The sequence below is a fragment of the Paractinoplanes durhamensis genome (assembly GCF_016862175.1).
Lineage (GTDB): Bacteria > Actinomycetota > Actinomycetes > Mycobacteriales > Micromonosporaceae > Actinoplanes > Actinoplanes durhamensis.
In genome coordinates this window covers 56,137-171,479 of the sequence record NZ_BOML01000036.1, presented here as the reverse complement: position 1 = coordinate 171,479, position 115,343 = coordinate 56,137, and the positions used below count along the sequence as shown (strand labels likewise).

The 115,343-nt window shown below is 71.1% G+C and carries 96 protein-coding genes and 1 pseudogene (2 of these 97 only partly in view); 62 read left to right on the top strand and 35 right to left on the bottom strand.

Annotation, left to right across the window (positions count from 1 at the left end):
* The 6 genes and pseudogenes from Adu01nite_RS22835 to Adu01nite_RS22810 all read left to right on the top strand — a co-directional run.
* On the top strand, positions 1-426 hold the end of the coding sequence (locus tag Adu01nite_RS22835; protein WP_203728988.1) for a ferrochelatase. Its footprint begins 594 nt before the window's first position; the window shows 426 of its 1,020 coding nt (coding positions 595-1,020); its start codon lies off the left edge, out of view; it ends in the stop codon at positions 424-426.
* Positions 378-1,220 carry an HAD-IIA family hydrolase gene (locus tag Adu01nite_RS22830; RefSeq protein ID WP_203729098.1) on the top strand — a complete coding sequence of 281 codons (843 nt, stop codon included), beginning with the start codon at positions 378-380 and terminating at the stop codon, positions 1,218-1,220. Before Adu01nite_RS22835 ends, Adu01nite_RS22830 begins: the two co-directional genes overlap by 49 nt.
* 13 nt (positions 1,221-1,233) lie before the next feature.
* Positions 1,234-1,824 (top strand): annotated as a pseudogene (locus Adu01nite_RS49155) (NACHT N-terminal helical domain 7-containing protein); the annotation flags it as partial.
* A 61-nt stretch (positions 1,825-1,885) separates the two neighbouring features.
* Positions 1,886-4,765, top strand: a complete 2,880-nt coding sequence (locus Adu01nite_RS22820; protein WP_203728984.1) for an NACHT domain-containing protein — start codon at positions 1,886-1,888, stop codon at positions 4,763-4,765.
* Positions 4,766-4,833: 68 nt separating this feature from the next.
* Positions 4,834-5,712 carry a L,D-transpeptidase gene (locus Adu01nite_RS22815; RefSeq protein WP_239132628.1) on the top strand — a complete coding sequence of 293 codons (879 nt, stop codon included), beginning with the start codon at positions 4,834-4,836 and terminating at the stop codon, positions 5,710-5,712.
* A gap of 17 nt (positions 5,713-5,729) precedes the next feature.
* Positions 5,730-6,134 carry an NUDIX hydrolase gene (locus tag Adu01nite_RS22810; RefSeq protein ID WP_239132627.1) on the top strand — a complete coding sequence of 135 codons (405 nt, stop codon included), beginning with the start codon at positions 5,730-5,732 and terminating at the stop codon, positions 6,132-6,134.
* Here the strand turns inward: Adu01nite_RS22810 and Adu01nite_RS22805 are convergent.
* The 3 genes from Adu01nite_RS22805 to Adu01nite_RS22795 all read right to left on the bottom strand — a co-directional run bounded on the left by Adu01nite_RS22805 (position 6,131) and on the right by Adu01nite_RS22795 (position 9,233).
* A complete protein-coding gene (locus Adu01nite_RS22805) occupies positions 6,131-7,288 on the bottom strand; it encodes an ATP-binding protein (RefSeq protein WP_203728982.1) in 1,158 nt (385 codons plus the stop codon). The two genes, Adu01nite_RS22810 and Adu01nite_RS22805, sit on opposite strands and share 4 nt — an antisense overlap.
* A gap of 18 nt (positions 7,289-7,306) precedes the next feature.
* A complete protein-coding gene (locus Adu01nite_RS22800; RefSeq protein WP_203728980.1) occupies positions 7,307-8,035 on the bottom strand; it encodes a GAF and ANTAR domain-containing protein in 729 nt (242 codons plus the stop codon).
* A 112-nt stretch (positions 8,036-8,147) separates the two neighbouring features.
* Complete coding sequence (locus tag Adu01nite_RS22795; protein WP_203728978.1) at positions 8,148-9,233, bottom strand: ATP-binding protein; 1,086 nt, start codon at positions 9,231-9,233, stop codon at positions 8,148-8,150.
* A gap of 77 nt (positions 9,234-9,310) precedes the next feature.
* Between Adu01nite_RS22795 and Adu01nite_RS22790 the strand changes: the two genes are divergently transcribed.
* Positions 9,311-9,613: a DUF1905 domain-containing protein gene (locus Adu01nite_RS22790; protein ID WP_203728976.1), complete on the top strand. Its 303-nt coding sequence runs from the start codon at positions 9,311-9,313 to the stop codon at positions 9,611-9,613.
* Here the strand turns inward: Adu01nite_RS22790 and Adu01nite_RS22785 are convergent.
* Positions 9,603-10,091: an NUDIX domain-containing protein gene (locus Adu01nite_RS22785; protein ID WP_203728974.1), complete on the bottom strand. Its 489-nt coding sequence runs from the start codon at positions 10,089-10,091 to the stop codon at positions 9,603-9,605. The genes Adu01nite_RS22790 and Adu01nite_RS22785 overlap by 11 nt on opposite strands.
* On the bottom strand, positions 10,084-10,866 hold the full coding sequence (locus Adu01nite_RS22780; protein ID WP_203728972.1) for an Rv1486c family protein: 783 nt from the start codon (positions 10,864-10,866) through the stop codon (positions 10,084-10,086). Before Adu01nite_RS22780 ends, Adu01nite_RS22785 begins: the two co-directional genes overlap by 8 nt.
* A gap of 89 nt (positions 10,867-10,955) precedes the next feature.
* Between Adu01nite_RS22780 and Adu01nite_RS22775 the strand changes: the two genes are divergently transcribed.
* Positions 10,956-11,759 (top strand): DUF3097 domain-containing protein, encoded by an 804-nt coding sequence (locus tag Adu01nite_RS22775; RefSeq protein ID WP_203728970.1) that lies wholly within the window; start codon positions 10,956-10,958, stop codon positions 11,757-11,759.
* Here the strand turns inward: Adu01nite_RS22775 and pdxR are convergent.
* Positions 11,740-13,068, bottom strand: coding sequence for a MocR-like pyridoxine biosynthesis transcription factor PdxR (gene pdxR, locus Adu01nite_RS22770; protein ID WP_239132633.1), 1,329 nt, complete (start codon positions 13,066-13,068; stop codon positions 11,740-11,742). The two genes, Adu01nite_RS22775 and pdxR, sit on opposite strands and share 20 nt — an antisense overlap.
* Before the next feature lie 133 nt (positions 13,069-13,201).
* On the opposite strand from pdxR, the gene Adu01nite_RS22765 reads away from it, so the two are divergent.
* A complete protein-coding gene (locus Adu01nite_RS22765; protein WP_203728968.1) occupies positions 13,202-14,125 on the top strand; it encodes a DMT family transporter in 924 nt (307 codons plus the stop codon).
* Here Adu01nite_RS22765 and Adu01nite_RS22760 read toward each other — a convergent pair.
* Entirely contained in the window at positions 14,036-15,340 is a 1,305-nt protein-coding gene (locus tag Adu01nite_RS22760) for a serine hydrolase domain-containing protein (protein ID WP_203728966.1), read from the bottom strand. The two genes, Adu01nite_RS22765 and Adu01nite_RS22760, sit on opposite strands and share 90 nt — an antisense overlap.
* A 107-nt stretch (positions 15,341-15,447) precedes the next feature.
* Here Adu01nite_RS22760 and Adu01nite_RS22755 point away from each other — a divergent pair, with 107 nt between their 5' ends.
* Positions 15,448-15,897 carry an NfeD family protein gene (locus Adu01nite_RS22755; protein WP_203728964.1) on the top strand — a complete coding sequence of 150 codons (450 nt, stop codon included), beginning with the start codon at positions 15,448-15,450 and terminating at the stop codon, positions 15,895-15,897.
* 9 nt (positions 15,898-15,906) lie between these two features.
* Positions 15,907-17,025, top strand: a complete 1,119-nt coding sequence (locus tag Adu01nite_RS22750) for an SPFH domain-containing protein (RefSeq protein WP_203728962.1) — start codon at positions 15,907-15,909, stop codon at positions 17,023-17,025.
* 74 nt (positions 17,026-17,099) lie between these two features.
* Here Adu01nite_RS22750 and Adu01nite_RS22745 read toward each other — a convergent pair whose 3' ends face one another.
* Both Adu01nite_RS22745 and Adu01nite_RS22740 read right to left on the bottom strand, forming a co-directional pair.
* Positions 17,100-17,957, bottom strand: a complete 858-nt coding sequence (locus Adu01nite_RS22745; protein WP_203728960.1) for a hypothetical protein — start codon at positions 17,955-17,957, stop codon at positions 17,100-17,102.
* 157 nt (positions 17,958-18,114) lie between these two features.
* A complete protein-coding gene (locus tag Adu01nite_RS22740) occupies positions 18,115-19,806 on the bottom strand; it encodes a calcium-binding protein (protein WP_203728959.1) in 1,692 nt (563 codons plus the stop codon).
* Positions 19,807-19,990: 184 nt separating this feature from the next.
* Between Adu01nite_RS22740 and Adu01nite_RS22735 the strand changes: the two genes are divergently transcribed.
* Positions 19,991-20,656, top strand: a complete 666-nt coding sequence (locus Adu01nite_RS22735) for a hypothetical protein (RefSeq protein WP_203728957.1) — start codon at positions 19,991-19,993, stop codon at positions 20,654-20,656.
* A gap of 72 nt (positions 20,657-20,728) precedes the next feature.
* A complete protein-coding gene (locus Adu01nite_RS22730) occupies positions 20,729-21,316 on the top strand; it encodes a dihydrofolate reductase family protein (protein WP_203728955.1) in 588 nt (195 codons plus the stop codon).
* A gap of 90 nt (positions 21,317-21,406) precedes the next feature.
* Here Adu01nite_RS22730 and Adu01nite_RS22725 read toward each other — a convergent pair whose 3' ends face one another.
* Positions 21,407-22,438: a LacI family DNA-binding transcriptional regulator gene (locus Adu01nite_RS22725; protein WP_203728953.1), complete on the bottom strand. Its 1,032-nt coding sequence runs from the start codon at positions 22,436-22,438 to the stop codon at positions 21,407-21,409.
* A 131-nt stretch (positions 22,439-22,569) separates the two neighbouring features.
* Between Adu01nite_RS22725 and Adu01nite_RS22720 the strand changes: the two genes are divergently transcribed.
* The 5 genes from Adu01nite_RS22720 to Adu01nite_RS22700 are packed head-to-tail and all read left to right on the top strand — an operon-like array spanning position 22,570 to position 29,753.
* Positions 22,570-24,546 (top strand): beta-galactosidase, encoded by a 1,977-nt coding sequence (locus Adu01nite_RS22720; protein WP_203728951.1) that lies wholly within the window; start codon positions 22,570-22,572, stop codon positions 24,544-24,546.
* Positions 24,543-25,409, top strand: a complete 867-nt coding sequence (locus tag Adu01nite_RS22715; protein WP_203728949.1) for a carbohydrate ABC transporter permease — start codon at positions 24,543-24,545, stop codon at positions 25,407-25,409. Before Adu01nite_RS22720 ends, Adu01nite_RS22715 begins: the two co-directional genes overlap by 4 nt.
* Positions 25,409-26,248: a carbohydrate ABC transporter permease gene (locus Adu01nite_RS22710; protein WP_239132626.1), complete on the top strand. Its 840-nt coding sequence runs from the start codon at positions 25,409-25,411 to the stop codon at positions 26,246-26,248. The genes Adu01nite_RS22715 and Adu01nite_RS22710 overlap by 1 nt, the downstream gene beginning before the upstream one ends.
* Positions 26,249-26,288: 40 nt before the next feature.
* The gene (locus Adu01nite_RS22705) at positions 26,289-27,626 is read left to right on the top strand and encodes a sugar ABC transporter substrate-binding protein (protein WP_203728948.1); all 1,338 of its coding nucleotides are present in this window, start codon (positions 26,289-26,291) and stop codon (positions 27,624-27,626) included.
* Positions 27,627-27,686: 60 nt separating this feature from the next.
* A complete protein-coding gene (locus Adu01nite_RS22700; RefSeq protein ID WP_203728947.1) occupies positions 27,687-29,753 on the top strand; it encodes an alpha-galactosidase in 2,067 nt (688 codons plus the stop codon).
* Here Adu01nite_RS22700 and Adu01nite_RS22695 read toward each other — a convergent pair.
* The 4 genes from Adu01nite_RS22695 to Adu01nite_RS22680 all read right to left on the bottom strand — a co-directional run bounded on the left by Adu01nite_RS22695 (position 29,687) and on the right by Adu01nite_RS22680 (position 32,043).
* Complete coding sequence (locus Adu01nite_RS22695; protein WP_203728946.1) at positions 29,687-30,271, bottom strand: cellulose binding domain-containing protein; 585 nt, start codon at positions 30,269-30,271, stop codon at positions 29,687-29,689. The two genes, Adu01nite_RS22700 and Adu01nite_RS22695, sit on opposite strands and share 67 nt — an antisense overlap.
* Positions 30,272-30,405: 134 nt before the next feature.
* A complete protein-coding gene (locus Adu01nite_RS22690) occupies positions 30,406-31,200 on the bottom strand; it encodes a TrmH family RNA methyltransferase (protein WP_203728945.1) in 795 nt (264 codons plus the stop codon).
* Between the two features lie 12 nt (positions 31,201-31,212).
* Positions 31,213-31,404: a hypothetical protein gene (locus Adu01nite_RS22685; RefSeq protein WP_203728944.1), complete on the bottom strand. Its 192-nt coding sequence runs from the start codon at positions 31,402-31,404 to the stop codon at positions 31,213-31,215.
* A gap of 63 nt (positions 31,405-31,467) precedes the next feature.
* Positions 31,468-32,043 (bottom strand): hypothetical protein, encoded by a 576-nt coding sequence (locus Adu01nite_RS22680; RefSeq protein ID WP_203728943.1) that lies wholly within the window; start codon positions 32,041-32,043, stop codon positions 31,468-31,470.
* A 30-nt stretch (positions 32,044-32,073) separates the two neighbouring features.
* On the opposite strand from Adu01nite_RS22680, the gene Adu01nite_RS22675 reads away from it, so the two are divergent.
* Positions 32,074-32,976, top strand: a complete 903-nt coding sequence (locus Adu01nite_RS22675) for an LLM class flavin-dependent oxidoreductase (RefSeq protein WP_203728942.1) — start codon at positions 32,074-32,076, stop codon at positions 32,974-32,976.
* A gap of 106 nt (positions 32,977-33,082) precedes the next feature.
* The gene (locus Adu01nite_RS47930) at positions 33,083-34,879 is read left to right on the top strand and encodes an FAD-binding oxidoreductase (protein WP_239132625.1); all 1,797 of its coding nucleotides are present in this window, start codon (positions 33,083-33,085) and stop codon (positions 34,877-34,879) included.
* 4 nt (positions 34,880-34,883) lie between these two features.
* On the opposite strand, the gene Adu01nite_RS22665 is transcribed toward Adu01nite_RS47930, so the two are convergent.
* Positions 34,884-35,249 carry a cupin domain-containing protein gene (locus Adu01nite_RS22665; RefSeq protein WP_203728941.1) on the bottom strand — a complete coding sequence of 122 codons (366 nt, stop codon included), beginning with the start codon at positions 35,247-35,249 and terminating at the stop codon, positions 34,884-34,886.
* Positions 35,249-36,535 carry a MurL-like N-terminal domain-containing gene (locus Adu01nite_RS22660; RefSeq protein WP_203729087.1) on the bottom strand — a complete coding sequence of 429 codons (1,287 nt, stop codon included), beginning with the start codon at positions 36,533-36,535 and terminating at the stop codon, positions 35,249-35,251. Before Adu01nite_RS22660 ends, Adu01nite_RS22665 begins: the two co-directional genes overlap by 1 nt.
* A gap of 78 nt (positions 36,536-36,613) precedes the next feature.
* Between Adu01nite_RS22660 and murD the strand changes: the two genes are divergently transcribed.
* The 19 genes from murD to Adu01nite_RS22565 all read left to right on the top strand — a co-directional run bounded on the left by murD (position 36,614) and on the right by Adu01nite_RS22565 (position 56,349).
* Positions 36,614-37,960, top strand: a complete 1,347-nt coding sequence (gene murD, locus Adu01nite_RS22655) for a UDP-N-acetylmuramoyl-L-alanine--D-glutamate ligase (protein ID WP_203728940.1) — start codon at positions 36,614-36,616, stop codon at positions 37,958-37,960.
* A 483-nt stretch (positions 37,961-38,443) separates the two neighbouring features.
* A complete protein-coding gene (locus tag Adu01nite_RS22650; RefSeq protein ID WP_203728939.1) occupies positions 38,444-39,394 on the top strand; it encodes a MurR/RpiR family transcriptional regulator in 951 nt (316 codons plus the stop codon).
* A 45-nt stretch (positions 39,395-39,439) separates the two neighbouring features.
* Positions 39,440-40,753, top strand: a complete 1,314-nt coding sequence (locus Adu01nite_RS22645; protein WP_203728938.1) for an extracellular solute-binding protein — start codon at positions 39,440-39,442, stop codon at positions 40,751-40,753.
* 60 nt (positions 40,754-40,813) lie between these two features.
* Positions 40,814-41,797: a carbohydrate ABC transporter permease gene (locus tag Adu01nite_RS22640; protein ID WP_203728937.1), complete on the top strand. Its 984-nt coding sequence runs from the start codon at positions 40,814-40,816 to the stop codon at positions 41,795-41,797.
* Positions 41,797-42,696 carry a carbohydrate ABC transporter permease gene (locus Adu01nite_RS22635; protein ID WP_203728936.1) on the top strand — a complete coding sequence of 300 codons (900 nt, stop codon included), beginning with the start codon at positions 41,797-41,799 and terminating at the stop codon, positions 42,694-42,696. Before Adu01nite_RS22640 ends, Adu01nite_RS22635 begins: the two co-directional genes overlap by 1 nt.
* A 40-nt stretch (positions 42,697-42,736) precedes the next feature.
* On the top strand, positions 42,737-44,173 hold the full coding sequence (gene ngcE / locus Adu01nite_RS22630; protein ID WP_203728935.1) for an N-acetylglucosamine/diacetylchitobiose ABC transporter substrate-binding protein: 1,437 nt from the start codon (positions 42,737-42,739) through the stop codon (positions 44,171-44,173).
* A gap of 31 nt (positions 44,174-44,204) precedes the next feature.
* Positions 44,205-45,110: a carbohydrate ABC transporter permease gene (locus Adu01nite_RS22625; RefSeq protein ID WP_203728934.1), complete on the top strand. Its 906-nt coding sequence runs from the start codon at positions 44,205-44,207 to the stop codon at positions 45,108-45,110.
* A gap of 10 nt (positions 45,111-45,120) precedes the next feature.
* Entirely contained in the window at positions 45,121-46,026 is a 906-nt protein-coding gene (locus Adu01nite_RS22620; RefSeq protein WP_203728933.1) for a carbohydrate ABC transporter permease, read from the top strand.
* 82 nt (positions 46,027-46,108) lie between these two features.
* Complete coding sequence (locus Adu01nite_RS22615) at positions 46,109-47,005, top strand: ABC transporter ATP-binding protein (RefSeq protein ID WP_203728932.1); 897 nt, start codon at positions 46,109-46,111, stop codon at positions 47,003-47,005.
* Positions 47,002-47,751 carry an ABC transporter permease gene (locus Adu01nite_RS22610; protein WP_203728931.1) on the top strand — a complete coding sequence of 250 codons (750 nt, stop codon included), beginning with the start codon at positions 47,002-47,004 and terminating at the stop codon, positions 47,749-47,751. The genes Adu01nite_RS22615 and Adu01nite_RS22610 overlap by 4 nt, the downstream gene beginning before the upstream one ends.
* A gap of 25 nt (positions 47,752-47,776) precedes the next feature.
* Positions 47,777-48,934 (top strand): sensor histidine kinase, encoded by a 1,158-nt coding sequence (locus Adu01nite_RS22605; RefSeq protein ID WP_203728930.1) that lies wholly within the window; start codon positions 47,777-47,779, stop codon positions 48,932-48,934.
* The gene (locus Adu01nite_RS22600) at positions 48,931-49,593 is read left to right on the top strand and encodes a response regulator (protein WP_203728929.1); all 663 of its coding nucleotides are present in this window, start codon (positions 48,931-48,933) and stop codon (positions 49,591-49,593) included. Before Adu01nite_RS22605 ends, Adu01nite_RS22600 begins: the two co-directional genes overlap by 4 nt.
* A gap of 96 nt (positions 49,594-49,689) precedes the next feature.
* Positions 49,690-51,243: a GAF domain-containing protein gene (locus Adu01nite_RS22595; protein WP_203728928.1), complete on the top strand. Its 1,554-nt coding sequence runs from the start codon at positions 49,690-49,692 to the stop codon at positions 51,241-51,243.
* Positions 51,244-51,258: 15 nt separating this feature from the next.
* Positions 51,259-51,876 carry a carbonic anhydrase gene (locus tag Adu01nite_RS22590; protein ID WP_203728927.1) on the top strand — a complete coding sequence of 206 codons (618 nt, stop codon included), beginning with the start codon at positions 51,259-51,261 and terminating at the stop codon, positions 51,874-51,876.
* A gap of 134 nt (positions 51,877-52,010) precedes the next feature.
* On the top strand, positions 52,011-52,856 hold the full coding sequence (locus Adu01nite_RS22585; RefSeq protein ID WP_203728926.1) for an aldo/keto reductase: 846 nt from the start codon (positions 52,011-52,013) through the stop codon (positions 52,854-52,856).
* A gap of 45 nt (positions 52,857-52,901) precedes the next feature.
* On the top strand, positions 52,902-53,891 hold the full coding sequence (mgrA, locus tag Adu01nite_RS22580; protein ID WP_239132632.1) for an L-glyceraldehyde 3-phosphate reductase: 990 nt from the start codon (positions 52,902-52,904) through the stop codon (positions 53,889-53,891).
* Between the two features lie 76 nt (positions 53,892-53,967).
* Positions 53,968-54,189, top strand: a complete 222-nt coding sequence (locus Adu01nite_RS22575) for a tautomerase family protein (RefSeq protein ID WP_203728924.1) — start codon at positions 53,968-53,970, stop codon at positions 54,187-54,189.
* Positions 54,190-54,246: 57 nt separating this feature from the next.
* Positions 54,247-55,959, top strand: coding sequence for an AfsR/SARP family transcriptional regulator (locus Adu01nite_RS22570; RefSeq protein ID WP_203728923.1), 1,713 nt, complete (start codon positions 54,247-54,249; stop codon positions 55,957-55,959).
* A gap of 9 nt (positions 55,960-55,968) precedes the next feature.
* Entirely contained in the window at positions 55,969-56,349 is a 381-nt protein-coding gene (locus tag Adu01nite_RS22565; protein ID WP_203728922.1) for a Rid family detoxifying hydrolase, read from the top strand.
* 42 nt (positions 56,350-56,391) lie between these two features.
* On the opposite strand, the gene Adu01nite_RS22560 is transcribed toward Adu01nite_RS22565, so the two are convergent.
* The 3 genes from Adu01nite_RS22560 to Adu01nite_RS22550 form a co-directional block, all read right to left on the bottom strand.
* Positions 56,392-56,592 carry a hypothetical protein gene (locus Adu01nite_RS22560; protein ID WP_203728921.1) on the bottom strand — a complete coding sequence of 67 codons (201 nt, stop codon included), beginning with the start codon at positions 56,590-56,592 and terminating at the stop codon, positions 56,392-56,394.
* 88 nt (positions 56,593-56,680) lie between these two features.
* Complete coding sequence (gene metH / locus Adu01nite_RS22555; RefSeq protein WP_203728920.1) at positions 56,681-60,319, bottom strand: methionine synthase; 3,639 nt, start codon at positions 60,317-60,319, stop codon at positions 56,681-56,683.
* A 119-nt stretch (positions 60,320-60,438) separates the two neighbouring features.
* Complete coding sequence (locus tag Adu01nite_RS22550; protein WP_203728919.1) at positions 60,439-62,109, bottom strand: bifunctional 3'-5' exonuclease/DNA polymerase; 1,671 nt, start codon at positions 62,107-62,109, stop codon at positions 60,439-60,441.
* Between the two features lie 288 nt (positions 62,110-62,397).
* Between Adu01nite_RS22550 and Adu01nite_RS22545 the strand changes: the two genes are divergently transcribed.
* The 4 genes from Adu01nite_RS22545 to fxsT all read left to right on the top strand — a co-directional run bounded on the left by Adu01nite_RS22545 (position 62,398) and on the right by fxsT (position 70,533).
* Positions 62,398-62,544: a hypothetical protein gene (locus Adu01nite_RS22545; protein WP_203728918.1), complete on the top strand. Its 147-nt coding sequence runs from the start codon at positions 62,398-62,400 to the stop codon at positions 62,542-62,544.
* A gap of 26 nt (positions 62,545-62,570) precedes the next feature.
* Entirely contained in the window at positions 62,571-64,313 is a 1,743-nt protein-coding gene (locus Adu01nite_RS22540) for an HEXXH motif domain-containing protein (RefSeq protein ID WP_203728917.1), read from the top strand.
* Positions 64,314-64,696: 383 nt separating this feature from the next.
* Positions 64,697-66,754 carry a VMAP-C domain-containing protein gene (locus Adu01nite_RS22535; protein WP_203728916.1) on the top strand — a complete coding sequence of 686 codons (2,058 nt, stop codon included), beginning with the start codon at positions 64,697-64,699 and terminating at the stop codon, positions 66,752-66,754.
* A complete protein-coding gene (gene fxsT / locus Adu01nite_RS22530; protein ID WP_203728915.1) occupies positions 66,751-70,533 on the top strand; it encodes an FxSxx-COOH system tetratricopeptide repeat protein in 3,783 nt (1,260 codons plus the stop codon). The genes Adu01nite_RS22535 and fxsT overlap by 4 nt, the downstream gene beginning before the upstream one ends.
* Before the next feature lie 3 nt (positions 70,534-70,536).
* Here fxsT and Adu01nite_RS22525 read toward each other — a convergent pair whose 3' ends face one another.
* A complete protein-coding gene (locus tag Adu01nite_RS22525) occupies positions 70,537-70,902 on the bottom strand; it encodes a DoxX family protein (RefSeq protein ID WP_203728914.1) in 366 nt (121 codons plus the stop codon).
* A gap of 76 nt (positions 70,903-70,978) precedes the next feature.
* Between Adu01nite_RS22525 and Adu01nite_RS22520 the strand changes: the two genes are divergently transcribed.
* On the top strand, positions 70,979-71,371 hold the full coding sequence (locus Adu01nite_RS22520) for a winged helix-turn-helix transcriptional regulator (protein ID WP_307836645.1): 393 nt from the start codon (positions 70,979-70,981) through the stop codon (positions 71,369-71,371).
* Here Adu01nite_RS22520 and Adu01nite_RS22515 read toward each other — a convergent pair.
* On the bottom strand, positions 71,368-72,195 hold the full coding sequence (locus tag Adu01nite_RS22515; protein ID WP_203728913.1) for a metal-dependent hydrolase: 828 nt from the start codon (positions 72,193-72,195) through the stop codon (positions 71,368-71,370). The genes Adu01nite_RS22520 and Adu01nite_RS22515 overlap by 4 nt on opposite strands.
* Positions 72,196-72,286: 91 nt before the next feature.
* Entirely contained in the window at positions 72,287-72,745 is a 459-nt protein-coding gene (locus Adu01nite_RS22510) for a DUF1707 SHOCT-like domain-containing protein (RefSeq protein ID WP_239132624.1), read from the bottom strand.
* A gap of 220 nt (positions 72,746-72,965) precedes the next feature.
* Here Adu01nite_RS22510 and Adu01nite_RS22505 point away from each other — a divergent pair, with 220 nt between their 5' ends.
* The 5 genes from Adu01nite_RS22505 (at position 72,966) to Adu01nite_RS22485 (ending at position 80,679) form a co-directional block, all read left to right on the top strand.
* Complete coding sequence (locus tag Adu01nite_RS22505) at positions 72,966-74,195, top strand: sensor histidine kinase (RefSeq protein WP_203728912.1); 1,230 nt, start codon at positions 72,966-72,968, stop codon at positions 74,193-74,195.
* Positions 74,192-74,866, top strand: coding sequence for a response regulator transcription factor (locus Adu01nite_RS22500; RefSeq protein ID WP_203728911.1), 675 nt, complete (start codon positions 74,192-74,194; stop codon positions 74,864-74,866). Before Adu01nite_RS22505 ends, Adu01nite_RS22500 begins: the two co-directional genes overlap by 4 nt.
* A gap of 378 nt (positions 74,867-75,244) precedes the next feature.
* Positions 75,245-75,601, top strand: coding sequence for a YciI family protein (locus Adu01nite_RS22495; RefSeq protein WP_203728910.1), 357 nt, complete (start codon positions 75,245-75,247; stop codon positions 75,599-75,601).
* Positions 75,598-76,953: an RNA polymerase sigma factor gene (locus tag Adu01nite_RS22490; RefSeq protein ID WP_307836647.1), complete on the top strand. Its 1,356-nt coding sequence runs from the start codon at positions 75,598-75,600 to the stop codon at positions 76,951-76,953. Before Adu01nite_RS22495 ends, Adu01nite_RS22490 begins: the two co-directional genes overlap by 4 nt.
* A gap of 429 nt (positions 76,954-77,382) precedes the next feature.
* Positions 77,383-80,679, top strand: coding sequence for a hsp70 family protein (locus tag Adu01nite_RS22485; protein ID WP_203728909.1), 3,297 nt, complete (start codon positions 77,383-77,385; stop codon positions 80,677-80,679).
* Here the strand turns inward: Adu01nite_RS22485 and Adu01nite_RS22480 are convergent.
* On the bottom strand, positions 80,676-82,589 hold the full coding sequence (locus Adu01nite_RS22480) for an amylo-alpha-1,6-glucosidase (protein WP_203728908.1): 1,914 nt from the start codon (positions 82,587-82,589) through the stop codon (positions 80,676-80,678). The genes Adu01nite_RS22485 and Adu01nite_RS22480 overlap by 4 nt on opposite strands.
* A gap of 73 nt (positions 82,590-82,662) precedes the next feature.
* Between Adu01nite_RS22480 and Adu01nite_RS22475 the strand changes: the two genes are divergently transcribed.
* Together Adu01nite_RS22475 and Adu01nite_RS22470 are read left to right on the top strand one after the other, a co-directional pair.
* Positions 82,663-85,293, top strand: coding sequence for an MGH1-like glycoside hydrolase domain-containing protein (locus Adu01nite_RS22475; protein ID WP_203728907.1), 2,631 nt, complete (start codon positions 82,663-82,665; stop codon positions 85,291-85,293).
* Positions 85,294-85,364: 71 nt separating this feature from the next.
* Entirely contained in the window at positions 85,365-87,731 is a 2,367-nt protein-coding gene (locus Adu01nite_RS22470) for a carboxypeptidase-like regulatory domain-containing protein (RefSeq protein ID WP_203728906.1), read from the top strand.
* 63 nt (positions 87,732-87,794) lie between these two features.
* Here the strand turns inward: Adu01nite_RS22470 and Adu01nite_RS22465 are convergent, their stop codons facing one another.
* Positions 87,795-93,803 carry a LamG-like jellyroll fold domain-containing protein gene (locus tag Adu01nite_RS22465; protein WP_203728905.1) on the bottom strand — a complete coding sequence of 2,003 codons (6,009 nt, stop codon included), beginning with the start codon at positions 93,801-93,803 and terminating at the stop codon, positions 87,795-87,797.
* Between the two features lie 217 nt (positions 93,804-94,020).
* On the opposite strand from Adu01nite_RS22465, the gene Adu01nite_RS22460 reads away from it, so the two are divergent.
* Positions 94,021-94,335 (top strand): TM2 domain-containing protein, encoded by a 315-nt coding sequence (locus Adu01nite_RS22460; RefSeq protein ID WP_239132622.1) that lies wholly within the window; start codon positions 94,021-94,023, stop codon positions 94,333-94,335.
* Positions 94,336-94,360: 25 nt separating this feature from the next.
* Positions 94,361-95,173 carry a hypothetical protein gene (locus tag Adu01nite_RS22455; RefSeq protein ID WP_203728904.1) on the top strand — a complete coding sequence of 271 codons (813 nt, stop codon included), beginning with the start codon at positions 94,361-94,363 and terminating at the stop codon, positions 95,171-95,173.
* On the opposite strand, the gene Adu01nite_RS22450 is transcribed toward Adu01nite_RS22455, so the two are convergent.
* Positions 95,170-95,664 carry a hypothetical protein gene (locus Adu01nite_RS22450; protein WP_203728903.1) on the bottom strand — a complete coding sequence of 165 codons (495 nt, stop codon included), beginning with the start codon at positions 95,662-95,664 and terminating at the stop codon, positions 95,170-95,172. The two genes, Adu01nite_RS22455 and Adu01nite_RS22450, sit on opposite strands and share 4 nt — an antisense overlap.
* Before the next feature lie 126 nt (positions 95,665-95,790).
* Here Adu01nite_RS22450 and Adu01nite_RS22445 point away from each other — a divergent pair, with 126 nt between their 5' ends.
* Together Adu01nite_RS22445 and Adu01nite_RS22440 are read left to right on the top strand one after the other, a co-directional pair.
* Positions 95,791-96,546 (top strand): DUF899 domain-containing protein, encoded by a 756-nt coding sequence (locus Adu01nite_RS22445; RefSeq protein WP_203728902.1) that lies wholly within the window; start codon positions 95,791-95,793, stop codon positions 96,544-96,546.
* A 21-nt stretch (positions 96,547-96,567) separates the two neighbouring features.
* Positions 96,568-97,506 (top strand): class I SAM-dependent methyltransferase, encoded by a 939-nt coding sequence (locus tag Adu01nite_RS22440; protein ID WP_203728901.1) that lies wholly within the window; start codon positions 96,568-96,570, stop codon positions 97,504-97,506.
* A gap of 3 nt (positions 97,507-97,509) precedes the next feature.
* Here the strand turns inward: Adu01nite_RS22440 and Adu01nite_RS22435 are convergent, their stop codons facing one another.
* The 8 genes from Adu01nite_RS22435 to Adu01nite_RS22405 all read right to left on the bottom strand — a co-directional run bounded on the left by Adu01nite_RS22435 (position 97,510) and on the right by Adu01nite_RS22405 (position 107,499).
* Positions 97,510-97,890: a nuclear transport factor 2 family protein gene (locus Adu01nite_RS22435; protein WP_203728900.1), complete on the bottom strand. Its 381-nt coding sequence runs from the start codon at positions 97,888-97,890 to the stop codon at positions 97,510-97,512.
* Positions 97,887-99,251 carry an MFS transporter gene (locus tag Adu01nite_RS22430; RefSeq protein ID WP_203728899.1) on the bottom strand — a complete coding sequence of 455 codons (1,365 nt, stop codon included), beginning with the start codon at positions 99,249-99,251 and terminating at the stop codon, positions 97,887-97,889. Before Adu01nite_RS22430 ends, Adu01nite_RS22435 begins: the two co-directional genes overlap by 4 nt.
* Positions 99,248-100,504 (bottom strand): aminotransferase class I/II-fold pyridoxal phosphate-dependent enzyme, encoded by a 1,257-nt coding sequence (locus Adu01nite_RS22425; RefSeq protein WP_203728898.1) that lies wholly within the window; start codon positions 100,502-100,504, stop codon positions 99,248-99,250. Before Adu01nite_RS22425 ends, Adu01nite_RS22430 begins: the two co-directional genes overlap by 4 nt.
* Positions 100,505-100,527: 23 nt before the next feature.
* Complete coding sequence (locus tag Adu01nite_RS22420) at positions 100,528-103,584, bottom strand: putative bifunctional diguanylate cyclase/phosphodiesterase (RefSeq protein ID WP_203728897.1); 3,057 nt, start codon at positions 103,582-103,584, stop codon at positions 100,528-100,530.
* Between the two features lie 128 nt (positions 103,585-103,712).
* On the bottom strand, positions 103,713-105,911 hold the full coding sequence (locus Adu01nite_RS22415) for an SCO7613 C-terminal domain-containing membrane protein (RefSeq protein ID WP_203728896.1): 2,199 nt from the start codon (positions 105,909-105,911) through the stop codon (positions 103,713-103,715).
* A gap of 49 nt (positions 105,912-105,960) precedes the next feature.
* A complete protein-coding gene (locus tag Adu01nite_RS47925) occupies positions 105,961-106,362 on the bottom strand; it encodes a TIGR03668 family PPOX class F420-dependent oxidoreductase (RefSeq protein ID WP_239132621.1) in 402 nt (133 codons plus the stop codon).
* Complete coding sequence (locus tag Adu01nite_RS47920) at positions 106,359-107,189, bottom strand: LLM class F420-dependent oxidoreductase (RefSeq protein WP_239132620.1); 831 nt, start codon at positions 107,187-107,189, stop codon at positions 106,359-106,361. The genes Adu01nite_RS47925 and Adu01nite_RS47920 overlap by 4 nt, the downstream gene beginning before the upstream one ends.
* Before the next feature lie 10 nt (positions 107,190-107,199).
* A complete protein-coding gene (locus Adu01nite_RS22405; protein ID WP_203728894.1) occupies positions 107,200-107,499 on the bottom strand; it encodes a hypothetical protein in 300 nt (99 codons plus the stop codon).
* Between the two features lie 203 nt (positions 107,500-107,702).
* Here Adu01nite_RS22405 and Adu01nite_RS22400 point away from each other — a divergent pair, with 203 nt between their 5' ends.
* Positions 107,703-109,373, top strand: coding sequence for a hypothetical protein (locus Adu01nite_RS22400; protein WP_203728893.1), 1,671 nt, complete (start codon positions 107,703-107,705; stop codon positions 109,371-109,373).
* Positions 109,374-109,382: 9 nt separating this feature from the next.
* Here the strand turns inward: Adu01nite_RS22400 and Adu01nite_RS22395 are convergent, their stop codons facing one another.
* The gene (locus Adu01nite_RS22395; RefSeq protein ID WP_203728892.1) at positions 109,383-110,759 is read right to left on the bottom strand and encodes a serine/threonine-protein kinase; all 1,377 of its coding nucleotides are present in this window, start codon (positions 110,757-110,759) and stop codon (positions 109,383-109,385) included.
* Positions 110,760-110,918: 159 nt separating this feature from the next.
* Here Adu01nite_RS22395 and Adu01nite_RS22390 point away from each other — a divergent pair, with 159 nt between their 5' ends.
* From Adu01nite_RS22390 to Adu01nite_RS22375, 4 genes are read left to right on the top strand one after another with little or no spacing between them, the layout of a single operon-like run.
* Positions 110,919-111,362, top strand: coding sequence for a DUF1203 domain-containing protein (locus tag Adu01nite_RS22390; protein WP_203728891.1), 444 nt, complete (start codon positions 110,919-110,921; stop codon positions 111,360-111,362).
* Between the two features lie 35 nt (positions 111,363-111,397).
* Positions 111,398-112,111, top strand: coding sequence for a hypothetical protein (locus tag Adu01nite_RS22385; RefSeq protein WP_203728890.1), 714 nt, complete (start codon positions 111,398-111,400; stop codon positions 112,109-112,111).
* A gap of 45 nt (positions 112,112-112,156) precedes the next feature.
* Positions 112,157-112,957 carry a siderophore-interacting protein gene (locus Adu01nite_RS22380; protein WP_203728889.1) on the top strand — a complete coding sequence of 267 codons (801 nt, stop codon included), beginning with the start codon at positions 112,157-112,159 and terminating at the stop codon, positions 112,955-112,957.
* A gap of 24 nt (positions 112,958-112,981) precedes the next feature.
* Positions 112,982-113,596: a TetR/AcrR family transcriptional regulator C-terminal domain-containing protein gene (locus Adu01nite_RS22375; RefSeq protein ID WP_203728888.1), complete on the top strand. Its 615-nt coding sequence runs from the start codon at positions 112,982-112,984 to the stop codon at positions 113,594-113,596.
* Here Adu01nite_RS22375 and Adu01nite_RS22370 read toward each other — a convergent pair.
* Positions 113,556-113,960, bottom strand: a complete 405-nt coding sequence (locus Adu01nite_RS22370; protein ID WP_203728887.1) for a nuclear transport factor 2 family protein — start codon at positions 113,958-113,960, stop codon at positions 113,556-113,558. The two genes, Adu01nite_RS22375 and Adu01nite_RS22370, sit on opposite strands and share 41 nt — an antisense overlap.
* A gap of 107 nt (positions 113,961-114,067) precedes the next feature.
* Here Adu01nite_RS22370 and Adu01nite_RS22365 point away from each other — a divergent pair, with 107 nt between their 5' ends.
* Both Adu01nite_RS22365 and Adu01nite_RS22360 read left to right on the top strand, forming a co-directional pair.
* On the top strand, positions 114,068-115,027 hold the full coding sequence (locus tag Adu01nite_RS22365; protein WP_203728886.1) for a maleylpyruvate isomerase mycothiol-dependent enzyme family protein: 960 nt from the start codon (positions 114,068-114,070) through the stop codon (positions 115,025-115,027).
* A protein-coding gene (locus Adu01nite_RS22360) for an RNA polymerase sigma factor (RefSeq protein WP_203728885.1) crosses the window boundary here: on the top strand, positions 115,020-115,343 show its 5' portion. Its footprint extends 243 nt past the window's final position; the window shows 324 of its 567 coding nt (coding positions 1-324); its start codon is at positions 115,020-115,022; its stop codon lies beyond the right edge, outside the window. Before Adu01nite_RS22365 ends, Adu01nite_RS22360 begins: the two co-directional genes overlap by 8 nt.

Sequence of the window (115,343 nt, the reverse complement as noted above, 5' to 3'; positions counted from 1 at the left end):
ACCGCGCAGCTGGCGGAGACCGCCCGGCTGGTCGCCGCCGCGGCCGCCCCCGATCTGCCCTACGACCTGGTCTGGCAGAGCCGCTCCGGCCCGCCGCAGGTGCCGTGGCTCGAACCGGACGTCAACGACCACCTGGCCGCGCTGGCCGAGCAGGGCGTCACCGACGTGGTGGTCAGCCCGATCGGGTTCGTCTCCGATCACCTCGAGGTGCTCTGGGACCTCGACAACGAGGCGCTGGAGACCGCGCAGAAGCTGGGGCTCGGCTACGCCCGCGCGGCCACCCCCAACATCGACCCCCGCTTCGTCACGATGGTCCGGCACCTCGTCGAGGAACGGACCCAGGGGCGTGCCCGGGAACGACTCGGTACGCTCCCGATCTGGGACGACTGCCCCGGTGGCTGCTGTCCCGCGCCGCAGCGGCGCTGAGAGAAGGAAATGCGATGAAAGAGCGCAAGGCCATCGAGAGCTGGCTCACCGACATGGACGGGGTCCTCGTCCACGAGGGTGTGCCGGTTCCGGGCGCGCCCGAGTTCGTCAACCGGATGAAGACGTCCGGCAAGCCGTTCCTCATCCTCACCAACAACTCGATCTACACGCCGCGCGACCTGCAGGCCCGGCTCGGCCGGATGGGCTTCGACGTCCCCGAGCAGTCGATCTGGACGGCGGCGCTGGCCACCGCCCAGTTCCTGGCCGACCAGCGCCCCGGCGGCACGGCGTACGTGATCGGCGAGGCCGGCCTGACCACGGCGATGCACGCGGCCGGCTACGTGCTGACCGAGTTCGACCCCGACTACGTGGTGCTCGGCGAGACCCGCACCTACAGCTTCGAGGCGATCACCAAGGCCATCCGCCTGATCGACGGCGGCGCCCGCTTCATCTGCACCAACCCGGATGCGACCGGCCCGTCCAACGAGGGCGCCCTGCCCGCGGCCGGCTCGGTGGCGGCGATGATCTCCAAGGCGACGGGCGTGGACCCCTACTTCGTAGGCAAGCCCAACCCGATGATGATGCGGTCCGCGCTGAACACCATCGAGGCCCATTCGGAGAGTACGGCGATGATCGGCGACCGGATGGACACCGACATCCTGTGCGGCCTGGAGGCAGGCCTGGAGACGATCCTGGTCCTGACCGGCATCAGCGCCCGAGCCGACATCGACCGCTACCCGTTCCGCCCATCCCGCATCGTCAATTCGGTGGCCGACCTGATCGACGAGATCTGACACCATTTGGCGGGTGAAGCGTCCGAAGGCGGTAGAGGCTGATTACGCGGCGGTGCGGGCGCTGGTCGACGACGACGGCTCGGCGAAGTGGGTGGACCTGGTCGATCGGGTCTTCTCGGCCGCGCTGATTCTCTCGCCCGCGGTGCTCGGGCCGGCGGCGGTGCCGTTGCTGGCCCTGTTCGACATGAAGTCGGACATGATCCGGCAGGCAAGTGATCTGGCGCGGAAGATCGCCGGGCGCAAGAGCGACTTCCTCGACCGCGGTGACGCGCTCGCGGCCGCGCACTTCCTCATCACCTACACCGCGTTCTTCGCCGCCATGGACGCCGAACTCGGCAAGTTCCTCGGTTCGGTCCGGCTGACCGACGAACAACAGCGGGAGATCGTCCGGCGAGCTCCGGCCGGCGCACCCGTCGAGTTCGGCGACGAGACCGGCTACGCGAACCTGCCGCCGGTCTCGCTGCCCCACCCGACCGCGTCGTTCCTGGACGAAGCCGCCGAACGGCGGAAGATGTACTCCGGAATGGCCGTTGCGCTGGCGGAACTGCTCGGCGAGATGGGCATCACGGCGCCGCCGGAACCGCTCGGGCGGCTGCCGGAGAGCGCGGTGCGGTACTACTTCGCGCAGTACCTCGACCTGATGCTCGCATCCGGGGACTTCTTTCGTGCCGCAGGCCTACCAGGTGATCCGGTACTCCGGGCGAGCCGTCAACCTGGAGAACGAGGCGCTGTGGGCGGACCTGCCCACCCGCGACGACCTCGGCGGATACCTGACCGCCTTCTTCGCGTCGCCGTACAGTGCCGCGTCGCCGCTGCTGGTCCTCGGCCACCCGGGGTCGGGCAAGTCGCTGCTGACCGAGTTGATCGCGGCCCGGCTGTCGGCACCGGCCTTCAACACGGTCCGGCTGGAGTTGCGCGACATCGACCCCGAGGCCGACATCCAGGCGCAGATCGAGGAGCAGATCCGCGAGGACACCGGCCACGACGTCAACTGGGTGGACTTCGCGAAGGCGCTGGCCGGGAATCCGCCGCTGATCATCCTGGACGGCTACGACGAGCTCCTGCAGTCGACCGGCAAGGTGTTCGCCGGCTATCTGGACAAGGTTCAGCGGTTCCAGACCCGGGAGATGCGTCTGAAACGCCCGGTCCGGATCATGGTGACGAGCCGGCTCACCCTGATCGACAAGGCAGCGATCCCGGACGGTACGACGGTGCTGCGTCTGATGGAGTTCGACGAGAACCGTCGCGACCGGTGGACCGCGATCTGGAACGGGACCAACGCGGCCTACTTCGCGCAGGCGAACGTCGAGCGCTTCGCGGTGCCGCAGCGGGCGCAGCTGGTGGAGCTGGCGCAACAGCCGTTGCTGCTGCTCATGCTCGCCATCTACGATGCCGACGCGAACGAGCTCAGCCGTTCCCAACTCGACCGGACCATCCTCTACGACAGCCTGCTGCGGCGATTCATCCACCGGGAACGTGCCAAGGGGGAGAGCGGGCGGGAGTTCGAGGCGCTGCCGGCCGCCCGGCGCGAGTCACTGGTCGACGAGGATCTGGTGCGGCTCGGCGTCGCCGCGATCGGCATGTTCAACCGGCGTAGCCTGCACATTCTGCAGAGCGACCTGGACCGCGACATCGACTACTTCGGGGCCCGGCGCGAGATCGAGGTCTCCGGCGGCGAGGCGTTGAGCCAAGCCGATCTGCTGCTGGGCAGCTTCTTCTTCATCCACGAGTCCCGTAGCCGGGGCGGTGTGGCGACCGCCTTCGAGTTTTTGCACAACACGTTCGGCGAGTTCCTGACGGCCGATTTCATCGTGCGACGGCTGCTGCAGCAGGCAACGCTGGTGTCGAAGCTCCGCGACGACGACGTGCTGCTGCCGGCGTTACGGGAAAATCTCGCCAACCCGCACGAATTCTGGTTCGCCGGTCTGTCGTTCACTGCCCTGCACACCCGCCCGGTCGTGCTCCGGATGATCCAGGAATGGCTGCCGCACCGCGCCGGCGCCGGCGCGGTGTCGTCGCTGCAGTTGGTGATCGCCCAGCAGTTGCGTGACGTGCTGAGTGAGACGCCGCCCGCCTGGTTCGTGCACGGCCCGGCGGCCACCGCGTTCGACCGCTTCTCCTACCTGGGCCACCTGGCCGTCTACACCCTCAACCTGGTACTCACCGGCGCGATGATCTCCGACCACAGCGGGTTTGCGTTGACGATCCCGGCCACCGGAGGCGAGACGCCGTGGATGCGGCTCGTCAGCCTGTGGCGGAGCTGGTTCTCGCCGGAGGCCCTCGCGGGCGTGGCGCCGATGATCGAGTGCGAGGTGGACGGCGCGACCGTCAAGGTGCGTGCGGTCAGCGACTTCCGCCTGGTGAACAGCCGGTCCCGGATCGAGACGCTGGTGATCCAGAGCCGCGCGCTCGGCGACGACCTCACCTACGTGCCCGCGGCGCTGAGCCTGGCCGACGTCCACGGCGCGGCTCCGGCCGATCTGGAAGCTCTCTACCTGGCGATACGGCGGGCAGGGCTGGGTACGCGGGCAAGTCTCTTCGGGGACCTCATCGACGCCCGGCTGACCAAGCTGCGGGCCGTCGACACGACCGAATCGGATACGTGGCTCCTTCGTGCGGCACTGCCGGGCGGAGATGACGTGGGGCCCGCGCTGGCGCCGATCACTCAGGCAGCGTGGGAGGTCGTCCAGGCCGCGGAGGGCTCCGCGTCTCTCGCCGATCTGCCGTTAACCGGGGTGGAGTCGGCGGAGGAATTGGCCGGACTCTCCTGGTATGACGCCCGGCTGCTGGTGCGGGCCAAATCATCGACCGATCCGCAGTGGATTCATCTGGCCATCGACGACCTGATCGCCGCCGGCGCGGCGCTCCGGGCCGAGTTCCAGGATCGGCCGTCGCAATTCCTGGCGCCCGCCCTTGCCGAGTTGCGTCGACAGGGTTCCGGAATCTCGGCCGAATATCTCGTTCAGGACCTCGTGATGCAGGAAGCACTCGGCCGGCCGGATCTGGCCGCCCTGGTGGAGCTTCGGCTGTTCGTCCGGGAAAGCATGGAGGAGAGGGCGCTGGACAATGCGCTGGTCCGGGCGATCGGAGGGTGGCGGGACCTCTGGCACATCAGCGAGTCCAGCCTCGTCGCTCTCATCCATCTCGCCGGAGAACAGCAATCCGGCGCGTTGCTTCGGCGCCATCTGAGTGGCGTTTTCGAGAAGGCCTGGGAGTCGCAGGACCGGCACCGGCCCGGCTTCGCGCTGTCGCTGGCGGTCTTCACCCTTCGGCCGGAGATCGATGTGCAACCCACGATGGAGGCGCAGGGGATTGTCGAAGGTCTTTCCCGGCGCCGGTCGTGGATGCTTGCCTTCATTCGTTCCGCACGGCAGCGCAACGACGTGGGCGCTCTGGACGGCCTCATCGATCGTTCGCCGTCCCGATGGCTCCAGCAGAACGGTCTTGCCGAACTGCGGACGGCCCGGGCCGTGCTCACCGCTCAGCAATTCGACGACGTCAGCTGGATGGCGACGAACCTGGGCGTGACGCTTCTCTGGAACTGATCCAGCCCCTGGGAGGGAAATTGCCCTAAATGCCGACATAAATCCGCTACTGCGCCTAAGTTGGTCGGATGCGTCGCGGGCCCAGCCTCGTTCGCACCCGCCGGGCGGGGGCCGTGCCGGCGCTGGTGCTGGCCTTCTGTGTGCTGGCCGGCACCTCCAAGATCGCGACCCGCGAGCCGGTCGCCCCCGTTGCCCAGCCGCCGCCCGCGCCGACCACCCCGGCGCCGACGCCGAGACCCACCCCGACCGTCGACCGCATCCTCCCGGCCGCCGCGGCCCCCGACGATCTGCCGGTGATCAGCTACCTGCATGTCCCGCGGGGGTTTCCGGCCGATCCCGACCAGGCTTCCGAAGCCCACCTCCCGGAAGGGCTGCACCCGGCGCACCAACTCGCCGTCTATGACGCGCCCGGTGGCAGACCGCGGGCCTTCCTCGCGCCGACGATCCGCGGGGTCACCGTGATCGTCCCGATCGTGGCCAAGAGACCCGGCTGGTCGGCGGTCCTGCTGCCGTCGGTCAACCGGCGCATCGGCTGGCTGCCGGACGGCGGCTGGCATGCGAAAACGTTGCGCGACCACCTGATCGTGCGGCGGGGCGACCGGACCTTGACGTGGCTGCGGGACGGCGTACGGCAAAAAACCTGGACCGTGGCCATCGGCGCCGACCGCACCCCGACGCCGCTGGGCCGGACCTTCGTGCTCGGCCGGACCGGCACGCACGGTTCGGTCTACGCGGGCCTGGACGCTCTCGTGCTCGGCGCCGTCCCGGACGATCGCGACGCCGTCGCGCCCGGGCTGCGCGGCGCGCACACCGGCATCCACGCCTGGTACCGCTCGTCGGTGTTCGGCCGCAACGTCTCCAACGGGTGCGTCCGGATGCCCAGGGACGCCCAGCGGACCCTGCTCGCGCAGCTTGACCCGGGCACCCCGATCACCGTGCGCGACTGACCATTAGGCTCGCGGCCGTGCGAAAAGAGGTTCTGGCGACGGCCTGGGTGTGCGTGCGGGACCGGCGGGTTCTCGTGGTGCGGCCGCACTACACCGACGTGTTCTATCTGCCGGGCGGGAAACCCGAGCCGGGGGAGACCTACCCGGAGGCGGCGGCGCGGGAGGTGCGCGAGGAGGTCGGCCTCGTGGTCGATCCGGCGGATCTGACGCTGTTCACCGAGATCGTGGCGGAGGCGCACAACCGGCCGCCGGGCACCCAGGTGCGGCTGATCTGTTTCACCGGCGGGAAGAACGACGACCAACCGGCGGCGGCGGCCGAGATCGGGGAGCTGGGGTGGTTCACCTCGGCCGAGATCCACCGGTGCGCGCCGGCCATCAAGGTGCTGCTGGGTGAGCTGATCGTGGCGGGCCTGATCGACTAGGCGAATTCGTCGTCCACCAGGTCGGCCGGCGGTGAGTCGAGCGGGTAGTGCATGGTCAGGCGGGTGCCGGAGGTGCCGGTCTGGATGTCCAGCTCGCGGCAGACCCGGTTGATCAGCCACAGCCCGCGGCCGCTCCGCACCACGGTGCCGGGGTCGGTGGTCGGGACGGCGGCGCGGCCGCCCAGGATGCCGGGGCCCTCGTCGCTGATCTCGGCGCTCAGGGTGCCGCGCTGCATCCACAGCAGGACCTGCCCGCCGCCGCCGCCGTGCCGGACCGCGTTGGCGGCGGCCTCGTGCACGGCGAGGACGAACTGCCAGGTCTGGGCCTCGGGCAGGCCGTGCCGGGCGACGATCTGGCCGACGGCCGCGCGGACCCGGCTGAGCGTCTCGGCGGAGAAGCGGCGGACCAGCAGCACCCGGAGCGGGCCGGCCGGGTCGATCAGGGCCGGTCCGAAATCGCCGGCGGCGACGGCCGCGGCGACGTCGCTGAGCCGCCGCCCGATGCGGGCCGCGAAACGGCGCAGCTCCGCGAAGGCGCCGCCCATGTCGAGACCGAGGTTTTCGGCCAGGATCCCCTTGGCCTGTTCGATCGCCACCCGGCTGTTCATGGCGTACTGGAGTTGCTCGGCGAGGATCTGCCGGTACTCGACGGCGCGGTGCTGCAGCAGGCTGATGGCGGTGATGTTGGCCATCGCCCGCGCGGCGTGCGTCGCGGTTTCGGAGAGCGGGCCGGGGCGGACGGCGAAGAGGTTGAGCACACCGATGACCTCGTCGCGCAGCCGCACCGGAATCGCGTACACCGCGTGGAAGCCGGCCTCCCGGGCCCGGGCCGCGAAGCCCGGCCAGCGCAGGTCGGCCCGGCCGAGATCCGGCGCGTCGACCGGCGCACCGGTGGCGTAGCACTGGACGCAGGGGCCCTGGTCGGTCTCCACCTCGAACAACTCCAGCAGGTGTGCCTGCTCGGACGAGCAGGCCATCACCCGCAGTGCGCCGCGCCGGTCGCTGATCATGATGCCGGCCGCCTGCACGCCGAGCAGTTCCACGCATCTGCGGGTCAGCAGGTGCAGGAACTCCACCACGTCGTAGTCGGCGACAAGCTGGTCGGACAGTTCGACGAACGCCGTCGCCAGAGCGTGCTCTTCTCCGGTACTCACCGGTGCCTCCCGGTCGGCCTAGTCACCAGCATCGGTGTCCTCGGTCTGGTCGAAGCGCAGCCGGCGGCCGACCACCTCGCCGGCCACCTCGTCGAGGGCCCGCTCGGCCGCGAACGCGTAGGCCCGCAGCCGCAGGAACGCGTCGGCCACCGGCACCCCCAGCTGCGCGCTGACCATGCCGGTGGCCTGGTGCACGACCGCGCGGTGCGAGAAGGTCCGGGAACTGCCGGGCAGCTCACCGCCGGGCAGGTGTTCGGCCAGGAGCAGCTCGGTGGCCGCGTCGGCGAACGCCAGCGCCTCGGCCAGATCGTCGCCGCCCAGCGCACCGGGGCCCGACCGGTACAGGTCGACCACCCCCACGCAGATCGCGCCGACCTGCATCGGCAGGGCGAACACCGCCCGCGCGCCGGCGCCGACCGCGGCCGGTGCGAACATCGGCCAGTGCCGCAGCCAGTGCGGGTCGTCCAGGTCGGACACCAGCACCGGCTGCCGGCGGGTGAACGCCTCGACGCAGGGGCCCTCGCCGAGCATCACCTGCAGCTCCTCGACCTGGGCGCTGACCTGGTCGCTGATGTAGCGCACCTGTTGCACCAGCGGCGTCATGACCGCCAGCCCGGCTCCATGCACATCGGTCGGCCCGGCCACGAAGGCGTCACACAGGATGGCGACGTCGGGGCCGTGGTCAGCGATCAGTCGGGCTACGCGGGCGAGGTGTTCAGCTTCGGACACGACGGACACAGCAGTCATCGGTTTTACCTGTTTGCGGACCACGCCAAGCGTTCGTCACGGTGGCGGCCTCCGGTCCGGATCTGTTCTCCCACCACGGGTCCGACGATCAAGACCGGCAGGTCCGCTCAGCCTACGCCGTTCCGGACGAAAGGGTCGGCCGCGTCGAAGCCAACTCGGCGGCGTACGTCCGTAGGAGGTCGTGGCACGAGTAGCGGCCGGGTGCGAACTCGCTGAGCAGGCCGGCCCGGGCCAACTCGGCGAGCAGGACGGTGGCCTGACCGACGGTGAGACCGGCCATTCCGGCGGTCGCGGTCGCGGTGAGGTCGTGCGCCGGGTGCCGGCCGAGCATCCGGAAGAGCCGGGCCGCGGTGGCGCTCAACGCCCGGTACGACCAGGCGAAAACCGCTCGCACGTCGGCGTGCGGGTGACCGCAGCCGGTCGGCGCCCCGATCTCGCCGACCAGGTCGGCGAGCGGCCGGCGGGGGCGGCCGGCGGCGCGCGCCGCGGCGAGGGACAGGGCCAGCGGTAATCGGGCGCACCGGTCGATCATGTCGGCGACGGCCAGGGTCTCGCCGGCCACCCGGTCCGGTCCGAGCCGGTGGCCGAGCAGCTGGGCGGCCTCGGCCGGGGCCAGCGGAGGCACCTCGGCCGGTTGGGCGCCCTCCCGCACGATCAGGCCGGTCAGCTGGTTCCGGCAGGTCACCACGGTCACGCAGTTGCGGGCGGCGGCCAGCAGTGGGCGGACCTGGGTGGCGACGCCGGCGTTGTCGAGCACGACCAGGGCTCGCCGGTCGGCCATCTCGGCGCGGTAGAGCGCGGCCCGCTCGTCCAGCCCGGCCGGGACCCGCCGGGTGGGCACGCCGAGCGCGGTGAGGAGCCGCCGCAGCGCCTCGGCCGGCTCCATCGGCGGCACGACGTGGTCGAAGCCGCGCAGGTTGACGAAGAGCTGCCCGTCCGGGAAACGCTCGGCGGCCCGATGCCCCCAGCGGACGGCCAGGGCGGTCTTGCCGATGCCGGCCGGACCGGTGAGCAGCGCGATCGCGCCGTCGGCGAGCGCGTCGAGCCGGACCAGCTCGGCGGAGCGCCCGGTGAAGCCGCGCACGTCTCTCGGAAGCTGCTCGGGCGCAGCGGGCTTGAGCAGCAGGAACTCGGTCATCAGGGCCTCCGGCCGGGGCAGCCGGTAGCCGCCGGACACATCGACTCCGAACGATTCCATACCGGGCGGGTAGACCACAATCCGCGATGGCCTGATTACTAACTCGTTTTATGTGAACAACATGGCAATCTGATGGCATGCATTACGCATTCGACGCCGAGCTCTGGATCTGGGACGCGCGACCGGACGAGGGCTGGACGTTCGTGAGCCTGCCGGCCGAGGCGTCGGACGAGATCCGGGACCGGACCGGCGGGCAGCGCCGCGGTTTCGGGGCGGTGCGGGTCGAGGCGCGGATCGGCACCACCGTCTGGCGGACGTCGATCTTCCCGGACGCCAAGCAGGGCACCTACGTGCTGCCGGTGAAGCGGGCGGTCCGCAAGGCGCAGAAGCTCGAGCCCGGCGACCGGGCCCGGGTGGCGGTCGAGCTGATCAGCCCGTGAAGTACCGGTTGGCGACCGCGGTGTGCAGACTGAAGCCCAGCTCGGCCGGACCGTACAAAATCTCCCAGCCCTGACTTTCGTCGTTGGGCACCGACGGCGGGAGCGCACCGGCGTCGGGGAGGGCCGGCAGGAGTCCGAAGACGAGCAGCGTTCCGTCCGGGGCGCTGAGCGTGTCGAAAAGTTGAACCTCGGCGGCGTCGGCGGCCAGGCCGACCTCCTCGAAGAGCTCGCGGACCGTGGCGTCCTGCCACGACTCGCCGTAGTCGATGAAACCGCCCGGCAGCGCCAGCAGGTCGCGTGCCGGCGGAATGCCGCGCCGCACCACCAGCAGACCGGAACCGACCGGCTGCACGGCCACCGCCACCGGCGTCGGATTGCGGTAGCTGGTCTCGCCGCACGCGCCGCAGCGCCGCGGCCACGCCTGTCCAGGGGTGAACCGCGCGCCGCAGAACGTGCAGTGCGCGAACCGGTCAGGCATGCAGCGGTGAATTGCAGGCGGCCACGAGCGCCTGACGGCAGGCGGACATCAGCGGCCGCAGCGCCGCATCGCGTTGCTGCGCCTCGTATCCGTTGATGGCGCCGCCGGGCGAGTTGGTGCCGGCCAGCGCCAGCACCTGGTCGAGAACGCTGGCCCGGGCGAACAGCCGGCGCGCCCGCGGGTCGAAGCCGGGCGGCAGCGTGGCGGTGCTCTCCGGGCGCCGCAACGCCTGCAGCGCCCCGGCCAGCTCGGGCTTCCACTGCGCGACGTCCAGCTTGGTGAGCTGGGCGGTGGTCTCGCCGAGCGCGTGGGTCAGCTCGGCCTCGGCCTCGGCCGCGCCCATCTGGAAGACCGGCCGGTGGTCGTCGACTCCGAAGAAGCGCCACAGCACGGTCTCGAACTCGACGCCCGAGCCCGACGTGTGCTGCCGGACCTGGGGCACCACCCCGAACGCGGGCGTCATCACGGCCTCGCCGGCCAGCAGCGCCGCGCCGGTCAGCTCGCCCGGGCCGGGCAGGCCGCGCGGATCGCCGGGCGCGGGCAGCACCAGGCGGATGTCGTCGGGGTGGAGCTTGGCGAACAGGGGCAGCCCCTGCGGCAGCGGCACATCGGTCCACGTGCCGGGGGCGTCGGCGACGAGGTGCTCCTCGTCGGCGGCGATCTCGTCGGCCAGCTCGTCGAAGGGCACGAGCCCGGCGCGCCAGGCGCGAACCCAGGACACGAACCTGGTGGAGCGCCGCGCGGTGCGGGTAGCCGCATCAGCTGCGGGGGACATGCGAGCAAGGGTACGTGCCCACCGGGAAGGTTGTCTCGGCCGGAGCGTCAGAAACGCCGTGTCCCAACGCACGGGTTACCGTGCCTTGCATGTATGGGGAGGACGTGCTCAAGGCGCAGTGGCGCAAGAAGAAAGTCGTGCCCGAGGTGGACGCCGAGCCGGATCTGGTGGTCGAGGACGCCGATTCCGGGTTCTGCGGCGCGGTCGTCGGGTTCGAACTCGGTGCGGTCGTCCTGGAGGACCGGTTCGGCAAGCGGCGCAATTTCCCGCTGACCCCGGCCGCGTTCCTGCTCGACGGCAAGGCGGTGACGTTACGGAAGCCGGCCGTTTCCCAGGCGCCCGAACGACGCATCACCGCGTCCGGCTCGATCGCCGTCGCCGGCGTCAAGGCCCAGGTCGCGAAGGCCAGCCGGATCTGGGTCGAGGGCATCCACGACGCCGCGCTGGTCGAGCGGATCTGGGGCGACGACCTGCGGATCGAGGGCATCGTGGTGGAGCCGCTGGACGGCATCGACGATCTCGCCGCCGAGGTGAACGCCTTCGGCCCGAGCCGCGACCGCCGCCTCGGCGTGCTCGTCGACCATCTGGTGCCCGGCTCCAAGGAGAGCCGCATCGTCGCCGCCGTCAAGGACCCGAACGTGCTGGTCACCGGCCACCCCTACATCGACATCTGGCAGGCGGTGAAACCGGACCGGATCGGCATCAAGAAATGGCCGGTCATCCCGCCCGGCCGCCCCTGGAAAGAGGGCGTCTGCGAAGCCTTCGGCGTGCGCCATCCGGCCGACATGTGGCGACTCATCCTCCGCGAGGTGAGCAGCTACAAGGACGTCGAGACCCCGCTCATCAATTCGATGGAACGGCTCATCGATTTCGTCACGGTCGGGGGAGAGTAAGGCTTCCGAGCCGCTTCGCGGCTTCGGCAAGCCGATCCGGAGAATGGGCGGCATAACCGATGATCAGGCCGGGTGGGCCCGGTTGCAGGCGGTGCCATGACAGCGGATGCACGAGTACGCCGTCGGCTGCGGCCCGCTCCGCAAGAATGGCATCGGACATCGGCTCGGGCAGCATGACGACCAGATGCAGCCCCGCCGCCACGCCGGTCACCCGCGCGGCCGGCAGGTGCTGCCGGAGCGCGGCCAGCAGCGCGTCCCGCCGGCGCCGCTGCCGCCCGCGTACCAGTCGCAGGTGTTTCTCGTAGTCGCCGTTGCTCAGCAGGCGCGCCAGGACGAGCTGCGGGATGGCCGGACTGCCCAGGTCGGTGTCGTGCTTGGCCTCCAGGAGCGCGGCCTGCAGGCGGCGCGGCGCGATCAGCCACCCGATCCGCATGCCGGGCGCGAGCGACTTGGAGACGCTGCCGGAGTAGGCGACCCGCTCCGGTGCCGACCCCTGCAGCGCGGCGACCGGCGCCCGGTCGTAGCGGTGCTCGGCGTCGTAGTCGTCCTCGATGACCAGGCCGCCCCACTCCAGCAGCGCGCGCCGGCGGGCCGGGCTCAGCACCACCCCGGTCGGGAACTGGTGCGCCGGGGTCAGCACCGCGGCCTCCTGGGTGATCCGGTCGACCAGGATGCCTTCGTCGTCGACGGGTACCCCTTCCGGTCGTACCCCCCAATGGGCCATCTGATCCCGGGCCCCGCGCGAACCCGGATCCTCGACCGCCGCGGCGGTCACGCCGCCGGCGTGCAGCGTCTGCGCGAGCAGCGCGAGAGCCTGCGCCACCCCGCCCACCACGATGATGTCGTCGGCCTCGGCCCGGACCCCGCGGGTGCGGCGCAGCCAGCCGGCCAGCTCGGCCCGCAGCCGCGGGGTGCCGCCCGGATCGCCGTAACCGAGGTCGGCGGCGGTGATCTCGTCGAGGACGGCCCGTTCGGCGCGCAGCCACTGGGCGCGCGGGAACGCCGACAGGTCGGGCACGCCCGGCGACAGGTCGATGTCGATGTGCTCGGGCGGCGGCAGCGGCAGCCGCAGGTCGTCGAGGGCGCGCCGGCGGTCCGAGGGCGGTTCGGCGTCCCGGCCGTGGCCCAGCACCGTGGTCCCGGCGCCGGTCCGGCCGGTGGCCAGCCCTTCGTCGATGAGCCGCTGGTAGGCCTCGACGACGACGCCGCGGGAGATGTTCAGCTCGGCGGCGAGCACCCGGGTGGCCGGCAGCCGGGCGCCGGACGCGAGCCGGCCGCCGTTGATCGCCTCCCGCAGGCCGGCCGTCAGCCAGGTGGTGAGGCCCTTGACCGGGGCATCCTCGGCGCGGAGCTGGAGGAAGTCGGAGCCGGAAATTGGTCCTCCTTATGCGTACCTCAATTGGCCCTTCAAATGGACCATACCCGGCGGAAGCATGGTTCCCGTGAACCGCCTTCCCGCCCTCGCCGGCGCGGCCGGCATGACCTTCGTCGGCGGCAGCGTGGCCGTCTCCGGCGCCCTCGCCGACGCCCCGCTCCTGACCGTCCAGGCCCTGCGCTACGCGCTGGCCTGCCTGTTGCTGCTGCTCATTTTCAGAAAGGTGACCCGCCCGCGCGGCACCGAATGGCTGTGGCTGTCCGGCGTAGTGGTAACCGGAATGTTCGTCTTCAACCTCGCCCTGGTCCTCGGTTCCCGGCACGCCGAGCCGGCCGTCCTCGGCGTGGCCGTGGCCTGCGTGCCGGTGCTGCTGGCGGTGGCCGGCCCGGTCCTCGAAGGACGCGGCGTCGCGCCCCGGCTCGTCCTCGCCGCGGTGGTGGTGACCGGGGGCGCGGCCCTGGTGCAGGGTTTCGGCCGCACCGACGCGATCGGTCTGATGTGGGCGGTGGTGACGTTCCTGTGCGAGGCCGGGTTCACGCTCCTGGCCGTCCCGCTGCTCGGCCGGCACGGCCCGATGGGCGTGTCGGTGCACGCGACCTGGATGGCCGCGGTCGTCTTCGGTCTCGCCGGCGTCGTCCGGGAGGGCCCGGCCGCGGTGCTGCGGCTGCACCGCGACGACGTGCTGGCCGGCGTCTACCTGGCGGTGCTGGTCACCGCGGTCGCGTTCGTCCTCTGGTACACCTGCGTCGAGCGGATCGGCTCGGCCCGCGCGGGCCTGCTCACCGGCATCGCCCCGATCGCCGCGGCGGCGGCCGGGGTGGCGCTCGGCGGCCCGAGGCCGGCCCCGGCCGTCTGGCTGGGCGTCGCCGTGGTGGCCGGGGGACTGGCGCTCGGGTTGGGGTCAGGCCAGGTGGCTCGGGTCGCGGCTGAAGACGAACGTGGCGATGTCGATCTTCACCACCGTGCCGTCCGGGTCGCGGAGGGCGGCTAGCACCTCGCCCTCGTTGTCGCCGTCCACCCCGCGCCAGCGGTCCGGGGCCTCCCGGACGAAGCGCGAGCGGTGATAGGGGCCGGTCATCTCCAGGGCGTCGCCGTCCGCGCGGACCTCGTACTCCCGGCCCATCCACCACCAGCGGCCGACCAGCGCGACCGCCTCCCCGGCCGGCGGGGCCACCGGCAGCCAGGGCGCCGGGGTGACCGGCTCGGCGTCCAGCACCGAGGTCAGGGTCTCCAGGGCGACCTCGCGGATGTGCGTCCCGGTCAGGCCGTACGAGTTGGCGAACGCGATCACGCCGAGCCGGCTCTTCCGGTGCACCACCAGGTGCGCGACATACCCGGGCATCGAGCCGCCGTGGCCGGCGTAGACCCGCTCGCCCGCCCGGAACAGCTGCAGGCCGAGGCCGTAGCCGCCGGTCCACGACTCCAGATCGCTGAGCGCGACCGGCGCGCACATCTCGTCGACCGTCTCCCGCGGCAGCACCTGCGGGGCCGGGTCGGTGAGGAACGCGGCCCATTTGGCCATGTCGGTCACCGTCGACCACAGCTGGCCGGCCGGGGCCATCGCGCCCGAGTCCAGCCGCGGCTCCTCGTGCAGGCTGCCGTCCAGCGCGTGCACCACGTAGCCGCGGGCGAACGGCTCGATCGGCGCGTAGGTCGTCCGCTTCATCCCGAGCGGGTCGAGCACCCGCTTGCCGACCAGCGACGACCACGACTCCCCGGTGACCCGCTCCAGCACCGCCCCGAGCAGCCCGTACGCCAGGTTCGAGTAGCGGTAGCGGCGGAACGGCGGCCCGGACAGCTTGTCGTAGCCGAGGTCGGCGAGCAGCTTGTCGGCGTCCCCGCCGGTGCTGCGCTCCCACCACGGGCCGTCCGGCTCGCGTTGCAGGCCGGAGACGTGCCCGAGCATCTGCCGGAGCGTCACCCCGCCGATCGGGGTGCCCGGCAGATGCCGGTAGAGCAGGTCGTCGAGGGCGAAGAACCCCTCGTCGCGCATCTGCATGACCATCGTCGCGGTCAGCGTCTTGGTGATCGAACCCACCCGGTACTGGGTTTTCGCGTCCGGGACCGGGTGCTCCCCGACGCAGGCGTTGTGCAGGACCGCGCGGTCCCGGACGACCGCGAGGACCAGCGAGGGCGCCCGTCCGGCGGACTGCGCCCGGCAGGCGATCTCGTCGACCCGGCGGGCCGTCTCCGGCAGCAGCGACACGTTGGACCCCTTCGGCAAATGACTGTTCTGGTTAACTGCGAACCGCCGAGATGGCTACGCCACGAGGCGGCCTCGTCGTACGAGCGTCGGCGTGACACGATCGAGGTGTGGAAGCGATTCTCTGGATCGTGCTCGGCATCGCACTGGCGATCGCCGAGGCTTTCACGGCCACACTCCTGATCATTTTCTTCGCGGTGGGTGCCCTCGCCGCGGCCGGTGCCGCCGCTCTCGGCGCCCCCCTACTACTCCAGGTGATCGTCTTCGCGATCGCTTCCGGCCTCTCGGTGGGCGCGCTCCGCCCGATCATCCTGCGCCATGCCCGCCCCGCCATCGAGACCGGTGACACGCCGATCGGGCTCGAGGCGATCGAGGCCAGCCAGGGGACGGTCCTCGAGGAGGTCGACGGCGATCATGGCTGCATCAAGATCGACGGCGAGATCTGGCAGGCCCGATCCTTCGACGGCAACGAGAAATACCTCCCGGGGGAACGTGTCCGGGTCATCAAGATCAAGGGCGCCACGGCCATCGTGTGGCGCGACGATTTACCGAACATTTAGAGAGGCGCCATGGAAGCAGTGATCGGCGTACTAGTAATCGTGATCGTGGTGCTCGCCATCGTCACGCTGCTCCGCTCCGTCCGCATCGTCCCCCAGCAGCGGATGGACGTCGTGGAGCGCCTGGGCAAATACAAGCGGACCCTCAGCCCGGGTCTCAACATCCTGGTCCCGTTCGTGGACGCGGTCCGCAGCAAGGTCGACATGCGTGAGCAGGTCGTCTCCTTCCCGCCGCAGCCGGTGATCACGTCCGACAACCTGGTCGTGTCGATCGACACGGTGCTCTACTTCAAGGTCGTCGACGCGGTCCGGGCCACCTACGAGATCAACAACTTCCTGCAGGCGATCGAGCAGCTGACCGTCACCACGCTGCGTAACGTCATCGGTTCCCTCGACCTGGAGCGGGCCCTGACCAGCCGCGAGGAGATCAACCGGCACCTCTCCATGGTTCTCGACGAGACCACCGGGCGCTGGGGCATCAAGGTCACCCGGGTGGAGATCAAGGCGATCGAGCCGCCGCCGAGCATCCGCGACTCGATGGAGAAGCAGATGCGCGCCGAGCGGGAACGCCGGGCCACCATCCTCAACGCCGAGGGCCACAAGCAGGCTCAGATCCTCACGGCCGAGGGTGAGAAGCAGGCGGCGGTGCTGCGCGCCGACGGTGACCGGCAGTCCCGGATCCTGCAGGCCGAGGGTCAGGCGAAGGCCATCCGCACGGTCTTCGACGCGATCCACACCGCCAACCCGTCGCAGAAGGTCCTGGCCTACCAATACCTGCAGGCCCTCCCGCAGATCGCGAACGGCACGGCCAACAAGGTGTGGATCGTGCCGACCGAGCTGACCCGGGCCCTCGAGGGTCTCGGCGGCGCGCTGGGCGGCCTGGCCAACATGGTCGGCGACGTGCCGAAGGAAAACGTCGACTCCGCCGCGGTCGAGCGCGAGGCGGCGGCGGCGGCCGCGGCGGCCGCCGCGGCTGCGGCCCAGGTGGACGAGCAGGTGCGGGTCGCGGAAGCGCAGGTCAGCGGCGACCCGGACCGGACGGCGGCGCTGCCCGCCCCCGACCCGATCCCGCCGTCGGCGGCGCTCGGGTCGGCCGACTACAACGGTGCTCAGACGCGCGACCACGCCTGAGCGGTAACAACGACGAAGGGCCGGCCCACCTCGGGCCGGCCCTTCGCGCATGCCTGACTACCTCTTACTTCTTGTTACTTCTTGGCCTTCTTGGCCGCTTCGCTCGGCTCGGCGCTGGGCTCCGCGGACGCGTCCCCGGCACCGTTGTCGGCGCCCTGGTCGGCGGCACCGATGCCGGCCGCCGTCTTGGCGTCGGCCAGCGCCAGGCAGGCCTGGAGCAGCGTCTTCTGCGCGGACGTCACCGCCGCGGCCGCCGCCGCGGCGTCCGCCGCACCCTGGTCGGCCGCGCCGGCCTGGTCCTCGGCACCCTGGTCCGCGGCACCCTGATCGGCAGCGCCCTGGTCCTCGGCCTGCTGCTCTTCCTTCTGCTTCTTCACCGACTTCAGCGACTTCAGGTACTTGGCCGCGAGCTTCTTGTTCGCCGCCTTGGCCGCCGCGGCCGCCTCTTCGGCGTTCTGGTCCTCGGCGTTCTGGTCGCCGGCCGCACCGGCGTCGCCCGCTGCACCGGCGTCACCCGCCGCACCGGCGTCACCCGCTGCACCGGCGTCACCCGCTGCGCCGGCGTCACCCGCTGCACCGGCATCACCCGCTGCCGCACCCGCCACGTCCGCCGCGAACGTGTCGCACGCGGTCTCGAGCGCCTGCGCCGAGGCCTCCGCGGCCGCACCGGCGTCCTGCGCCTCCTGCGGGGCGAGCTTTGCGCCGTCGCAGATCACGTCGGCGCCGTTGATCTCGAGTGCCGCGCACTTCGAGACGTCGAACTGCTGGCCGTCCACCGAGATGACGCCGGCTGCCTTGACGGTGTTGGTGCTGGCGTTGGCGAGCTGGACACCGGCGATTCCGGCGACAGCCACCACGCCGGCGACGACGACGGCACCGAGTGCCTTCCGCCGGTTGGGACCCTGGTTCCTCCGGTACGCACGCGGTCTCATCATCACTCCTGGATCGTGGGTGTCGATGTTCTCGGTCGGCCCGCAGTACGGACCCCAACCCACGACCGGTTCAACGCGCTGTTCCGAAGCGCCCGTCAGCCGGTGACGTTTCCGCAGCTCAGAGCGGCTGAAAATTAATTCGAAATCAGTCGACCCGTCAGTGGTAGACGTGCTCGCAGTCGATCACCACGTCGGGGTCGCCGATGAAGCAGGTGTCGCCGGCCGTGGTGTTGTCGCCACCGTCCAGCTGGACCGCTACGCCGCTCTGCAACGACCCGTAGAGGCTGTCGTCCCCGGCATCGCCGAAAATTGTGGCATGGCCGGTGCCGGCCCCCAGGACGTCGTTGCCGGCCAGCCCGTGGATCACGTCGTCGCCGCCATAGCCCTCGATCTTGTTGCCGCCGGCGTTGCCGTTCAGCTCGTCCGCGTACGGCGTTCCGTCGACGTCCTCGACGTCGGCGCCGACCGTGTCGCCCTCCCCGGCGGCGCCGTCGTCGCCGTCCTGGCCGTCCAGGTCGACCGTCACGCCGCGGTCGTACTGGGTGTAGACCACCCGGTCGTGGCCGTCGCCGCCGAGGATCACGTCGGCCCCCATCGCCGGCGGTTCGTAGACGCTGTGCACGCCGTCGCCGTCCAGGTGGTCGTCGCCCGCGCCGCCGTCGAGGTGGTCGTCGCCCGGCCCGCCCTCGAGCCCGTCGTTGCCGTCGCCACCCACCAGCGTGTCGTCGCCCGGGCCGCCGACCAGTGAAGACCCGCCCGGCACGGCGTAGAGGTGGTCGGCGCCGCGGCCGCCGTGGACCTCGTGGATGCCCGCACCGATCGTGTCGTGCTCGCCGGCCTGCCCGTCGTCGCCGGCCACCCCGTCGGCGTCCGCGGTGATCGGCAGGGTGTGCCCGGAGTACACGACGCTGTCGTACCCGCCGCCCCCGCTGAACAGGTCGGCGTCGGCCACCGCCGGCGCCAGGGCGTAGTCCTCGATGAAGTTGTCCCCCTCCCGGTCGCCGTACTCCTTGTCGTTGCCGAGGCCGCCGTAGATCTTGTTCACGCCCAGCCCGCTGTACAGCGTGTCGTTGCCGTTGCCACCGAAGATCTCGTCGTCGCCGTCCCCGGCGCTGACCAGGTCGTTCCCGTCGTCGCCGAGCAGCGAGTCGGCGCCCGCGGCACCCCAGATCCGGTCGTCGCCCGGGCCGGCCTTGACGATGTCGTCGCCGGCCTGGGTGAGCACGGTGTCGTTGCCCGGGCCGCCGGCCACCGAGTCGTTCCCGGGGCCGGTGTCGGCATAATCATTTCCGGCCTCGCCGAACACCGCGTCGTTGCCCACATCGCCGTACACGACGTCGTTGCCGTTGCCCGCGAAGACCCGGTCGTGCCCCGCGGCTCCCCAGATGCGGTCGTTGCCGTCGAGGCCCCAGATCGTGTCGTCGCCGGCCTCGCCGTTCAGCGCATCGGCGGCGCTGCCGCCGGTGACCTGGTCGTTCCCGGCGCCCGCGTAGGCGGTCATCGGGAGGCCGGCGTTGTCCCGGACCGAATCGTTGCCGTCGTACAGATAGGCGGTGAACCGGCCCGGGTTGCTCTTCGTCGTGCACCTGACCCGGGTGCTGTCACCGCTGACCGCCGTGCAGCCGGCCCCCACCCGCACCGCCACCCGGTCGTCGACCGTGACGGTCTTGCCGGACCGGGTCGCCACCACCTGATTGGTCTGGCCCGGCGCGGCCCGGAAATAGATCGTGGTGCCGTTCACCCAGGCGATGCCCGGGCCGGCGGCCTCGGCCGGGGCGGTCGCGGCGACTCCCGCGATCAGCAGCCCGGAAACGAGAAGAGCACTTCGGAGGACGGTACGACGAGACACGCCGCGGATCTTAGGGCGCCACATCGCTCGATGTCGTCCCCTGCTGATCAACTGGGGTTTTCCTGGGCAAACCCTCGCTTTTCTGGGAATTGCCTGCACCGTCCGCATACGTTTGGAATGCTCTGCGCAGGATCCCGACGGTTGCCCCCGGGCCGCTCGGCTTGAGCCCACGCGAGGCGGAGCCATGAGCATCAGCCATCACCGCACGGCCAGTGGACGACCGTTGCGGGTCGCGCCCGCCTGGGTGGGGGCCGCGGGCAAGGTGGATCACGACCACCTCCTGCCGGTCCGCGAGGCGGTGTGGATCTGGTCGGTCCGCCGCTACGCCCGGCTGTCGCTCTGGGCCCTGCCGGCCGCGGCCGTCCTGGACGGCTGGCTGACCCTGGGCATCGACACACCGCCCGGCGCGTTACCGGTCGCCCTGGTCGCCGACTGGCTGGCCGCGATCGCGATGATCGCCCTGGCCGGCCTGCTGGCCGGCACCCGAACCCGCCGCCCGGCCATCGCCGGCCTGCTGATCGGCCTGGCCGGCGCGATGCTGACCCTGCCGCTGGCGGCCCTGCCGTCCGGCGTGGCTGCCGAGGGCCTCTCCTTGAACCCTGATCAGATGCACCATGCGGGGACGGCCGCGGCGGCCGTCACCGGCGCCGGCTGGTTGCTGCTGGGGTGGTCGGTGTTCCGATCAAAATTGGTCAACCCGGCCGACGGCATCCTGATGATGCTGGCCGCGTGCGCGATCGGCGCCGGCACCTACGCGAAGCAGCCCCTGCCAACGGTAGGGGCTCTTTTGCTCCTGGCCGCCGGCACCGGCCTGGCCTGGACCGGAGCCCGCCTGATCCCCCGAGCCTGACGGCCCCGGCCCGCGGGTGGCATGCTCCGGGGTGCGGTTCGCCGGCGGGCGGGCGGAGGGAAGGAGCGGGTCATGGCCAAGGTAGTGGCGGACATCTCGGTGTCGCTGGACGGGTTCGTCACCGGGCCGGAAGCCAGTCCGGAGCTCGGGCTCGGCGCCGGTGGGGAGGGGCTGCACACCTGGGCGTTGCAACCCGACGCGATCGACCGGGCGGTGCTCGAGGAGTCCGTCGCGGCGACCGGTGTGGTCATCATGGGGCGGCGGCTGTTCGACATCGTCGATGCGCCGACCGGGTGGAACGACGAGATGGGCTACGGCGCCCGCCTGGTCGCCGAGCCGCCGGTGCTGGTCGTCACCCGTAATCCGCCGGATTACGTGCGGCTCGCCGACCGGATGACCTTCGTGGTCGACGGCATCGCCAGTGCGGTGGCCAAGGGCGTCGCCCTCGCCGAGGACCGCGACGTCGTCGTCATGGGCGGCGGCGAGACGATCCGGCGGGCGATCGAGGCCGGCGTGGTCGACGAACTCCGGCTGCACATCGCCCCGGTGCTGCTGGGCGGCGGCACCCCGCTGTTCGCCGGCGCCACACCCCGAAGCCTGCGGCAGATCCACGTCCGAGCCTCCGGCCACGCCACCCACCTGACCTACCGCGTCGACTGAGCCCCGGCTGAGCGCTGGGCCCCGGCTGAGCGCTGGGCCCCGGCTGAGCGCTGGGCCCCGGCTGAGCGCTGGGCCCCGCTGGGCGCTGGGTCAGGCGGAGGCTCGCCAGACGATGGGGGACGGGAGCAGGACGCCTCGCTGGGAGATCTGTTCGCCTCTCAGTTGGCGCAGGACCATGTCGGCGGCCTGTGCTCCGATGTCGTCGGCCGGCTGGTGGACCGTTGACAGGTTGGGGCGGGTTCTCGTGGCCCAGGAGCTGTCGTCGAAGCCGACCACGCCCACGTCGGCCGGGACGTTGCGGCCGGCCTCCCGCAGCGCCTCGATGGCGCCCGCGGCCACCGCGTCCGAGGCGGCGAAGACGCCGTCGATGTTCGGCTCTCGCTCCAGGAGGGTGCGCATGCCCTTGGCGCCGCAGGCGAAGTCGTACAGGGGGACCTCGGCGATCAAGGTGTCGTCGAAGAGTGGGCCCAGGGCCTGGCGGAAGCCGGTCAGGCGGTCGGCGCCGGAGTCCCGGTCCACCGCGGCGGCGATCATGCCGATCCGGCGGCGGCCGGTGGCGACCAGGCGGCGGGTGATCTCCTCGGCCGACGTCAGGTTGTCGATGCCGACGTAGGGGATCTCGGGGTGCAGGTCGCGCGGGTGGCCGACGAAGGCCGACGGCAGGGCCAGGCCGCCGACCACCTGGATGATCGGGTCGTGGCTGCGGGCGGAGACGATGATCGCGCCGTCCACGAAGCCGCCGTTCAGGTATCTCGTGATGCGGGCCGTGTCGCGTTCGGAGTCGACCACCAGGTTGACCATCTGGTAGTCGGCGGCGGACAGGGTCGCGTTGGCGCCCAGCATGATGCCGCCGATGTTGGGGTCTTCCAGGAAGAGTGAGTGTGGCTCCAGGACGATGAAACCGATCGCCTGGGAGCGCTGCATCACCAGATTTCGGGCGGCCGTGTTGGGCACGTAGCCGACCTCGCGGATGGCGCGTTCGATGGCGGCGCGCGCGGTCGCCGACACGTAGCCCCCGTTGAGGACACGGCTCACCGTGCCGCGGGAAACCCCCGCTGCGGCGGCGATGTCGTGCACGGTGGCCCTTTTGCCGGGCTTGTTCGGCGCTCCTGTCGAACTCACCTCCTGACTTTATCTTTTTCGGTCTTGACGCTGATCAGCGGCAATCCTAGTGTGTGCACGTTCACACATCTGACCTGCGGATTTTTCCCCCCGGAAATGTGTGCACGTGCACAGGTAAAGGAGAGACGCCCGTGATCACCCTGGGCTGCGATTACAACCCGGAGCAGTGGCCGGCCGAGGTCTGGGCCGAGGACGTCGCGTTGATGCGGGCCGCCGGTATCGGCCTGGTGGCGATCAACATCTTCGGCTGGTCGGACCTCGAGCCGCGCGAAGGTGAGTACGACTTCAAGCAGCTCGACCGGATCGTCGAACTGCTGCACCAGAACGGCATCCGGATCAATCTGGGCACCGCGACCGCGTCCCCGCCGCCGTGGCTGGCCAGCCGCCACCCGGAGATCCTGCCGATGGCGGCCGACGGCACCCGGCGCTACCCGGGCGGCCGGCAGGCCTGGTGCCCGAGCTCGCCGGTCTTCCGCGAGCGCGCCCTCGCCCTGGTCGAGCAGGTCGCCGAGCGCTACGGGCAGCACCCGGCGATCGCTCTCTGGCACGTGTCGAACGAGCTCGGCTGTCACAACGCGCTCTGCTACTGCGACGCCAGCGCGGAGCGTTTCCGTGAGTGGCTCACCGACCGTTACCAGACGATTGAGAGCCTCAATCAAGCATGGGGCACCTCGTTCTGGAGCCAGCGGTACGGCGCCTTCGACGAGGTGCTCCCGCCGCGGGCCGCGCTGTCGCTCCGCAATCCGGCCCAGATGCTCGATTTCCAGCGGTTCTCCTCGGACGAGCTGCTCGGTTACTACGAGGCCGAAGCCGCGCGTATCCGTAAGCAGAGCAAGGTGCCGATCACCACGAACTTCATGGTCACCGCGCACATCCGCAACATGGACTACTGGCGCTGGGCGCCGCTGATGGACGTCATCGCCAACGACCACTACCTGGACCACCGGCTCGGGCACCCGGCCGCGGAGCTCAGCTTCGCCGCCGACCTGACCCGCGGCCTGGCCGGCGGGAAGCCGTGGATGCTGATGGAGCAGTCCACCGGCGCGGTCAACTGGCAGCCGGTCAACCTGGTCAAAGCCAAAGGCGAGATGCTTCGCAACACCCTCACCCACGTGGCCCGCGGCGCCGACTCGATCTGCTTCTTCCAGTGGCGGGCCTCCCAGCAGGGCAGCGAGAAGTTCCACTCGGCGCTGCTGCCGCACGCCGGCACCGAGACCGAGCAGTGGCGCGAGGTCCTCGACCTGTCCTTCACCCTGCGCCGGCTGGCCGAGATCGCCGGCAGCGAGGTGCAGGCGGACACGGCGGTGCTGTTCAGCTGGGAGTCGTGGTGGGCGGCCGAGCAGGAGGGCCGGCCGTCGTCGGCGGTGAGCTACCTCGACCAGGTGCACTCGGTGCACCTGGGACTGCGCGAACTGGGCGTGACCGCCGACGTGATCAGCCCGGACGGTGACCTCGGCAGGTATCGCTTCGTCGTGGTGCCCTGCCTCTACCTGGTCACCGACGAGCAGGCCAAGGCGATCACCGAGTTCGTCGAGAACGGCGGGCACGTGCTGGTCACCTTCTTCAGCGGGATCGCCGACGCCGACGACCGGATCCGGCTCGGCGGTTACCCGGGCGCGTTCCGCGAGCTGCTGGGGGTGAGCGCCGAGGAGTTCGCGCCGTTGAGCCCGGACACCACGCTGACCCTCGACAACGGCGGCGAGTCGGGCCTGTGGGCCGAGCGGCTGCGCACGACGACGGCCGAGTGCAAAGCCCGTTACGTCGACGGCCCGTTGCCCGGGGTGCCGGCGATCACCCGTAACCAGGCCGGTGACGGCAGCGCCTGGTATGTCGCGACCGCGCTGGACCGGGCCGCGATGCGCGACGTGCTGCGCGCGGCGAGCCAGGGCGCCGGCGTGAACCCCGGCGGGCCGGAGAACGACGGGTCCGTCGAGGTCGTGCGGCGCCGGAGCGAGACACAGACGTACGTCTTCGTGATCAATCACGGGACGCGCGAGATCGAGTACGCGGTCGCCGGGTGCGACCTGATCAGTGGCGAGAACGTTCGTGGCCGTCTCCGGGTGCCGCCCGGTGGCGTACGCGTCGTCCGTGAGGAGGCCCGGCCGTGACCAAGCGGCATTTCAGCGCGGTTCTGTTCTTCGTCACGCCGTTCGGCGTGCTGTTCGCGCTCTTCTATCTGGTCCCGATCATCTACGCGGTGGTGCAGTCGCTCTACACCGTCGAGCGCAAGGGCACCTTCGGCCCGGCCACCGAGGTCTTCGGCGGTCTGGTCCAGTACCGGCAGGTCTTCAGCGACGCGCCGTTCTGGCAGTCGATCGAGCGGGTGCTGCTGTTCGGCGTCGTGCAGGTGCCGGTGATGCTCGGCCTGGCGCTGGTCTTCGCGCTGCTGCTCGACTCCGGGCTGGTGAAGGGGCGGCGGTTCTTCCGGCTGGCGTTCTTCCTGCCGTACGCGGTGCCGGGGGTGGTCGCGGCGATCATGTGGGGCTACCTCTACTCGCCGAACCTGTCGCCGTTCACCGCGGTGACCGCGACCGCCGACCTGCTCTCGCCGACCCTCGTGCTCTGGGCCATGGCGAACGTCGTGACCTGGATCTATGTCGGCTACAACATGCTGATCATCTATTCGGCGCTGCTCGCGGTGCCGACCGAGATCTACGAGGCCGCGAAGATCGACGGTGCCGGCGCCTTCCGGACCGCCTGGTCGATCAAGATCCCGATGGTGCTGCCGGCGATCGTGCTGACCACGGTCTTCTCCATCATCGGCACGCTCCAGCTGCTGGCCGAGCCGCAGGTGTTCAAGAGCTTCAGTTCGGCGGTGTCCAGCACGTACACCCCGAACCTGACCGTGCTGAACGCGTCGAGCATCCCGAACTTCCACCTGGCCGCGGCGTTCTCGGTGGTCCTGGCGCTGGCCACCTTCATCCTCTCGTTCACGTTCCTCAAGTTCACCCAGCGCAAGGGAGTGCAGTGATGGCTGCCTTCAAGCTGCCGAAGTACGCCGCCATGCTGGTGATGGCCGTCTTCACGCTCTACTTCCTGACCCCGCTGTGGTGGCTGTTCATCGCCTCGGGCAAGAAGGACGGCCAGGTCACCGAGGGGCACGCGCTCCTGCCGGACAACTTCGCGCTCGGCGAGAACCTCAGCGACCTGTTCCGCTACAACGACGGGATCTTCCTGCGCTGGATGGCGAACTCGATCGCCTACACGGTCGGCGCGGCGGCGATCGGCACCCTGCTGGCCGGCATGTGCGGCTACGCCCTGGCCAAGTACGTGTTCCGCGGCCGGGAGCTGCTCTTCAACATCGTGCTCGGCGGCGTCCTGGTGCCGGCCACCGCGCTGGCCCTGCCGCTGTTCCTGATGTTCAGCAAGGTATCCCTGGCCAACACGTTCTGGGCGGTCTTCCTGCCCAGCCTGGTCAACCCGTTCGGGGTCTACCTCGGCCGGATCTACGCCGCGGCCAGCGTTCCGGACGAGCTGATGGAGGCGGCCCGGATCGACGGGTCCAGCGAGGTGCGGACGTTCTTCACCCTTTCCGTACGCCTCATGGCGCCGGCCTTCGTGACGATCTTCCTCTTCCATTTCGTCGCGGTCTGGAACAACTTCATGCTGCCGCTGATCATGCTCGGCAATGAGCGGCTGTTCCCGGTAACCCTCGGACTTTATTCATGGAACACCCAGGTCAACCAGCATCCGGAGCTGCGCGCCCTGGTTCTTGTCGGGGCGTTCGTCTCGCTCGCCCCGATGGTCATCGCATTTCTTTCACTGCAGCGCTTCTGGCGCAGCGGCCTCGGTGCCGGATCGATCAAGTAACAACTCCCCTCCCGGAATTGAAATCAGGAAAAGAGGAAACATGCGCTTTCGCGCTCGCTCCATCGCGATCCTGCTCATGTCGACGCTATCGATAACTGCCTGTTCTTCGAGCAACAGCGACGACTCGGCCACCGGCACCACCGGCGCGGCAGCCTCCTGCGCCCCGTCCAGCGGCCCGGTCACGCTGACCTACACGACCTGGATCCCGAACATCGAGAAGGTCGTCGACGTCTGGAACAAGGCGAACCCCGACATCCAGGTCAAGGTGCAGACCGGCCCGAACGGTAACGGCGGCACCTACGCGAACTTCTTCAACCAGCTGAAGGCCGGCAACGCTCCCGACCTCGGCCACATCGAGTACGACGCGCTGCCCAGCTTCCGCGTCCAGGACGGCCTCGCCGACCTCGGCGGCTGCGACATCGTGAGCCAGTCGAAGGACAAGTTCGTCGACTGGACCTGGAACCAGGTCACCTTCGGTGAGGAGGGGCACGTCTACGGCATTCCGCAGGACGCGGGCCCGATGGCGCTGTTCTACCGCAAGGACCTGTTCGAGAAGAACAACATCCCGGTCCCGACCACCTGGGCCGAGTACGCCACGGCGGCGGAGAAGGTGAAGGCCGCGGGCGGCTACATCACCAACTTCTCGCAGAGCGACATCAACCAGTTCGCCGGCTTCGTCTGGCAGGCCGGTGGCCACTGGTTCGGCAACGACGGCACCAACTGGACCGTCAGCATGGCCGACGACGCCACCAAGAAGGTCGCCGACTACTGGCAGGGCCTGCTCGACAAGAAGCTGGTCTCCTCGGTGCCGCCGTGGACCCCGGAGTGGGACAACGCCTACAACTCCAGCAGCGCGTGGACCTGGGTCTCCGCGGTGTGGGGCGCCAACTCGATCTCCAGCGGCGCGCCGAAGACGTCCGGCAAGTGGGCGGTCGCCCCGATGCCGCAGTGGACCGCCGGTGACAAGGCCGCCGGTAACTGGGGCGGCTCGTCGACCGCGGTCTTCAAGAGCTCCAAGCACCCGTACGAGGCGGCCAAGTTCGCGCTCTGGCTGAACACCTCCACCGAAGCGCTCACCCTGCTCAACAAGGAGGCCAACCTCTACCCGGCCACCAAGGAGGGCGCGTCGCTGCCGGCTCTGAAGGAGGGCGTCGCGTTCTACGGCAACCAGCCGATCTACGACGTCTTCGCCGAGGCCTCGACGCAGGTGAAGGCCGACTTCACCTGGGGCCCGACGATGACCAAGACCTACACCGACGCGTCGGACGGCTTCAAGAAGGCCGTCACCGGCCAGGAGACGCTGCTCAAGGCCCTGCAGGATGCGCAGGCCAGCACGATCACGACGCTGAAGTCGCAGTCGATCCCGGTCAAGGAATAACCGGAAAGCCGGGCCGGCCCGCCCGCCTGCGGGCCGGCCCTTCTCACGTGGAGCTCCGCCTTGTCACTGATCGAACCGTCCGCGGACGGCGTCACCATCGCCCTGCACACCGCGAACACCACCTATGCGGTACGCCTGGACCGCAACGTCCGGCCGATCCACTGGGGGCCGCGGATCACCGTGGCCGAGGCAGCCGCGATACCGGCGTGGGAGTCGCCCTACCAGGACACGTTCGAGGGATGGCGGGATGGGGCGGAGGACTTCCCGGTCGCCGGCGGCGCGATGTTCGGCCCGGCGGCGCTGTCCTTCGGCGGCGAGGTGGCGGTCGAGGGCTTCGAGATCCGCGGCGACGAGCTGATCATCAGAATGAGCGGCGGCGTCGAGGTCGACCTGCACTACCGGGTGCGGGCCGACACCGACGTCATCGAGCGCTGGTCGGTGGTCCGGCACACCGGCCCGGCCGGTGAGATCGAGCTGCAGGATCATGCGGCCGCGGTGTGGTGCGTCCCGCCGCGGGCCGACTACTGGCTCAGCCACGTCACCGGCGGCTGGGTCCGCGAGGGCACCCTGCACCGGGTCCCGGTGCCGGTCGCCGAGACCACGCTGATCAGCCGGCGCGGCGTCACCAGCCACGCCACCAACCCGTGGGTGATGCTCGACGACGGCACCGCCACCGAGGAGACCGGCGAGATCTGGTCGGCGGCCCTCGCCTTCTCGGGGTCGTGGCGGATCACCGTGTCCCGTACGTCCGCCGGAAGATGTTCGATTCTCGGCGCCGCCGGCGACGACCGCACGGTGACCCGGCTCCTGCCGGGGGAGCAGGCGGTGAGCCCGGTCTTCGCCGCGCTGTACGCCGCCGGCGGCTTCGGCGCGGCCAGCCGGGCCTGGCACGACTACCAGCGCAAACACGTGCTGCGGCACGCCGGCGAGGTGCGGCCGGTGCTCTACAACTCGTGGGAGGCCACCTCCTTCGACGTCACCGACGAGGGGCAGCGGGCCCTCGCCGAGCGCGCCGCCAAGCTCGGCGTCGAACTCTTCGTGGTCGACGACGGCTGGTTCGGCGCCCGCACCAGCGACCGGGCCGGCCTCGGCGACTGGTTCCCCAACCCGCATCGCTTCCCGGCCGGCCTGCGCCCGCTCGCCGACCACATCCGTTCGCTCGGCATGGACTTCGGTCTGTGGGTCGAGCCGGAGATGGTCAACCCGGACAGCGACCTGTACCGCGCGCACCCCGAGTGGACCCTGCATCGACCCGGGGTGCGCGCCACCGAGCTCCGCAACCAGCTGGTCCTCGACTTCACCCGGGCCGACGTGCGCGACTGGGCGTTCGAGCAGCTCGACCGGATCGTCCTGGCGACCGGGCTGGCCTTCCTCAAGTGGGACTTCAACCGGTCCTTCACCCAGGCCCGGCCGGCGTCGTCGATCGGTCACGCGCAAGGCGTCTACCAGGTCATCGATCGGCTGCGGGCCGCGCATCCGGGCGTACGCGTGGAAGCCTGTGCCGGCGGCGGAGGCCGCGCCGACCTCGGCATTCTCGCCCGCACCGATCAGGTGTGGACCAGCGACAACACCGACGCCGTCGACCGGCTGACGATCCAGCACGGATACACCCAGGTGTACGCGCCGGGAACGATGGTCGCGTGGGTGACCGACAGCCCGAACCCGATCACCGGCCGCCGGGTGCCGCTGCCGTTCCGCTTCCACGTGGCGATGGCCGGCGTGCTCGGCCTCGGCGGCGACCTGACCCGGTGGACGGCCGACGAACTGGACCTCGCCGCCGAGATGGTCGCGCGCTATCGGGAGATCAGCCCGATCGTTCAGCACGGGACGCTGTTCCGCTTGCTGCCGCCGCAGGGTTCGCTGTCCGCGTCCCAATACGTGCGGGACGGCCGGATCGTTCTCCTGGTGTGGCGCGTGTCCGGCGTGGACCGCACGGTCCGCATCCGGCTGCGAGGATTGGATCCGGCGATGACCTATTCGGGAGTTTCGGGGGCCGCGCTGATGGCGGCCGGCCTTTCCGTCGAGCTGCCGGCCGGCGAGGGCCCGGTCAGCGCGCTCGTTCAGCTGCAGGCCGACCCGTTGACCGTGCAGCCGGTCGGTCCGGCCGAGCCGGAGAGCTTGAAGTGAAACCGGAGGGATCCGGTGGATCCGGCGGCGAGCGGGACCGACGAGGTCCAGGTGTAGGTGGTGCCGCGGGTGACGAGGGTGGGCTGGGGGAGCGACTCGAGCCACGAGGTGACCAGCTCGCCGGGGTAGCTGAGCCGGACCGTCCAGGACCGCTCGGTGCCGGTGTCGTTGCGGAGCAGGACCTCGCCGATGAAGGCGTCCGGATAGGAGTCGACGATCCGGTAGGTGCCGGCGACGCCGGGCGGCGGGGCCGGGGTGGTGGCGACCGGGGGCCGGCTGCTGCGGGTCGCGGTGGGCTGCGCGTCCCCGGCGGCCTCACCGGTGGCACTCGTTTCCGGGGCGACGACGGGCCCGCTGGTGGGCCGGAGACTGACCGGGATCTGCGGCCCGGAGGTGACGCCGGGGAGGGTGAAGGCGGGCTCGGGCGGGGGCAGGGCGCCCGCATCATCGCGCCCCGGGGTAAACCGCAGAATCGTGAGCCCGGCGATGGCGAAGAGCGCGAGGATGCCTAGTGCCATAAGAATCCACCGAAGCACGGATTTTTCATCCAACATGGTCACATCCAGGTCATAGCTCGCATCCCGGCAATAGAGTAGCTACCGAATCGCGAACTGAAAAGACCTGAAGTTCGATGTTGGAAGCAATTAGGAATTCAACGGCAGAGTTCCCAGAATGCGATCGCGGCTGCCGTCGCCACGTTCAGCGAGTCGACCCCGTTCTGCATCGGAATGGCCACCCGCACGTCACTCGCGGCCAGTGCCGCCCGGGTCAGCCCGGGCCCCTCGGCGCCCAGCATGAGCGCCGGCCTTTCCCGATCGGCCGCGCCGAGCTCCTGGAGCATTACCGAATCCGCCCCCGGAGTGAGGGCGAGCAACCGGAAACCCGCGTCCCGCACCACTTTCAGCGCTTCCGGCCAGGCCTCGGCCTTCGCGTACGGAATCGCGAACACCTCGCCCATGCTGACCCGCACGGCCCGCCGGTAGAGCGGATCGGCGCAGTTGGGCGACAACACGATCGCGTCGATGCCGAGCGCGGCCGCACTGCGGAACAACGCACCCAGATTGGTGTGCGTATTCAATCCTTCGAGGACGACGAGCCGCCGGGCCGACGTGACAAGCTCGCCCACCGACGGAAGCTCCCGCCGGTGGAACGAGCCCAGCACGCCACGGTGCACGTGGAAACCGGTGATCGCCTCGAGGAGATCGGGCGTCCCCGCATAGACCACGTCGTCATCCGCCAGGTCGGCGAACTGCTCGGTGCGCTTCTCGTCGACCAGGATCGACCGCAGCCGATAGCCGGCCTTCAGTGCCCGCCGGATGACAAGTTCGCCCTCGGCGATGAACAGCCCGTTGGGCGGTTCCCACCGAGTGCGCAACTCCAAGTCGGTGAGCGCCCGATAATCCGCGATCCGCGGATCGTCCGCGCTCTCCACCCGAGTTACCAGCACAGGTTCATACTGTCAGCCGGTGCGCCGGTTCCCGAATTGAGACCGCCGCGCCGACACCGTCCCCCGACCGTGGGGTTGCGCCCCGCCTTGAGCGAAGCCGGCGTCGGATTGCCCGCCCTTCTTGCTCTTGGCCCGCCGGGCAGCCCGGTTCTGGAACTCCTCGGGCTGCTCATCGTTCTGTTCCACATCCTCGGACTCAGCCATGGCCCTAGTATGGCCGACTACCCTGCGTCGCGATGAGGTAAGGAGCCGGATCCGCCCTGAGGATCAGGCTCGCATCGAGGCGAGCAGGCCCAGTTCCGGCTCCAGGGCGCCGGCCTGGCCCAGCGACACGAAGTCCGCCTCCACGTCGGCCAGGGCGAGCGTGCCCGCCCGCACCGCCTCGTAGCGGACGTAGCACCAGAGGAAGACGTCGAGGTTGTCGAAGCGGGTGTGGCCCTCGAGCACCTCCTCCTCGTGGAACCAGACCGCCACCTGGCCGCTGGCCAGCACCACGTAGAGGTTGCCGCCGCCGTCGGCGCCGATCGAGTAGACGTCGTCGTCGGACAGTGCGGTCTCGTAGTCGGAGTCGAGGATGCCGCACTCGTTGGCGGCGAAGTCGAAGCCGTAGGACCAGTCGGCGATGTCCAGGAACTCCGGCATCGTGCCGGAGCCGATCCTGCGGTCGAACGCCGCCAGCGCGGATGCCGCGGCCGGGGGCAGGCGCTGCAGGAACGGTTCGATCGGCCGGACCTCGGCCAGGTCGATGTCGGTGATGGCGGGGCGGTCGGGGAGCAAGCGCGCCAGATCGGCGTCCAGATCGCGCTCGACGTAGCCGGTGAGATCGTCGACGGTGAGAGTCACCGGCGGATGATAGGGCACTACTGTGTCCCCATGATCGATAAGTCGCCGGAGTTTCGGGTCGGTTTCATGTTCGAGCGGGATCGGGCACCCGAGGAACTCCCGGGCTGGGCCGCCACCGTCGAGGAGCTGGGCGCCGACGACCTCTGGGTGATCGAGGACCTCGGCTGGACCGGTTCGATCAGTGCCGCGTCGCTGGCCCTGGCCGCCACCCGCCGGCTGCGGGTCGGCATCGGCATCGCGCCGGTGGCCCTGCGCAATCCGGCGCTGCTGGCGATGGAGGTGGCGAACCTCGCCCGGGTCCACCCGGGACGGCTGGTGGCCGGGGTCGGCCACGGGGTTCCGGAGTTGATGGCGCAGGTCGGCGCGGAGACGGTGCGCAAGCTGGCGCTGCTGGAGGAGTCGATCGTCGCCGTCCGCGGGCTGGTGGCCGGCGAGACGGTGACCCTGCACGGGCGCGAGGTGACGGTCAACGGCCTCACGCTGGTCCACCCGGCCCGCGAGGTTCCGCCGATCGTCACCGGCGTGGTCCGGCCGAAGTCGCTGGAGCTGTCCGGCCGGGTCGCCGACGGGACGATCCTGGCCGAGGGCGCCGGACCGGCCGAGGTCACCGCGGCGCTGGAGCACATCGGGCGCGGCCGGCAGGCCGGCGACCGGCCCGCCCACGAGCTGATCGTCTTCGTCTACCTGCACGCCGACGACGACCGGGAGCGGGCCGCCGCGGCCACCCACGACATGGTGGCGGCGCAGGCCGCCTGGCTGGGTGTCGAGCCGGCCGACGTGTTCGCCCTGATCGGGCCGGCCGCGGAGATCCCGGCCAAGGTGGCGGCGCTGCGCGCGGCCGGCGCCTCGACGGTGGTCCTCCGGCCGCTGGGCACCGACCCGGACGGGCAGGCCCGGATCGCCCTCGAAGCGCTCGGCCGCGTTCGATCCTGACGGCTTCCGGGCGAAATAGCCCGGAAAGTCGGCTGCGCCAGGCGGCAGGCTTCCGGCGGCAGTACGGTTGAGTTGTCCGCGGGATCCGCTGAGCGGGGGTGTGACTGTGTCGTCCGGATCGGGGTCTGGTTCGGGAGCGGATCAGCACCTGCTGGCGCTGCTGCGCGCCATCCGGCTGCGGCAGGCCGCGCCGGATGCGGTGGCCGCCGGTGTCGCCGACACGGCCGCGGCGCTGAGCGAGATCGCCCGCAGTGAACAGGCCGAGCGTGGCGGGGAGCCGCACGGCGTGCTGTCGCCGGGCCCGGCCCTGCCCGAGCTGTCGTCGGGGCCGACGCCGCAGCGGCCCGACTGGGCCGCACCGCACCCGGCCGACGGCGAGCCCGCCAACGACGAACCGGCGCCCGAGGACACCGAGCTGCTCGCCTCCGCGGCGGACTTCTTCAGCCGGAGCAGTACCGAAAAGCCCCGGTCGTTCTTCGAGCGCGAGTCCCCGGCCGGCGACGACGACCCTGGCTACGGGCCGGACGGCGAGGACCGGGTCGGGCGGCTGAGCCGGAACCGGTTCGCCGGCCTCGGGCCCGCGCAGGCCCCGCCGGTGCCGGCCGTGCCACCCCGCGACGAGGTGGCCCGGAAGCCGGAGATCACCCCGGCCCGGCCGCGGTGGGCGTCCGGCCAGCCGGCCGCCGGTGAGAGCCCGCACCCCCGGGCCGGCCACTTCGAGGTGGTCACCCCGCCGACGGTCGCCACGTCCGGCCGCAGTTTCGCGGTCGACGGGATGGACCCGGCCGACGACGACCTGCTCCGGCAGACCCAGCGCCTGCTCAGCACCAGCCTCACCTTCGCCGGCGGCCCGGACGACGTGGCCGACCGGCTGCGCGAGGCGCTCCACCAGGCGCACCCGTCGCTGCTGGCGATCCTGCCCGGCGACGCCGGCTCGCAGTCCGACCGGCTCGCCCGGGGCCTGGTCTGGCTCGTGCACCACCTCGACCAGCCACCCCTGCTGGTGAACGGCTGCGCGGCCCTGGGCAAGGTGCTCGCCGGAGCCGGCGTGGAGCTGGATCGGCTCCAGCTGGTCGGTGCCGCCCTGGCCCAGGCGATGCGGGCCGGCATGCCACCGGGGGAATGGCGGCAGGAGTTCGACCTGGCCTGGCGATCGACCTGGCAGCACCTCTACGAATGGATTCGGCACGGCGTGGCGACAGCCTCCTTCGACCAGACCAGTTGGCAGGCCGTGGTGGTGTCGCACGAGCTGCGCCGCCCCGACCTCGCCGTCATCCGGGTGCGCCCGCACCTGCCACTGCCGTTCCGCCCGGGGCAGTACGCCCGGGTCGAGGTGCCGGAGCTGCCGGGCATCTGGCGGCCCTACTCGCTGGCGGGCGCGCCCCGCCGCAACGATCTCGTCGAGCTGCACGTGCGGGCCAAGACCCAGAACGGCGTCAGCGGCACCCTGGTCTACCGCACCCGGGAGGGCGATCGGCTCCGGCTGAGCCGGCCCGAGGGCGAGATGGGCCTGCCGGCCACCCCGCGCGGCCTGCTGATGATCGCCGGGGACACCGGGGTGGCGCCGCTCAAGGCGCTGCTCACCGAGCTGGCCGACACCGGCGATCCGCGCTCGGCGGTGCTCTTCTGGGGCGTCCGCAATCTCGGCGAGCTGTACGACATCGACGACATCGCCGAGATCGCCCGCACCGCGAAACGGGCCACGGTGGTGCCGGTGGTCTCCGAGGGCGATCCCGGACCGTACGCGTCGGGCCTGGTCACCGACGCGGTCGCGGCCTACGGCGAGTGGTCGCAGCACGAGGTCTACCTGGCCGGCCCGCCGCTGATGCTGACCGAGACCACCGCCGCCCTCGGACTGCTCGGCGTCACCGCCGACCACATCCACCACGACGCGCCGGAGTAGGGCGTCAGAGCGGGACGGCGTATCCCGGCACCGACGGCCAGCGACAGGTCAGCACGACGGTCTCCTGCGGCGCGAACCAGGTGTGGTCGACGCCCGGCCCCCACAGGACGTAGTCGCCCGGCGCGGACAGCACCACCGTGCGTTCCGGGAACTCCATGTGGAAACAGCCGCTGATCAGCACCAGGACGGCGGTGCGGCGCTCCCCGCGGGCCCACTCGGCCCGCCGGTCACCGGCCGGATGCCGCCCCCACTTCACCTCGACGTCGGTGCTGTGCCGCGGGTCCCCGTCCGGCAGGAAGTGCCCGATCAGCCAGCCACGCTCCTTCGGAGCATCAAGATCGGCATTGCCGACATAGATCTCGCCGGCCATTAGAGAGCAGCGTCAAGAATCTTCGCGTACGCCTCGGGGACGTACGTTTCTCCGCCGGGGGCCAGGACCGTTTCGCGGGAAGCCTCCGTCCACGCCTGCGGGGGGACCGCGGCCCGCAGCGCGACCAGCACCGGCGCGTCGTCGTCGAGCATCGCCAGGGCGACCAGTGACTCCTCGACCTCGCCGACGCACTCGAACGGCTTGTGCGCGTCGATGCCGAGCAGCTCGAGGAAGCCGGGCACCTGGGCCGGGTCGGCGAACAGGTCGTGGCCGAAGATGTGGGTGAGCCGGGCCCGGTCCATCGCGGGTGCCATCGCCAGGAAGACGAACCGGCACTTCGGGCAGTCGCCGCACCAGCGGACGGTCGGGTCGTGCAGCTTGAACGCCTTGTTGCAGCTGGTCACCACGTCGTCGTAGGCGGTGTGCCGGGCGAACAGCTGGGCGATGTGCAGCTCGGAGAGGCTTCGCAGCAGCGAGAAATACGGCTCCGTCAGCCCCGCGTGGGCGGTCACCGCGGCGCGCAGCAGGCCCTCGGCGACGACGCCCTTCGACCACTGGTGGTTGATCTCGTGACCGTTCCAGATCAGGTTGGGGTCGGACGCCGAGCGCTCGTTCGACATCACCACCGGGCCGAGCCCGTGCCACGCCGCGGTGGCGATCGCGATCAGCGAGTTGATCGCGGTGACCGGGATGTGGCCGTTCAGCGCGCCCGCCTTGTTGAGCTCGAACAGGCGCGGGTCGAGCTGCCGGCGGGCGGCCAGGGCGCCGAGCCCGGAGGCGGCGTTGACCGCCTTGATCACCGGGTTGGGGTTCACCGAGAACGGGACCGGGTCGAGCCCGGCCGAGCGGAGGATCTCCAGCGTGACGATCGAGTCCTTGCCGCCGCCGACGGCGGAGAGCGGGCGGCCCTGCGCGTTGTCGAACGGCTCGGCCGGGCCGGACACGCCCGGGACCTCGACAGTCAGATCTAGGACATGGGCAAGTTGGTTGCGATACGCGTACTCGGCCAGGCCGTGGGTGTAGACCGCGGTGAACAAGCTCCCCGCCGCGGCCGGCACGGCGACCGGGGCGACCACCCGCGGGGGCGCGCCGACCTTGTAGTAACTGACCCCGGCGACCACGTGGAGCAGGTCCAGGACCCGGTAGAACGTGTCCGGGACCGGTCGGCCGGCGGGCACCGGGAAAGTGATCGTCTCGGTGAAGTCCAGCGGTTCCGGGCCGTCCAGCACGTAGTCGAACGTGGCGACTCCGGTCTGCGGGTCGAACGCGTACGAAGGGAAGCGCATGACGTCGAACTGCACCCGGAAACTCCTGTCTCGTGGCCGACCGGCAATACTAGTTCGATTCGACGAGGAGGGCTCGACGTGCGTCTGGCAGACCTGAACGGCCGGTCGGTAGCGGTATGGGGAACCGGGCGGGAAGGCCGGGCCGCGGTCACCGCGATCGCCGGTCAGAAACCGTCCCGGCTGATCGCGGTCGACGACAGCGCGAACTTCCTCTCCGTCCCCTGGGACGAGTACGCCCAGATCGCCCCCCTCGCGGGCGGCGACCACGCGTTTCCCGCCCTGGTCACCGCGGACGTGGTGGTCCGCTCGCCGGGCGTGCCGCAGACCCACCCGTGGATGGCGGAGCTGCGCCAGCGCGGCGTCACCGTCACCGGGGGTAGCGCCCTCTGGCTGGCCGACAACGCCGCGCGAACCATCGGGGTCACCGGGAGCAAGGGCAAGAGCACCACGTCGAGCCTGATCAGTCACCTGCTCGCCGCGGTCGGCCGGCCCAACGTCTTCGGCGGCAACATCGGCGTGCCGCTGCTCGACCTGCCGCCCGCCGCGCTCTACGTGCTGGAGCTGTCCAGCTACCAGTGCGCCGACCTCACCGACTCGCCGCGGGTCGCGGTGGTCACCTCGCTGTTCCCCGAGCACCTGGACGCGCACGGCGGCGAGCGGGAGTACTACCGGGACAAGCTCAACCTGCTCCGGCACGGCCCGGAGATGATCGTGGTGAACGGCGCCGACCTGCGGCTGCGCGACGAGATCCGGGGCATCTGCGACCTGCACGGCTACCCGCCGATCCCGGCCGGCGCGACCGACTCGCGGTTCCGCATCCACGACGAGTGGGTCTACTGCAGCGACGAGCCGCTGTTCCACCGGGAGGCGCTGCACCTCAAGGGCCAGCACAACGGCCGCAACCTGTGCGTCGCCCTGGCCGTGCTGGACGGCCTCGGGGTCGACGTCCCCGGCTCCAAGGACGAGCTGGAGGCGGCGGTCGAGACGTTCGAGGGGCTGCCGCACCGGCTCGCCGAGATCGAGGACCCGTCCGGGCTGACCTTCGTCGACGACACCCTCTCCACGAGCCCCTACTCGGCGATCCACGCCATCGAGGCGTACGCGGCGCGGCCGCTCACCGTGCTCGTCGGCGGCAGCGACCGGGGGCTCGACTACGCCCCGCTACGCGAGTTCCTCACCGACCGCGAGCTCACCGTGATCGGCATCCCCGACTCGGGGCCGCGCATCCTGGAGGCGATCGCCGGGCTGCCGGGGGTGCGCACCGAGAACGCCGAGGACCTGCCGGCCGCGGTGCGGCTCGCCCGCAAGCTGACCCCGTCCGGCGGGGTCGTGCTGCTGTCGCCGGCGGCGCCGAGCTACGGCCGCTACCGGAACTTCGAGCACCGCTCCGAGGCCTTCGCGACCGCGATCCGCGAGTCCGCCTGACGCGGTAATCATTACCGGCGGTGACGCCGGTCGATGCCCTTTGCCCCGCTTTTCGACCCGGCCGGGGGCCGGGTGACCAGGGTGAGTGTCGCCTGGCCGGTCCCTGGGGCGGGTTCGCCGTGGTGCGTTTGGGAGCGGTCCCAACCCGTACGGTAAATATTTCTGATCTTGGTCTGCGGTTGCCTGGATGTTTCGGATCCATCGGCAGTTCATACGAATGGCCTAGTTGGCCTCGTTCTTTTGGCGTCGGCCGATGGGCCGAAAGTGCCATGACAAAGTCGGGCAAAAGCTGCCATGTGACTGCGGTCACCCTGTAAAGAACATTTCCGGATTGATGACCGTCAAGCGGTGCTCCGGTAACACGCGTTCATCTGCGCTGGTCAGGTAACGGTTTGAAAACTTCGCCCACAGCCTTGACACAGGAGGGGTGTTAGTAAGAACTTTTACCGCGACAGTAAACACTCCTTCCTGAAAGGGTGGCCGATGAGCGAGGCAGAGATGGACGGCGCCGCGCCGACCGCGGTCGTCGACTCGCTCGTTGTCGACTCCCAGCCGTCGGACGGGGTTCTGCTGCGGGTCCGCTCGTTGCTGCCGGAATTCACCGGTGCGCTGCGGCGGGTGGCCGAGCAGGTCCTCACCGATCCGGCGGCGGCGTCCCGGGCCACCATCGTCGAGCTGGCCGAGCGCAGCGGCACCTCACCGGCAACCGTCACCCGGTTCTGCCGCGCGCTCGGCTTCGACGGCTACGCCGATCTCCGGATCGGCATCGCGGCCGAGACCGGGCGGGCCCGCTCGGCCGGCTGGACGGTCGACATCGGCCGCGAGATCCAGCCCGGCGATCCGCTCGCCCGGGTCCTCGGGCAGATCATGGCGGCCGACACCCGCGCCATGCACGACACCGCCGCGCTGCTCGACCTGGCCGAGGTGGAGCGGGCCGCGGTGGCGATCGCCGCCGCCCCGCGGGTCAACATCTTCGGCGCCAGCGGAAGCGCGCTGGTCGGCGAGGAGATGCAGTTCAGCCTGCACCGCATCGGGGTGCCGGTGTGGGCCTGGACGGACGTGCACAACGGGCTGGCTAGCGCCGCGCTCTCCCGGCCCGGCGACGTCGCGCTCGGCATCTCGCACTCGGGCGAGACCGGCGAGACGATCGAGCTGCTCGCCGAGGCGAACAGCCGGGGCGCGACCACCATCGCGCTCACCAGCTTTCCCCGCTCGCCGCTCGCCGAGCTCGCGGACATCGTGCTGCTCACCGCCACCCAGGCGACGACCTTCCGGCCGGACGCGCTCAGCGCGCGGCACCCGCAGCTGGTCGTTCTCGATCTTCTCTATGTCGCGGTCGCACAGCGGACCCACGAACGTTCGCACGCGGCCTTCCAGAAAACCGCACTCGCCGTCCACGGCCACAAGGCCGCCAAAGACGGCACTCCCGTTTGAACCAACCCTCATCCCCGGATAAGAAATCTCCTTCAGGAGGAAGCGATGAAGCGCAAACTCGTGGCAGTTGCCGCCCTCGCGGCGACGCTGCTCGGAGCCGCCGCCTGCGGCTCCAACGACGATGACTCCCCCACGACGTCCGCTTCCGGCCCGGTCGACGGCAAGGGCAAGACCCTCAAGGTCTGGCTGATGGTCGACGCGCAGAGTGCCTGGAAGGGTGTCGTCGACGACGCCTCCAAGCGGTTCACCGACGCGACCGGCGCCCAGGTCACCGTGGAGTACCAGCAGTGGGCCAACCACCTCACCAAGCTGGACGCCACGCTCGCCGGTTCGGACGTCCCGGACGTGGTCGAGCTCGGCAACACCGAGTTCCCGAAGTACGTGTTCAGCTCGGCCTTCGCCGCGATCAACCCGGGCGACTACGAGAACTCGGGCACCTGGCTGCAGGGCCTCAAGGGTGCTTGTGACTTCGAGGGCAAGACCTACTGCGTGCCCTACTACGCCGGTGCCCGCGTGCTGATCTACCGCACCGACCTGTTCAAGTCGGCCGGCATCGCCGCCGCCCCGAAGTCGTACGACGAGTTCCTGGCCGACGCGGACAAGCTGCAGGCCGCCAAGAAGTCGGACTCGAAGTTCGGCGCCGTCTACATGCCCGGCCAGTACTGGTACTCGGCGATGTCCTGGGTCAAGTCGACCGGTGGCGACATCGCCAAGCAGGACGGCGACAAGTGGGTCGGTCAGCTGTCCCAGCCCGCCTCGGTGCAGGGCCTGCAGCGCTGGGTCGACCTGGCCAAGAAGTACTCGAAGGCCGACCCGACCAAGAACGAGAACGACCAGGCCAACATCTTCGCGCAGGGTGAGGCCGGCATGTTCTACGGCAACGCCTGGGAGCTGGGTGCCGCCGAGCAGATCAAGAAGGACCCGAACGACCCGAACTCCCCGCTGGTCGACACCAAGGTCAAGGGCAAGCTGGCCGCCGCGCCGATGCCCGAGGTCCCGTCCTTCCTGGGTGGCTCGAACCTGGGCGTCACCGAGAAGAGCCAGAACAAGGAACTGGCCGCTGCGTGGATCAAGGCGTTCACCGACAGCACCTCGATGGCCGGCCTGATCAAGGCCAACGCGCTGCCGAACGCGACCGCGCTGCTGGACAAGGCCGCCACCGACAATCCGGCGATCGCGCCCGCCGCGCTGGCCGCCAAGAGCAGCTGGTTCCCGCCGAACGCGGAGAAGTGGGCGGACGTCGAGAAGGGCAACATCCTGCAGACGATGCTGACCGACGTCCTCACCGGCAAGAAGTCCGTGGCCGACGGCGCCAAGTGGGCCGACGACCAGATCAACACGACGCTGAACGAGAGCTGATCCCGCCGCCGCCCGCCCCTCGGGGCGGGCGGCACCGCTCGCTCCCCGAAGAGGAATCAGATGTCCGTCGTCGAATCCCCGGCGACCCGCCGCACGGGCGGGTCCACACCGCACCGCGCACCCGGCCACGCGCATCGGCCGCGTCGCCGCGGCCGGCAGAGCGCCGCCACCCCGTGGCTGCTCGCCATCCCCACCCTGATCCTGCTCGCCGGCCTGCTCGGCTATCCGCTCATCCGGATGATCGTGCTGTCCTTCCAGAACATGCGGCTGCGCGAGCTGCTCAGCGGCCGCACCCCACCGTGGGTCGGCTTCGACAACTACACCAAGGTCCTCGGCGACTCGGTCTTCTGGACGGTGGTCGGCCGCACGGTCCTCTTCACGGTCGTCTGCGTCATCGTGTCGGTGCTGATCGGGCTCGGCATCGCGCTGCTGATGCGCCGGGTGGCCCGCGGCGTGCGGCTCCTCATGATCGTCGCGATGATGTTCGTCTGGGCCCTGCCGCAGCTGGTCGCGGCGCAGATCTTCCGCTGGATCACCGACTCCGACTTCGGCGTCCTCAACTACCTGATCGACAAGCTGCCCGGGGTGAACTACCAGAACCACAGCTGGTTCGTGAACCCGTGGCAGGGCTGGTCGGTGATCACCACGCTGGTGGTCTGGGCCGGCATCCCGTTCCTCGCGATTACCCTGAACGCCGGGCTCACCCAGGTGCCGAAGGAGCTCATCGAGGCGGCCACGGTGGACGGTGCGACGCCCTGGCAGGTGCTGCGCAACATCACCCTGCCGATCCTCAAGCCGCTCATCACGATCGTCACCACGCTCTCGGTGATCTGGGACTTCGGCCTGTTCACCCAGAACTGGGCGCTGCGCGACGGCCACCCGGAGCCGCAGTTCCAGACGCTCGCGACCTACTCGTACACCCAGGCGTTCGGGCAGTCGCGGTACAGCCTCGGCTCGGCCATCTCGGTGATCACCGTGCTGCTGATGCTCGGCGTGATGGCGTTCTACATCCGGCAGATGTTCAAGATCGGTGAGGTGGACTGATGGTCGCCACGACTCCGGGCGCGCCCCCGGTTCGCCGCCGCAGGGCCCCGCGGGACGAGGGGACGGTGACGGTCGGGCGGTCCCGGACCGGCACGGTCGTCGCCAACGTCATCGGCGTGATCTTCTCGGTCCTGATGCTCTTCCCGGTCTACTGGGTGCTGAACACCGCGTTCAAGCCGGCCGACGAGGTGCTCGCGCTGACCCCGACGTTCTGGCCGAAGCACCCGACCTTCGCCAACTTCACGTCGGCGTTCAACGCGCCGCTGTTCCTGCAGGACATGCTGAACGGCCTGATCGTGACGCTGCTGGCGGTGGCCGGTGCGCTGGTCGTCGGCTTCCTGGCCGCGCTCGCGATCGCCCGCTTCAACTTCTACGGCCGGAAGGCGATCATCCTGGTCGTCCTCGGCGTCCAGCTGGTGCCGTTCCTCGCGCTGCTGATCCCGCTGTTCCTGATGCTCCAGACCGCATCCTTGACCAACAGTCTGATCGGTGTGAGTATCACCTACTTGGTCCTGATCTTGCCGTATACGGTGTGGACACTGCGCGGGTTCATCTCCGGCATCCCGCGCGAGCTCGACGAGGCGGCGCTGATCGACGGCTGCACCCGGGCTCAGGTGTTCTGGCGGATCATCCTGCCGCTCACCGGCCCCGGACTGGTGGCGACCAGCGTCTACGGATTCATCCAGGCCTGGAACGAATTCATCATCATCAACACGCTCAACAGCCCGGCCAAGCAGAACCTGATGGCCTGGCTGCTGCAGAACCAAACCACGCGTGGTACCGCCTGGGGGCCTCTCATGGCCGGTGCGATCATCACTTCGATTCCGGTGGTGGTCTTCTTCTTGATCATCCAGCGCAACATCGCCACCGGTCTCACCGCCGGTGCTGTGAAGGGCTGATCAGAACTTCGCAAGAAAGCACAAGCACTGAGGAGATGCTGTGACCGAGATATTCGCCAAGACCGAGGTCGACCGCCGTACGCTGCTGCGCCGGGCGGCGGCCGTCGGACTCCTGGCCACCCCCGCGGTGGGCCTGCTGAGCGCCTGCGTCGGCGGTGGCGACGACGAGCCCACCACTCAGGCGAGCGGCGCCAAGTCGGCCGACAACCCGCTGGGCATCGACAGCAAGGCCGGCGTCGAGATCGTCATCTTCAACGGCGGTCTGGGTACGGCGTACGCCACCGACGTGGACACCCCGCTGTTCAACAAGAAGTGGGCCGACGCCAAGATCACGTTCTCGCAGACCGAGGAAGTCTCCACGGTCATCCAGCCCCGGATCAACGCCGGCAACCCGCCGGACATGATCAACAACTCGGGCTCGAAGCTGATGGACTTCGGCGCGATCGTGAAGGCCGGCCAGGCCGCCGACCTGACCGACCTGTTCGCGGCCCCGTCCTGGGACGTCCCGGGCAAGACCGTCGCCGAGACCCTGGTGCCGGGCGCCGTCGAGCAGGGCACCTACGACGGCAAGCCGTTCGCGATGAACTACTCGTACACGGTCTTCGGTCTCTGGTACAACGCGAAGCTCTTCACCTCCAAGGGCTGGACGATCCCCACCACCTGGGCCGACTTCACCGCCCTCTGCGACAAGATCAAGGCGGCCGGCATCACGCCGTTCGGCTACGCGGGCGCCAACGCGTCGTACTACATGGTCCGGGCCCTGCTCACCAGCGCCGCGAAGATCGGCACCGAGCAGGCGCTCAAGGACATCGACAACCTGAAGCCGGGCGCGTGGACGGCCGACCCGATCAAGCAGGCCGCCCAGGCCTGGGGCGAGATCGGCAACAAGTACATCAACAAGACCTTCCTGGGTCTGCGGCACACCGAGGTCCAGCTGCAGCAGGACCAGGACAAGGTCGCGTTCTACCCGTGCGGTTCCTGGCTGGAGAACGAGCAGGCCAAGGACACCCCGGCCGGCTTCGAGTACGCGGTCTGCGCGTTCCCGAGCGTCACCGCCGCCGACAAGCTCCCGGCGACCGCCATCAACGCGGCGGCCGGCGAGATCTACTTCGCGGCGGCCAAGGGCAAGAACCCGCAGGGCGGCAAGGAGTACCTGCGGGCGATGCTCTCCAAGGAGGCGGCGCTGGGCTTCACCAAGCTCACCAAGTCGCTTACGGTGGTGGCGGGCGCGTCCGACGGCCAGACCATCTCGCCCGGCCTGACCAGCGCGAACGACGTGCTGACCAAGGCCGGCCAGGACGTCTTCGTGGGCTACCTGTTCGACACCTGGTACAAGAAGCTCGACGACGAGTCCCGCGGGGCCGTCAACGACCTGATGTTCAAGGGTGGCGACGCCCAGAAGTTCTGCGACCGGATGGAGAAGGCGTCCCAGGCGGTTGCCAAGGACTCCTCGATCACCAAGTTCACCCGTAGCTGAGTTTTCGCTTCAAGGCAGGACGGTAGGCGCCATGCGGCACGGCAAGTATCCCTTCATCATCGGTTTCCTTGTCGTGCCGGTGGCGCTCTACGCCACCTTCGTGGTCGCGGCGTACCTCCAGACGTTCCAGCTGTCGCTGACCAGCTGGTCCGGCCTCGGCAAGATCGACTACATCGGCTTCGACAACTTCGTGAAGCTGTGGCACGACGAGACGTTCTGGAAGTCGATCAAACACAACCTGTTCCTGCTGATCCTGCTGCCGATCATCACGATCGTCATCGCGCTGGTCTTCGCGTTCCTGCTGAACGTGGGCGGCGGGCACAGGGGCGGGCAGAGCCGGGGGGTCTGGGGCTCCAAGATCTACCGGATCATCTTCTTCTTCCCGCAGCTGCTGGCCCTGGCCATCGTCGCGGTGATCTTCGGCCGGGTGTTCGGCCCGGACAAGAGCGGCATGCTCAACGGCCTGTTCCCGGCGTCCTGGAAGCCGTGGCTGTTCCTGGCCGACGAGCGGTACGCGATGGCCTGCATCCTGATCGTGCTGATCTGGCAGGCGGTCGGGTTCTACGTGGTGCTGTTCTCGGCCGGCATGGGCTCGATCTCGGACGACATCTACGAGGCCGCCGCGCTCGACGGGGCCACCCGCGTCACGCTGTTCTTCCGGATCACGGTCCCGCTGCTCTGGAGCACCATCCAGGTCGCCTGGGTCTATCTCGGCATCGCCGCGTTCGACGCGTTCGCGCTGGTCAACATCATGTCGGTGGACCGGGGCGGGCCGAACGGCGCGACCTCGGTGCTGAGCCTGATGATCTATCGCAACGCGTTCGACTTCTCGCAGGCCGGTTACGCCTGCGCGCTCGGCGTCGTGCTCTTCTTCCTGACCCTGACCTTCGCGGCGCTGACCCTGCGGGTCACCCGGCGCGATTCCGTGGAAGCCTGAGGGGGCCACGATGACCCTTGTTGCCGAGGCGGAGACGCCGGCCAAGAAGAGCGCCGGCGCCAAGCCGAGCGCCAAGCGCGACATCAACGCGTTCACCGGGCTCGCGCACATCGCCCTGATCGCCTGGGCGCTGGTCACCGCGGGCCCGCTGATCTGGGTGCTGCTCGCGTCGTTCAAGAACAACACCGAGATCTTCCTGGGCAAGCCGTTCGCACTGCCGTCGAGCTTCTCGCTGCAGACCTACTTCGACGCCTGGACCGAGGCCCACATCGGGCGGTACTTCCTGAACAGCGTCATCGTGGTGATCATCAGCACGGCCGGCACGATGCTGTTCGGCTCGATGGCCGCCTACGTGCTGGCCCGCTACCGGTTCCCGGGCAACCGGTTCATCTACTACATGTTCGTGTCGGGGCTGGCGTTCCCCACGTTCATGGCCCTGGCGCCGCTGTTCTACATCCTGAAGAACATGGGGCTGCTCGGCTCGTACACCGGGCTGGTCCTGGTTTACATCGCCTACTCGCTGCCGTTCACGGTGTTCTTCCTGGCCGCGTTCTTCAAGTCGTTGCCCTATGAGATCGAGGAGGCCGCGACCGTCGACGGCGCCTCGCACACCCGCAAGTTCTTCCAGATCATGATGCCGATGGCCCGCTCCGGCCTGGTCAGCATCACGATCTTCAACATCGTCGGGCAGTGGAACCAATATCTGCTGCCGGTGGTCGTGATGACCGGGCCGGGTGCCGAGAACCGCTACCTGTTGACCCAGGGCATCGCGAACATCAGCGTCTCGGCCGGCTACCACGCGCAGTGGTCGACGCTGTTCGCGGCGCTGACCCTGTCGATCCTGCCGATGATCGTCGTCTACGCGATCTTCCAGCGGCAGATCCAGGCCGGCCTGACCGCCGGCGCCGTCAAGTAGTACTACCTGGGTACCACGGGCCTCCTGATCAGGGGTCCGTGGTACCGCTTTTCCCGGCGGCGTCGCCCGCAGCATTGATCTCATGATTCAGGTACGTGAAGTCACCAAGCGGTACGGCGCGAAGACGGTCGTCGACCAGTTGTCGTTCACCGCCAAGCCCGGCCAGGTCACCGGCTTCCTCGGCCCCAACGGCGCCGGCAAGTCGACCACCATGCGGATGATCGTCGGCCTGGACGCGCCGAACTCGGGTGATGTCCTGGTCAACGGCCGGACATTTGCGTCGTCCGCGCAGCCGCTGCACGAGATCGGCGTGCTGCTCGAGGCCAAGGCGGTGCACCCCGGCCGCAGCGCGGTCAGCCACCTGCTGGCCCTGGCCCGCACCCACGGCATCCCGCGCTCGCGCGTCGACGAGGTGCTGCACCTCGCCGGCCTGGAGAAGGTCGCGCACAAGCGGGTCGGCGCGTTCTCCCTCGGCATGGGCCAGCGGCTCGGCATCGCCGCCGCGCTGCTCGGCGACCCGGCCGTGATCATGCTCGACGAGCCGGTCAACGGGCTCGACCCGGAGGGCGTGCTCTGGGTGCGCAACCTGCTCACCGGCCTGGCCGCCGAGGGCCGCACGGTGATGCTGTCCTCGCACCTGATGAGCGAGGTCGCGCTGGTCGCCGACCACCTGATCATCGTCGGCCGGGGCAAGCTGCTCGCCGACACCACGGTGGCCGACCTGGTCACCTCGGAGGGCGTCCGGGTCGTCACCGCCGCCCCGGACGAGCTGCGCGCGATGATCGGCGGGGCCGGCGTCACGGTCACGTCGTCCGGCGCCGACTCGTTGTTCGTCACCGGCCGCAGTGCCCGCGAGATCGGGCTGGCCGCGGCCACCCGCGGGATCCCGCTGTTCGAACTCACCCCGCAGAACGCCTCCCTGGAGGAAGCGTTCATGGACCTGACCCGCGACGCCGTGGAATACGAGGCTGCCCGATGAAGATCACCCCGGGTGGCGTCGTCGCCGCCGAATGGACCAAGTTCTCCTCCCTGCGCTCCACCTGGATCACCACCGGCGTCTCGGTGTTCCTGCTCGTCGCGTTCGGCATGATCGCCTCGGCCTCGTTCGACCGGGGTGGCGCGGACGCGGTCGGCCTCGCGCTTTCCGGCAGCACCCTCGCGGCCCTCGCGGTCGGTGTGCTCGGTGTCCTGCTGGGCGCGGGGGAGTACACCACCGGCATGATCCGGTCGACGCTGGCGGCGGTGCCCCGGCGGCTTCCGGTGCTGTGGTCGAAGAGTCTGGTGGCCGGCATCGCCGCGTTCGTCATGATGACCGTCGGGTCATTTGTCGCCTTCGCGCTGGGCGGTGCGGTGCTCAACAACGCGGTGGCCGGCATGTCCCTCGGCGACGACGGGGTGCTGCGGGCGCTGCTCGGTGCCGGGCTCTACCTCGGCCTGGTCGCGGTCCTCGGGGTCGCGCTCGGCATGCTGGTCCGCTCCAGCGCCGGGGCCATCGCGATCCTGGCCGGTGGGCTGCTGATCCTGCCGGGTCTGGCCATACTGCTGCCGAGCTCGATCGCCGACGCGATCAACCCCTACCTGCCGAGCAACGCGGGCAGCGCGGTGATGGCGCTGACCCACTCCGACGGCACCCTCGCCCCGTGGGCCGGCCTGGGCGTCTTCGCCCTCTACGTGGTGGCGGTCCTGGCCGCGGCCGCGTACCGGCTCAAGAAGAGCGACGCGTGAATCCGGCGGCAGGGACAATCGGCTGATGAACGCGCAGACATGGCTGCTCGACCGGCAGGAGAGGCTACGGGCCCTCGACCGGCGGCGGCCATGGCTGCTGGACACCCTGGTCGCCGTCCCGATCGTGCTCTTCAGCCTGCCGGGCATCGTCAAGACGCCGCTGTCGGCGACGATCGCGACCCTGGCGCTGCTGCCGCCGCTCTACTGGCGGCGGCGGCACCCGTTCGCGGCGTTCCTGGCCACCGCGGCCATCGAGCTCACCGAGGCATCGCTCGACGTCGCGGTGGGGGCGGGGGTGATCCTGCTGGTGATGCTCTTCTCGGTGGCGTCCCGGGCCACCTGGCGGGCGCTCGCCTGGGCCGCCGGGATCGCCACCGCATTGATGGTCGCCGAGATCTACCTGTTCGAACCGGTCATCGAGCACCGCACCACCACGCTGTTCCTGGTCCTCGGCACGTCGGCCGGCGCGGTCGCGTTCGGTCTCGTGGCCCGCACCCGCCGGGCCTACCTGATCGCCCTGGAGGACCGCGCCACCCGCCTGGAGACCGAGCGCGACCAGCGGGCCCGCCTCGCCGTCGCCGACGAGCGGGGCCGGGTGGCCCGGGAGATGCACGACATCGTCGGCCATCATGTGTCGGTGATCGTGGGTCTCGCCGACGGCGGCGCCGCGCTGGCCACCTCGCGCGACGAGCAGACCGCCGAGCCGCTGCGGCTGATCGGCGAGACCGGCCGCCAGGCCCTCGCCGAGCTGCGCCGGGTGCTCGGCGTGCTGCGCGAGGAGGACGCCGATCCGCAGCTGAGCCCGCAGCCCGGCATCGAGGACCTCGACCGGTTGCTGCCGACGGTTCGGGCGGCCGGGCTGCCGGTCACCTACTCCACCTCCGGTGACCTGCGGGCCTTCGGCCGGGGCGTGCAGCTCGCGGTCTACCGGATCGTCCAGGAGGCGCTGACCAACACCCTCAAGCACGCGGGGCGCGGGGCCGCCGCCGAGGTCACGGTCGCGGCCACCGACGGCGAGGTGCGCGTTCGGGTCCGTGACAACGGCGTCTCCTCGGCCGCCGCCGCGGGCCACGGACTGGTCGGGATGCGGGAGCGGGCCGCCCTCTACGGCGGCGCACTGGTCGCCGGGCCGGTCGACAGCGGCGGGTGGCTGGTCGACGTCGTACTCAAGGAGCCCGCATGACGACCGTGCTGATCGCCGACGACCAGCCGTTGCAGCGGATGGGTTTCAAGATGCTGCTGGACGGCACGCCCGGGATGACCGTGCTGGGGGAGGCGGCCAACGGGGTCGAGGCGGTCCGGATGGCCGAGCAGCTGCGGCCGGACGTGGTGCTGATGGACGTGCGCATGCCGGGGATGGACGGCATCGAGGCCACCCGGCGGATCACCGCGACCGGCGACCGCACCCATGTGCTCATCCTCACCACCTTCGACCTCGACGAATACGTCTACGCCGGGCTGCGCGCCGGGGCCAGCGGCTTCCTGCTCAAGGACGCCCGGCCGGAGGAGTTGATCGCCGGCATCCGGGCGGTCGCCACCGGCGATGCGGTGGTGGCGCCCAGCCTCACCCGCAAGCTGATGGATGCCTACCTGCACGGCGCCGAGGTCGCGCCGGTGCTCGATCCGCTGCTGGCCACGCTCAGCGAGCGGGAGCACGAGGTGCTGGTGGCGATCGGTGAGGGCGCCACCAACACCGAGATCGCGGCCCGTTTCACGCTCACCGAGTCGACCGTCAAGAAGCACGTCGGCCGGGTCCTCGCCAAGATCGGCGCGCGGGACCGGATCCAAGCGGTGATTTTCGCGTACGACAACGGTCTCGTCCGTCCGCATACCAGTCGGTAACCTCCGGCCCTCCGTTGTTCTCAGGTCGGCGCCCTCCGAGCCGACAATCCCGTCACCCCAACGGCCCACCGGGCCCTGTGCGCGACGAGGAGTGCCGTGTTCGGTACGAGGAAACAGTCCGTTACCGCTCAGCTGAGCGACGACCTGAACGAGGCGCGAGCGGACGTCGAGGCGGTGACCGCCATCGTCCGGGCCATGGAGACGGCGAGTTCGCCCGACGAAGCCATCGGTGCCGCTCTCCGGCTGGTCCGTGAGCTTTTCGGCTGGGCGTACTCCTCGTACTGGCAGCTGGACACGTCGGCGCAGGTGCTCCGGTTCGCCCAGGAGAGCGGCAGCGCCGGCGAGGAGTTCCGCCGGGTGACCCTCGAAGCCGCGTTCGCCGAGGGTGTCGGGCTCTCCGGCCGCGCCTGGCGGGCCCGCGACCTGGTCTTCGTCAAGAGCCTTGCCGAGCTCACCGACTGCTCCCGGGCACCGGCCGCGACCCGCGCCGGCGTGCACAGCGGCATCTGCTTCCCGCTGGTCGAGGACGACAAGGTCGTCGGCACCATGGACTTCTTCGCGATGGAGGAGCTCAATCCGTCCGAGGGCCGGCTCGCCGTCCTGCGCACGGTCGGCCTGCTCGTCTCCAACACCCTGATGCGCCTGCACGAGGGCGTCCGCCAGGAGAAGGCCGCCCAGGACGTCGACGCCGTCTCCACCGTGATCCGGCAGATGACCCAGGCCACCAGCCGCGACGACGCGTTGCGCTCGGCGCTGGAGACCATCCGCAAGGACTTCGACTGGCAGTACGGCTCGTTCTGGAGCCTCGACGAGCAGGAGCAGGTGCTCCGCTTCGCGATCGAGTCCGGCGACGCCGGCGCCGAGTTCCGTCAGGTCACCATGTCCGCGTCGTTCGCCAAGGGGGTCGGCCTGTCCGGCCGGGCCTGGGCGCGCGGCGACCTGGTCTTCGTCGAGGACCTCGGGGAGCTGACCGACTGCGTACGCCGGCCGGCTGCCCAGCGCGCCGGGGTCAAGTCGGGCGTCTGCCTGCCGATCAGGGTGGGCGGCAAGATCGTCGGAACGATGGACTTCTTCGCCACCCGGACGCTGATCATGTATTCGGGCCGGGAAGCGGCCCTGCGCAACACGGCCTTCCTGGTCGGGCAGGCCCTGGAGCGTTTCGTCTCGACCGAACAGCTGCACAGCGCGGGCCGCAACCTCCTCGACTCGATCGCCGAGGTGGAGCGGAACGTCAACTCGGCCTCCACCGTGGCGGCCCAGGGCGAGCGACTGACGGTCGAGGCGAACGAGCAGGTGGCGGCGCTCGGGCAGGCCAGTGCCGAGATCAACCAGGTGGTTCAGGCCATCCAGTCGATCGCGGCGCAGACCAAGCTGCTCGCGCTGAACGCGACCATCGAGGCGGCCCGGGCCGGCGAATCCGGCAAGGGCTTCGCGGTCGTCGCCGGCGAGGTGAAAGAGCTGTCCAGCGAGACCGAGCGGGCCACCGCCGACGTCAGCGACCGGGTCAGCACGATCCAGGCACGGGTGGACGCGGTCACCGCGTCGCTCGCCGACATCCACACCGCGGTCGAACAGATCAACGAGACCCAGGAACTCATCAGCGGCGTCCTCAAGGAACAGGTCGCTGTCACCGGCGCCATCCTCAACTGATTCGGAGAGACACAGATGATCAATACGCATTGGGCCCGTCTCAACGAGGGCAACAGCCGGTGGGTCGAGGGCAGCAGCCGGGCCGACGACAAGCGGGGGGCGGCGCGGCGCGCCGAGCTGACCGCTTCGCAGAACCCGTTCGCGCTCGTCCTGGGCTGCGCGGACTCCCGGGTGCCGGCCGAGATCCTGTTCGACCAGGGCCTCGGTGACCTGTTCGTGGTCCGGACCGCCGGGCAGACGGTCGACTCGGCGGTGCTCGGCTCGATGGAGTACGCGGTCGAGATCCTCGGCGTCGAGTTGCTCGTGGTGCTCGGTCACGAGGGCTGCGGTGCGGTCGCCGCGGCGACCCGGGTGGTCGACGAGGTGGCGGTGCCGCACGGCTACATCCGCGACGTCGCCGAGAAGATCGCACCGAACGTGCTGCGGGCCCGGCTGGAGGGTGCGGCCACCCCCGAAGAGGTCGGTGCGCAGCACGCCCGGTACACCCTCGAACTGCTCCGGGAACGCTCCTCGATGCTCGACAACGCCATCCGGCGCGGCGCCTTGGAGGCGGTCGCGACGCAGTACAGCCTCAAGACCGGCCGGGTGCTGGAGGTTGCCGGGCCGCGTTTCGAACACCTCCTGGTCGCCTGACCATCCGCAGCAGCGCCTCGCCGGCCGGGCCCGGCGGGGCTGCTGCGAGGATCTGCTCGGTCACTTCGGTTGGACGGGCGGGCCGGTGGGGTACGAGGGTGGAGTCGTACCCGTAGGCGAGAGGACCCCCGCACATGCAGAGCCGCCGCATCGGCGAAGTCCAGGTCAGCGCGATCGGCCTCGGTGGCATGCCGATGTCGATCGAGGGCCGCCCGGACGAGGAGCGTTCGGTCAGCACCATCCACGCCGCGCTCGACGCCGGCATCACCCTGTTCGACACCGCCGACGCCTACCACATCCATGCCGACGAGGTCGGCCACAACGAGTCGCTGATCGCGCGGGCGCTCGCCTCCTACGGCGGGGACACCAGCGACGTGCTGATCGCCACGAAGGGCGGCCACCTGCGGCCGGGCGACGGCAGCTGGACCGTCGACGGATCCGCGGCGTACGTCAAAAAAGCTTGTGATGCCTCGCTGGAACGCCTCGGCGTCGAAGCCATCGGCCTCTACCAGTTCCACCGCCCGGACCCCGCGGTGCCGTACGCGGAATCGGTCGGCGCGATCCGCGACCTGCTCGACGCCGGCAAGATCCGGATGGCCGGCATCTCCAACGCCGACCCGGCCCAGATCGTCGAGGCGAACGAGATCCTCGGCGGCCGGCTCGTCTCGGTGCAGAACCAGTTCTCGCCCGCGTTCCTCTCCTCCACGGCCGAGCTGGAGCTGTGCGATCAGCTCGGCATCGCGTTCCTGCCCTGGTCACCGCTGGGCGGCATCGGCCGGGCCGGTGGTCTCGGCGGTGGCTTCGCCGAGGTCGCCGAACGGTACGGGGTGAGCCCGCAGCGGGTCTGCCTCGCCTGGCACGTGTCCAAGTCGCCGGTGGTGATCCCGATCCCGGGCGCCAGCCGGCCGGCCACCATCCAGGACTCCGCCGCTGCCTCGTCGTTCGAGCTGACGGCGTCCGACCTGGCGCTACTTCCCTGAGGACTCTCCGTGTCATTTGAAGCAACGGCAGCCCGGTACGACTCGATGGAATACCGGCGGACCGGCCGCAGCGGCCTCAAGCTGCCCGCCGTCTCGCTCGGCCTGTGGCACAACTTCGGCGACGACAAGCCCCTGGAAACCCAGCGCGCCATCCTGCGCCGGGCCTTCGACCTCGGCATCACCCACTTCGACCTGGCCAACAACTACGGCCCGCCGTACGGCTCGGCCGAGGCCAACTTCGGCAAGCTGCTGGCCGAGGACTTCCGGCCGTACCGCGACGAGCTGGTCATCTCCACCAAGGCCGGCTACGACATGTGGCCCGGACCGTACGGTGACCTCGGCTCCCGGAAGTATCTGACCGCGTCGCTGGACCAGTCGCTGCAGCGGATGGGCCTCGACTACGTCGACATCTTCTACTCGCACCGGCACGACCCGGACACGCCGCTCGAGGAGACGATGGGCGCGCTGGACGCGGCCGTCCGGTCCGGCAAGGCCCTGTACGTGGGCATCTCGTCGTACTCCCCGTCGAAGACCGTCGAGGCGGCGGCGATCCTGCGTGACCTGGGCACGCCGCTGCTGATCCACCAGCCGTCGTACTCGATGCTGAACCGCTGGGTCGAGGGCGGCCTGCTGGATGCGTTGTCCGAGGTCGGCGCGGGCTGCATCGCCTTCTCGCCGCTGGCCCAGGGCATGCTGACCGACCGTTACCTGTCCGGGGTGCCGGACGATTCGCGGGCCGGTCAGGACAAGTCGCTGTCGACGTCGTTGCTCAGCGATGACAATTTGGACAAAGTTCGTGCGCTTAACGAAATCGCCTCGCGGCGTGGTCAGACTCTCGCCCAGATGGCGATCGCCTGGGTGCTGCGCGACAAGCGGATGACCTCGACGGTGATCGGCGCCAGCTCGGTCCGCCAGTTGGAGAACAACGTGGCCGCGCTGGACAACACGGCGTTCAGCGACGACGAGCTCGCCGAGATCGACAAGTACGCCACCGAGTCCGGCATCAACCTCTGGGCCCGGTCCAGCGACTCCTGATCCGGCGTCACACGGTTCCGCACACGCCACGGCGGCACAGTGCCCCTATCTGTTTTTTTTCCCAGGGGGAGGCACTGTGCCGCTGATCAATGTCCGGGTCATCGAGGGAGTCTTCGATACGGCCCAGAAGAACCGCATGATCGAGGACCTGACCGACGCGATGGTCGCCATCGAGGGTGAGAACATGCGCCCGGTGACCTGGGTCGTCGTCGAGGAGGTCGCCAGCGGTGAGTGGGGGATCGCCGGGAAGCCGCTGACCACGGCCGACGTCAAGGCTCTCGCCGCCGGCGTGCACTGAGGGTGCTGTCGGATGTCCGGTGGCCCGACGACGCTTTCGCGCGGACAATCAGCCGACGTGGGGGCGACGATCCAGTTACTCGGGCGACCCGGCATCCATCGGCCGGGCGGGCCGGGCCCGCGGCCACGTGGCCGCAAGACATGGGCCCTGCTCGCCCTGGCCTCGCTCAGCGAGCGACCGGTGCCGCGGCATCGGCTCGCCCGGATGCTGTTCCCGGACGCCGAGGACGCGCCGGCCGCCCTGCGCTGGTCGCTTTCCGAGCTGCGCCGGGGCCTGCGGCCGGACGCCCGGATCGACGGCGATCCGATCGCGCTCGACCTGGAGATCGGCACCGTGGTCGACGCCCAGCTGGTGCTGTCCGGCGCCGATCCGCTTTCCTTTGACGCCGAGGCCGGGGACCTGCTCGCCGGCATCGACCTGGCCGACTGCCCCGAGTTCGACTTCTGGCTCTCCGAGCAGCGCGAACGGGTGCGCGCGGCGATGCGGTCGACGTTGCGGGCGGCGATCGGCGCCCGGCTCGGCGAGGGCCGTCCGGCCGAGGCGGTGCCTCTCGCCCGCCGCCTGGTTCGGCTGGCGCCGCTGGAAGAACAGAGCCATGAGCTTTTGGTACGGGCATGGGCCGCGTCCGGCGATCGGTTGGCCGCGCACGCTGCCGCGGCCGCATGCACCGCGCTGTTCCGGCGGGAGCTGGGTGTGCAGCCGTCACCCAGGGTCGCCCAGGCGTTCGCGACGGGCGGACTGACGCTGCTCCCCGACGGGCGGCGGCTGATGGTCCGGCTCGAGGTGGAGGCGGGTAAGGCCGCGCTGGCCGCGGGGGCGGCGGCGGACGGTCTCGAACGACTGCGGTCGGCGGTCGCGATGGCCGTCGAGCTCGGGGAAGCCCGCCTGGAGGGGGAGGCGCAGGCGGCCCTGGGCGCCGCGCTGGTCCATGCGGTCGCGCTGACCGAGCCGGCCGGGGTGGCCGCGCTGCGGCGGGCGGCCGAGCTGGCCCGGGCCGCCGGCGACCGGGAGACCGCGGCCACCGCCGGCCGGGAGCTGGCCTTCGTGGCGGTCGGCGCGCGGGACGGCGGCGGTGGTGCGCTCCTGCGCGCGGCCCGCGAGCTGGCCGGCGACGACGACGGCAAGCTGTCCGCGGTGCTCGGGGTGGAGGCGTTCGCGCTCGCCGACAGCGGCCGGGCCGGCCCGGCGGCGGCCCGGTTCGGGCGCTCGGTCGAGCTGGCCGACCGGGCCGGGGAGCCGCGCAAGGCCGCGTGGTCGCTGACCCTGCTGGCCCGGGCCGAGCTGACCGGCGGCGACCTGGCGGCGGCCCGCGACCACATCGGCCTGGCCCGCGACCTGGTCTCGGCCGAGCGCTGGACCGCCTTCCGGCCGATGGTGCTGGCCGTGGCGGCCGAGCTCGACCTGCACGAGGGCCGGCTCGACGACGCCGGCCAGCAGTTGGCCGCCGCCTGGACCACCGCGGTCCGGCTGGCCGACCCGTGCTGGCTCTCGGTGACCGGCCGCGGCCTGGGCATGCTGGCCGCCCGGCGCGGCAACCCGGCCGAGGCGATGCAGTGGCTCGACGGCGCCTACCACCGCACCACCGACCGCCCGCCGCTGATCTGCCGGTGGATGGACGCCGCGACGCTGGACGCGATCTGCGACGTGGCAACCGCCTTCCGGCTGCCCCGCGCCGAGGCGGCGGTCGCCGAGCTGACGGCGCTCAGCACCAAGGCCCGGCTGCCGGGCTACGCGGCCAAGGCCCGCCACTACCGATCGCTGCTGTCCTGAAGGGATGTCATGGAACGGCTTGCTATCTCCACCGATCGGGCGCCGGCCGCGATCGGGCCGTACAGCCAGGCGATCGTCGCCGGGGGATTCGTCTTCTGTTCCGGCACCGCCGGGATCGATCCGGTGACCGGGGAGATCCCGCCGGGGATCGCCGAGCAGACCCGGCTGGCGCTGGACAACCTCGGCGCGATCCTGGCCGCCGCGGGGGCCTCGATGGACACCCTGGTCAAGACGACGATCTTCTACCGGCACGTGGCCGACTTCGCGACGATCAACGAGATCTACGCCGGCTACATGCCGGACCCGCCGCCGGCGCGATCAGCGCCGTCCGGCGTGGAACTGCCGCGCGGCCTGCTGATCTCCATCGAAGCGATCGCCGCGCTGGCCTGAGAACGGCGATCGGCCGGCTGCGCATCGCAGCCGGCCGTTATTTCACCAGAACCGGCGACGACGGCGGTAGTGGCCGTGGTGCCGGTAGTGCCCGTGGTGTCGGTAATGACCGTGATGACGGTAGTGGCCGTGGTGGCCGTACTGCTGCGGATGCTGCATGTGCCGCATGCCCTGCCCATGCTGCATCCGCTGAACCTTCGACGCGACCATCGAGAGCAGGTACCGCTTGATGAAGCCGCTCAAGTGCCATCCCTCCTCTTCGGAAGCTTGGCACTTAACCGTAACCAGCCCCGTCGAGTACTCGCTGTGATGGACCTGTGCGCTTCCTGAATCAGTCGATGTCGTACGCCAGATTCGGGCGCAGCCAGCGCTCGACCTCCTCGACCGGCATCCCGCGCCGCTTCGCGTAGTCGCTCACCTGGTCTTTGCCGAGGCGGCCGACGGTGAAGTAACGGGCATCGGGGTGCGCGAAGATCAATCCGCTGACGGCGGCGGCGGGCATCATCGCGTACGACTCGGTCAGGGTCACGCCGATCGAGTCCGTACCCAAAAGCTCGAAAAGATCCTGCTTTTCGCTGTGGTCGGGGCTCGCCGGGTAACCGAGCGCCGGGCGGATGCCGCGGAACCGCTCGGCGTGCAGGTCGGCCAGGACGGGCTCGGCGTCCGGCTCGAACCACTCGCGCCGGACCTGCAGGTGCAGGAACTCGGCGAACGCCTCGGCCAGCCGGTCGGCCAGGGCCTTCACCATGATCGCCCGGTAGTCGTCGTTCTCCGCCTCGTATTTCGCGGCCAGGTCGCCGGCGCCGTGGATCGCCACCGCGAAGCCGCCCAGATGGTCGCCCTGCCCGGCGGGCGCGATGTAATCGGCCAGCGAACGGTTGGCCCGCCCGGCCGGCTTCTCGGTCTGCTGCCGGAGCATCGGGAACGACCGGCCGTTGTCGAGCAGGATGTCGTCGCCGTCGGAGTGCGCGCCCCAGAAGCCGTAAAGGCCGCGGGCCGAGAACGACTTGTCCGCGATGATCTGGTCGAGCAGGGTGTTCGCGTCGTCCCACAGCTCCTTCGCGACCGGCTGCTCGAGGATCGCCGGGAACTTGCCCTTCAGCTCCCAGGCCAGGAACAGGAAGGTCCAGTCGACCATCTCGCGGAGCTCGGCGATCGACGGTTCCACCATGCGTACGCCGGTGAAAGCGGGCGTGGGCAGCTCGCTGAAGTCGACCACCTCGCGGTTGGCCCGGGCCTGCTCGAAGGTGAGCAGCGGCTGGGCGTGCCGGTTGGCGTGCTGCTCGCGCAGCCGCTCCTGCAGGGCGCGGTTGTCGATGTCCAGCTTCTCGGCGCGGTCGGTGTCGAGCAGGTCGGAGACCACCCCGACGACCCGGGACGCGTCGAGCACGTGCACCGTCGAGCCCGCGTAGGCCGGCGCGATCCGCACCGCGGTGTGCTGCTTCGACGTGGTGGCGCCGCCGATCAGCAGCGGCAGCTTGAGGCCGCGCCGCTGCATCTCGGCGCCGACCGCGACCATCTCGTCGAGCGACGGGGTGATCAGGCCGGACAGGCCGATCACGTCGGCGCCCTCGGCCACCGCGGTGTCCAGGATCTTGGCGGCCGGCACCATCACGCCGAGGTCGATGACCTCGTAGTTGTTGCAGCCCAGCACCACGCCGACGATGTTCTTGCCGATGTCGTGCACGTCGCCCTTGACCGTGGCCAGCACGACCTTGCCCTGGCCGCGGCTGGTTTGCTCTCGGCCTTCGCGGCGGGCCTTCTCCTTCTCGGCCTCCATGAACGGCTCGAGGTAGGCGACCGAGCGCTTCATCACCCGGGCGCTCTTGACCACCTGCGGCAGGAACATCTTGCCCGAGCCGAACAGGTCGCCGACGACCTTCATGCCGTCCATCAGCGGGCCCTCGATCACCTCGAGCGGCCGGGGGAGCTGCTGCCGGGCCTCCTCGGTGTCCGCCTCGATGAAGTCGACGATGCCGTGAACCAGCGCATACGACAGCCGCTCGCCGACCGGCGCCTCGCGCCAGGACAGGTCGACCTCGCGCTGCTTGCCCTTGCCGGTGACCGTCGAGGCGAAGGTGACCAGCCGGTCGGTGGCGTCCTCGCGGCGGTCGAAGATCACGTCCTCGACCAGTTCGAGCAGGTCGGCCGGGATGTCCTGGTAGACGGCGAGCTGACCGGCGTTGACGATGCCCATGTCGAGGCCGGCCCGCACGGCGTAGTAGAGGAACGCCGAGTGCATGGCCTCGCGGACCACGTCGTTGCCGCGGAACGAGAACGACAGGTTGGAGATGCCGCCGCTGGTGCGGGCGCCCGGGCAGCGCGCCTTGATCAGCGGGAGGGCCTCGATGAACGCCTTCGCGTACCCGTTGTGCTCGCTGATGCCGGTGGCCACGGCCAGCACGTTCGGGTCGAAGATGATGTCGTCGGGGGCGAAGCCGGCCTTGCCGACCAGCAGGTCGTAGGCGCGGCCGCAGATCGCGACCTTGCGGTCCCGGGTGTCGGCCTGGCCCTGCTCGTCGAAGGCCATCACGACCACGCCGGCGCCGAACGACTTGATCTTCCGGGCGTGCTCCAGGAAGGGCTCCTCGCCCTCCTTGAGGCTGATCGAGTTGACCACGCCCTTGCCCTGCACGCACTTGAGGCCGGCCTCCAGCACGGTCCACTTCGAGCTGTCGATCATCACCGGGATGCGGGCGACCTCGGGCTCGGTGGCGATCAGGTTGAGGAACGTGGTCATCGCCTGCTCGCTGTCGAGCAGGTCGGCATCCATGTTGACGTCGAGCAGGTTGGCGCCGCCGCGCACCTGGTCGAGGGCCACGTCGACGGCGCCCTGGTAGTTGTCGGCCTCGATGAGCCGGCGGAACTTGGCCGAGCCGGTGACGTTGGTCCGCTCACCGATCATGACGAAGCCGGTGTCCGGGCCGATCTCGAACGGCTCCAGGCCGGAGAACCGGGTGGTCGGCTTGGGCGGGTTGATCAGGCGCGGCGTCTCGTCGGCCACGGCGATGGCGATCTGCCCGATGTGGGCGGGGGTGGTGCCGCAGCAGCCGCCCACGATGTTGACCAGGCCGTCCTCGGCGAAGCCCTTGATCAGCGAGGACGTCTGGGCCGGGGTCTCGTCGTAGCCGCCGAACGCGTTGGGCAGGCCGGCGTTCGGGTGCGACGCCACGAAGACGTCGGCCAGCCGGGCCAGCTCGGCCACGTGCGGGCGGGCCTCGGCCGCGCCGAGCGCGCAGTTGACGCCGACGACCAGCGGGCGGGCCCGCTCGATCGAGCGCCAGAACGCCTCCACGGTCTGCCCGGACAGGGTGCGGCCGGACAGGTCGACGATCGTCACCGAGATCCACAGCGGGACCTCGGGTGCGACCTCCTGGGCGGCCGCGATCGCCGCCTTGGCGTTCAGCGTGTCGAAGATCGTCTCGATCATCAGCAGGTCGACGCCGCCCTCGACCAGAGCCACGATCTGCTCCGCGTAGGTGGCCTTGACCTGGTCGAACGTGACCGCGCGGTAGGCCGGGTCCTCGACCTTGGGCGACAGCGACAGGGTCACGTTGAGCGGGCCGACCGAACCGGCCACGAACCGGGGGCGCCCGTCCCGCTCCTCGGCCTCGGCCGCCGCCTCGCGGGCCAGCTGCGCGCCGCGGACGTTCATCCGCTTGACCAGCGACTCCAGGCCGTAGTCGGCCTGGGCGATGCCGGTCGCGGTGAACGTGTTGGTGGTGGTGATGTCGGCGCCGGCCGCCAGATATTGCCGGTGGACGTCGAGGATCACGTCGGGCCGGGTCAGGATCAGCAGGTCAGGATCGCCGGTGACGTCCTGCTCATGGTCCGGCGATATCAGGTCGCCGCGATAGTCCTCCGGGCTGAGCTTGGCGCCCTGCAGCATGGTGCCCCAGGCGCCGTCGAGCACGAGGATCCGTTCCGACAGGAGCCGCTTAAGCTTCGCGACGCGTGCGCTTCTCTCCACACCGACCACCTCCGTGGTAACAACGGAGGCGCCCTTGGTCGGTATTCACCGTGCGAGCGTGGCGGGTGTCACCCCGTTGCAGCGCCTCTCGCATCGGACCCACAAAGCTACCCCACTTGTCACTTGGCATCGGCATATGCACCAACTACTGAGACGTCCAGGGGAAAGCGCACCTCGGTCGCACCGAACAGCAACCGGCCGGCCTGCTCGGCGCTGTCGTGCACCGCCGCCACCACCTCGTCGGCCTCCTCGGCCGGGCAGTGCACCACCACCTCGTCGTGCACGAACAGCACCATCTCCGCCTTCCGGCCGGCCAGCGCCGTGCGCAGCGTCGCCAGCAGCACCAGCGCCCACTCGGCCGCGGTCGCCTGCACCACGAAGTTGCGGGTGAACCGCCCCCGGGCCCGCCCCGACGCGCCACCCTGCGTCTCGGCCGAACCGCCCTCCTCCGGCGGGTCGAGCCCGGCGTCCCGGCCGCCCGCCGAGGCCGGTGGGCAGGTGCGGCCCAACCAGGAGCGGACCAGGCCGCCGGCCTCGCCGGTGCGGGCCGCGGCCTCGACGAACTCGAACGCCGTCGGGTAGTGCTTGCGCAGCACGGCCAGGGCCGGGACGGCGGCGCCGCCGGTCTGCCCGTACATCGCGCCGAGCAGGGCGAGCTTGGCCTTGGCCCGGTCGCCCCCGAACGAGTCGGTGGCCAGCGCCGCGTAGAGATCGCCGGCCGCTCCCGCGGCGATCAGCCGCCGGTCGCCGGAGACGGCCGCGAGCATCCGCGGCTCCAGCTGGCCGGCGTCGGCGACCACGAACCGCCAGCCCGGATCGGCCACCACCGCCCGGCGGACCACCTTGGGCACCTGCAGCGCACCGCCGCCGCGGGTCGCCCAGCGGCCGGAGACGACGCCGCCCGGAACGTATTCCGGCCGGAACCGTCCGTCGCGCACCCACGCGTCGCACCAGGACCAGGCGTGCGCCGTCCAGATCCGGTAGAGCTCCTTGTATTCCAGCAGCGGGCGCACCGCCGGGTGCTCGACCTGCTTCAGCACCCAGGCCCGGGTGTTGGGCACCTCGACCCCGGCCTGGGCGAACGCGCGCACCACCTCGGCCGGCGAGTCGGGGTGCATCCCGTGGGTGCCGAACGCCTCGTTGATCTGCGCGGTCAGCTCGGCGAGCCGGCGCGGCGGCCCGAACGGCTGCGGCGGCCCGAGCAACTCGCGCAACAGCTGGTCGTGCAGGTCGGCACGCCAGGGCAGGCCGACGTGCCCCATCTCCGCCCCGACCAGGGCGCCGGCCGACTCGGCCGCCACCAGCAGCCGGAACCGCCCCGGCTGCTCGGTCGCGGCGAGCCGGACCTGCTGATCCGCATACACCTCCTGCACGGCCTCGAGGACGTCGAAGCCGTGCGAGGCCGGCGGACCGGAACTGGCCTCGAACAACGCGGCCTGGGCGAAGCCCGGCGGGTCGGGCTGCCGCGGCGGTGGGTCGGCCGGCACCGGCAGGCCGTGCAACCGGGCCCGGGCCGCGGCCAGCGAGCGTGGCGTGCCCCACCGCCCGTCGTGCCCGAGCAGCAGCGCCTCGGTCAGCTCGAGGTCGTGGCAGCGGGCCACCCGCACGCCGGCCCGCAGAAGCCTCGGGTAGATCTCGGTGGTGGCCGGCCAGACCCAGCGCGGCTGGCCGGCGGCCTCCCGGGTGGCGATCGCGGCGGCCAGGTCGGGGACCTGCTGCGGGGACCCGGTCGGAAGATCCAGCAGACGGCCACCACGGCCGTCCGGATCGGGAGCCACCGCGATGAGCATGCCGACAGTCTGACCCGCAGGTATGACATTTTTTGCGGTTGCCGACCAGTGGGATTTCTCTGGCGTTGTGCCTTCTGGCGCGCAAAGATGCCGCAGCGTGATATTGCCTCGGCCGGTTTTACGCCTACCAAATCCGGAAATATCGGGCAGGATGTGGTCTGGCGGCTCTTTCGAGTGAACTCCGTTCGCCGCGGCAAAGGTCTCGCGTAAACTTTACAAGCGACTAGAGGGCTCCTGAGGATGAGAGATCGGACCACCGCATTGCCGGGCGATGCCACCGAAACCGACATGGTCGCGCTGAAGGGGTATTCGTTGAGCGATCTGCGAACCGACCGTAGCCCGGAGCTGGCCGAGGCCGTTCGTCTGGTGTTGCGTCAGGTCGGCCGCCCGCGGGTCAATCTCGGCGGCTCAGGACCGCCCGGTCGCGCCGACTGACCATGCTCAGTGAGGAGTGCACGCCCGTGATCGACGCTGCCCGTCCCGGCCGGATCCGGCTGGGTGCCGAGACCTTCGATCGGCTCGCGGCCGGCGGCGGCGACCCAGCGGTGATAGCCGAGCTGCAGGCCGGTCAGTACAGCCGGCGGATGGTCCTGCTCCGGGCGTTCCTGGAGGCGGCCGGGCCGGGCCCGGCCTGGTCGGCCCTCGAACGTGCGGAGCGGGCCGCCCCCGGCGAGGTGTCGGCGATCCTCATGCATCCCCAGGTCGGCAGCTGGCTCGCCTACACACTGCGCCGGCCCGCCGACGCCGGCTTCGGTCAGCTGCACGCGGTGGCGATCGTCGCGTCGGCCGCGGCCGGCCTGCCCTACCGTGCCGAGGTCCCGCTGCGGGACGGCCGGGTGATGCTGCCGCGGCTCGGGATGGCGATGTTCGACGGCTGCGCGCCGTCGGCGGTCGCCGAGATCGCCACCGAGGACGGCCGGATCTGGCTGCGGCACGCGGGGGTGCGGATCGACGTCCCACCGCCCGGCGTGGACGGCCCGGGCTGGTGGGCGCTGCGGGCGGTGACCGTCGGCGACGACGTCCGCCTCACGGTCTGGCTGGACGACCTCGACCCGATGCGCGACCTGGCCGACCCGGTCCCACCGGCCCGGCTGTCCGATCCGGCGGTCGCCCGCTGGACCGGCCTGCTCGCCGGGGCCTGGGACATTCTCGTCGAGCGGCACCGGCCGCTTGCCGAGGCGCTCGCGGCCGGTGTCTCCTCGCTGGTGCCGCTGCCGGTGGGCGAGGGCTGGGGCACCCGCAGTGCGTCGAGCGGTGACGCGTTCGGGGCGATCATGTGCAGTTTGCCCCCCGACCCGGTGACCCTGGCCGTCTCGCTGGCGCACGAGTTCATGCACATCAAGCTGGGCGGCCTCATGCACCTGGTGGTGCTCACCGAGGGCTCGGGGCGACCCGGCCTCTACGCTCCGTGGCGCGACGACCCGCGCCCGGCCGGCGGCCTTCTCCAGGGCATCTACGCATTCTTCGGGATCGCGGCCTTCTGGCGGATGCAGCGCCACACGGCCGATCTGCCCGGGAAACTCGCGGATTTCGAGTACGCCTACGCCCGCGCGCAAACCCGCGAAGCCCTCGGCGTCGCCCGCCGCGACGGCGGCCTGACCGAGGCCGGTCGCCGCTTCACCGACCGGCTGGCCGCCGAGATGGATACCTGGCAGGCCGACCGCCTCGACCCGGAGGCGGTAGCGCTGGCCGCTCTGGTGGCGGACGGGCACCGGGCCGGCTGGCGGATCCGGCACGGCCACCCGGCCGCCGTCGATGTCGCCGCGCTGGCCGCCGCCTGGCAGGCCGGGTCGGCCGAACCGGTGGCGGTCGCGCCGTCCGAGGTGTGGCCGGACGAGACGATGCGGCACTGGTCGAGCGCGCGACTCGGGCTGGCCCGGCGCCGGCTGACCGCCCCCGACCGATATGCGGCCGTCCGCGGGGAATCATGGGGCAGCGGGTTGAGCGATGCCGATCTGGCGCTGTTCGCCGGCGATCCGGTCGCGGCCCGGAAGGGGTTCGCCGAGCAGGTGCACGACGATCCGGCCTCGGCCGACGCGTGGACCGGGCTGGGCCTGGCGATGGCCCGTGCCGGGATGCCGGGCGGTGCGGTGCTGCTCGCCCGGCCGGAGGTGGTGGCCGCACTGCACGCGGGACTCGGCGGCCGGCCCGATCCGGCCGGCCTCGCGGCATGGACCGAAAGTGCGATTCCGCATCAATTCTAGTTTCTTGACTTCGATGCGAATGGCGGATCGTTTGACGGCTGTACGTATCGTTGCTCCGTAGGCGATACTTTGCTTTCCGCCGTTACGTGACGGGATCCTTATTCGATCTCGGCCGGACAGGGCGAGGCCTCCACCAGGTAAAACCTGGTCTTATTGGTTATTGAACGATTGATATAGGTCACCGTCCGCCATGCGCTGACCGACGTTCCGCTCTCGATCATCGCCATAGCGGTGATCGAGATGACGCTGGTGTTGATTCTCGTGCGACAGATCATCGTCGATGCCGATCTGCAGCCGGAACCGATCCTGGAGCGTGGCCGATGTCGACGTCCTCTCCGTCCCCCGCCAGGCCGAACGACGAACCGCGCACATCGTCGTCGGAGGTGACCATCGGCATCCTCACGGCGTTGCCGGTCGAAGCGAACGCCGTGGTGAGCCTGCTCGACAACGTCGGCAGCTTTCACGATCCGCTGGATCAGAACCGCTACTGGACCGGGATCCTGCCGAGCACCGACCCGGCCCGGCCGCACGGTGTCGCCGCACTGATGATGTCGAAGGACAACACCAGGTCGGCCGCCTACTACTGCGCCAACATGGTGCGCACCTTCCCGGGCATCCAGGTCGTGATCATGGTGGGCATCGCCGGTGGCGTGCCCCGGCTGCAGACGCCCGAGCGGCATGTCCGCCTCGGCGACATCGTCGTGGCCGCCGACGGCATCGTCGACTACACCCATGTGCGTCAGGAGCACGGTAAGGCCGAGCCGCGCGGCCGGCAGAGCGCCGGCCTGATCTCGCAGCGCCTGCTGCGCGCCGCCCGGGAGCTGCAGCTCGAGGAACTGCGCGGCCACTACCCGTGGGCCGTGTGGCTGGACCCGGCCCGCAGCCCGCAGGCCCGGCGGCCGCCGGCCGACACCGACGTGCTCTACGTGCGCGGCATCCCGGTGCCGCACCCGGAGCGGCCGGTCATCGGTTCGATGGACGGCCTTCCGCGGGTGCATCACGGCGTGATGGGCTCGGGCGACGTTCTCATGCGGGACGAGCAGGCCCGCGACGAACTGGCCGCGCGCTATCCGGACATGCTCGCCATCGAGATGGAGGGGTCCGGGATCGCGGCCAGCACGGCGGCCGAGGACCGGGCCTGGTTCATGGTGCGCGGGGTGGCCGACTACGCCGAACCGGCCGGCAAGAACGACCGATGGCACCTGTTCGCGTCCTATGCCGCGGCGGCGTACGTGCGTGCCCTGCTGGAGATGACGCCGGCGCTCGACGGCCCCGGGATCCGGCTCGGCGGACGGGCCCTGCCGGTGCTCGCCCCGGCCGAGCGGGAGCAGCTCGAGGCGCTGCTGCGCCGACTGCCGGCGGCGGTGGACGTCCGTGCGGTGTGGCAGGCCACCGTGCCCGAGCTGCCGCGTCCGTCGCCCGAGGTGCTGGCCACGCCGGCCGCCGCGGTCGAGCATCTGGCCGGGCTGAACGCGGACGCGGCCGGGCTGCATCCGGCCGTGGTCTTCATCGCCCGGCTGGGTCGGTCGCTCGGCGAACACCCGGTCGGTGCGGAGCTCGTCGGCTGGGCCGAGGCGCGGGCCGCGTCGGCCGGGGCGGCGGATGCCCTGCGGGCCCGGCTGGGTGACGGCTCCGGGCCGTCCGGGGGCGGCCCGGTCCTGCTGATCGACATCATGACCGACGGTATCGACCGGGACAGCTGCCGGATCACGCCGTACATCCAGGACGGTGGCGGCCCCTGGCGCCCGCGACCGGTGCCGGGTGGACCGGCCGACGTGCCGGTGACCGGGCTCGAGGAAGCCGCCCGCGGACTGGTCGAAGAGGCCGAACAGCTCTGGACCCGGTCGACCGAACCGGCCGGAATCGAGTTCGTGATGCCGGCCGGGCTGCTCAACCTTCCGGTCCAGTGGTTCACCGGGCCGCGGATCTTCGGACGGTCCGATCCGCTGTGCCTGGCGTACACGGTCACCGTGCGCAGCCGGGAACGCATGCGCGAGCCGCGGGTCCACCGGGCGTGGGGTAACCGGTGGCGGCAGATCGACGCCAAGCCGTACACCGGCCGGGTGTTGTGGGGGATCGCCGAGCGCACCGAGCCGGCGTTCGACGCGTGGGCCGCCGACCTGCGCGCCGACGACCGCTACGCGGTGGTCGTGCTGAGCGAGTCGCCCGACTCGCCGTGGGGCCGCCGCGAGCTGTTCGCGGCGCTGCTGGCGGGCGTACCGGTGATCCTGTGGGACCGCCGGCTCGCCCGGCCGGCGGACAGCGCGCACGGACTCGGGTCGCTGGCCGGCGAGCCGGGGGAGCTGCCGGCCCGGACCCGCCGGGTACGGGTCGAGGCCTATCAGGCCGGCACCGATGAACCGGGCCACTCCGGGCGCTGGGTCGCCCTGCTGTGGGACGACCCGCGGCGGCTGCTGACCGACCCGGGGGTGGCGTCGTGACCGGCCGGTCGTTCGGCGTACGCCCGGTGGCCGCCCTGCCCGGCCCGGAGCAGCTGGCCGATGCGCTACGCCGGTTCACCTCACACGCCACCACGCTCGCGCTGGTGCTCGACGACAGCCCGTCGATGCGGGTGTGGACGCCCACCGTGCAGGCCTTCCAGGAGCTGGCCGGCACGGTGTTCGCCGAGGTGAACGCGTACTCGCTCGGGCCGTTCCGGCATTCGCCGGAGGTGCCCGGACCGCCGGACGGGCAGTTGGTGATCGTGTTCAGCGACGGGATGGCCGAGTTCTGGGCACAGGCGTCGGCCGACCGGGTGCTGCAGGCCTGGGGCGGCGCGGTGCCGGTCGCGATCGTGAACCCGTACCCGCAGGAGCGCTGGCACCGCTCCTATCTGGCGCCACGGGAGGTGCAGCTGGCGGCGTCCCGGGTGATGTCGCCCAACGCCGAGCTGCAGATCCGCGAGCCGGCCGAGCGGACGAACCCGTTCGACGACCCGCTGCACGAGGCCGCCGTGGTGGTGCCGCTGCTGGAGCTCGGCCCACGGTGGCTCGGCTGGTGGGCGTCGCTTCTCGGCGGGCCGGCCCAGGGCTGGCTGGACGCGGTGGCGCACATCGCCGACCCGGACCGCGCACCCGGGCCCCGCCGCCGGTCCACCACCGAGCCGGTGCCGGTCGGGGCCGGCCCCCGCGAACTGGTCCGCCGGTTCCAGGCCGAGGCGTCGGCGTCGGCCTTCCAGCTGGCCACCTACGTCGCGTCGGCACCGCTGGAACTCGACGCGCTGCGGATCGTGCAGGGCGCGCTGCTGCCCGCCTCGCAGCCGGTGCACCTGGCCGAGGTCGTCACCAGCCGGCTCCTCATCGATGACGTCGGTGACCTGGCATTCCGGCCGGGAGTGCGGGAGGAGTTGCTGGCTCGCGCGGCCCGGGAGGACACCGTCCGGGTCGTCGAGGTGGTCTCCGCCTACCTGGGCGAGCGGACGCCGGCGGCCCGCAACCTGCTGCGGGCCATCGAGGCGCCGGACGCTCAGCCGGACACCCCGGTCACCACGGAGACGGCCGAGTCCGCCCGGCTGGAGCTGGCGGTGCTGCGGGCGTTGTCCGGCCCGTACGCGACCCGCGCGTCCCGTCTCGAAGAGGCCATCGCCCGCCTGGGCGAGGTTCCGGAGGCCACGCGATCCGGCGTCCCGCCACCGCTCCCGCCGACCGCCTCCCGTACGCCGGCGGCGCAGCGGCGCGGCTACCCCGGTCCGGCGGCGCCGACCGCGATCAACGCGCTGCTCCAGCCGGAGGGCGAGGTGGCGGTCTGGGGCAACCTGCCGCCGCGCAACGGCGACTTCACCGGGCGGGAGGAGCTTCTCGACGTCCTCGATCGGCACCTGCGCAGGCAGCACGTCACGGCCGTGTTGCCGCAGGCCCTGCACGGTATGGGTGGGGTGGGCAAGTCGCAGATCGCCACCGAGTACGCCTACCGGCATCGCGCCGACTACGACGTGGTCTGGTTCGTGCCGTCGGAGCAGCCCGCCCAGATCCTGCGCGCCCTGATGGAACTCGGTCAGCGGCTCGGCCTGTCGACCGGGCAGGAGGCGAACACCGCGGTCGCGGCGGTCACGGCGGCACTTCAGGCCGGTCACCCGTACGCAAGCTGGCTCTTGATCTTTGACAACGCCGAGACGCTGGAGACGGTCCAGCCCTACCTGCCCACCGGGGGAACCGGGAAGGTGCTGGTCACCTCGCGGAACGAGCAGTGGACCGGGGTCGCGGTGACGCTCGAGATCGGCGTCTTCGCCCGCGAGGAGAGCATCGCGCTGCTGCGTAAGCGGAATCCCGACCTGACCGCCGAGGAGGCCGACCGGCTCGCCGAGGTGCTCGACGACCTGCCGCTGGCCATCGGGCAGGCGAGTGCCTGGCGCGCCGCCACCCAGGCGCCGGTGGACGAATATCTGCACCTGCTCGCGGTGAAACGCGCGGAGCTGGGCGGCCGGGTCGGCGACCCGCAGTACGAGGTGGCGGTGGCCGCCGCCTCCGCGGTCGCGCTGGAACACCTCGGCACCGTCAACCCGGCCGCGTTGCTGCTGCTCCAGGCGTGTGCGTTCATGGCTCCCGAGCCGATCTCGCGGGAGTTGTTCGTCGGACCGCGCAACGTCGGCCTCTCGCCCGAACTGGGCATCACCCTGCAGAAGCCCAACCAGCTCAACCGGGCGCTCCGCGAGATCGAGCGGTACGGCCTGGCCCGGATCAATCACGGCGAGCAGCAAACCGTTCAGCTGCACCGGCTGGTCCGCACGGTGGTCCTCGACCAGCTCACCGCCGAGCAGCGGGTGACCATGCAGCACGCCGCGCACCTGCTGCTCGCCGGGGGCAACCCCGGCAACCCGGGCGGCATCGCCCAGTGGCCCCGGTTCCACGCGCTGCTGCCCCATGTGCTCGCCTCCGACATGGTCGGCTGCGAGGACGAATGGGCCCGCCAGCTGGTCCTCGACATGATCGAGTTCTACTTCTACTGGGGCGATCAGAACGGCTGCCTGGAGCTAGCCACCCAGGTCGTCGCGCAGTGGACGGACATGCTGCGGGCCGACGACCCGCAGATCCTCAAGGCGGCCCGCTGGCTCGGCTTCGTGCTGCGACAGCTGGGCAAGTTCGGCGAGGCGGCCCGGTTCAACGCCGACTGCCTGGCGAAGCTCCGGGCCGCGAACGGGACCGAGGACGAGGAGACGCTCGACGCGATGAGCCTTGTCGCGGCCGATCTGCGGGCGGCCGGGGACTTCGGTGGCGCGCTGGAGCTGGACCGAGAGGCCTACCACACCGCCGATCACGTTCTCGGGCCGGACGATCCGACCACCCTGACCCTGGCCCACGGCCTCGGCGTGAGCCTGCGCCTCAACGGCGACTTCCCGGCCGCGCTCGACCGCGACATGGACACCGTGCGCCGACGGGTCGAGGTGCTCGGCGCCGACCACCCGCTCACCCTGCTCACCCAGAACGGGCTCACCCTCGATCTGCGGGAGCGGGGCGACTACGTCGAGGCCAACCGGCTGCAGGAGAAGCTGTACGAGCGGATCCAGAAGATCCTCGGTGTCGACCACCCCCAGACCCTGATGGCCGCCCGTAACCTTGCCGTCGCCCGCCGGCGGGCCGGCTATCACGGGCGGGCCCGCAAGCTGTCCCTGGACACCATGAACGAGTTGCGGCGCCGGTTCGGTGAGCTCAATCCGGAGGCCATCGCCTGCGCCCTCAACTACGCGGTCGACCTGCGCGAGAACGATCAGGTCCCGGAGTCACGCGAGCTGGCCGACCGGACCTGGCAGGACTACCTGCACACCCTCGGGCCGGATCATCCGTACACGCTCTATGCCCGGACCAACCTCGGGATCGTGCTGAGGCTGCTCGGGCTGGTCGACGAGGCGTACCTGCACGACGACGCGGCGCACCGAGGGCTGCGATCCCGGCTCGGCCCCCGGCATGTGCTCACTCTGACCTGCGCCACCAATCTGGCCAGCGACCTGGCCGCACGCGGTGACCACGAGGCCGCACACCGGCTGGATTCCGACACCTACCGCAAATCGCAGGAACTGCTCGGCAGCGACCACCCGTCCACCCTGGCCTGCGCCCTCAACCTTGCCTTCGACATGGACGAGCTGGGACAGCGTGCCGAGGGCCGGCTGATGCGAGCCGAGGTGGTCGCGTCGTACCGGCGGGTTCTGGGCAGCGAGCATCCGGCGATCGCTGCGGCGGAGGCGCGGCAGCGGGCCAACTGCGACGTCGACCCGATGCCGCTGTGAGTGCTAAAGCCAGGTCGTGGCGAGCCAGCCGGCCACCGCGGCCAGGATCAGCAGGACGATGTTGAGCCAGATCACCGAGGTCTCGCCGCGGCGCAGGTGCACGATCAGGCCGCCGATCTGGATCAGCACCAGGCCGATCGCGGCGGCGAGGGCCAGGCCCGGCGCGATCCGAGTCAGCGGCGGCAGGATCAGGCCCAGCCCGCCGAGAATCTCCAGCACGCCGATCAGCCGGACCACCCGCATCGGGATCTGATCGACCCAGCCCATCGTCGGGCGCAGTTTGTCCTGGCTCTGGCTGACCTTCTGAACGCCGGCGAAAACGTAGAAGAGGGCGAGCAGCCCGCCGACGATCCAGTACGCGATTTCCATGGCAGCCCCTTGGTTACTATCGGGAAGTAACCACATCATGGGGTACTCAAGAGGGCCTTACAAAAGGCACATTCGTGTGCCTGACGAACAGGCGGTGGTCATGAAATACGTGCACAGCTGCATGATCCGCGGCGACGGCGGCAAGACGCTCCGGGCGATCCTCGACCAGATCTGCAACAAGTGGACCCTGCTGGTGGTGGCCACCCTCGACCAGGGCCGGCTGCGCTTCAAGGAGCTCCACCGGCAGATCCCGGGCATCTCCCAGCGGATGCTGACCCTCACCCTGCGCAACCTGGAGCGCGACGGCCTGGTCGCCCGCACCGTGCACGCCGAAGTGCCACCCCGCGTTGAGTACGAATTGACCGCGACCGGCCGCAGCCTGCTGCCACCGGCCCTGGCCCTGGCCGGCTGGGCGATCGAGCACGTGCCCTCGATCGAGGCCAGCCGGGCCGCGTACAAGAAGAGTTAGGGCGCGCTGTCCGCCCACGCGTCGAACTCGAAGCGGTGCAGCAGGCCCGGCGCGAACATCGCGGCGATCGACACCACCGCGATCACCGTGAACGCGGTCCGCAGCACGATCGTCTCGACCTTGCCGCCGACCCGCACGGCCAGCCCGTTCGGGACGCCGACCATCCGCCACATCCGCCGCCCGGTCGGGATCGGCCACAGGATCGGCACGCCCGCCGAGGTGATGATGTCGCCGAGCAGATGCACGATGCAGCCCACCCCGACCGCGAAGCCGAGCATCGGATAGCCGCGGTCGCCGGGCAGCATCGCCGCGGTCAGCCAGGCGATCACCCCCGAGCAGATCGTCACGATCACCCAGCCGGCCTTCTCGGCCCAGCCGTCGAACAGGCCGCGCAGCGCGAGGCCGGCCATGAAGAAGATGATGCCGACCACGGCCCACTTGCCGTAGTGCGTGGCCAGCGCGGTCGTGCCCCAGCCGACCAGGGCCGCGAACGGCAGCGTGTGGGTGAACGTGCGGTGCCCGTTGTTGCGCCGCGGGTCCCGGCTGAGCCGGGTCGCGGTGTAGACGCCGAGCGAGATCTTCTCGATCACCTCCGCCGCGAACAGGGAGAACACCCCGAACGTACGGGCCACCGTGGCGCCGCCCTGATTGCGGGTGACCTTGCCGGAGAGATCCAGATCGGGCAGCAGCGCGCCGCCCGCACAGACCGTGGCACCCACCGCCACCGTCAGGGGCGACTGGCCGTAGCCCGCGAAGTGGTCGAGCGCCCAGCTGCCGGCCAGCCAGGCCGCAGCGCCCGACAAGGCGTGCGACGGTCCCATCATGTTGGTGCCCCTCCCCGAACAAACTTGCTAACTCTCGCAGTACGGGGAGGGGTGATCAACGACCGTCGCGTCCACTATGGAGTGTTGTGGATCACCGCCAGTTCGGGCCGTTCCACGGCGCGACCCGGTGCGCGTAGCTGTAGCGCGGCTCGTAGTGACTCCACCGGGCGTGCCGCACCAGGCCCATGACCAGGAACACCAGCGGGATGGCCGGCCAGAAGAAGTGCGCCCCGGAGAGCATCCACAGACCGGTCAGGAGCCCGGCGGCGAGGAGCACGAAACTGGCATGCCGGCGCAGGGCCCGGCGTGTCGCGACACGGGCCTCCGGCGCCTGCGCCTCGGTCATCGCCCGGCGGCCGGCGTCGGGCAGGTCCGCGACCAGCGGCCGGAGCTCGTCGCGGTACTTCGTGGCGTACACCGCGGCCAGCCGCTCCTCGCCCTCCTCCAGGGTCAGCCGGCCCTCGGTCATCGCGGCCCGCAGGATCTCGGCGATCTGCTCACGTTCCTTGTCGGAGGTGCGCATGCGGTTCGGGGCTTCGTTCGGATTCACGGTTGCCTCCTCGTGGGCGTCGTGTCTCCAGAGTCGGCTTTCCGCCGCGGCGCGGCGTCGGCCCGGCGTCGCATCTTCGCGGCGGCTTTCCCGAGCTCAAAGCCTTGATGTGTACGCCCGGGGAGGCATCCCGGACCCCAGACGTACGACCCTGGGCGTACGCGTGGATCGGACCCAGCACCGATGCCCCCCAAGTGCCCGGTGCCGTAGTTTCGGCCGCATGGAAGAAATGCGCCCCTGGGAAGCGCCGTGGCGGCAGGAACGCCGCGGTGGCTCCTTCCGCCGCCGCAGCTGGGCCCGCCCCGGCCTGGGCGTGCTCGCGGGCATCTTCCAGGTGGCCGGCGCCAACAATCTGACCAACGAGGGTGCCGTTTACCGTCCGCTGACCGCCCCGGTCTTCACGCTCCTGCTGGCCGGCCCGATCGCGCTCACCTTCCGTAAGCGTTTCCCGCTCACCGTCTTCGTGATCGCCGCCGCGGCCTCGCTCGGCTTCGCCACCTTCGCCGCCCCGCGCTGGACCTATGCGGTCGCCCCCGCCATCGCCCTGTTCAACCTGGCCAAGCTGGGCCGGCTGTGGCCCGCGGTGATCGGCGCCGGGGCGTCCTACGCGGCGTATTTCGCGATCTGCTGGGCCTTCGCCGACCGTCTCGGCGTGCCCGCCGGCGCCCGGCCCGGCCTGCGCGAGGCCCTGTTCCTGGTCGCCGCGATGGCGTTGCTGATCTTCCTGGGCGGGGCCGCCAAGGTCCGCGGCGAGCACATGGCCGAGATGATGAAGATCCGCACCGAGCGGGAGCGGGCCAAGAAGGAGCAGGAGCGCCGCCAGGCCTCCGAGGAGCGGCTGCGGATGGCCCGCGAGCTGCACGACGTGCTCGGCCACCACCTGTCGCTGATCAACGTGCAGGCCGGGGTCGGCCTGCACCTGATGGACAAGCAGCCGGAGCAGGCCCGCGAGGCGCTCAGCGCGATCAAGACGGCCTCGGCCGAGGCGCTGCGCGAGGTCCGGGCCGTGCTCGACGTGATGCGCGCCGAGGACGAGCCGGCGCCGCGCCGCCCCGCCCTGGGCCTGAGCCGCCTCGACGACCTGACCGCCGACGCCGGCCTGCCGATCACCACCAAGGTCACCGGCGACGAGCGCCCGCTGCCGCCGGAGGTCGACCGGGCGGCCTACCGGATCGTCCAGGAGGCCCTGACCAACGTGCGCAAGCACGCCGGCCCGGGCGCGACCGCCTCGATCGCCGTCGACTACCTGCCCACCGCCCTGCACCTGGCCATCCGCAACGAGGGCCCGGCGGTCGCCGGCGCCGAGCCGGTGGACGGCGAGGGCACCGGCATCGCCGGGATGCGTGAGCGCGCCCAGAGTCTCGGTGGCACCGTGGAGGCCGGTCCGGTGGACGGCGGTTTCCTGGTGTCGGTCCTGCTGCCCACCCCCGACGACGGGAGTCCCGTGTGATCACCGTGCTGCTGGCCGACGACCAGGCCCTGGTCCGGGCCGGTTTCCGCGCCCTGCTGAATGCCGAGCCCGACATCAAGGTGGTGGCCGAGGCCGGGGACGGGGTGGAGGCCGTCCGGCAGGCCCAGCAGACCCACCCGGATGTGGTCCTGATGGACATCCGGATGCCCGGCGTCGACGGCCTCGAGGCGACCAAGCGGATCGCCGCCGACCCGGCCCTGGCCGAGACCCGGGTGGTCATCCTGACGACGTTCGAGCTCGACGAGTACGTCTTCGAGGCGCTGCGCGGCGGCGCCTCCGGCTTCCTGGTGAAGGACACCGAGCCGGTCGAGTTGCTGCGCGGCATCCGGGCGGTCGCGGCCGGCGACGGCCTGTTGTCGCCGAGCGTGACCCGCCGGGTGATCAGCGAGTTCGCCGGCAAGCACGCCCCGTCCGGCCCGGCGGCGCCACCGGCCCTGCTGGACGCGCTGACCGACCGGGAGCGGGAGGTGGTGGTCCTGGTCGCCGAGGGCCTGTCCAACGACGAGATCGCCGCCCGCTTGGTGATCAGCCCGGCCACCGCCAAGACCCACGTAAGCCGCAGCATGATCAAACTGGCCGCCCGAGACCGAGCCCAGCTGGTCGTCTTCGCCTACGAGGCAGGCCTGATCCGCCCCGGCTGGCTGGCCTGACCCACCTGCCCCGCCCCAGCCGAGCCGGGCTGACCTGGGCGGGCTGACCTGGGCGGGCTGACCTGGGCGGGCTGACCTGGGCGGGCTGACCTGGGCCGGCTGACCTGCGGCTGGGCTGGCTGGGTTGGGTTGGCAGGGTTGGGCCGGCTGGGCCGTGTCGGCTGGGCCGTGTCGGCTGGGCCGTGTCGGCTGGGCCGTGTCGGCTGGGCCGTGTCGGCTGGGCCGGCTGGGCCGGCTGGGCTGGGCCGGCTGGGCCGGCTGGGCTGGGCCGGGCCGGCTGGGTTGAGAAACTTTCCGTGGGCTTGTCGAAAACGGCGGGGCCGCGGCGTCATCACTTCACCGGTGTCGCATGGGGCGGCGCCTGGGAGGGAGATTTCGATGCATTACGCACTTCTGATCTACGGGAACGAGAAGGCCTGGGAGTCCCGGGACGAGCGGGAGAAGCAGGAGAACCATGAGCGGCACGGCCGGTTCATGGCGATGCTGCGGGAGCGCGGAGCCCTGCTCCCCGGCGGTCAGGAGCTGGCCGCGGCCGGCACGGCCACCACCGTGCGCAACAGCGGCGACGCGGTCGGGACCACCGACGGGCCGTACGCGGAGACCGCCGAGCAGATCGGCGGCTTCTACCTCATCGACGCGCCCGACCTGGACGCGGCGCTGGAGATCGCCCGGCAGCTGCCCGAGCCGATCGTCGAGGTGCGGCCGGTCGTGATGCATCCGGAGATGGGGAACTGACCGCGGAGCAGGCCGTCGAGCAGGCGTACCGCGACGAGTGGTCACGCCTGCTCGCCCTGCTCGTCACCCGGCTGCGCCGCTTCGACGTGGCCGAGGACAGCCTGCAGGACGCGTTCGTGGCGGCCGCGCGCGTATGGCCCGAGCAGGGCGTGCCGGAACGGCCGGCGGCCTGGCTGTGGACGACGGCCTACCGGCGCGCCCTCGACCGGATCCGCCGCGAGGAGGCCGACGCCCGCCGGTTGCCGCTGCTGATCGCCGACTCGGCCGCCGATGCGTCCCGGGCCGGCGCCGGCCCGGGCGCCGACCTCGGCGCCGGGCGCGCTGCCGGGCTCGGCGCCGGCCTGGACGGTGGGCTCGGCGCCGGCTTGGGCGGTGGGCTCGGCGCCGGCCTGGGGGCTGGGCGCGGTGCCGGCCCCGGCGGCGGCTCGTCCGACGACGACTACAGCGACGTCGCCGACGAGCGGTTGCGGCTGCTCTTCGCCTGCTGCCACCCGGCGTTGCGGGCGGACGCCCGGGCCGCGCTGATGCTGCGCTTCGTGGCCGGCCTGACCACCGCGGAGATCGCCCGATTGTTCCTGGTCAGCGAGCCGACGATGGCGGCCCGGCTGACCCGGGCGAAGGCCAAGATGGCGGTCGCCGGGATTCCGCTGCGCGCGCCGTCCGCGGCCGACCTGCCGGAACGCCTCGACGTGGTCCTGCGCGTGCTCTATTTGATCTTCACTGAGGGCTACCGGGCCACCGCCGGCCCCGACCTGATCCGCCCCCGGCTGGCCGACGAGGCGATCCGCCTGGCCTACCTGGTCGGCGAGCTGCTGCCCGGCGAGCCCCGCACGCTGGCCCTGCTGGCCCTGATGCTGTTGCAGCACGCCCGGCGCGACGCCCGGGTCGCCCCCGACGGCACCTTGATCCTCCTGCCCGAACAGGACCGTTCCCGCTGGCGGCACGACGAGATCGCCCGCGGCGCGGGCCTGCTGGACCTCCTCGAGGCAGCGCCGATGCCCGGCGAGTACCACCTGCAGGCCCTGATCGCGGCCGAGCACGCGAAGCCGCCCCCCACCGACTGGCCACGCATCGCCCACCTGTACGCCGAGCTGGAACGCCGGGCGCCGTCCCCGATGGTCCGCCTGAACCGGTCGGTGGCGGTGGCCGAGGCCGGCTCCCCGGAAGCAGCGCTGTCCCTGCTGGACGGCCTGGCCATCCGAGACAGCCACCTGCTGCCCGCGGTCCGCGCCGAACTGCTGACCCGCCTGGGCCGCCACGACGAGGCCACGAAGGCCTTCGACGAGGCACTGACCTTGGTCCGAACCAACCCCGAACGCCAGCACCTGCTACGCCGCCGCACCGAGCGATAGCCACGCGCCCACCTGCCGACCCGCGCATGCCGTCCGCGCATGCCGTCCGCGCCTGCCGTCCGCGCCTGCCGTCCGCGCCGGCCTGTCTGCCGCGCCGCGCCGTCCGCGCCGCGCCGCGCCGTCCGTGGCTGCTGGCTGGGCGTGCCCACCCGCGCGTGCGGGTGGGTCTGATGGCTGGGCCGGCGCAGGCGGTCAGGTCGAGGCCGGACGGCTGCGGCTGGGCGAAGGGGTAGGTGGGTGGCGGGTGGGTCCTGATTGGCGGTTTGGGGGAGGTGGGTGGGGTGGCGCGGCGAGGGTAGGCGGTTCGGTGGGCGGGGGTGGCTTGGGTTGGGTGGGTGGCGCACCCGAACGGGCGGACCTTGGCGCGGACGGTGTCGGCTTTTGTGCGCAGCGTTTCGGTGTGGGTGTGGGGCTCCTAACATCCGGGGGATGGTGGAGTACGGCCTCGGGGTCGATCTTGGTACCACGCACACCGCTGCCGCGACCAATGTGGACGGGGTGGTCGAGACCGTGCGCCTCGGCGGGCGTGGGGCGGAGATGCCCTCGCTCGTGTTCCTGCGGTCCGACGGGGAAGTCCTGGTCGGGGATACCGCGCAGCGGCGTGGGGAAGGGGAGCCGACTCGGCTGGCGCGGGAGTTCAAGCGCCGGCTCGGTGATCCGGTGCCGATCATGCTCGGTGGCACGCCGATGTCCGCGCACGCGCTCGCCGCGCGGCTGCTGCGGCACGTCATCGCCACGGTGGCCAACGGCCAGGGCGGGCCGCCCAGCCGGATCGTGCTCACCCACCCGGCCAACTGGGGGCCCTACAAGCGGGAGCTGCTCCAGCAGGCCGCGCAACTCGCCGATCTGCCGCAGGTGACCCTCCGGACGGAGCCGGAGGCGGCCGCGGTGCGCTATGCGAGCACGGCTCGGGTCGCGGTGGGGGAAACCATTGCGGTGTACGACCTCGGCGGCGGAACCTTCGACGCCGCGGTGCTCCGCAAGACGGCCGGCGGCTTCGAGGTCCTGGGTGAGCCGCAGGGCGTCGAGCAGCTCGGCGGCATGGATTTCGACGAGGCCATCCTCGAGTACGTTCGGGAGCAGCTCGGTCCCAACCTGGCCGGGATGGACCTCGCCGACCCGGCGGTCACCGAGGGCCTGAGCCGCCTTCGCCGGGAGTGCGTGGAGGCCAAGGAGAGCCTGTCGTTCGACACCGAGGCGGAGATCGGCGTCGCCCTGCCCCGGCTGCACACCCGGGTGCGCATCCATCGCTCCGAGTTCGAGTCGCTGATCTCCCCGGCCCTCGAGGACACGATCGCGGCCGTCCATCGTGCGCTGCGCTCCGCCGCGGTCGACCCGGCCGAGCTGCGCTGCGTCGTGCTGGCCGGCGGCTCGTCCCGCATCCCGCTGGTCGGCTCGCTGGTGGCCGAGTCGTTCGGCCGCCCGGCCGCCGCCGACGAACAGCCCGAACTGGGCATCGCCCTGGGCGCGGCCCGGCTGAGCGGCCCCGCGGGCAGCCTGCCGGAGCCGGTGTCCCCGGCCCCGCCGGCGATCACCGGAAACTCGGGCGGTTGGCCGGCCGGGAAAGCGGCTGCAGCCGGCGGCCCGCTGTCTCCCGGAGGGTTCGCCCCCGGAGCGTCGGCGCCCGGAACGCCGGCCCCCGTGACATTCGCTCGCGGGACGGCGGGCAGCCCGTCGGCGCGAGCCACCGGTTCGGCGCACGTGCCCGGCCAGAACACGGGCGACAGCGCGGCCTCATCGGGCTCGTTCCCGCAACAGCGGGCGGCGAACTCCCCGGGCAACGGCCCGGTGTCCGCACCGGCCGGTGGCGCCGCCTCGCCGCCACCCGCAGGTTTCGGCTCCGCCCCACCCGGCGGCGCAGGCTTCACACCTCCAGCCGGGTCAGTCTCCGCGCCGCCCGGCAGCCACGCGGCCGCGCCGGGCGGTCACGCGGCTGCGCCTCCGGGCGGTCAGGCAGCCGCGCCTTCCGGCGGCTACGCGACTCCTCCCGGCGGCTATGCGGCCGGGGCGCCCGGTAGTGGGCATGCGGCGTCTTCACCCGGCGGCTATGCGGCCCCGCCGCCTGGCGGCTACCCGACTCCTCCGGGTGGCTATGCGGCCGGATCGCCCGGCAGCGGGCATGCGACCCCTGCCCCCGGTAGCCATGCGGCCGGGCTTCCCAGCGGCTATGCGGGTCCGTCCGGTGCGGGCCACGCCGGTCCTCCTTCCGGGGAGTATGCGGCTGCGTCGGTCGGGATCGGTGGGGGTGCGGCGGGGGTTGCCGCGGTGCGTACGTTTCAGCCCGGTGTCGGTCCGGCGGCGACGCCGATGGATGCCTCGCCGGTGGACACCAGCTCGGCGACCTGGGTGGCGCCCGGTGAGAGCCGGAAGAAGTGGCTGATCGCCGGTGGTGCCGCGGCCGTCGTGGTGGTCGTGGCCGCGGCCGGCGCGTTCCTGTTCTTGCCCAAGGGCAACACCGACACCGGCGGGCCGGCCGGGGACGGGGCGACCAGCGGCGCGCCGGCTTCGGTGGCGGCCGCGGCGCCGTTGGCGGCGGAGGCGCCGGTCGCGTGGAAGACCGAGACCGGGACCGGCACCCTCGAGCCGCCGGCGGTGGGGCCGGCGCTGGTCTACGTCAGCGGCAAGGACGGGACGATGCGGGCCTACCGGCGGACCGACGGCGGGAAAGCCTGGGAACTCAAGCTCGGCGTGGGGCTGCGGGCGTCGACCCGGGTCTCCGAGGGCGTCGTCTACGCGGTGACCGGGGCCGGTGGGGTCTACGCCATCGACGGCGCGAGCGGGACCGAGCTGTGGCACCGGGACACCGGGGTTCCGGTCGCGGTGCGGCCGACCGTCGACTCGGAGCGGGTGTTCGCGAGCGGGACGGACGGGATGCTCTACGCGTACCGGCTGGCGGAAGGGCACCGGCGGTGGCGGGTGCAGACCGGGCCGGTCAGCCAGCCGCCGACCGTGGTCGAGGGGATCACCGTGGTCGCCACCGACGACGGAAAGCTCTGGGGGATCGACGGTGGCGGGGGCACGCTGTGGAAGCCGGCCGTCGGTAAGGCCGTCGGCGGCCCGCTGGCCTCCGGTGACGCGGTCTGCGTGCCGCTGGAGACCGGGACGGTGCGCTGCGTGCGGCTGGACGACGGCAAGGTGCTGCCCGAGATCAAGGCCGCCGGGACGACGCTGACCAGCATCTATCCGTCGGCCGGCGTGCTCTACGGGGCCGGCGCGGACGGCTCGGTCGGCGCCTGGGACGTGGACACCGGCGTGAAGCGCTGGCGGACCACCGGCACCGGCGCGGGCGGGTTCCCGGTGGTGCGGGCCGGCGAGGTGGACGTGACCTTTCCGGACGGGCGGATCCTCGGGCTCGACGCGGCCACCGGGAAGGCGCTGTGGGAGAACCGGACCGGTGACGCGTTCAGCGTGGCAGCGCGTGGTGACGAGGCGGGCGCGTATGCGGTCGGTGACGGCGGCGTCCTGTACGCCCTGCGACCGCCGGGCAGCACGGCGCTGACACCGGCCTCGGCGCCGGCCACCACGCCGGCCCCGGAGGTGACGACGAAGAAACCGAAACCGAACACGACGACCACCCGGACCTACCGCCCGACAACTCAGGCCACGACCAAGCCGACCACGGCGCCGACCGACACCGGCGAACCGACGACCCCGCCGACCTGCATTCCGGGGGTGAACTGCGACAGCGCCAACGGCAACGGTGGCCAGATCAACACCGGCGGCTAGAGCCGGCGGGCGCGCAGGGTCTCGGCCACCGACCATGCCTGGAACGGGCAGCCGGTTGCCGAGTGCGGGGCGTCGCCGTCGGCGGTCTCGGAGACCGAGCCCAGGCCGTACTCGCCCAGGTGGTCGTCGGCGTCCGAGATGGTCTGGTCGGCGGCGACCCCCAGGCGGTGCCAGGCCTCCACGAACGGGCCGGTGAGCCACGGCCAGACCGTTCCGCTGTGGTAGGCGGTGTCCCGCGCGGCCGAGCCGCCGTGGTGGGCGCCGCGGTAGGCGGTCTCGCCGGGGGCGAGGCTGCGCAGCCCGAGCGGGGTCATCAGGGCCGACCCGATGGCCTGCAGGGTGGCCGGCTGCGGGCGCAGCGGCGCGTACGGCAGGGACCAGGCCAGCAACTGGTTGGGCCGCATGGTCGGGTCGTCGCCGTCGGGGCCGTCGACGACGTCGTACAGCCGGCCGTTCGGGGCCGGGAACCGGCGCGCGAAGCCGGCCAGCGCGTCGGGGTGCGCGCGGACCGCCGGGCCGGCGCCGGTGCGGGCCTGCCAGGCCAGCTTGATCACGGTGGCCAGGCCGTTCACCCAGAGCGCGTTGATCTCGACCGGCTTGCCGCGGCGCGGGGTGATCGGCACCCCGTCGACCCGGGCGTCCATCCAGGTCAGCGCCTGGCCGTCGACGCCCTGCCGGAGCAGGCCGTCGACCGGGTCGGCGCCGATGCCGTAGCGGGTGCCCTTGAGGTGGTGGTCGACCACGTCGAGCAGGGCCGGCAGCAACTCGGCGGCCAGGTCGAAGTCGCCGGTGGTGGCCACGTGCCGGCCGACCGCGTGCAGGAACCACAGCGTGCCGTCGGCGGTGTTGTACTCGACGCTGCCGGTGTCGGCGGTGTTCGCGAGCATCCCCTCGGAGAGCGTCGCGGCGTAGGAGCGCAGCAGGTCACGGCCCTCGTCGGCCCGGTTGGTGGTGAGGAAGAGCCCCTCGTAGCTGAGCATGGTGTCGCGCGACCAGGCGCCGAACCACGGGTAGCCGGCCACCACGTCGACGCCGGAGCCGGTGCGCACCACGAACGAGTCGGCGGCCAGCGCCAGGGTGGCCTGGGCGTCGTCGGCCGGGTTGGCGGCGGCGACCACCGCCCGGTTGCGCTGCCGCGCGGCGAGCACGACCTCGGTGGCGGGCGGCGGCGGGTCGGCCAGGTCGTCGGCCCACGCGGACACCGACGCGGTGGATCCGGGCTGGCGCAGCTCGGCGTGGAAGCTCCCGGCGTACCAAAGATCCTCGATGGGGTGAAGCCCGCGGCCGTCCTCCTCGCGATGCCGCACCCCGCGCCACCAGGCGCCGCCGGCCTGGAATTCCGGGCCGCGCAGGCGGTACGCCCCCTCGACCACGCACCCGCCCCCGGCCGGCTCGACGACCGGCGGCGGGCCGTCGGCGGTGCGCTCGGTGTGCGCGTCCCGCCAGGTGACCAGCGCCTCCAGGGACAGCCCGACCGGGCCGCCGGTGAGCAGCCGGTGCACCACGGCGACGGCGGGGCGGCCGTGCACCATGGCCAGCTCGCGTTCGAGGACGACGTCGCCGATCCGCCAGCGCCAGCGGGGGAGGCCGTCGACCAGCTCGAAGCCGGCCAGCAGTTCGTGCCCCCGTGGGGTGATCGTCCCGTCGGCCCACTCGTGCGTGGCGAGCCGCACCGAGGCGCCGGAGGGCAGGGTCAGGATCGGGTCGAGGGAGGCCAGGCCCATCCGGCGGGTGGCCGGCGTGGCCCCGGCGACGACCAGCAGCCCGTGGTAGCGGCGGGTGCGCAGGCCGGAAACCGTGCCCATCGCATAGCCGCCGCGTCCGTCGGGTACGAGCCATTCGCGGGCGGCGCCCTCGGTGATGCTCCCGCAGACCTGGGGGCCGAAAGCCAGGCGACGGACCGTAGCCATCAGATGACCTCCAGTTGTCGGGCAGAATCAATTGTTGTCAACAGACGTAACACGCGACAGCGAGAATCAAGTTATGGGGGTGAGACTCGGCGTGGCGGAGCGCTTACGCCTGGCGCAGGCCGACTCCGGTGAGCAGCCGTGGCGCTCGTGGGGCCCCTATCTCGCGGAACGCGCGTGGGGCACGGTCCGTGAGGACTACAGCGAGCACGGCACGGCGTGGGACTACTTCCCGCACGATCATGCGCGGTCCCGAGCGTACCGGTGGAACGACGACGGCATGGGTGGCATCTGCGACGACCGGCAGACGTTCTGCTTCGCCCTCGGGCTCTGGAACGGCAAGGACCCGATCCTCAAGGAGCGGATGTTCGGGCTGGGCGGCGACGGTGGCAACCACGGTGAGGACGCCAAGGACTACTGGTGGTACCAGGACTCCACGCCGACCCACTCGTGGATGCGCTGGCGCTACCACTACCCGCAGGACGAGTTCCCCTACGACGAGTTGGTCCGGGTGAACGGCGCCCGGTCCCGGGAGCAGACCGAGTACGAGCTGATCGACACCGGTGTCTTCGACGAGGACCGGTTCTGGGCGGTGACCGTCGACTACGCGAAGGCCACCCCGAAGGACATGTGCATCGCGGTGACCGTGTCCAACCGCGGCCCGGAGTCGGCCACCCTGCACGTGCTGCCCACCCTGTGGTTCCGCAACACGTGGTCGTGGGGCGCACCCAACCGGCCGAAGCCGACGATCGCCGGGGAGCCGGGCCGGTTGGCCGGCTGGCACCGCACGCTCGGCAGTCTCGTCCTGGAGGGTGAGGCGGGCGCGCCCACCCTGCTCTGCGACAACGAGACCAACGCGCAGCGGCTGTGGGGCCAGCCCGGCACCAGCATGTTCCCGAAGGACGGCATCAACGACCACGTGATCGCGGGCGCGCCGACGGTGAACCCGGCGAACGTCGGCACCAAGGGGTCGCTGCACTATCAGGTGACGCTCGGGCCGGGCGAGACGCGTACCCTCCGGCTCCGCCTCACCCAGGGTGAGGGGTTCGACGTGCCGGCCGATCTCGATCTCGGGGCCGGCTGGGAATCGGTGATGCGCGACCGCGGCAGCGAGGCCGATGCGTTCTTCGCCGAGGTCATCCCGCCGGAGGCGTCGGCGGAGGAGGCGGCGGTGGCCCGGCAGGGCATCGCCGGGCTGATGTGGGGCAAGCAGTTCTACCACTTCGACGTGAAGCAGTGGCTGACCGGCGACCAGGGCTCGTCGCCACCCCCGCCGGGCCGCCGCTACGGGCGCAACAACGCCTGGTGGCACATGAACAGCTTCGACGTCATCTCGATGCCGGACCCGTGGGAGTACCCCTGGTACGCGGCCTGGGACCTGGCGTTCCACTGTGTCTCGATCGCCCGGGTCGACCCCGGTTTCGCCAAGGCGCAGCTGCTGTTGCTGCTGCGTGAGTGGTATATGCACCCCAACGGCCAGATCCCGGCGTACGAGTGGGCGTTCGGCGACGTCAATCCGCCCGTACACGCCTGGGCTGCTCTTCGGGTCTTCGAGATCGACGGCGGGCGCGACTTCGACTTCCTCGCCCGGGTGATGCACAAGCTGCTGCTCAACTTCACCTGGTGGGTCAACCGCAAGGACGTCGGCGGCAACAACGTCTTCGAGGGCGGCTTCCTCGGCCTGGACAACGTCGGCCCGTTCGACCGGTCGGCCGCGTTGCCGGTGGCCGGGGTCCTGGAGCAGTCGGACGGCACCGGCTGGATGGCGATGTACGCGCTCAACCTGCTCGACATGGCGATCCGGCTGGCCCTGCACGACCGCACCTACGAGGACATGGCGACGAAGTTCTTCGAGCACTTCGCGTACATCGCCGAGGCGGCCTACCGGCAGGGCCTGTGGGACGACGAGGACTGCTTCTTCTACGACCAGCTGCGCCTGCCGGACGGGCACAAGCTGCCGCTGAAGGTGCGTTCGATCGTCGGCCTGCTGCCGCTCGCGGCGACCACCCGGCTGACCGCGGCCACCCTCAACCGGCTGCCCGGGCTGGCCGCGCGGGTGCGCTGGCTGCAGCACTCCCAGATGGAGTACGCCGATGTGATCAGCGCCCGCCGGCTGTCGGCCGAGGGCCGCCAGCAGCGGCTGTTGTCGATGGTGGGGCAGGACCAGCTGCTGCGCATCCTGGCCCGGATGCTCGACCCCGAGGAGTTCCTTTCCGAGTACGGGATCAGGACCCTGTCCCGTGCGCACCTGGAGAAGCCGTTCACGGTCTCGCTCGGCGGCTCCGACTTCACCGTCGGCTACGAGCCGGCCGAGAGTACGAGCGGCCTGTTCGGCGGCAACTCGAACTGGCGCGGCCCGGTCTGGATGCCGGTGAACTATCTGCTCATCGAGGCGTTGCGGGAATATGCCGCGTTCTTCGGCGACGACCTGATGGCCGAGTACCCGACCGGCTCGCAGCAGAAGGTGCCGCTGTCCGAAGTGGCCAACGACCTGTCCCGCCGGTTGATCTCGCTGTTCGTGCCGGACGCCGCCGGACATCGGCCTATTTACGGTGCCAATGAGACGCTGCAGAAGCACCCCGACTGGAAGGACCTCATCGTCTTCCCGGAGTACTTCCACGGCGACAACGGCGCCGGCCTCGGTGCCTGGCACCAGACCGGCTGGACCGCCCTGGTGGTGGACCTGATTCTGACCCTGCGGCGCTGATCGGATTCGTCGTTCTCCATCTGTCGATGCGGAGTTACCATCCAGCCACGCACCGACATACGGGGGAATCGATGAGCCGCTTCCGTGCTCGTCTTGGGTATGCCGTGGTTGCCGGTCTGCTCGCGGTGGGCGCGTTTGCTGCGCCCGCCTCGGCAGCCGCCGGCGGCACGGTCCAGGGCGACTTCGTCACCGTCAACGACAATCCGATCGCCAACGCCTACGTGACCGCCTGGACCGCCGACCAGAGCTGGCTGGCCGACACCACCACCGACGGCCAGGGTCAGTTCCGCCTCGCCGGGCTGCCGGCCGGCGGGGTCCTCCTGCAGTTCGACGACAACGGCCGCCAGCAGTGGTCGCCCGGTGTGCGGGAGCCCGACGAGGCCACCGTCTACCAGGTCACCGAGGGCGGCACGGTCACCGTCGCCGAGCGCCAGCCGGCCACCGGCCGGATCGCCGGGCACCTCACCGACGCCGCCGGCAACCCCACGCCGAACTGGACGAACGTGTCGGTCGAGGGGGTGAGCCAGTCGGCCCACCTCTACGCCAACACCGACGAGAACGGCGACTGGGCGGTCGACGCGTTCCCCGGCACCTACCGGGTGAGCTTCCGGTGGGAGAGCGCGGTGCAGTGGGCGGTGCAGTCCTCCACCGAGGACGGAGCCCGCACGTTCACCGTCACGGCCGGCCGGACCACCACGGCCGACGACCGGACGCTGCCGACCGGGACGATCTCCGGGCGGATCACGAACAAGGACGGCGGGCCGCTGCCCGACGCGTTCCTGACGTTGCACCAGGGCGCCACCCAGGTCGGCTGGAGCAACACCGACCAGGACGGCAACTACACGTTCGGCCAGGTGGTCACGGGCGACGGCTACACCGTGTCGTTCAACGTCGACAACGGCACCACGCAGTGGGTGGCCGGCGCGGCCGACCAGGCGGGCGCCCGTAGGTTCACCGTCGCCGAGGGCGCGACCACCACGGTCGACGACCAGCAGCTGGCGCCGGCCGGCATGCACGGCCGGCTGGTCGACACCACCGGCGCGGCCCGCGCGAACTACTCGGTCTACCTGCAGCTGATCACCGACGACGGCTGGACCAGCTACTCGGCCACCACCGGCGAGGACGGCACGTGGAGCGTCGCCGACGTGGTGCCCGGTAACTACAAGGTCTCCTTCACCACCCCCGACTGGCGGCGCACCCAGTGGGCGCACGGGAAGAACACCGAGGCCGAGGCCACCCCGATCACCGTCGCGCCGGGCGCCGACGCGACCGTCGACGAGACCTGGCTGCCGGGCGCGACCCTGGTGGTCACCGCGGTCGACGCGGCCACCGGCGCCCCGGTCCGGGACTTCTGCGCCTTCGTCGACTCCTGGGGCGACGGCAGCGGCTGCACCACCGGCAGCACGGTGACCCTCGAGGACCTGCCGGGCGGCAGCTACCACCTGTCGGCCACGCCCGGGGACGACTCCTACTACCTGCCGTCCGGCTCCCAGCCGGTGACCCTGACCGGCGGCGCGACCAGCACCGCGACCGTGCGGCTCACCCTCGGCGGCAAGGTGTCGTTCGTGGCGACCGACCGGGCGACCGGTAAGGGCGTGGCGGAGGCCTGCGCCGTGTTCCGGGTGCTCGGCCACGGCGGCCTGCCGGACGGCTACGGCGACTGCAGCGACGTCGTCGGCAACGGCATCTCCGGCAAGCTGGCCACCGGGACGTACGAACTGTTCGCGGTGGCCCCGGCCCCCTACGGCCACCAGTGGGTGGGCCGCACCGGCGGCACCGGCGACCAGCAGGCCGCAGCGCGGATCACCGTGAAGCCGGGCGAGACGGTCGCGGCGCCGGCCGTGCTGCTCGACAAGCGGGGCACGATCACCGGCGTGGTGTCCGGCCCCACCGGTACGCCGCTCGCCGACGCCGACGTGGCGTTCAGCGCGTGGGGTGACGCAGGGCCGGGCTGGGACACCAACACCAACGCGCAGGGGCGGTACACGATCTCGGTGCTCGGGCCGTACCGGTGGCCGCTGCTGTTCGGTGACGAGAACTACCCGCGGGACTGGTCCGGGCACACCGCCAACCGCTTCGAGGCCAAGGGCGTCCCGGTCGTGGCCGGCGGCACCACCGGCTACGACTTCCGCTTCCGGGCGAAGTCGGCGCTGCTGCAGGGCGCGGTGACGGCACCGTCGACGAACTGGCGGTTCCACACCTACAACGCGGTCACCGGCGACGTCATGGGCTCGTTCGACGCGTACGTCGCCGGGCCCGGCGGGACGTACCAGCTGCCGATCACCGGCGACCAGAAGGTGAAGATCGACTGGATCTACTTCCCGGCGGGCGGCGACGAGGTCAAGGGCTGGTACGACCACGCCACGAGCATCGACACCGCCACCAAGGTCGCCATCCCGGCCCACGGCACCAAGAAGCTGAACCTGACACTGGGCTGAGCCGGAAACGGAAAAGCGCCCCGGGCCGATCGGCCCGGGGCGCTTCTCTGTCCGCAGTGGATCCTAGGACGCGGTGAGCTCCTTGATCAGGTCATCCGTCGCCGCGCCCTGGTAGACGCGAACGCCGTCCACGGCACCGGGGAAGTAGTCGCTGACGTGGTCGTCCCACCTGGTCCGGCCGATCAGGAACGACCCGGCGGCCTGCCACGGGGACAGCGGCACCGCGGTGTTGCTGGCGACCGGGTCGCCGTTGATGTAGAGCGTCATGGTCCCGGCGGCGGCGTTGTAGACACCGGCCACGTGGGTCCAGACCCCGATCGGTGCGGCGTCCATCGTCGGCCCGACGACCGAGTCCGTCTCCGGGGCCGCCACGTCGGTGCGGCTCAGCGTGAACTGCCACGCCTTGCTGTCCACGCTCCAGTGCAGCGCGAACCGGCCGACGTGGGTGCCCTCCTGGCTGACGATCGCGTGGTTCCACGTCGCCGCGTCCAGGCGGACCCAGGCCGCCACCGTGAACGACTGATCGGTGCGCAGCAGCGGGCCGTCGTGGCTGACCGTGCCGTCCACGCCGTTGAGGTTCAGCGCGCCGATGTCCCAGCCGCTGTGCCCCGGGTACTCGTACGTGGCGCCACCGGTGAGGGTGGCGTCGTTGGCGTGGAACGACGAGTCCTTGGCGACCGTGGCGATGCTGTCGTCCTCGAACTCGTAGTCGGCGATCGGCTCGGCCGCCGCCCGCTGGTCGACCTCACCCGCGGTCACCGCCCGGGCCCAGACCCGGACGTCGGAGATGTCACCGGCGAACCAGTTGGTGCCGGCCCGGCCGATGTACGCCGAACCGGTGGCGTCGTTGAACGGGGTGACCTCCTCGATGAGGGTCTCGGCCGCACCGTTGACGTACAGCGTCAGGGTGCTGAGATCCGCGTCGTAGGTGGCCGCCAGGTGGGTCCACACGCCGACCTGCGGGATGGTGTCGGACAGCGCGTTGAACCACTTCACCTCGTCGCCGCCCGCGGTCGCCGACGGCATCTGCGCCAGCCACCGGTCCTCGGCCTTGTTGTACTGCAGGTAGAGCGACGCGTAGCCGGTGGAGCCGCGGGCGAAGACGGTCCGGTCGGTCGTCTTGTCGCCGAGACGCACCCACGCCGACACCGAGAAGCTCTTGGCCGTGTTGACCTTGTATTCGGTCGAGCCGAAGCTGCTGGTGCCGTTGAAGGTGCCGGCCTTCGAGTCGAGCATCCGGCCGGTGCCCCACGCCACGTTGGTGAGCGTGGCGTTGTGCGTGGTGCCCGCCGGGACGCCGGTGCCGGTGTCCTTGGCGACGGTGCCGGTGCCCTCGTCGAAGTTCCAGGCCGCCACCGAGTCGTCACCGTCGTGCGTGCCGGTCTCGTCGGTGACCCGGTCGATGCGGTCCGAGCTGGCAAGGTATTCCCAGGCCAGCTGCTCGTAGTAGACGTCGCTCGGGTAGAGGTGCCCGGCGCCGTCGTCCCACAGGTAGTCGGCTCCGACGGTGTCCGAGTTCTCGTCACCCTCGGTCGACACGGCCGCCGCGAAGTTGATCACGCCGTCCGCGTACCCGCTGAGGTTGCTCTCCAGGATCGCCGCGTTGACCAGCTCCCGGGCGGATTCCTGCACCGCCGTGTGGGTGCCGGTGAACGGCGGCAGCGTCGCCACGTACACCTTGATGTTCCCGGACGGGTTGGCCAGGACCACGCCGGTGTTCGACGAGTCGTCGGTCTTGAAGTTGCCGATCTGGGCGGCGAGACCGCTCAGCTTCGCGATGACCGGTGCGGAACAGGCGTCCGCGGTGCCGGTGCAGGCGAGCAGGTCGGTGGAGCCGGCCGAGATCAGCGCGGTCCGCACGTTCGACTGGTTGAGAACCGACCGGTCGATGGTGCCGAGGGCACTCTGCGCCAGCGTGGTGTCGGCGCTCGGCAGCCGGACCCGGTTGCCCCAGTTGCTGCTGCCCTGGTTGAGGATGCCGAACGGCACCTTGCCGGTGCCGTCGTCGGCACCGGCGATGTAGTCCGCCAGCTTCTCGTCGAACTGCTGGTAGCCGTCCTGGCCGGCGGTGTCCGAGTTGATGGTCTGGTCACCGAAGACGACCAGTGCGCCGGCCGGGTCGGCCGCCGACGTGGTCACGTCGATGCCGGCCACGTACGGCAGGCCGCTCAGCTGGGACAGGGTGTAGCTGCCGGCCCCCGCCTCGCCGGTGTGGTCGACGTTGTCGGCCGCACTGAGGTAGATCGGGGCCCGGGCGTCCTTGTGCCCGGCGATCGCCGTGATGGCGCCGTTCACCTTGACGCTGACCAGCACCCGGGTGCGTTCCGGCACGCTGAGCGTGACCGGGTCGCTGAGGATCTCGGTGCCCGGGACCAGGGTGGTGGTGGCCGCCCCGCCGAAGGTCAGCTTGATCGGCGTGCCGGCCGCGGTGGCGTTCTCGGTGGTGGAGTCCTGCAGCGCGATGGAGGCCGCGCCGAAGGTCACCGGGGTCTTGCCCATCGCGTTGGACAGCCGCACCCGGACCTGCTGGGTGCTGCCGCCGGAGGCGATCGAGGTACGCAGCGGGACCCGCAGCGTCTGGTTGTTGAGCGTGGCCACCACGTCACCCGGGTCGGTGTGGATGGCGTCCATGTCCTGCGCCGCCGACCACGTGCCGACCCAGTGCGCCGAGTCGCCGGCCGAGCTCGGCCGGATGCCCATCCCGAACAGGTGCAGGGTGTCGACCCCGTACTGCGGGATGCCGGTGACCACCGGGAGCACGACGCTCTCGACCACGGCGCCCGGGCACTGCAGCGGCACGGTGACCGAGAAGATGTGCAGCGCCGTCGCCACCCGGGTGGCGTTGCTCTTGTTGTAGCGCGGCGTGATGAGCACGGCGTCCGGGTTCTGGGTGTTGTTCGTCCAGTCCGGCATCGTGCTGAGGGTGAACGACTGGCTCTTCAGCCCGCAGCTGGTGCTCGCGTAGTTGATCGTGCCGGTCGAGTTGTTGGTCGGCCCGTCGGTGGCGAAGCCCACGAAGACCAGGGCGTTGCCCTTGTTGACCACGCCCGAGGTGGGGATGTTGACCACCTGGCCGTTGGCCATCATGTTGTCCTTGGCGCCGGTGCCGAAGACCCCGGGGAGCTTGATCTTGGCGCCGTTGACGGTGACCGTGCTGCCGCCGGTCCAGCCCGCGGCCTTCAGGTCGGCGGCCTCGAAGCTCGAGCCCGGACCGTCGGCGTTGGCGGCCGTGACGGTCGGCGTGGTGCCCTCGGTCAGCGTGCTGGTGGCCGCGTTGTTCAGGCAGTTCGCCGTGTTGTCGATGGTGCAGATCGGCAGCGGCGACAGGCGGATCAGGTCGATACCGGCCTGGTAACCGGCCGAGGCCGCGTTCTTGCCGGTCACCGTGAACGTGAGGGTGTGCGCGCCCTTGTTCAGGGTCATCGGCTTGCCCTCGGCGTCCTTGACCACGCCGAAGTGGAGGAACCGCGGCGATCCGCCGGCGGGTTGGTACCCGTCGAAGCCGGTGATCAGCGTCTTCTGGGTGGTCTGGCCGGCGTCGAGGACGATGTCCCAGATGCCGTCGGCGGTGCCGGTGGTGAGGTTGGCGCCGATCTCCCACGCCCCGGTGGCCGGGACGTTGAAGGACATGGTCGCCTTGTCACCCAGGGCGACCTTGGAGGTGCTGCTGATGTCGGACAGCACCAGCTGGTAGCCGTCACCGAAGTACAGCCAGGCCGCCGCCTGCGAGATGATCTGACCCTTGGCGCTGACCTTGGTGGCCGCCGGGGTGGTCGTCGTGGTGCCGTCGGTGTTGGTGAACGTCGCGCCGGAGACCAGCTGCTTGCCGTAGGTGAACGACGGCGTCTGGGTGCCGGCCGAGAACGTGTAGGCGGTCTGCGGCGAGGTGGAGCCGGCCTGGTCGACCGCCTTCACGAAGACCCGGTGCGCGCCCGCGGTGATCGGGGCGAACCCGACGCCGGCCGTACCGTTGACCACGACCGTGCCGGTGCCGCCGGCGTTGTCGGCCTTGGCGTAGTAGATCGTGTTCGCCTTCAGCACCGTGGTCGCCGTCCAGGCCGTGCCCTTGTTGGTGGCGTAGACGGTGTTGGCCAGGTCGATGTCGAGGCCGAACAGGTAGCCGGTCACGTTGTTCGTCTTGTCGTTGCCGAAGACGAACGTGCCCTTGTCGGTGTACGCCCCGCCCAGGATGTTCGGCGGGAACTGACTGGACCGCACGGTCGGTGCCTTCGGGGCCACGGTGTCGATCACCATGGTCTGGGTGGCGGTGTAGACGCCGGCCCAGAGCCCGGAGGCGTTCTGCACGGTCGCCTTCCAGGTGTACGTGCCGTCGGCGAGCGAGGCCGTCCGGTAGGCGCCGCCGTTGAGGCTGTAGCCGCTGTAACCGGTGAGGACCCGGGTGGCGCCCTTGTAGACCTGGTACTCGACGCGGACGTTCTCCTGCAGGCCGTTGACCTTCGGGTTCACGCCGTACGCGGTGAGCGTCGGGGTGTGCGTCGTGGTGACGTTCTTGCCCTGGTCGACGATGCTCGGCGTGGTCTTCGGGCTACCGGTGCCGTTGAGCAGCTTGGGCTTGTAGCTGTACTTGACCGACAGGGTCGCGCCGCCGCCGTAGCCCAGCTGCTTCCACGAGTACTTGTCGTCCATGTCCTTGGCCTGCACCACGAACGTCGCGTTGGCCTTGTTGCCCTTGGCGATCGTCTTGATGTAGCTGAGCACGTTGAACTTGAGGCTGGCCGGGCTGACCCGGATCGTCTTCTTGCCGCAGTCCAGCTCGCGGCCGTTGACGGTGGCGAGCACGCCGGTCGCCTTGCCCGGCTCGTGTCCCCAGTAGAGGCTCCCGGAGCCCCAGCCGCTCGGCGCGGCGGTGCCGTACACGACCGCGGCGGTGTTGGAGCAGGACGCCGCCCACCGCTCGGTCACGTACAGGTTGGCCTCGAAGATCTCGGCGCCTTTGATGCCGGCCGTGTTCATCTGGTAGTACGTCTTGGCGCGCTCGCCGGCGCCGCCGCTCTCCGGCCAGTTGTCGTAGCCGATGCGGGCGCTGGTCGAGCCGGTCTTCGAGGTGGAGTTGTAGACGTTCCAGCCGTTGCTGGAGATCCGCGCCCACTTGATCTGGCTCGGGTTGCCCGACCAGTACGGGTCGACGTAGACCGGGTACTTGGTGGTCTTCGCGGTGAGCAGCTTCTGGTCCAGGGTGAGCGACTGCTTGCCGCCCTTGAGCCCGACCGGGATCTTGGAACGGTTGGCACCGATCCGCCCGGCGGCGGTGCGCGGGTCCATCTTGGCGACCTCGGCCGCGGTCTCCCCGGTGCTCGGGGTGCTGTCCCACATCACCGCGGTGCCGGTCTGGAAGACCGCCTCACCGGACTTCGGGTCGGTGGCCTCCGCACCACCGTCCTTCGTCGTGGCGAGCTCGACGCCGGAGCCGGTCAGCCCGAAGTTGATCGTGGACAGGGCCGGGTTGGCGGCGGCCTGGGCGTTCTTCACCACGAACATCGACGAGTAACCGGTGGCGTCCGCGATGATCTGCAGGTCCACGCCCGGGTAGACCTCGGCGTAGGTGGCCGTGTCCCCGTCGACGGTGGGCTTGGGCAGCTTCGAGGGCCAGGTGAACTTCAGCGAGCGGGAGCCGTCGCGCAGGGTCAGCAGCCCGGTGCCGCCGCCGGCCGCGACCGACAGCGAGGAGAGCGTCGCCTTCGGGGCGTAGCTGCCGTCCTTCTGCTTGACCAGGGTGGTGTCGATCGGCACCCACTTCGTGCCCTGGCGGACCCGCTGCGGGCTGGTCGAGTAGTTGCGGGTCAGCGTCCCGTCCGGGTTCGCCGACGTGGTGCTGTACTCGTCGAGCAGGGACGGGATCTGGACCGGCTCGCCCTCGGCCTTGGCCTTCCTGACGGCGTCCGAGATCGGGTCCTTGGGTGGTGTGCTCTTCGAGGGATTAGCCGTGGTTGGTGTCCCACGCCCGGGCGTTGCCGCCTGTGCTGGTGTTCCGACCCCCGCTAGTCCCGCGGCGAGCAACGTGGCGACCGCGGCTCCCGCGGTCAGACGAAACCGTTGCGTCGTACGCGACATGTGCTCCTGCAACCCTTCTGGAATATGCGCGATCTTGGATCTGCGCGGAGCACATTCTGACGTTCCGGGGCCGACTTCCTCGACCCCGTTCGTGGGCGAGAAGACCGGATTGTCATCCAAAGAGGGAGAAGTATGGATGTGATAATTGCCAATCCCTGCCGGGCGGCGAAGACATCGATCGAATCAACTGCCCGTTCGGCCGTCTATCGTTGCGCCGGTGAGCGCCGTCGTCGGATCCGCCGAGCTGCCCGAGTGGGAGCGGCTGCGGGTGTTGCGCGCCGAGGCCGAGTACACCTCGGTCCGCAAGAGCCGCCGGGCGGCGTACGCAATCTGGGTCCTTCTCGGGGTTTTCGGGGGTCATCGGTTTTATCTCGGGGACACCGGGCGGTCGGTGGCGATGCTGTTCACCCTGGGTGGGCTGGGGGTCTGGGCGGTGGCCGACGGCTTCTTCATCGGGCGCCGGGTGGTCGCGGTCAACCGGGCCCGGCGCGCCGCCATCATGGCCCGCTACGGCATCCTCGACGTCGCCTGACGGCCGGATCGGCTACCGTTCTGCCATGAGGACGGCGACCCGGCGGTTCGCCCTGTGGCGCGCTGACCTGCAGGGCAGTGTCTGCGCGGCGCCCGAGGAGTGCGTCGACCACCTGCGCCATCTGTCGAAGATCCCGGTGGTGCTGGAGCATCGCGTGCACGGCGTGACCGCCACCCGGGAGACCTTCGAGACCTCGCTGCGCGACGGGCAGTTCACCGGTGTGGTCTGGCCCGGTGACCTGCGGCCCGGCGTGCAGGTCACGGTCACCTGGCACGCCGGTAAGGACGCGATCGTCGCGCACACGACGCCCCTCGACGAGGCGGTGTCGGTCGACGGGGTCGGCTACTTCCACGAGTACGACCCGAAGGTGGTGACCCGCGAGTTCGAGGCCGGCACCTCGAACTGGAGCCGGGTGCTGCATGCCGTGTGCAAGAACGGCTGGGTGTTCGACGACGGCAGTGCGGTGTTCGCCGAGGCCAAGGTGGCCGCGAAGGCCGGCCTGGGCCGCGGCGCCAAGGGTGCGTTCCTGCTGAAGAACGCGGTCGAGCAGCTGATCCGGGAGGGGTACGTGACCCGGGTGACCGGCAGCGGCGACTCGTCGTTCCCGGCCGTCGAGGGTGCCGCGCCGGTGGAGATGCTGTTCTACGCGCCGCTGGTCGAGCCGGCCGAACCGCCGGAGGCGTCGGACCGCCGCGAGCACTGGGTCGACGGGTTCGTCCGCAAGCTGCCGCCCGGCGCCCACCCGTCGGAGAAGCAGGTGTCGCTCTACCATCGGGCGGCCGAGGGCGACCTCGAACCGGGCTACACGTTCGTGAAGAAGCACCACCGCAACGGTTAGCGCTTCTCCACCGTCACCGGGATCTCGGCGACCGCGGACAGCCAGGTGGCGAACGGCTTGGCGATCCGGCCGGACTCGTCGTCGGCGAAGATCTCGTCGCGCCCGCCGCCACGGTGATTCGCGTACAGGTGCAGGCTGGTGATGTTGTCCAGCTCGTGCTCCTGCAGCACCAGCTCGGCCGCGTCGGCGGTGCGGCCGCGCCAGTTCCCGCTGGCCACCCAGACCCGGCCGCAGCGCAGCCGGCCGGGGGTGACGGTGAAACCGTCCTGGGTCAGGGTGATCACGATCGTGCCGAGGGTGCCGCTGGCCGCCATCAGCATGCCGAACACGACGAACCCGCGACCGTCGTCGGTGGCGCCGCGCATGTAGAAGAACCAGCACCAGAGCAGCGTGACCCCGGCCGCCGCCGCGATCGCCGTCAGCCACCGGCGGATCGGGTTCATCCGCATCAGGATGACCGGCTCGCCGGTCTCCCGGTCGAACCGCCGCACCGCCTGCCACCCCCGCGGTAGGGGAGTGACACCCACTTGCGGAATCCAGTTCCCGCTCACCGCCTCATTGTGCGGTCTCGCGCAACCGGCCGATTACTTTACGACTCGCCGGTGGTCTGCATCGGCATGACGGAAACCAACCTGCCCGAGATCGTGACCCGTGATGAGTGGCTGGCGGCGCGCAAGGAGTTGCTGGTCAGCGAGAAGGAAGCGGTCCGGGCCAAGGACGCGCTCAACTCGCGGCGCCGGATGCTGCCGATGGTGAGAGTGGAAAAGGACTATCGCTTCGAGGGGCCGGACGGGCCGGTCACCCTGCTCGACCTCTTCGATTCCCAGCGCCAGCTGGTGGTGCAGCACTTCATGTTCGACCCCGGCTGGGAGGACGGTTGCGGCAGCTGCACGGCCGCCGTCGACGAGCTCTCCGACGGCCTCCTGCGCCACCTGCGGGCCCGCCGCACGACGTACGCCGTGGTCGCCCGCGCCCCGCTCGCCAAACTCGAGAAGTACCGTGCCAAGCGGGGCTGGACCATCCCGCTGTACTCGTCGTCCGGTTCGGACTTCAACTACGACTTCCACATCACCCTGGACGAGTCGGTGACGCCGGTCGAGTTCAACTTCCGCGGACCGGACGAGCTGCGCGCGGCCGGTCTGGGCTGGACTCTGGACACCGCGAACCAGCCGATGGAACAGCCGGGCATGAGCGCCTTCCTGCGGGTGGGCGACGACGTCTTCCACACCTACTCGACGTTCGCCCGCGGCACCGAGCAGATGGGCGGCGCCTACGGCGTGCTCGACATGACCGCGCTGGGCCGTCAGGAGGACTGGGAGATCCCCAAGGGCCGGGCCGACACCTCCCGCGGCGCGATCCCCGACTTCACCTGAAAAAAGGCGATAAAATATGCCATGCGGTGGACGCGGAAGGCGAAGATTCAGAAGGCTTGTGCGCTGCTGCCGGGCGGTGACGTTCTCTACCGGCAGATCCAGCGGCGCTACGGGCGGCTCAACGCCGACCCGTTCAAGCGCCTTCCGCAGCATGCCGCGATGCTGCGCCGTCTCGCCGAGCTGGGCTTCCGGGCCGAGGGGGCGCGCTGTCTCGAGGTCGGCACCGGGCACGTGCCGATCGCGCCGATCGCCTTCTACCTGCTCGGCGCGGACGAAGTGGTCACCGTCGACCTGCACCGGCGCCTCGACACCGAGCTGACCACCGAGATGATCCGGCGGCTGCTCGACGCGTCCGGGCGGGTCGCCGAACTCTACGACGGGCTGGTCGAGCCGGCCGTCCTCCGGGCGCGGCTGGCCGGGCTCGCCGCCCTGCCCAGCGGCAGCCCCTACGACCTGCAGTCGCTCGGCGTGCACTACGCGGCGCCGGGCGACGCGGCCCGGATGCCGGACGAGGACGACACGTTTGATCTGAGCTTCTCGATGACCGTGCTCGAGCACGTCACCCCGCCGGCGATCGCCGCGATCCTGGCCGAGGCGCGCCGGGTGCTCCGGCCGGAGGGCTTCGCCGCGCACCTGATCGACCCGAGCGACCACTTCGCCCACCAGGACGCCGGCATCACCCGGATCAACTTCCTGCGCTTCTCCGAGCGGGAGTGGCAGCGGGTCGGCGGCAACGAGTTCTCCTACTGCAACCGGCTGCGGGCGCCCGCCCTGGAACGCCTGTTCACCGACGCGGGCTTCGCCATCGAACGCCGGCTGCGCACGGTCGACGAGCGGTCGCTGGCCGCGGTCGAGCGCGGCTTCCGGGTGCACCCGGACTACCGCGACTACGACCCCGAGGACCTCTGCACCACCGAACTGGAGATCTACGCCCGGCCCCGGGCACACGCCCGCCGGTAAGAACTAGGCGGGCTCGCTGCCCTGGAAGTGGCGCCACAGCCAGCGGGCGCCGCTCAGCTCGGCGATCCCGCTGACCCGGTAGGGGAACGACTCGGCCTCGCCGGTGTCGGTGCGGACCGTGCCCTCGGCCTCGGCGAAGACGTACGCGTGGTCGCCGTACCGGTGCACGGTCGCGGTGTCCGCGGTCCACGCGTACGCCTCGGAGCGCAGGAAGACCTCGCCCAGCAGGACCGCCACCGCGTCCCGGCCGGACGCCGTCTCGGTCTTCTCCGACCCGGCGTAGCCGATGTCGTCGCCGGCCGCGAAGCAGGCGAGCGCGGCCCCCAGGTCGCGCGAGGCGAAGGCCTCGCTCAGATCGCGGACGGCGTCCAGTGGTCCATTCATACGGCAACAACCTCACGCTGATCGGAAGCGACGGAAGCGATGGCCTGGGCCTCGCTGTGCGAGTTGCGGGGCGCCGGCGGATCCCAGGCACCGTGCCGGGCCTGGTAGGCGGCGGCCAGCCGTTCGGGGCCGCGCATCCCCGGCAGGAACAGGAAGCCGAACGTCACCGCCGCGCCGAGCAGGCCCGCCCCGAGCAGCGTCTCGCGCACCCCGATCCAGCCGGCGATCGGCGCGGCCAGGGCGTACGACAGCGGTAGCAGCGCGGTCGAGACGAACCAGTCGACGCTGGAGACCCGGCCGAGCATGTGGTGCGGGACGAAGTGCTGCTTGGTCGTCGCCCACGCGATCGTCCCGGCCGCCTCCAGGCCGTTGACCAGCACGCAGGCCAGCGCGAGCTCCCAGGTGGCGGTGGCCGCGCCGTAGCCGGCCACGGCCAGCGTGGCGATCGCCCAGGTGCCGTACATGTAGCTGATGAAGCGGCGCGGGATGCCGATCCAGCCGACCAGCAGGGCGGCCGCGATGGCGCCGAGCCCGCCCGAGGTGAGGACCAGGCTGAGGGCGGTGGCGCTGCCCCCGAGCTCGGTCTTCACCACGTAGGGGAGCAGCACCTCGGTGGGCCCGACGAACAGCAGGTAGGTGAAGGTGGCGGAGAGGAACGTCCCCCACAGCCAGACGTGCCGCCGCACGTACCCGATGCCTTCCCGCATGTCCTGCCAGAGCGACTGCGATTCTTGCGGTGTGTCCGACTTCTCCAGAGAAAGGCGCATCGCCAGCAGGCAGATCACCGACAGGGCGAACGTCGCCGCGTCGGCCGCGAACGCCCACCCCGCCCCGCCGATCGCGATGACCGCGCCGGCCAGCATCGGCCCGAAGATCTGCAGCCCGGCCGGCCGGACGAACTGGTCGAGCGAGTTCGCCGCGACCAGGTCGTCCTCCGGCACGATCTGCGGCACCAGGGCGTCGAAGGCCGGCCCGAAGAACCCGGCCCCCGCGCCGTAGACCACGATCAGCCCCAGCAGCAGCCACAGCGAGGTCAGCGCCCCGGTCAGGGTCAGCACCGCGATGCCGGCCATGACCAGACCGCGGATCAGGTCCGACACGAGCATCACCGTGCGCGGGTCGAACCGGTCGCTGATCACCCCGCCGACCAGCAGCATGGCGACCTGCGGCAGCGACAGCGCCACCCCGACGGCGGACATCGCGGCCGGCACGCCGAACACGTCGTAGACGTGCCAGGCGAGCGCGACCAGCAGCATGCCGTCACCGATCAGGGAGGCGCTCATGCCGGTCCACAGCAACCGGAACTGCCGGTGCCGCAACGGTGCCAGCGGACCGGCGAACGCCGCCGCCAGGACGGTCACTGCTGGACGGTGCGCAGCTTGCCGGCCGCGGCCAGTTCGGTGATGACGGCGTTCAGCTCGTCGAGTTCCTCGTCGGTGTTGGCCGCCGTCACCTGGGCCCGGAAACCGACCTGGTCGCGCGGCACCAGCGGGTAGGCGGCCAGCGTCACGTAGATGCCGCGGTCCCAGAGCAGCTTGCCGACCGCGTCGATGTCCTCACCGGCGGCCAGCGGCAGCTCGATGACCGGGGTGTCGCCGGTGTTCGGGGTGTAGACGCCCAGGCCGCGGACGTGGTCGAGCACCTTCATGCTCTTGCGGTACAGGTCGGTCCGGATCGCGTCGCCGCGCTTGTCGTTGACGTCGAAGCCGGCCAGCACGGTGGCCAGCGACGCGGTCGGGGCCGGGCCGGAGTAGAGGTACGGCGGGGCGGCGACCTTGAGGTGGTTCTTCAGCCAGGTCGGCAGGGCCAGGAAGGCGAGCAGCGACGAGTACGACTTGGAGAAGCCGCCGACGAGCACGATGTTGTCGTACGTCTCGCCGCAGTACTTGACGATCGCGTTGCCCTTGAGGCCGTACGGCGACTCCTCGTTGGCGGCCCGCTCGCCGATCACGCCGAAGCCGTGCGCGTCGTCGACGTAGAGCAGCGCGCCGTACTCGCGGGCGAGCGCCGCGAACGACACCAGGTCGGGCGCGTTGCCGGTCATGCTGTTCACGCCGTCCATCGCCACGATCTTGGGCACGCCGGCCGGGGCCGCGCGCAGCAGCGAGCGCAGGTGCTCGACGTCGCCGCTGCGGAACCGCTGCACGGTGGCGCCCAGCCCGCGGGCGTACATGCTGCCGTCGTAGATGGTCTTGTGGGCCTGCGAGTCGAGGAAGACGAACCCGTTGCCGGCCAGGATCGGCAGCACCGACATGTGGATGTGCGTGATCGTCGGCAGGACCAGCGTGTCCGGCGCGTCGAGCAGCGCGGTCAGGCGCTCCTCGATCTGCGGGTAGAGCGCCGGGTTGCCGAGCAGCCGCGACCAGCTGGGGTGGGTGCCCCAGCGCTTCACCTCGGGCTCGATCGCGGCCATGATCTCCGGCTCCAGGTCGAAGCCGAGGTAGTTGCAGGAAGCGAAGTCGGCGAGCCAGTGGTCACCGACCCGGATCCGGCGGCCCTTGATCTCCTCGATGGTGGCGTCGTACATCGGGTTGCCGCTGCGCAACCGTTCGAGGTCCGCCCAGCGCCCTTCGCGCTGCACGAAATCGAGGCCGGTGAGGGGAGCGAGGGACATGCTGTTCCTTCCACAAAGGGGAATTACCGGTGTGCGGGGTACGCGACCAGCCACTGACCGATCTCGTCGACGGTGGCGGGACGGGAGAACAGGTAGCCCTGGCCGTACGGGCAACCCATGTCGACGAGCGCCTGGCGGTGCCCGTCGAGCTCGATGCCCTCGGCCACGACGTCGAGGTCGAGGGTCCGGGCGAGGCTGACGATGGTCTCGACCAGCGCCATCTGCTGGGCGCTGTGCAGGATGTCGTCGATGAACGACTTGTCGATCTTCAGGACGTCGACCGGCATCTGGCTCAGGTAGCTCAGCGACGAGTAACCGGTACCGAAGTCGTCGATCGCGATCCGGACGCCCATGTCGCGCAGCTCGCGCAGGTCCTGCCAGACCTGCTCGGCGTCGTGCAGCACCAGGCTCTCGGTGATCTCCAGCAGCAGCCATTCCGGCTGGGCGCCGGTCTCCTGCAGGACGTCGCGCACCTGGTCGACGAAGCCGGGGGTGCGGAACTGGCGGGCCGAGACGTTCACGCTGACGTACCGCAGCCGGCCGCCGACCGGTGAGCTGCGCCAGCCGACGAAGGTCAGCAGCGCCTCGCGCAGCACCCACCCGCCGATCGCGACCACCGAGCCGTTCTCCTCGGAGAGCTCGATGAACTCGTTCGGGCCGAGCAGGCCGCGGGCCGGGTGCTGCCAGCGCACCAGGGCCTCGAGACCGATCACGCTGCCGGTGGGCAGGTCGACGATCGGCTGGAAGCGCAGCCGCATCTGGTCGCCGGGAACCGCCTCGATCAGCGCCGAGCGCATCTCCAGCCGGCTCACCATCGCCTCGTGCATGGCGTCCTCGTAGCGGCGCCAGGTGCTCTTGCCGTCGGTCTTGGCCACGTACATCGCCACGTCGGCCCGGCGCAGCAGCTCGCTGATGCCGGCCGCGTCGGCGCTGGTCGCGACGCCGACACTGCTCGCCCCGCTGACCAGGTGCAGGCCGCCGTGCCCGTCGCTGACCTCGATCGGCTCGCTGAGTGCGGCCACGATCCGGGCGGCGATGACCTCGGCGTCCCCGGGCGACCCGAGGTGCTCCATCAGCACCGCGAACTCGTCGCCGCCGGTGCGGGCGGCGGTGTTGATCGGCCCGGCCACCTCGGTGATCCGCTGCCCGACGGTGACCAGCAGCTGGTCGCCGGCGGCGTGCCCGAGGGTGTCGTTGACCTCTTTGAAGTCGTCGAGGTCGACGAACAGGACGCCGACCGAGCCACGCGCCTTGCCGGCCACCGCGGCCGCCTGCTCGAGCCGGTTCTGGAACAGTGCCCGGTTGGCCAGCCCGGTGAGGGTGTCGTGGAACGCCTGGTGGGCCAGGTCGTTCTCGAGCCGGCGGCGCTCGGTGACGTCCCGGATGGTGATCACCAGGCCGTTGACGGCCTTGTCGTCGCGCAGGTCCCGGCAGGTGCACTCGACCTGCAGCAGCAGGTCGTCGCCGGAGACCGCGTTCAGGTCGACGCCGTCGCGCGGGCCGCGGCCGGTGAGCACCTGGGAGAGCAGGTCGCGCAGCTCGGCGTGGTCGGTGGCCGCGAAGAGCCGGAACAGGGAGGTGCCGACCAGGTCGGTGCGGCCGAAGACCGGCAGCGCCGACGGGCTGGCGTAGCGGATCTGCTCGTCGTCGCCGACGATCAGGATCACGTCGGACGCGCTCTGGATCAGCGCCCGGAAGTAGTCCTCGCTGGCCCGCCGGTTGACCTCGGTGTTCAGCGAGATCCGCTCGATCGCCATGGTGCCCTGGGCCATCAGCGCCTCGAACGACGGCTGCACCTCGACCAGGAGTTCCTCGTCGGCGGCCAGGTAGGCCAGGTTGCGCTGCTTCGGGCCGTCGATGCCGCGCGCGGCGGTGACCATCTCGCCGTACAGCGCCCACTCGAAGTCGCCCAGCTCGGCCGCGATGTGCCGGGGCAGGTCGCCGGTGTGCACCCGGCCGGTGATCAGCACGCCGGTGGCTTCGCCGGGCTCGGCGTCGAACCGGAAGTACTGCATCTTGAACGGCTCGCCCTCGGGGATCATCGAGGTGACCGCCTTGGTGAGCGCCCGGCCGGCCTCCGACTCGTCGCTCGCCGCCACCATGTCGGCCGCCGACATGCGCAGCGTCCGCTCCCGGGTCGCGTTCTCCCGCTGCGTCTGCAGCAACCCGGAGACCCTGGCCACCACCAGCAGGAACATCGTCGCGGAGGCGGTCGCGATCATCAGCGCGTCGTCGACGCCGCCGGTCAGGTCCTCGACCAGCAGCACGGCCGGGGCGATCAGGGCGGCCACCGACATGACCGCGATCCGCCGGCCGCCGGCCATCACGATCGTCGAGGGGGTGCGCACCGCGGTCAGGTCGCGCATCGACGGGTGCAGCGCGGCCAGCGCGGTGGCGGTGTAGAAGAGGATCCATCCGGAGTCGACCGGGCCGCCGACCTGCCAGGTGCCGTCGAGCTGGCGCAGCCCGTAGATCACGTCGGTGACCATCAGGCTGAAGCCGCCGGCGGCCAGGGTGCTCAGCGCGACCGGCTTGCGGCCGCCCGCGGTGATCAGGCGCAGCAGCATGGCCAGCGCGAGCACGTCGCCGAGCGGGTAGCCGGTGGAGACCAGCTTGTCGAGCACGCTCAGGTCGGTGTTCCGGACGTACGGCGAGATCAGGAAGACCCAGGAGAGCAGCCCGAGACCGGCCGTCGGGACCAGCGCGTCGAGCAGCGCGGCCCGGTTGTCGCCGCCGGAGCGGGACCGGATGAAGACCAGCAGCGCGGCCGCCAGCATCGGGTAGACCAGCAGGTAGAACAGGTCGGCCAGGGACGGGAACGGGTTCGCCACGCCGAGGTAGTCGGTGAGCACGTTGTAGGTGGTGTCGCCGGCCGTGAAGCTGACCAGCACCGCCGACAGCAAATACCACGGCATCGGCTTTGCCGGCCGGTGCACCCGGACGCCGACCAGCACCGCGGCCGCGGCCGAGAAGCCGATCGCGGCCCACGAGTACATGCTGATCGCGGGGAACGCGTAGAACACCGCCGTCAAGGCGATGATCCACGCCCCGAAGCACGCCTGCATCCGTGCGGCCGACATCCGTGCTCCGATCTGCTGGTGGTCCTCCGCTGAGGCCACCTGGATCGGCACGCACCGCCGCTGCTCAACCCTCGCGCCCGGATTGCACCCCAAATGCAGTCAAAAGGGGGAGGCGCCGGGTCGTCCGTTCAGCCCATCCGGGCCAGCACTCGGCGGAATCGGGCCAGGTCACGACGCCTGCGCTCGAGCGTCGTGGCGATCAGCACGAGCAGTAGCCCACCGGCGGCCGGCGGAATCCACCGCGGCACCAGATCCCAGACCATCACCAGCTCGTGCATCGCGACCAGGGCGAGCGTGCCACCGCCGGCGAGCACCGGGGCAAGCTGCCGGAATCGCGCCCCGACCAGCAGAATCGCCAGCGCACCGACGCCGAGCAGCAGGCGCCGCAGGTGCTGCCCGTCGTCGGTGAGGATCAGGACCAGGCTCGGCGCGAGCGCCGTCGTCAGCGCCGGCCCGAAACAGAACCAGCTGGGCGTCGGGCCACGCCGGGCGAGAAGGGCGGCGGCGAGTGCCAGACCGCTTGCCACCATGGAGTACGACTCCAGCACCGCTCCCGGCGGCGCCGCGAATACCCAGCCCCAGCCCGCAACGACCGCGACGGCCACGCCGAGCCCCCGGATCTCGGTGGTACGACCGGCCGTGCCGGTCACGGCCGCGGTGATCAGCAGGGCGCCGAGCGCGGCCAGCGTCGCGGTGCGGGTCGGCAGCGGCCCGGCCGACAGGGCCACCACCAGCACGAAGCCGGCGGCGGCCAGCGCCACGATCTCCGGCACCCGGCCGAGCGTGCCGGGGCGCAGGCAGGCCACCAGCAGCAGGGCGAGCACCGCGTACACGACCACCGGCTCGCCGGCCACGAGCGCCCAGATCGGCAGGGGAGCGGCCGCGGTCAGGGCCGCCACCAGCGCGAACGGCCGCCGGGTCGCCGGCGGCAGGAAGCGCGCGGCAGCCAGGGCGGCGGCCACCACGGCCACTGTCCGCAGCTGGCCGGCCCCGCCGAGGCCGAGCGCGGCGGTGGCGGTCCAGGCGATCGCCGGCGGCGCGAGCAGGGCGGTGAGCAGGCCGGCCCCGGCCAGGGCGGCGTGCCGGGCACGGATCGTGGTGGCCAGGCCGAGCAGCGCGACCACGGTCAGGGCGGCGGCCGCGACGCCGGGGCGGCCGAAGGCGGCCCCGATCGCGTGCAGGCCGAGGACCAGGGTGGCGATCAGGGGTGCGGGTCTCGGGTGGCGGGTGGCCAGGACCAGGGCGGCGGCGACCACGACCAGGTCGGCGATCGGGGCGGTCCACCACTGCAGGTGCAGGCCGGACGGGAGGGCCAGGGCGATCGCGGCGGCGCCGCCGAGCAGGACGGCCGGGCGGCCGCGGGCCGGGAGGGTGGCGAACAGGGCCGCGGTGACCACGGCCAGGGCGGCCGGGAGGCGCCAGCCGGTGGACGGGACGGCCGCGGACCAGGTCGCGTGGAAGAGCGGGCCGGCGGTGTCCAGGGTGCGGGCCGCGGCGACCAGGGCCGGGGTGATCGCGGCCAGGACGGCGAGGCCGCCCAGGGCGTAGGCGATCGGGGCGAGGCGGGTGCGGTGGATCGCGGCGTTCAGGGCGGCCAGGATGCCGAAGGTCAGGGTCCAGCCGGCCGGGCCGGGGTCGGCCGGGGCGACCAGCAGCGGCAGGGCGGGCTGGGCGACCAGCAGGGCGGCGTAGCGCGGGCCGGTCAGGCCGGTCAGGTAGGCGTAGCCGGCGGCGAGTGCGGTGGTGACGCCGAAGACGACGCCGGCGTAGCGGGCCGGGTCGGTGTGGGCCAGGCCGAACAGGTTCACGTACCAGGCGGCGTAGCCGTCCAGCAGCAGGAGCAGCACGCCGACCGCGGCGACCGTCTCGGCGGCCGAGCGCAGGCCCCGGCGCAGCGCGACCGGCGGGATCGCCAGGGTCACCGCGGTGAACGAGGCGAGGATCGCGGCCCGGCCGCCGACGCCGAACTGCGACCAGGCGACGGCGGTGAAGACGATGGCGGCCACGGCCAGGAGAAGCCCGCCGAGCAGGAACAGGAGAGTCTGGATCGCGCGGGACGACGTCTCCGGCGCGGATTTCGGCTGATCGGGCCGCAGCGACGTTCGTACCCTGTTCGCCGCTTGATTGCGCCGCGCATAAGCGTGACCGATCCGCGTCTGCAGGTCGTGCACCGCCGCCTGGGCGGTGGCGAGTTGCGGGAGGAGCGTGGCTATCTCGGCGTCGGCGTTGATCACCTCGATCGCGTCGGCGTCCGGACCGCGCCCGCAGTTGGGGCATCCGGTTTCCGGCGACGCGATGGCACGGCAGTGCGGGCATGGGTAGGTCACGAGCTCGATCCTTGTCGGATCCGGGGGTGTGCGGATTGAGCACGCGTACTCAACGGGGTGTCGCGGCTACCCAGCTGGACCAGCGCTCGACGGTGATCTCAAGGTAGGGGCCGTCCAGCGATATTTGGTGATATTGAGGGTATTTGTCGCGCAGCTCCGCAACCGCTTCGGGTGATTTGTCGAGAATCCGGGCTACGCCGTCGGCGCGCACCCACCAGAGCTGCGTCCAGTCCTCGTCGTAATGGTCGACCAGCACGCTGACCTGCGGATTCGCGGCGATGTTAGCGAGTCGGCGGAGCTCACGGGAGCGCTTGGGCTTGCCGTCGACGGCAGAGTAGATCGTGTCCCCGTCGATCGCGAAGACGATCGGGACCAGATGCGGTTTCAGGTCCGCTCCGGCCGTCGCCAGCCGGGCCACCCGCGCGGCCCCGAAGCGCTCGGGCGGGGTCACCGCCCGACCACGTCGCCGATCGCCCGCTCCCACTTCTCCAGGGCCGGCTCGATCACGCTCCACGGCCCGGACGGCAGCCACGACGACGCCCGGTCGACGCCGGCCTCGGCCAGCTGCTCCAGAGCCTTCGGGTCCGGCGGCACACTGAGCACCTGCACCTGGAGGTGCCGGTCGGCGCGGGCCCGCAGCTCGCGGATCCGGTCGAGGACGTCCGGGTCCTGCCACTGCGGGAACCATCCGTCGCCGTAGTCGAGGACGCGGTCGAGCGCGGTCGGCCCGCCGCCGCCGACCAGGATCGGCGGCCACGGCTTCTGGGCCGGCTTCGGCCACGACCAGATCCGGTCGAAGTCGACGAACCGGCCGTGGAAGGAGGCCTCCTCCTCGGTCCAGATCGCCCGCATCGCCTTGATCCGCTCGCCGAGCAGGGCCAGCCGGGTGCGCGGGTCGGTGCCGTGGTTGCGCATTTCCTCGCGGTTCCACCCGGACCCGATGCCGAACTCGAAGCGGCCCCCGCTGAGGTGGTCGACGCTGGCGACCTCCTTGGCGGTGGTGATCGGGTCGCGCTCGATCACCAGGCAGACCCCGGACCCGATCCGCAGCCGGCTGGTCGCCTCGGCCGCGGCGGTCAGCGCCACGAACAGGTCGTAGGTGTGCCAATACTTCCGCGGCAGCTGCGACCCGCCACCCCACTCGGTCTCCCGGCTGGCCGGGATGTGCGTGTGCTCCGCGAAGAACAGCGCGGACTGCCCGCGCTCCTCGACCCGCCGGGCGATCTCGCCGGGCCGCACGCCGTCATGGGTGGGGAAGTAACCGACACCGAACTCCATGTGTCCGATCTTAGGCCCGCAGCTTCCGTTTCTTGCGGGCCTGGATGAAGCCCGCGGCCAGCCCGGCCAGGATGCTCACCGGCGCCAGGCTGTGCCCGTTGGTCAGGACCGGGTCGGCGCCGGCCAGCGGCCGCAGGAAGCCGGCGTCGCCGCCGTCGCCCGCGGTCCACTGCATCAGCCAGGTCCGGCCGCCCGGCGTGGCGGCGTCGAGCACCGCCCGGCAGCCGGCCCAGTCACGGGCGGCGAAGGCGGAACGAAGGGCACCGAGCTCCGGGTGCGCCGCGGACGGATCGAGAAGGACATCCTGCACGCGGAGATGTTCGGGCGTCGCCGGGCGCGACGTAGCGGTTGCCGGGGTGCAGTCCGGTGGCGCGGTCAGCTGAGGTGATGCACGGCAGATTGCCAGCAGTCGTACAGCAGGCGTCGTTACGATCGCCCGGCTTCGTAGGAGGGGTCTTGCCGCCGATCGTTACAGTGCGGCGTGGGCTCGATGGGGGAAGGCTTGCCGGTTCGATGAGCACGCTCGAGATCGATCACGCCGCACCACCCCGGAAAGCCCGGCCGGCCGGCCTGATCGCGGCCGGGGCGGCGGGCGTCGTGGTGCTGGTCGCGGTCGTGCTGACCGCCCTCGCCTCGCTCAACGGCGACGTGACCTACGCGCTCGGCGGACTCGAGACGGCCGGTCTCGGCGGGGTCAGCGTCTGGGACGTGTTCGTCGCCCGGCCGCTCGCCTACCGGCTGCTGATGAACGTGCTCGACTTCACCAACAGTCACGACATGGCGTTCACCCACCGGCTGATCCGGGCCGAGACCGACCTGCTAGTGGCGGCCGTAGGCGTGCTGCTCTTCGTCGGCCTGCGCCGGCACCTCGACAAGCGGGCCGCGGCCGGCATCGCGTTCGCCACCGGGCTCGCCCTCGTCGTCGCGCCGCCGTGGCACTTCCTGGAGCCCGACTGGATGGCCGCGCTCGCCGCCGTCGTCGCGGTCGGGGCCGGCCTGGCACCCCGCCGGGACTGGCTGGGCGGGCTGCTCGGCGGCGCCGGTGCGGTGCTGGTCATCGCGGTCAAGCTGGCCACCGTGCCGATCGCCCTGCTGGCGCTGCTGGCCATCGCGGTGCTGAGCCGACGCCGGGCGGGCTGGGCCACCGCCGCGACCGCCGTCCTGGCCGTGGTCTGGTATTTGACCACCAAGCACTTCCTGCCCTGGGAGTGGATCTGGCTGAAGGACCAGGCCGACCTGGTCGCCGACTCGCCGATCCACCACGGGCTGCGCTGGCGGGACTTCCAGGAGCTGTGGCGCGGGCTCGGCGACGCGACCGTGCTCAGCCCGGTCATCGCGGTCGCGCCGGCCGCCTTCGCCGCACTGATCCGCCGCGTGCCGGACGTCCGGATGCGCTGGCTCGGCGTCGCCGTCGCGGTGGTCGCGGCCGGGCTGTCGGTCGCGTCCGCGTACGGCCAGGCCGAGTTCTACATGTACCACTACGCGATCGTCCCGGTGCTGGCCGCGGCCGTCTGGGGGGCGGCGTTCGCGCTCTGCCCAGGGGCACGGCTGCCGCTGGCCGGCTTCACCCTGATGTTCGCGGCGGTCAGCTTCGTGGCGCTGCGCTTCCCGGCCGGCTGGCGGCGGCACAACTTCGCGCTGGTCGAGAACGGCTATCTGCTGGCCGCGGTGCTCGCCGCGGTGGTGGTGTGGTTCGTCGCGGCCCGCTCGGTGCCGTGGCCGGCCGGCATCGTCGCTCTGACTGTCGCCCTGCTGCCGCCGGTGCTGCTCGGCGCGCCCTACGCGTTCAGCACCTACGACTACAAGATCTCCGCGGCGCGGCCGTCGGCCGGCGTCTACGGCGAGGTCAGCGAGCGGATCGGCCGCGACACCCCGGTGCTCTACCTGGCGTTCGGCGCGATCAACCACGCCATGGGCAACCCGACCACCTGCCGCTATCCGTCGCCGCAGTGGCTGCAGCGGGGCACCTGGATCGAGAGCGTGCGCGACTACCGCAGCTACGCCGACAACCTGGCCTGCCTCACCAACGACCAGCAGGCCCGTTACCTGGTCGTGCAGACCGACTGGTTCAAGCTCGACAAGGCGCCGCCGGACGTCAAGGAACTGCTGGACGCCCGCTTCGACTGCTCCGCGACGGCCCGCCTCAAGAACACCGGCAACCTGATCGTCTGCCCGGCCCGCTGATCACTTGCCTCATTTGACGATCGAACCGGTCGTCTCGCCCTTGTCGGATCGGGCCAGGCAGTGCAGCAGCCAGGTCTGGTCGCTCTGCTGGACCGGCCAGGCGTCCGGGGTGAACCCGGCGGCCGCGTTCGTCCGGGACGCCAGCAGCTCGGGGGAGCAGGCGGCGGCGATGTCCGGCTGCGCCATCAGCAGGCTGGTCCGGATGTCCAGCGCGCCCGCGGGCAGGGCGATCGCCGCATAGGTCTGGTAGCTGTGCGGCTCGGCGCAGTCGATCCGGCCCGGCGGCTGGGCGTGGCCGTTGATCGCGGTCATCCCACCCCAGCAGAGCGGCGCCGCCGGGCAGTAAACCTTGTCGCAGGCCGTGAAGCCGGCCGGCACGGCGGCCGAACCCGCGCCGGACTTCGCGCCGGTCGTGCCGGTAGCGCCGGTCGCGCTGTCGCTGTTGTCGCGGCTGAAGCCCCAGACCGCGACGCCGCCGGCGACCACCAGGACCGCGAGCAACGCGGCGATCAAGGTCAGGTGGCGGGGCTTCTGGTCGGCCTTTTTCGGTGGTGGGCTCGGCGGGATCGGGGACCCGTCGGCTGCCGCCCGGGCCGCGGCGGCCAGGGCCGTCGCTGTCGGCCAGCGGTGGGCCGGGTCGGTGCCCAGGGCTTTTTCGAGTACGCCGAGGACCGCGGCCGGCAGCGTGATGCCGATCGTGCGCGGCGCCGCCTGCAGCCGCTGGAGCGCCACCGCGTACGGGTTGTCCCCGTCGAACGGCTTCTGGCCGGCCAGGCACTCGTAGGCGGTCAGCCCGAGCGAGTAGACGTCACTGCGCACCGTCGCGGGCTGCCCCAGCACCTGCTCCGGGGACAGATAGCTCGGCGTACCCAGAATCGCGCCGGAGGCGGTCAGTTTGCTCGCGTCATCCCGCCGGGCGATGCCGAAGTCGGTGATCAGCACCGACCCGTCCCGCCGGATCAGCAGGTTGGCCGGCTTGATGTCCCGGTGCACGATGCCCTGGTCATGAACGGCCTGCAGCCCGTCCGCGGCCTGCGCGATCAGCCGCATGGTGTCGGCCGGCGCAATCCGTCCGTCCCGGGCCAGCCGCTGCGCGAGCGATTCGCCGTCGACGAACTCCATCACCAGATAGGTGAGCCCGTGACTGCGCCCGAAGTCGTGGATCGACGCGACCGCCGCGTGGTTGACCCGGGCCATCGCGGTCGCCTCGGCCTGGAACCGCCGCGCGAAGTCCGGGTCGTCGGCCACGCCCGGCAGCATCACCTTGACCGCGACCACCCGGCTGAGCACGTCGTCGACGGCCCGCCACACCTCACCCATGCCACCGGCGCCGATCCGCTCCTCGAGCCGATACCGATCACCAAGCCGCACCCCAGGTCCCAGCACGCGCGACAGCCTAAGGCGCGGCCCTTCCCAACCAGAAACCCGCCAGGCTCGCGGCGCCCTTTGCTCTGCGCACAAAGACGCGCTGCTCTGCTTACCGAGCGGAACGCGGTGGCCGATTCCCGCCAGCTTCCGGCCGCCGGAGCGGCCAGGATCGGAGGCATGAACTTCGTTGTCTCGCCCATTCCTGCCGCATGGCTCATCGCCACCCGTCACGCCGGCCTCGACGACGCGTTCGTCGCCGAGGAGGACGGCGCGCCGCTGCGCTGCTGCCTCCGCGACGCCCGTGCCGGTGAGCGGATCGCCCTGGTCGCCTACGAGCCGCCCGGCCCGGCCGGCGCCTACCGCGAGATCGGCCCGGTCTTCATCCACGCCGAGGAGTGCGACGGCTACCGCGAGCCGGACGACTACCCGGCCGGGTTCCGCGCCCGGCAGCAGGTGCTGCGCGCCTACGACAAGGCCGGTCGCATCGCCGACGCGATCCTGATCGAGGGCGCCGCCGCCGAGGCCGGCATCAAGGAGCTCCTGGACCGCCCCGAGGTGGCCACCGTGCACAGCCGCAACGTGCTCTACGGCTGCTACATGTTCGCGATCGATCGCGCCTGAGGGTAGTGCCCGCACCTCCTATGCTCGGGCGCACGATGAGTAGAGCAGCGATGATCTCCGCGTTCGGGCTGGTCGCGCGCGGCCGCCATGTCCTGCTGACCGCGGCGTTCGGGCTCGCGGTCCTGCTGTCGATCGCGTCCCGGGAGTACTGGTGGCTCGCGGTCGGGGCGATGGCCGTGCTGACCATCGTTCTCTACGGGCTGTCGATCGTCGCGATCCTGCTCTACCACCCGCGCACCGTGCGGCTGCGGCCCGAGCTGCCCGCCTTCGACGCCCCGCTCAACCCCAACCGGGTGCTGCTCGCCGGCGCGTTCACCTTCCTCGGCACCTCGCTGGTCAGCGTCGAGCACGCCGGCCAGTCGTGGCCGGTCCGGGTGATCGCGACCGGCGTGCTGGCCGTCGTGACCCTCGTCATCTGCTACCTGGGGTGGCGCTGGCACGGCGTACGCCTCACCCCGGAGGGGCTTTCCGATCTTCAGCCGTTCGGTTCGGTGTTCGTGCCGTGGTCGGCGTTCGCCGCGCACGACCCGGCGGTGCCGATCGGCCGCAACCAGCTCGCCCTGTATTTCGACCGCCCGGAGCTCGTGGTCCGCCGGGGCATCCGCCCGGGCAGCTCGCATTACCTGACCGCGGGCGCCGACGCCCGCCTTCTCGCCCGCATGATCGCCACCTACGTCGCGTCGCCGGACCGGCGGGCCGAGATCGGCACCGAGCCAGAGCTTTCGAAAGCGGAGCTGAGAGCCGGCTGAGACCACACTTGAACAACGTTCAAGTCGGGTGCCAGACTCGCGGGCATGTTCAAGGTGCAACGCCCTGCCCGCCGGCAGATGATCTCGCTGCGCGTGGCGAAAAATGCCCGCATAACGCCGAATTTCCGGTGCATCACGCTGACCGGCGACGACCTCGACGGCCTCGACCACACCGGGCGTGACCAGGCCGTCCGGCTCTTCTTCCCGCGCGCCGGGCAGGCCGGCCTGGAGATGCCGACGCTCAGCAACGACGCTTGGATGGCGCAGACCCTGCTCACGCCGAAGTCCCGCCGGCCGTGGGTGCGCACCTACACGATCCGGGCGTACCGGCCCGAGCAGCGGGAGATCGACATCGAGTTCGCGCTGCACGGCGACGCACCCGCGTCCGCCTGGGCGGCGAACTGCCGGCCCGGCGACCCGGCCGGGATCTTCGACGAGGGCATGACCTACCTGCCGCCGCCGGCCGCCGAGCAGCATCTGCTGGTCGGCGAGGAGAGTGCCCTGCCGGCCATCCTGTCCATCCTGGAAACCGCGCCGCCGGCGCTGACCGGGCAGGCGTTCCTCGAGGTCCCGGAGTCCGGCGACATCCGGTCAGGGGTTGCGCATCCGTCCGGCGTACGCATCAATTGGCTGGCCCGAGACGAAGCCGGAACCCGCCCGGGCGCCTTGGCGCTCGACGCCGTGAAAAACGCGGACCTGGCCGAGGGGCGCTGGTACACCTGGGTCGCGGGCGAATCCGGGCTGCCCACCGGGGTGCGGCGGCACCTGGTGAACGACCGCGGCTTCGCCAAGGCCGACATCGCGTTCGTCGGCTACTGGCGGCACGGCCGGTCCAGCCCCGGCTGATTCTGATGTGCAAGACTTTCGGCCGTGCAGCTACGACGCGCCGATGTCCTGCGCGGTGCCCGGGACCTCCTCGACGCCGACGGGCTCGACGGGCTGACCATGCGCAAGCTGGGTGCCGCGCTGAACGTGCAGGCCGGCGGCCTCTACTGGCATTTCCCCAGCAAGCAGGCCCTGCTCGAGGCGGTCGCCGACGACCTGCTGGCCGGGGTGGCCGAGACACCCCCGGCCGGCCCCTGGGACCAGCGCCTCCTCACTCTCGCCCACCGGCTTCGGCAGGCGCTGCTCAGCGTCCGCGACGGCGCCCGGCTGGTCGCCGAGACGTTCGTGACCGAGCCGAACACGTCGATGGCCGGCCGCACCGGCATGCGCATCCTGATGGACGCCGGGCTGCCCGCCGAGCAGGCCGCGTGGACGATGTTCGCGGTCGGGCACTACGTGCTCGGCCACACCATCGAGGAGCAGTCCACCGGTGCCGACCGGGAGGCGAAACTGGCCGCCCAGGCCGAGGCCGACGCCGACCTGCGGGAATTGGCCGCGGCGATCGGCGCCGACCCGGGCCGCCGGTTCGAATTCGGGCTGGCCCTGATGATCGACGGGATCAGGGTGCGGGTAAGTGGCCGTACTCCCGCAGATAGCTGATCCGCCCACCCAGCAGACGGCAGATCGTGGCCCCTGCGAATGAGGTTTCGGTGCCCCGCCATCGGCAGGTGCGTTCCCATTCGGCCACCAGCAGATCACCGGCCGAGCCGCTGTCGGTGATCCGCCATTGCGTGATCCGGCCGCCGGCCACGACCCAGTTCCGCATCCATTCCGAGACCTGGTCCTTCCCCCGATAGACCGGCCCGTGCGGCTCGACGACCTCGCAGTCGTCGGCCAAGGTCTCCAGCACCGCCTCGACGTCGTGCCGTCGCCACGCGTCGACGTAGCTGTGCAGCAGATCCGGCTCGAGCGCCGGATCCCGATTGACGAACGCCCACCTCAGTGGCGTCCTGCCCGCCCCCATAGTTGTTCCCCCCTAGTTCTGGGCGGTATTCGCACGCCACGGCGAAACGGATTGCTGTCGTTTATCCGCCTGTCATTACGCGGCCGGATGCGTATCGTCTTCGGCCTATGCCAGGGCATCCCGATGACCTGTTGGAGGCGTACGCGTTCGGCGACTGCGCCGACCCGTCCGTCGCTGCCCACGTGGGCTCATGTCCGAAGTGCTCGTCGCTGGTCTCGGCGGCCGCCCGGTCGGCGGCCTGGCTCAGCGCTTCGCACTTCGCGGCCCCGCCGCCTCTCCTGCGCGACCGGATGGTCACGGCCGCCCGTTCGGCCCGGGCACCGTCCGATTCCTCCGCCCTTGATGCGTACGCCGCCCAGGTCGCCTCGTTCGGCACGCTGCTGGACGGATTGTCGGCATCGGACTGGCAGGCCCCGGTCTTCGACGGTCGCAGCGTCGCCGACCTCGTGTCGCACCTGGCCCGCAACGACGCCCGGGTCGCCGCCGATCTCGGCGTCTCGACCTCGTCGGCACCGCTGGACTGGCGGGCCCAGTCGGACCGTCTCCTGCGGACCGTCGGCAGCCGCGCCGACCTCCTCGGCCACCCGGTGCGGCTGGCCGGCCGGGTGCCGATCCGGCGGCCGCTGCGCGAGGCGCTGACCCAGCGCGCCTTCGAGACGTGGATCCACGACGCGGACGTCCGGGCCGCGATCGCCCTGCCCCCGGTCGTGCCGTCCCCGCTGCACCTGGCCCGGATCGTCGCGTTCGGGGTGGCCCTGCTGCCCGGCGCGATGGACGCCGCGGGCCGGGGCCGCCCCGGCGCGTCGGCAACGCTCCAGCTGACCGGTCCGGGCGGCGGCTCCACGACGGCCGCCCTGTCCGCCTTTTCGACCGGCGGCTCCTCTGCTTCTCCGGGTGGCGTCTCGCCGGCTCGGCCGGCTGTCGCTGAGGTGCGGATGCCGGCCGAGCGGTTTGCCCGGCTGCTGGCCGGCCGGATCCCCGTGCCGGACTCGGTCGCGGTGATCGGCGGCGACCGCGCCGCCGCCCTGGACATGCTCGCCGTCGCCGCCACCCTGGGCTGTGAGTGACGTGCGCTCCCACGCCGACGACGTCCGGCTGCGCGCCATGCTGGTCGCCGCCGACGAGGACGCGCTGGTCGAGGCGTACGACCGGCACGCACCATCGGCATACGCCCTGGCCACCCGGATCACCGGCGACCCGTGCTGCGCGGAGGACGCCGTGCAGGAGGCGTTCGTCGAGCTGTGGCGGCACCCCGAGCGTTTCGACCCGAAGGCCGGCTCGCTGCGCACCTGGCTGTGCATGCTGGCCCGCCGCCGCGCCATCGACCTGCTACGCCGCCAGTCGGCCCAGCGCACCCACCTGACCCGCCTGGCCGGCCAGGCC

Coding starts and splice junctions, on each gene's coding strand:
- Adu01nite_RS22815 (WP_239132628.1), top strand. CDS start 4,834: ATGCGTCGCGGGCCCAGCCTCGTTCGCACCCGCCGGGCGGGGGCCGTG.
- Adu01nite_RS22800 (WP_203728980.1), bottom strand. CDS start 8,035: ATGACTGCTGTGTCCGTCGTGTCCGAAGCTGAACACCTCGCCCGCGTA.
- Adu01nite_RS22795 (WP_203728978.1), bottom strand. CDS start 9,233: ATGGAATCGTTCGGAGTCGATGTGTCCGGCGGCTACCGGCTGCCCCGG.
- Adu01nite_RS22790 (WP_203728976.1), top strand. CDS start 9,311: ATGCATTACGCATTCGACGCCGAGCTCTGGATCTGGGACGCGCGACCG.
- Adu01nite_RS22785 (WP_203728974.1), bottom strand. CDS start 10,091: ATGCCTGACCGGTTCGCGCACTGCACGTTCTGCGGCGCGCGGTTCACC.
- Adu01nite_RS22780 (WP_203728972.1), bottom strand. CDS start 10,866: ATGTCCCCCGCAGCTGATGCGGCTACCCGCACCGCGCGGCGCTCCACC.
- Adu01nite_RS22775 (WP_203728970.1), top strand. CDS start 10,956: ATGTATGGGGAGGACGTGCTCAAGGCGCAGTGGCGCAAGAAGAAAGTC.
- Adu01nite_RS22750 (WP_203728962.1), top strand. CDS start 15,907: ATGGAAGCAGTGATCGGCGTACTAGTAATCGTGATCGTGGTGCTCGCC.
- Adu01nite_RS22745 (WP_203728960.1), bottom strand. CDS start 17,957: ATGAGACCGCGTGCGTACCGGAGGAACCAGGGTCCCAACCGGCGGAAG.
- Adu01nite_RS22735 (WP_203728957.1), top strand. CDS start 19,991: ATGAGCATCAGCCATCACCGCACGGCCAGTGGACGACCGTTGCGGGTC.
- Adu01nite_RS22730 (WP_203728955.1), top strand. CDS start 20,729: ATGGCCAAGGTAGTGGCGGACATCTCGGTGTCGCTGGACGGGTTCGTC.
- Adu01nite_RS22710 (WP_239132626.1), top strand. CDS start 25,409: ATGGCTGCCTTCAAGCTGCCGAAGTACGCCGCCATGCTGGTGATGGCC.
- Adu01nite_RS22705 (WP_203728948.1), top strand. CDS start 26,289: ATGCGCTTTCGCGCTCGCTCCATCGCGATCCTGCTCATGTCGACGCTA.
- Adu01nite_RS22695 (WP_203728946.1), bottom strand. CDS start 30,271: ATGGCACTAGGCATCCTCGCGCTCTTCGCCATCGCCGGGCTCACGATT.
- Adu01nite_RS22685 (WP_203728944.1), bottom strand. CDS start 31,404: ATGGCTGAGTCCGAGGATGTGGAACAGAACGATGAGCAGCCCGAGGAG.
- Adu01nite_RS22675 (WP_203728942.1), top strand. CDS start 32,074: ATGATCGATAAGTCGCCGGAGTTTCGGGTCGGTTTCATGTTCGAGCGG.
- Adu01nite_RS22665 (WP_203728941.1), bottom strand. CDS start 35,249: ATGGCCGGCGAGATCTATGTCGGCAATGCCGATCTTGATGCTCCGAAG.
- Adu01nite_RS22660 (WP_203729087.1), bottom strand. CDS start 36,535: ATGCGCTTCCCTTCGTACGCGTTCGACCCGCAGACCGGAGTCGCCACG.
- Adu01nite_RS22650 (WP_203728939.1), top strand. CDS start 38,444: ATGAGCGAGGCAGAGATGGACGGCGCCGCGCCGACCGCGGTCGTCGAC.
- Adu01nite_RS22645 (WP_203728938.1), top strand. CDS start 39,440: ATGAAGCGCAAACTCGTGGCAGTTGCCGCCCTCGCGGCGACGCTGCTC.
- Adu01nite_RS22640 (WP_203728937.1), top strand. CDS start 40,814: ATGTCCGTCGTCGAATCCCCGGCGACCCGCCGCACGGGCGGGTCCACA.
- Adu01nite_RS22635 (WP_203728936.1), top strand. CDS start 41,797: ATGGTCGCCACGACTCCGGGCGCGCCCCCGGTTCGCCGCCGCAGGGCC.
- Adu01nite_RS22625 (WP_203728934.1), top strand. CDS start 44,205: ATGCGGCACGGCAAGTATCCCTTCATCATCGGTTTCCTTGTCGTGCCG.
- Adu01nite_RS22620 (WP_203728933.1), top strand. CDS start 45,121: ATGACCCTTGTTGCCGAGGCGGAGACGCCGGCCAAGAAGAGCGCCGGC.
- Adu01nite_RS22615 (WP_203728932.1), top strand. CDS start 46,109: ATGATTCAGGTACGTGAAGTCACCAAGCGGTACGGCGCGAAGACGGTC.
- Adu01nite_RS22610 (WP_203728931.1), top strand. CDS start 47,002: ATGAAGATCACCCCGGGTGGCGTCGTCGCCGCCGAATGGACCAAGTTC.
- Adu01nite_RS22605 (WP_203728930.1), top strand. CDS start 47,777: ATGAACGCGCAGACATGGCTGCTCGACCGGCAGGAGAGGCTACGGGCC.
- Adu01nite_RS22600 (WP_203728929.1), top strand. CDS start 48,931: ATGACGACCGTGCTGATCGCCGACGACCAGCCGTTGCAGCGGATGGGT.
- Adu01nite_RS22590 (WP_203728927.1), top strand. CDS start 51,259: ATGATCAATACGCATTGGGCCCGTCTCAACGAGGGCAACAGCCGGTGG.
- Adu01nite_RS22585 (WP_203728926.1), top strand. CDS start 52,011: ATGCAGAGCCGCCGCATCGGCGAAGTCCAGGTCAGCGCGATCGGCCTC.
- mgrA (WP_239132632.1), top strand. CDS start 52,902: ATGGAATACCGGCGGACCGGCCGCAGCGGCCTCAAGCTGCCCGCCGTC.
- Adu01nite_RS22565 (WP_203728922.1), top strand. CDS start 55,969: ATGGAACGGCTTGCTATCTCCACCGATCGGGCGCCGGCCGCGATCGGG.
- Adu01nite_RS22550 (WP_203728919.1), bottom strand. CDS start 62,109: ATGCTCATCGCGGTGGCTCCCGATCCGGACGGCCGTGGTGGCCGTCTG.
- Adu01nite_RS22545 (WP_203728918.1), top strand. CDS start 62,398: ATGGTCGCGCTGAAGGGGTATTCGTTGAGCGATCTGCGAACCGACCGT.
- Adu01nite_RS22525 (WP_203728914.1), bottom strand. CDS start 70,902: ATGGAAATCGCGTACTGGATCGTCGGCGGGCTGCTCGCCCTCTTCTAC.
- Adu01nite_RS22515 (WP_203728913.1), bottom strand. CDS start 72,195: ATGATGGGACCGTCGCACGCCTTGTCGGGCGCTGCGGCCTGGCTGGCC.
- Adu01nite_RS22505 (WP_203728912.1), top strand. CDS start 72,966: ATGGAAGAAATGCGCCCCTGGGAAGCGCCGTGGCGGCAGGAACGCCGC.
- Adu01nite_RS22495 (WP_203728910.1), top strand. CDS start 75,245: ATGCATTACGCACTTCTGATCTACGGGAACGAGAAGGCCTGGGAGTCC.
- Adu01nite_RS22485 (WP_203728909.1), top strand. CDS start 77,383: ATGGTGGAGTACGGCCTCGGGGTCGATCTTGGTACCACGCACACCGCT.
- Adu01nite_RS22480 (WP_203728908.1), bottom strand. CDS start 82,589: ATGGCTACGGTCCGTCGCCTGGCTTTCGGCCCCCAGGTCTGCGGGAGC.
- Adu01nite_RS22475 (WP_203728907.1), top strand. CDS start 82,663: ATGGGGGTGAGACTCGGCGTGGCGGAGCGCTTACGCCTGGCGCAGGCC.
- Adu01nite_RS22470 (WP_203728906.1), top strand. CDS start 85,365: ATGAGCCGCTTCCGTGCTCGTCTTGGGTATGCCGTGGTTGCCGGTCTG.
- Adu01nite_RS22465 (WP_203728905.1), bottom strand. CDS start 93,803: ATGTCGCGTACGACGCAACGGTTTCGTCTGACCGCGGGAGCCGCGGTC.
- Adu01nite_RS22455 (WP_203728904.1), top strand. CDS start 94,361: ATGAGGACGGCGACCCGGCGGTTCGCCCTGTGGCGCGCTGACCTGCAG.
- Adu01nite_RS22445 (WP_203728902.1), top strand. CDS start 95,791: ATGACGGAAACCAACCTGCCCGAGATCGTGACCCGTGATGAGTGGCTG.
- Adu01nite_RS22440 (WP_203728901.1), top strand. CDS start 96,568: ATGCGGTGGACGCGGAAGGCGAAGATTCAGAAGGCTTGTGCGCTGCTG.
- Adu01nite_RS22435 (WP_203728900.1), bottom strand. CDS start 97,890: ATGAATGGACCACTGGACGCCGTCCGCGATCTGAGCGAGGCCTTCGCC.
- Adu01nite_RS22425 (WP_203728898.1), bottom strand. CDS start 100,504: ATGTCCCTCGCTCCCCTCACCGGCCTCGATTTCGTGCAGCGCGAAGGG.
- Adu01nite_RS22420 (WP_203728897.1), bottom strand. CDS start 103,584: ATGTCGGCCGCACGGATGCAGGCGTGCTTCGGGGCGTGGATCATCGCC.
- Adu01nite_RS47920 (WP_239132620.1), bottom strand. CDS start 107,189: ATGGAGTTCGGTGTCGGTTACTTCCCCACCCATGACGGCGTGCGGCCC.
- Adu01nite_RS22400 (WP_203728893.1), top strand. CDS start 107,703: ATGAGCACGCTCGAGATCGATCACGCCGCACCACCCCGGAAAGCCCGG.
- Adu01nite_RS22390 (WP_203728891.1), top strand. CDS start 110,919: ATGAACTTCGTTGTCTCGCCCATTCCTGCCGCATGGCTCATCGCCACC.
- Adu01nite_RS22385 (WP_203728890.1), top strand. CDS start 111,398: ATGAGTAGAGCAGCGATGATCTCCGCGTTCGGGCTGGTCGCGCGCGGC.
- Adu01nite_RS22380 (WP_203728889.1), top strand. CDS start 112,157: ATGTTCAAGGTGCAACGCCCTGCCCGCCGGCAGATGATCTCGCTGCGC.
- Adu01nite_RS22370 (WP_203728887.1), bottom strand. CDS start 113,960: ATGGGGGCGGGCAGGACGCCACTGAGGTGGGCGTTCGTCAATCGGGAT.
- Adu01nite_RS22365 (WP_203728886.1), top strand. CDS start 114,068: ATGCCAGGGCATCCCGATGACCTGTTGGAGGCGTACGCGTTCGGCGAC.